Source organism: Amphibacillus indicireducens (assembly GCF_039539605.1).
GTDB lineage: Bacteria > Bacillota > Bacilli > Bacillales > Amphibacillaceae > Amphibacillus > Amphibacillus indicireducens.
In genome coordinates this window covers 1-115,343 of record NZ_BAABDL010000085.1, presented here as the reverse complement: position 1 = coordinate 115,343, position 115,343 = coordinate 1, and the positions used below count along the sequence as shown (strand labels likewise).

Annotated in this window: 124 protein-coding genes, 1 other RNA gene and 2 pseudogenes; 74 read left to right on the top strand and 53 right to left on the bottom strand. The window is 36.1% G+C overall.

Annotated elements, in window-relative coordinates; all coding sequences use genetic code 11:
• Positions 1-78 precede the first annotated feature (78 nt).
• From ABD814_RS08425 to ABD814_RS08415, 3 genes are all read left to right on the top strand, one after another.
• Positions 79-348 carry a type II toxin-antitoxin system Phd/YefM family antitoxin gene (locus ABD814_RS08425; protein ID WP_344912162.1) on the top strand — a complete coding sequence of 90 codons (270 nt, stop codon included), beginning with the start codon at positions 79-81 and terminating at the stop codon, positions 346-348.
• A 230-nt stretch (positions 349-578) separates the two neighbouring features.
• On the top strand, positions 579-1,829 hold the full coding sequence (locus ABD814_RS08420) for a tetratricopeptide repeat protein (RefSeq protein WP_344912160.1): 1,251 nt from the start codon (positions 579-581) through the stop codon (positions 1,827-1,829).
• A 33-nt stretch (positions 1,830-1,862) separates the two neighbouring features.
• On the top strand, positions 1,863-2,438 hold the full coding sequence (locus ABD814_RS08415; protein ID WP_344912158.1) for a ReoY family proteolytic degradation factor: 576 nt from the start codon (positions 1,863-1,865) through the stop codon (positions 2,436-2,438).
• A gap of 53 nt (positions 2,439-2,491) precedes the next feature.
• Here the strand turns inward: ABD814_RS08415 and ABD814_RS08410 are convergent, their stop codons facing one another.
• Entirely contained in the window at positions 2,492-5,767 is a 3,276-nt protein-coding gene (locus tag ABD814_RS08410; RefSeq protein WP_344912156.1) for a hypothetical protein, read from the bottom strand.
• Positions 5,768-5,790: 23 nt separating this feature from the next.
• Entirely contained in the window at positions 5,791-6,009 is a 219-nt protein-coding gene (locus ABD814_RS08405) for a hypothetical protein (protein ID WP_344912154.1), read from the bottom strand.
• 244 nt (positions 6,010-6,253) lie between these two features.
• Here ABD814_RS08405 and lhaT point away from each other — a divergent pair, with 244 nt between their 5' ends.
• The 16 genes from lhaT to nth all read left to right on the top strand — a co-directional run bounded on the left by lhaT (position 6,254) and on the right by nth (position 21,193).
• Positions 6,254-6,871 (top strand): lipoprotein heptaprenylglyceryl N-acetyltransferase LhaT, encoded by a 618-nt coding sequence (gene lhaT / locus ABD814_RS08400; protein ID WP_344912152.1) that lies wholly within the window; start codon positions 6,254-6,256, stop codon positions 6,869-6,871.
• 30 nt (positions 6,872-6,901) lie between these two features.
• Positions 6,902-7,117 carry a hypothetical protein gene (locus ABD814_RS08395; RefSeq protein WP_344912150.1) on the top strand — a complete coding sequence of 72 codons (216 nt, stop codon included), beginning with the start codon at positions 6,902-6,904 and terminating at the stop codon, positions 7,115-7,117.
• Between the two features lie 108 nt (positions 7,118-7,225).
• On the top strand, positions 7,226-7,573 hold the full coding sequence (locus ABD814_RS08390) for a nucleotide pyrophosphohydrolase (protein ID WP_344912148.1): 348 nt from the start codon (positions 7,226-7,228) through the stop codon (positions 7,571-7,573).
• A gap of 1 nt (position 7,574) precedes the next feature.
• Positions 7,575-8,378, top strand: a complete 804-nt coding sequence (gene dapB / locus ABD814_RS08385) for a 4-hydroxy-tetrahydrodipicolinate reductase (RefSeq protein WP_344912146.1) — start codon at positions 7,575-7,577, stop codon at positions 8,376-8,378.
• A gap of 44 nt (positions 8,379-8,422) precedes the next feature.
• Complete coding sequence (gene mgsA, locus ABD814_RS08380; protein ID WP_344912144.1) at positions 8,423-8,830, top strand: methylglyoxal synthase; 408 nt, start codon at positions 8,423-8,425, stop codon at positions 8,828-8,830.
• Between the two features lie 2 nt (positions 8,831-8,832).
• Positions 8,833-10,038 (top strand): CCA tRNA nucleotidyltransferase, encoded by a 1,206-nt coding sequence (locus ABD814_RS08375; protein ID WP_344912142.1) that lies wholly within the window; start codon positions 8,833-8,835, stop codon positions 10,036-10,038.
• Complete coding sequence (locus ABD814_RS08370) at positions 10,014-10,991, top strand: biotin--[acetyl-CoA-carboxylase] ligase (protein WP_344912140.1); 978 nt, start codon at positions 10,014-10,016, stop codon at positions 10,989-10,991. The genes ABD814_RS08375 and ABD814_RS08370 overlap by 25 nt, the downstream gene beginning before the upstream one ends.
• Before the next feature lie 14 nt (positions 10,992-11,005).
• Positions 11,006-11,830 carry a 3-methyl-2-oxobutanoate hydroxymethyltransferase gene (panB, locus tag ABD814_RS08365; RefSeq protein WP_344912138.1) on the top strand — a complete coding sequence of 275 codons (825 nt, stop codon included), beginning with the start codon at positions 11,006-11,008 and terminating at the stop codon, positions 11,828-11,830.
• Between the two features lies 1 nt (position 11,831).
• The gene (panC, locus tag ABD814_RS08360; RefSeq protein WP_344912136.1) at positions 11,832-12,677 is read left to right on the top strand and encodes a pantoate--beta-alanine ligase; all 846 of its coding nucleotides are present in this window, start codon (positions 11,832-11,834) and stop codon (positions 12,675-12,677) included.
• A 281-nt stretch (positions 12,678-12,958) separates the two neighbouring features.
• Positions 12,959-13,345 (top strand): aspartate 1-decarboxylase, encoded by a 387-nt coding sequence (gene panD / locus ABD814_RS08355; RefSeq protein ID WP_344912134.1) that lies wholly within the window; start codon positions 12,959-12,961, stop codon positions 13,343-13,345.
• 41 nt (positions 13,346-13,386) lie between these two features.
• A complete protein-coding gene (gene dinG, locus ABD814_RS08350; protein ID WP_344912132.1) occupies positions 13,387-16,122 on the top strand; it encodes an ATP-dependent DNA helicase DinG in 2,736 nt (911 codons plus the stop codon).
• 132 nt (positions 16,123-16,254) lie between these two features.
• Complete coding sequence (locus ABD814_RS08345) at positions 16,255-16,785, top strand: cell wall elongation regulator TseB-like domain-containing protein (protein WP_344912130.1); 531 nt, start codon at positions 16,255-16,257, stop codon at positions 16,783-16,785.
• A gap of 15 nt (positions 16,786-16,800) precedes the next feature.
• Positions 16,801-17,985 carry a pyridoxal phosphate-dependent aminotransferase gene (locus ABD814_RS08340; RefSeq protein ID WP_344912128.1) on the top strand — a complete coding sequence of 395 codons (1,185 nt, stop codon included), beginning with the start codon at positions 16,801-16,803 and terminating at the stop codon, positions 17,983-17,985.
• Between the two features lie 42 nt (positions 17,986-18,027).
• On the top strand, positions 18,028-19,320 hold the full coding sequence (asnS, locus tag ABD814_RS08335) for an asparagine--tRNA ligase (RefSeq protein WP_344912126.1): 1,293 nt from the start codon (positions 18,028-18,030) through the stop codon (positions 19,318-19,320).
• 499 nt (positions 19,321-19,819) lie between these two features.
• Positions 19,820-20,506, top strand: a complete 687-nt coding sequence (locus tag ABD814_RS08330; RefSeq protein ID WP_344912124.1) for a DnaD domain-containing protein — start codon at positions 19,820-19,822, stop codon at positions 20,504-20,506.
• 24 nt (positions 20,507-20,530) lie between these two features.
• Positions 20,531-21,193, top strand: a complete 663-nt coding sequence (gene nth / locus ABD814_RS08325; protein WP_344912122.1) for an endonuclease III — start codon at positions 20,531-20,533, stop codon at positions 21,191-21,193.
• Positions 21,194-21,291: 98 nt separating this feature from the next.
• Here nth and ABD814_RS08320 read toward each other — a convergent pair whose 3' ends face one another.
• Both ABD814_RS08320 and recU read right to left on the bottom strand, forming a co-directional pair.
• On the bottom strand, positions 21,292-23,778 hold the full coding sequence (locus ABD814_RS08320; RefSeq protein ID WP_344912120.1) for a transglycosylase domain-containing protein: 2,487 nt from the start codon (positions 23,776-23,778) through the stop codon (positions 21,292-21,294).
• A gap of 18 nt (positions 23,779-23,796) precedes the next feature.
• Positions 23,797-24,390 (bottom strand): Holliday junction resolvase RecU, encoded by a 594-nt coding sequence (gene recU / locus ABD814_RS08315; protein WP_344912118.1) that lies wholly within the window; start codon positions 24,388-24,390, stop codon positions 23,797-23,799.
• A gap of 270 nt (positions 24,391-24,660) precedes the next feature.
• Here recU and ABD814_RS08310 point away from each other — a divergent pair, with 270 nt between their 5' ends.
• The 9 genes from ABD814_RS08310 to ABD814_RS08270 all read left to right on the top strand — a co-directional run bounded on the left by ABD814_RS08310 (position 24,661) and on the right by ABD814_RS08270 (position 30,532).
• On the top strand, positions 24,661-24,843 hold the full coding sequence (locus ABD814_RS08310; protein WP_344912116.1) for a hypothetical protein: 183 nt from the start codon (positions 24,661-24,663) through the stop codon (positions 24,841-24,843).
• A gap of 116 nt (positions 24,844-24,959) precedes the next feature.
• Positions 24,960-25,295, top strand: coding sequence for a DUF1798 family protein (locus ABD814_RS08305; protein ID WP_344912114.1), 336 nt, complete (start codon positions 24,960-24,962; stop codon positions 25,293-25,295).
• 100 nt (positions 25,296-25,395) lie between these two features.
• On the top strand, positions 25,396-25,689 hold the full coding sequence (locus ABD814_RS08300) for a CotD family spore coat protein (RefSeq protein WP_344912113.1): 294 nt from the start codon (positions 25,396-25,398) through the stop codon (positions 25,687-25,689).
• Between the two features lie 96 nt (positions 25,690-25,785).
• Entirely contained in the window at positions 25,786-26,343 is a 558-nt protein-coding gene (locus ABD814_RS08295) for an SLOG family protein (RefSeq protein WP_344912111.1), read from the top strand.
• 72 nt (positions 26,344-26,415) lie between these two features.
• On the top strand, positions 26,416-26,712 hold the full coding sequence (gene gpsB, locus ABD814_RS08290) for a cell division regulator GpsB (RefSeq protein WP_344912109.1): 297 nt from the start codon (positions 26,416-26,418) through the stop codon (positions 26,710-26,712).
• Positions 26,713-26,794: 82 nt separating this feature from the next.
• Positions 26,795-27,190: RNase P RNA component class B (rnpB, locus tag ABD814_RS08285), an RNA gene on the top strand.
• Positions 27,191-27,430: 240 nt separating this feature from the next.
• Positions 27,431-28,576, top strand: a complete 1,146-nt coding sequence (locus ABD814_RS08280) for a THUMP domain-containing class I SAM-dependent RNA methyltransferase (protein ID WP_344912107.1) — start codon at positions 27,431-27,433, stop codon at positions 28,574-28,576.
• Between the two features lies 1 nt (position 28,577).
• The gene (locus ABD814_RS08275; protein WP_344912106.1) at positions 28,578-30,071 is read left to right on the top strand and encodes a carboxypeptidase M32; all 1,494 of its coding nucleotides are present in this window, start codon (positions 28,578-28,580) and stop codon (positions 30,069-30,071) included.
• Between the two features lie 188 nt (positions 30,072-30,259).
• A complete protein-coding gene (locus ABD814_RS08270) occupies positions 30,260-30,532 on the top strand; it encodes a DUF6123 family protein (protein ID WP_344912104.1) in 273 nt (90 codons plus the stop codon).
• Here ABD814_RS08270 and ABD814_RS08265 read toward each other — a convergent pair.
• The 3 genes from ABD814_RS08265 to ABD814_RS08255 form a co-directional block, all read right to left on the bottom strand.
• On the bottom strand, positions 30,510-30,929 hold the full coding sequence (locus ABD814_RS08265; RefSeq protein WP_344912102.1) for a ribonuclease HI family protein: 420 nt from the start codon (positions 30,927-30,929) through the stop codon (positions 30,510-30,512). The two genes, ABD814_RS08270 and ABD814_RS08265, sit on opposite strands and share 23 nt — an antisense overlap.
• A gap of 69 nt (positions 30,930-30,998) precedes the next feature.
• A complete protein-coding gene (locus tag ABD814_RS08260; protein ID WP_344912100.1) occupies positions 30,999-31,199 on the bottom strand; it encodes a cold-shock protein in 201 nt (66 codons plus the stop codon).
• Between the two features lie 249 nt (positions 31,200-31,448).
• Entirely contained in the window at positions 31,449-32,462 is a 1,014-nt protein-coding gene (locus ABD814_RS08255) for a C40 family peptidase (RefSeq protein ID WP_344912098.1), read from the bottom strand.
• A 150-nt stretch (positions 32,463-32,612) separates the two neighbouring features.
• On the opposite strand from ABD814_RS08255, the gene ABD814_RS08250 reads away from it, so the two are divergent.
• The 18 genes from ABD814_RS08250 (at position 32,613) to ABD814_RS08165 (ending at position 48,479) form a co-directional block, all read left to right on the top strand.
• Positions 32,613-33,572: a thymidylate synthase gene (locus ABD814_RS08250; RefSeq protein WP_344912096.1), complete on the top strand. Its 960-nt coding sequence runs from the start codon at positions 32,613-32,615 to the stop codon at positions 33,570-33,572.
• 11 nt (positions 33,573-33,583) lie between these two features.
• Positions 33,584-34,072, top strand: a complete 489-nt coding sequence (locus tag ABD814_RS08245) for a dihydrofolate reductase (protein ID WP_344912094.1) — start codon at positions 33,584-33,586, stop codon at positions 34,070-34,072.
• 15 nt (positions 34,073-34,087) lie between these two features.
• Positions 34,088-34,306, top strand: coding sequence for a YozE family protein (locus ABD814_RS08240; protein ID WP_344912092.1), 219 nt, complete (start codon positions 34,088-34,090; stop codon positions 34,304-34,306).
• A gap of 84 nt (positions 34,307-34,390) precedes the next feature.
• Entirely contained in the window at positions 34,391-35,545 is a 1,155-nt protein-coding gene (locus ABD814_RS08235; protein ID WP_344912090.1) for an exonuclease SbcCD subunit D, read from the top strand.
• A gap of 1 nt (position 35,546) precedes the next feature.
• Positions 35,547-38,657 (top strand): AAA family ATPase, encoded by a 3,111-nt coding sequence (locus ABD814_RS08230; RefSeq protein ID WP_344912088.1) that lies wholly within the window; start codon positions 35,547-35,549, stop codon positions 38,655-38,657.
• 32 nt (positions 38,658-38,689) lie between these two features.
• Positions 38,690-38,938, top strand: a complete 249-nt coding sequence (locus tag ABD814_RS08225; protein ID WP_344912086.1) for a DUF2584 domain-containing protein — start codon at positions 38,690-38,692, stop codon at positions 38,936-38,938.
• A 170-nt stretch (positions 38,939-39,108) separates the two neighbouring features.
• Positions 39,109-39,678: a VrrA/YqfQ family protein gene (gene vrrA / locus ABD814_RS08220; RefSeq protein ID WP_344912084.1), complete on the top strand. Its 570-nt coding sequence runs from the start codon at positions 39,109-39,111 to the stop codon at positions 39,676-39,678.
• A 56-nt stretch (positions 39,679-39,734) separates the two neighbouring features.
• Positions 39,735-40,697 carry a peptide-methionine (R)-S-oxide reductase MsrB gene (msrB, locus tag ABD814_RS08215; RefSeq protein WP_344912082.1) on the top strand — a complete coding sequence of 321 codons (963 nt, stop codon included), beginning with the start codon at positions 39,735-39,737 and terminating at the stop codon, positions 40,695-40,697.
• Between the two features lie 171 nt (positions 40,698-40,868).
• Positions 40,869-41,075: a DUF6501 family protein gene (locus ABD814_RS08210; RefSeq protein ID WP_344912080.1), complete on the top strand. Its 207-nt coding sequence runs from the start codon at positions 40,869-40,871 to the stop codon at positions 41,073-41,075.
• A 67-nt stretch (positions 41,076-41,142) separates the two neighbouring features.
• The gene (locus tag ABD814_RS08205) at positions 41,143-41,685 is read left to right on the top strand and encodes a histidine phosphatase family protein (protein WP_344912078.1); all 543 of its coding nucleotides are present in this window, start codon (positions 41,143-41,145) and stop codon (positions 41,683-41,685) included.
• 35 nt (positions 41,686-41,720) lie between these two features.
• On the top strand, positions 41,721-41,960 hold the full coding sequence (locus tag ABD814_RS08200; RefSeq protein WP_344912076.1) for a ferredoxin family protein: 240 nt from the start codon (positions 41,721-41,723) through the stop codon (positions 41,958-41,960).
• A 120-nt stretch (positions 41,961-42,080) separates the two neighbouring features.
• Positions 42,081-42,452 (top strand): hypothetical protein, encoded by a 372-nt coding sequence (locus ABD814_RS08195; RefSeq protein WP_344912074.1) that lies wholly within the window; start codon positions 42,081-42,083, stop codon positions 42,450-42,452.
• A 155-nt stretch (positions 42,453-42,607) separates the two neighbouring features.
• Complete coding sequence (locus ABD814_RS08190; RefSeq protein ID WP_344912196.1) at positions 42,608-42,976, top strand: iron chaperone; 369 nt, start codon at positions 42,608-42,610, stop codon at positions 42,974-42,976.
• A gap of 247 nt (positions 42,977-43,223) precedes the next feature.
• The gene (locus ABD814_RS08185; RefSeq protein ID WP_344912072.1) at positions 43,224-44,147 is read left to right on the top strand and encodes a peptidase U32 family protein; all 924 of its coding nucleotides are present in this window, start codon (positions 43,224-43,226) and stop codon (positions 44,145-44,147) included.
• A gap of 18 nt (positions 44,148-44,165) precedes the next feature.
• Positions 44,166-45,395, top strand: coding sequence for a peptidase U32 family protein (locus ABD814_RS08180; RefSeq protein WP_344912070.1), 1,230 nt, complete (start codon positions 44,166-44,168; stop codon positions 45,393-45,395).
• 537 nt (positions 45,396-45,932) lie between these two features.
• Positions 45,933-46,301 carry a VOC family protein gene (locus ABD814_RS08175; RefSeq protein WP_344912068.1) on the top strand — a complete coding sequence of 123 codons (369 nt, stop codon included), beginning with the start codon at positions 45,933-45,935 and terminating at the stop codon, positions 46,299-46,301.
• Between the two features lie 12 nt (positions 46,302-46,313).
• Positions 46,314-46,814, top strand: a complete 501-nt coding sequence (locus ABD814_RS08170) for a GNAT family N-acetyltransferase (protein WP_344912065.1) — start codon at positions 46,314-46,316, stop codon at positions 46,812-46,814.
• Positions 46,815-47,069: 255 nt separating this feature from the next.
• The gene (locus ABD814_RS08165; protein ID WP_344912063.1) at positions 47,070-48,479 is read left to right on the top strand and encodes a family 43 glycosylhydrolase; all 1,410 of its coding nucleotides are present in this window, start codon (positions 47,070-47,072) and stop codon (positions 48,477-48,479) included.
• A 352-nt stretch (positions 48,480-48,831) separates the two neighbouring features.
• On the opposite strand, the gene ABD814_RS08160 is transcribed toward ABD814_RS08165, so the two are convergent.
• The 4 genes from ABD814_RS08160 to ABD814_RS08145 all read right to left on the bottom strand — a co-directional run bounded on the left by ABD814_RS08160 (position 48,832) and on the right by ABD814_RS08145 (position 50,968).
• Positions 48,832-49,209: an rRNA methyltransferase gene (locus tag ABD814_RS08160; RefSeq protein ID WP_344912061.1), complete on the bottom strand. Its 378-nt coding sequence runs from the start codon at positions 49,207-49,209 to the stop codon at positions 48,832-48,834.
• Entirely contained in the window at positions 49,197-49,871 is a 675-nt protein-coding gene (locus tag ABD814_RS08155) for an LAGLIDADG family homing endonuclease (protein ID WP_344912059.1), read from the bottom strand. The genes ABD814_RS08160 and ABD814_RS08155 overlap by 13 nt, the downstream gene beginning before the upstream one ends.
• A 255-nt stretch (positions 49,872-50,126) precedes the next feature.
• A complete protein-coding gene (locus ABD814_RS08150; protein ID WP_344912057.1) occupies positions 50,127-50,489 on the bottom strand; it encodes a GNAT family N-acetyltransferase in 363 nt (120 codons plus the stop codon).
• Positions 50,490-50,593: 104 nt separating this feature from the next.
• Complete coding sequence (locus tag ABD814_RS08145; RefSeq protein WP_344912194.1) at positions 50,594-50,968, bottom strand: integrase core domain-containing protein; 375 nt, start codon at positions 50,966-50,968, stop codon at positions 50,594-50,596.
• 58 nt (positions 50,969-51,026) lie between these two features.
• Between ABD814_RS08145 and ABD814_RS08140 the strand changes: the two genes are divergently transcribed.
• Positions 51,027-51,539 carry a transposase gene (locus ABD814_RS08140; protein WP_344912055.1) on the top strand — a complete coding sequence of 171 codons (513 nt, stop codon included), beginning with the start codon at positions 51,027-51,029 and terminating at the stop codon, positions 51,537-51,539.
• Positions 51,536-52,291 carry a DDE-type integrase/transposase/recombinase gene (locus tag ABD814_RS08135; RefSeq protein WP_344912053.1) on the top strand — a complete coding sequence of 252 codons (756 nt, stop codon included), beginning with the start codon at positions 51,536-51,538 and terminating at the stop codon, positions 52,289-52,291. The genes ABD814_RS08140 and ABD814_RS08135 overlap by 4 nt, the downstream gene beginning before the upstream one ends.
• 119 nt (positions 52,292-52,410) lie before the next feature.
• On the opposite strand, the pseudogene ABD814_RS08130 reads toward ABD814_RS08135, so the two are convergent.
• Positions 52,411-53,936, bottom strand: a pseudogene (locus ABD814_RS08130) (IS3 family transposase).
• Positions 53,937-54,045: 109 nt separating this feature from the next.
• On the opposite strand from ABD814_RS08130, the pseudogene ABD814_RS08125 reads away from it, so the two are divergent.
• Positions 54,046-54,390 (top strand): annotated as a pseudogene (locus ABD814_RS08125) (ATP-binding protein); the annotation flags it as partial.
• Between the two features lie 143 nt (positions 54,391-54,533).
• Positions 54,534-55,154: an FMN-dependent NADH-azoreductase gene (locus ABD814_RS08120; RefSeq protein ID WP_344912051.1), complete on the top strand. Its 621-nt coding sequence runs from the start codon at positions 54,534-54,536 to the stop codon at positions 55,152-55,154.
• Positions 55,155-55,719: 565 nt separating this feature from the next.
• On the opposite strand, the gene ABD814_RS08115 is transcribed toward ABD814_RS08120, so the two are convergent.
• From ABD814_RS08115 to ABD814_RS08100, 4 genes are all read right to left on the bottom strand, one after another.
• Entirely contained in the window at positions 55,720-57,051 is a 1,332-nt protein-coding gene (locus ABD814_RS08115) for an IS91 family transposase (RefSeq protein WP_425549070.1), read from the bottom strand.
• A 180-nt stretch (positions 57,052-57,231) separates the two neighbouring features.
• Positions 57,232-57,903 (bottom strand): potassium channel family protein, encoded by a 672-nt coding sequence (locus tag ABD814_RS08110; RefSeq protein ID WP_344912047.1) that lies wholly within the window; start codon positions 57,901-57,903, stop codon positions 57,232-57,234.
• Between the two features lie 124 nt (positions 57,904-58,027).
• On the bottom strand, positions 58,028-59,842 hold the full coding sequence (locus tag ABD814_RS08105; RefSeq protein ID WP_344912192.1) for an ABC transporter ATP-binding protein: 1,815 nt from the start codon (positions 59,840-59,842) through the stop codon (positions 58,028-58,030).
• A gap of 35 nt (positions 59,843-59,877) precedes the next feature.
• Positions 59,878-61,626, bottom strand: a complete 1,749-nt coding sequence (locus ABD814_RS08100; RefSeq protein WP_344912045.1) for an ABC transporter ATP-binding protein — start codon at positions 61,624-61,626, stop codon at positions 59,878-59,880.
• Positions 61,627-61,891: 265 nt separating this feature from the next.
• Here ABD814_RS08100 and ABD814_RS08095 point away from each other — a divergent pair, with 265 nt between their 5' ends.
• Positions 61,892-62,722: a mechanosensitive ion channel family protein gene (locus tag ABD814_RS08095; RefSeq protein ID WP_344912043.1), complete on the top strand. Its 831-nt coding sequence runs from the start codon at positions 61,892-61,894 to the stop codon at positions 62,720-62,722.
• An 80-nt stretch (positions 62,723-62,802) separates the two neighbouring features.
• On the opposite strand, the gene cbpB is transcribed toward ABD814_RS08095, so the two are convergent.
• Complete coding sequence (gene cbpB, locus ABD814_RS08090; RefSeq protein WP_344912042.1) at positions 62,803-63,261, bottom strand: cyclic-di-AMP-binding protein CbpB; 459 nt, start codon at positions 63,259-63,261, stop codon at positions 62,803-62,805.
• Between the two features lie 215 nt (positions 63,262-63,476).
• Here cbpB and ABD814_RS08085 point away from each other — a divergent pair, with 215 nt between their 5' ends.
• The gene (locus ABD814_RS08085; RefSeq protein ID WP_344912040.1) at positions 63,477-63,935 is read left to right on the top strand and encodes a YkyB family protein; all 459 of its coding nucleotides are present in this window, start codon (positions 63,477-63,479) and stop codon (positions 63,933-63,935) included.
• Positions 63,936-63,946: 11 nt separating this feature from the next.
• Here the strand turns inward: ABD814_RS08085 and ABD814_RS08080 are convergent, their stop codons facing one another.
• Both ABD814_RS08080 and ABD814_RS08075 read right to left on the bottom strand, forming a co-directional pair.
• Positions 63,947-64,261 carry a hypothetical protein gene (locus ABD814_RS08080; protein WP_344912038.1) on the bottom strand — a complete coding sequence of 105 codons (315 nt, stop codon included), beginning with the start codon at positions 64,259-64,261 and terminating at the stop codon, positions 63,947-63,949.
• 121 nt (positions 64,262-64,382) lie between these two features.
• Positions 64,383-64,544 carry an aspartyl-phosphate phosphatase Spo0E family protein gene (locus ABD814_RS08075; RefSeq protein ID WP_344912036.1) on the bottom strand — a complete coding sequence of 54 codons (162 nt, stop codon included), beginning with the start codon at positions 64,542-64,544 and terminating at the stop codon, positions 64,383-64,385.
• A 396-nt stretch (positions 64,545-64,940) separates the two neighbouring features.
• Here ABD814_RS08075 and lepB point away from each other — a divergent pair, with 396 nt between their 5' ends.
• From lepB to spoVAE, 8 genes are all read left to right on the top strand, one after another.
• Positions 64,941-65,447: a signal peptidase I gene (lepB, locus tag ABD814_RS08070; protein ID WP_344912035.1), complete on the top strand. Its 507-nt coding sequence runs from the start codon at positions 64,941-64,943 to the stop codon at positions 65,445-65,447.
• A 15-nt stretch (positions 65,448-65,462) separates the two neighbouring features.
• Positions 65,463-66,605 carry a zinc ribbon domain-containing protein gene (locus ABD814_RS08065; protein ID WP_344912033.1) on the top strand — a complete coding sequence of 381 codons (1,143 nt, stop codon included), beginning with the start codon at positions 65,463-65,465 and terminating at the stop codon, positions 66,603-66,605.
• Between the two features lie 19 nt (positions 66,606-66,624).
• Positions 66,625-67,749: a S1C family serine protease gene (locus ABD814_RS08060; RefSeq protein WP_344912031.1), complete on the top strand. Its 1,125-nt coding sequence runs from the start codon at positions 66,625-66,627 to the stop codon at positions 67,747-67,749.
• A gap of 35 nt (positions 67,750-67,784) precedes the next feature.
• Entirely contained in the window at positions 67,785-68,507 is a 723-nt protein-coding gene (locus ABD814_RS08055; protein WP_344912029.1) for a hypothetical protein, read from the top strand.
• A 1,019-nt stretch (positions 68,508-69,526) separates the two neighbouring features.
• A complete protein-coding gene (locus ABD814_RS08050) occupies positions 69,527-69,988 on the top strand; it encodes a hypothetical protein (RefSeq protein WP_344912027.1) in 462 nt (153 codons plus the stop codon).
• Between the two features lie 11 nt (positions 69,989-69,999).
• Positions 70,000-70,461, top strand: a complete 462-nt coding sequence (spoVAC, locus tag ABD814_RS08045; RefSeq protein ID WP_344912025.1) for a stage V sporulation protein AC — start codon at positions 70,000-70,002, stop codon at positions 70,459-70,461.
• Positions 70,458-71,468, top strand: coding sequence for a stage V sporulation protein AD (gene spoVAD / locus ABD814_RS08040; RefSeq protein WP_344912023.1), 1,011 nt, complete (start codon positions 70,458-70,460; stop codon positions 71,466-71,468). The genes spoVAC and spoVAD overlap by 4 nt, the downstream gene beginning before the upstream one ends.
• Positions 71,469-71,819 carry a stage V sporulation protein AE gene (spoVAE, locus tag ABD814_RS08035; RefSeq protein WP_344912021.1) on the top strand — a complete coding sequence of 117 codons (351 nt, stop codon included), beginning with the start codon at positions 71,469-71,471 and terminating at the stop codon, positions 71,817-71,819.
• A 300-nt stretch (positions 71,820-72,119) separates the two neighbouring features.
• Here spoVAE and ABD814_RS08030 read toward each other — a convergent pair whose 3' ends face one another.
• On the bottom strand, positions 72,120-73,892 hold the full coding sequence (locus ABD814_RS08030; RefSeq protein WP_344912019.1) for a M3 family oligoendopeptidase: 1,773 nt from the start codon (positions 73,890-73,892) through the stop codon (positions 72,120-72,122).
• A gap of 724 nt (positions 73,893-74,616) precedes the next feature.
• Between ABD814_RS08030 and ilvB the strand changes: the two genes are divergently transcribed.
• The 7 genes from ilvB to leuD all read left to right on the top strand — a co-directional run bounded on the left by ilvB (position 74,617) and on the right by leuD (position 82,600).
• Positions 74,617-76,341: a biosynthetic-type acetolactate synthase large subunit gene (gene ilvB, locus ABD814_RS08025; RefSeq protein WP_344912017.1), complete on the top strand. Its 1,725-nt coding sequence runs from the start codon at positions 74,617-74,619 to the stop codon at positions 76,339-76,341.
• Positions 76,338-76,862 (top strand): acetolactate synthase small subunit, encoded by a 525-nt coding sequence (gene ilvN, locus ABD814_RS08020; protein ID WP_344912015.1) that lies wholly within the window; start codon positions 76,338-76,340, stop codon positions 76,860-76,862. The genes ilvB and ilvN overlap by 4 nt, the downstream gene beginning before the upstream one ends.
• A gap of 81 nt (positions 76,863-76,943) precedes the next feature.
• Positions 76,944-77,978 carry a ketol-acid reductoisomerase gene (gene ilvC, locus ABD814_RS08015; RefSeq protein WP_344912013.1) on the top strand — a complete coding sequence of 345 codons (1,035 nt, stop codon included), beginning with the start codon at positions 76,944-76,946 and terminating at the stop codon, positions 77,976-77,978.
• Positions 77,962-79,488 carry a 2-isopropylmalate synthase gene (locus tag ABD814_RS08010; protein ID WP_344912011.1) on the top strand — a complete coding sequence of 509 codons (1,527 nt, stop codon included), beginning with the start codon at positions 77,962-77,964 and terminating at the stop codon, positions 79,486-79,488. Before ilvC ends, ABD814_RS08010 begins: the two co-directional genes overlap by 17 nt.
• A 13-nt stretch (positions 79,489-79,501) precedes the next feature.
• The gene (gene leuB / locus ABD814_RS08005; protein ID WP_344912009.1) at positions 79,502-80,572 is read left to right on the top strand and encodes a 3-isopropylmalate dehydrogenase; all 1,071 of its coding nucleotides are present in this window, start codon (positions 79,502-79,504) and stop codon (positions 80,570-80,572) included.
• A 21-nt stretch (positions 80,573-80,593) separates the two neighbouring features.
• Positions 80,594-81,994, top strand: a complete 1,401-nt coding sequence (leuC, locus tag ABD814_RS08000) for a 3-isopropylmalate dehydratase large subunit (protein WP_344912008.1) — start codon at positions 80,594-80,596, stop codon at positions 81,992-81,994.
• A 15-nt stretch (positions 81,995-82,009) separates the two neighbouring features.
• Positions 82,010-82,600, top strand: coding sequence for a 3-isopropylmalate dehydratase small subunit (gene leuD, locus ABD814_RS07995; protein WP_344912006.1), 591 nt, complete (start codon positions 82,010-82,012; stop codon positions 82,598-82,600).
• A 59-nt stretch (positions 82,601-82,659) separates the two neighbouring features.
• Here the strand turns inward: leuD and ABD814_RS07990 are convergent, their stop codons facing one another.
• From ABD814_RS07990 to ABD814_RS07945, 10 genes are all read right to left on the bottom strand, one after another.
• Positions 82,660-83,709 (bottom strand): lactonase family protein, encoded by a 1,050-nt coding sequence (locus ABD814_RS07990; protein WP_344912004.1) that lies wholly within the window; start codon positions 83,707-83,709, stop codon positions 82,660-82,662.
• A 176-nt stretch (positions 83,710-83,885) separates the two neighbouring features.
• Positions 83,886-84,020 (bottom strand): hypothetical protein, encoded by a 135-nt coding sequence (locus ABD814_RS07985; RefSeq protein ID WP_344912002.1) that lies wholly within the window; start codon positions 84,018-84,020, stop codon positions 83,886-83,888.
• A gap of 63 nt (positions 84,021-84,083) precedes the next feature.
• Entirely contained in the window at positions 84,084-84,614 is a 531-nt protein-coding gene (locus ABD814_RS07980) for an RNA polymerase sigma factor (RefSeq protein ID WP_344912000.1), read from the bottom strand.
• Positions 84,615-84,632: 18 nt separating this feature from the next.
• Positions 84,633-86,585 (bottom strand): hypothetical protein, encoded by a 1,953-nt coding sequence (locus tag ABD814_RS07975; protein ID WP_344911999.1) that lies wholly within the window; start codon positions 86,583-86,585, stop codon positions 84,633-84,635.
• Positions 86,560-87,459 (bottom strand): ABC transporter ATP-binding protein, encoded by a 900-nt coding sequence (locus tag ABD814_RS07970; protein ID WP_344911998.1) that lies wholly within the window; start codon positions 87,457-87,459, stop codon positions 86,560-86,562. The genes ABD814_RS07975 and ABD814_RS07970 overlap by 26 nt, the downstream gene beginning before the upstream one ends.
• Positions 87,456-87,842, bottom strand: coding sequence for a GntR family transcriptional regulator (locus ABD814_RS07965; RefSeq protein WP_344911995.1), 387 nt, complete (start codon positions 87,840-87,842; stop codon positions 87,456-87,458). Before ABD814_RS07965 ends, ABD814_RS07970 begins: the two co-directional genes overlap by 4 nt.
• Before the next feature lie 879 nt (positions 87,843-88,721).
• Positions 88,722-89,327 (bottom strand): alpha/beta hydrolase, encoded by a 606-nt coding sequence (locus ABD814_RS07960; RefSeq protein WP_344911993.1) that lies wholly within the window; start codon positions 89,325-89,327, stop codon positions 88,722-88,724.
• A gap of 61 nt (positions 89,328-89,388) precedes the next feature.
• Complete coding sequence (locus tag ABD814_RS07955; RefSeq protein ID WP_344911991.1) at positions 89,389-90,678, bottom strand: hypothetical protein; 1,290 nt, start codon at positions 90,676-90,678, stop codon at positions 89,389-89,391.
• A complete protein-coding gene (locus ABD814_RS07950) occupies positions 90,675-91,775 on the bottom strand; it encodes a DUF58 domain-containing protein (protein WP_344911989.1) in 1,101 nt (366 codons plus the stop codon). Before ABD814_RS07950 ends, ABD814_RS07955 begins: the two co-directional genes overlap by 4 nt.
• Positions 91,772-92,737 carry an AAA family ATPase gene (locus ABD814_RS07945; RefSeq protein WP_344911987.1) on the bottom strand — a complete coding sequence of 322 codons (966 nt, stop codon included), beginning with the start codon at positions 92,735-92,737 and terminating at the stop codon, positions 91,772-91,774. Before ABD814_RS07945 ends, ABD814_RS07950 begins: the two co-directional genes overlap by 4 nt.
• 281 nt (positions 92,738-93,018) lie before the next feature.
• On the opposite strand from ABD814_RS07945, the gene ABD814_RS07940 reads away from it, so the two are divergent.
• A complete protein-coding gene (locus ABD814_RS07940; protein WP_344911985.1) occupies positions 93,019-93,630 on the top strand; it encodes a thioredoxin domain-containing protein in 612 nt (203 codons plus the stop codon).
• 35 nt (positions 93,631-93,665) lie between these two features.
• Here the strand turns inward: ABD814_RS07940 and proC are convergent, their stop codons facing one another.
• On the bottom strand, positions 93,666-94,478 hold the full coding sequence (gene proC / locus ABD814_RS07935; RefSeq protein WP_344911983.1) for a pyrroline-5-carboxylate reductase: 813 nt from the start codon (positions 94,476-94,478) through the stop codon (positions 93,666-93,668).
• A 113-nt stretch (positions 94,479-94,591) separates the two neighbouring features.
• Positions 94,592-94,825, bottom strand: coding sequence for a hypothetical protein (locus ABD814_RS07930; protein WP_344911981.1), 234 nt, complete (start codon positions 94,823-94,825; stop codon positions 94,592-94,594).
• A 135-nt stretch (positions 94,826-94,960) separates the two neighbouring features.
• On the opposite strand from ABD814_RS07930, the gene sda reads away from it, so the two are divergent.
• A complete protein-coding gene (sda, locus tag ABD814_RS07925) occupies positions 94,961-95,083 on the top strand; it encodes a sporulation histidine kinase inhibitor Sda (protein WP_344911979.1) in 123 nt (40 codons plus the stop codon).
• Between the two features lie 95 nt (positions 95,084-95,178).
• Here the strand turns inward: sda and ABD814_RS07920 are convergent, their stop codons facing one another.
• The 5 genes from ABD814_RS07920 to ABD814_RS07900 form a co-directional block, all read right to left on the bottom strand.
• On the bottom strand, positions 95,179-95,625 hold the full coding sequence (locus ABD814_RS07920) for a YwnF family protein (RefSeq protein WP_344911977.1): 447 nt from the start codon (positions 95,623-95,625) through the stop codon (positions 95,179-95,181).
• A 160-nt stretch (positions 95,626-95,785) separates the two neighbouring features.
• A complete protein-coding gene (locus ABD814_RS07915) occupies positions 95,786-96,508 on the bottom strand; it encodes an amino acid ABC transporter ATP-binding protein (RefSeq protein ID WP_344911975.1) in 723 nt (240 codons plus the stop codon).
• Entirely contained in the window at positions 96,501-97,160 is a 660-nt protein-coding gene (locus ABD814_RS07910) for an amino acid ABC transporter permease (protein ID WP_344911972.1), read from the bottom strand. Before ABD814_RS07910 ends, ABD814_RS07915 begins: the two co-directional genes overlap by 8 nt.
• A gap of 31 nt (positions 97,161-97,191) precedes the next feature.
• Positions 97,192-97,992, bottom strand: a complete 801-nt coding sequence (locus ABD814_RS07905; RefSeq protein ID WP_344911970.1) for a transporter substrate-binding domain-containing protein — start codon at positions 97,990-97,992, stop codon at positions 97,192-97,194.
• Between the two features lie 139 nt (positions 97,993-98,131).
• Positions 98,132-98,914: a Cof-type HAD-IIB family hydrolase gene (locus ABD814_RS07900; protein WP_344911968.1), complete on the bottom strand. Its 783-nt coding sequence runs from the start codon at positions 98,912-98,914 to the stop codon at positions 98,132-98,134.
• A 141-nt stretch (positions 98,915-99,055) separates the two neighbouring features.
• On the opposite strand from ABD814_RS07900, the gene ABD814_RS07895 reads away from it, so the two are divergent.
• The 4 genes from ABD814_RS07895 to metA all read left to right on the top strand — a co-directional run bounded on the left by ABD814_RS07895 (position 99,056) and on the right by metA (position 100,770).
• A complete protein-coding gene (locus ABD814_RS07895) occupies positions 99,056-99,280 on the top strand; it encodes a DUF1659 domain-containing protein (protein WP_344911966.1) in 225 nt (74 codons plus the stop codon).
• Positions 99,281-99,320: 40 nt separating this feature from the next.
• Positions 99,321-99,533 carry a DUF2922 domain-containing protein gene (locus tag ABD814_RS07890; RefSeq protein ID WP_344911964.1) on the top strand — a complete coding sequence of 71 codons (213 nt, stop codon included), beginning with the start codon at positions 99,321-99,323 and terminating at the stop codon, positions 99,531-99,533.
• A 74-nt stretch (positions 99,534-99,607) separates the two neighbouring features.
• A complete protein-coding gene (locus ABD814_RS07885) occupies positions 99,608-99,751 on the top strand; it encodes a YvrJ family protein (protein WP_344911962.1) in 144 nt (47 codons plus the stop codon).
• 113 nt (positions 99,752-99,864) lie between these two features.
• Entirely contained in the window at positions 99,865-100,770 is a 906-nt protein-coding gene (metA, locus tag ABD814_RS07880; protein ID WP_344911960.1) for a homoserine O-acetyltransferase MetA, read from the top strand.
• 48 nt (positions 100,771-100,818) lie between these two features.
• Here metA and atpC read toward each other — a convergent pair whose 3' ends face one another.
• The 10 genes from atpC to ABD814_RS07830 form a co-directional block, all read right to left on the bottom strand.
• Positions 100,819-101,262: an ATP synthase F1 subunit epsilon gene (gene atpC, locus ABD814_RS07875; protein WP_344911958.1), complete on the bottom strand. Its 444-nt coding sequence runs from the start codon at positions 101,260-101,262 to the stop codon at positions 100,819-100,821.
• A 1-nt stretch (position 101,263) separates the two neighbouring features.
• On the bottom strand, positions 101,264-102,661 hold the full coding sequence (gene atpD, locus ABD814_RS07870; protein WP_344911957.1) for a F0F1 ATP synthase subunit beta: 1,398 nt from the start codon (positions 102,659-102,661) through the stop codon (positions 101,264-101,266).
• A gap of 147 nt (positions 102,662-102,808) precedes the next feature.
• Positions 102,809-103,657: an ATP synthase F1 subunit gamma gene (gene atpG / locus ABD814_RS07865; RefSeq protein WP_344912190.1), complete on the bottom strand. Its 849-nt coding sequence runs from the start codon at positions 103,655-103,657 to the stop codon at positions 102,809-102,811.
• A gap of 21 nt (positions 103,658-103,678) precedes the next feature.
• Positions 103,679-105,190, bottom strand: coding sequence for a F0F1 ATP synthase subunit alpha (atpA, locus tag ABD814_RS07860; protein WP_344911955.1), 1,512 nt, complete (start codon positions 105,188-105,190; stop codon positions 103,679-103,681).
• The gene (gene atpH / locus ABD814_RS07855) at positions 105,187-105,726 is read right to left on the bottom strand and encodes an ATP synthase F1 subunit delta (RefSeq protein ID WP_344911954.1); all 540 of its coding nucleotides are present in this window, start codon (positions 105,724-105,726) and stop codon (positions 105,187-105,189) included. Before atpH ends, atpA begins: the two co-directional genes overlap by 4 nt.
• On the bottom strand, positions 105,714-106,259 hold the full coding sequence (locus ABD814_RS07850) for a F0F1 ATP synthase subunit B (protein ID WP_344912188.1): 546 nt from the start codon (positions 106,257-106,259) through the stop codon (positions 105,714-105,716). Before ABD814_RS07850 ends, atpH begins: the two co-directional genes overlap by 13 nt.
• A 60-nt stretch (positions 106,260-106,319) precedes the next feature.
• Positions 106,320-106,595, bottom strand: coding sequence for an ATP synthase F0 subunit C (atpE, locus tag ABD814_RS07845; protein ID WP_344911953.1), 276 nt, complete (start codon positions 106,593-106,595; stop codon positions 106,320-106,322).
• Positions 106,596-106,665: 70 nt separating this feature from the next.
• Positions 106,666-107,343, bottom strand: a complete 678-nt coding sequence (gene atpB / locus ABD814_RS07840) for a F0F1 ATP synthase subunit A (RefSeq protein WP_344911951.1) — start codon at positions 107,341-107,343, stop codon at positions 106,666-106,668.
• A 35-nt stretch (positions 107,344-107,378) separates the two neighbouring features.
• Positions 107,379-107,750, bottom strand: coding sequence for an ATP synthase subunit I (locus ABD814_RS07835; protein ID WP_344911950.1), 372 nt, complete (start codon positions 107,748-107,750; stop codon positions 107,379-107,381).
• Positions 107,751-107,785: 35 nt separating this feature from the next.
• Positions 107,786-108,025 (bottom strand): AtpZ/AtpI family protein, encoded by a 240-nt coding sequence (locus ABD814_RS07830; RefSeq protein ID WP_344911947.1) that lies wholly within the window; start codon positions 108,023-108,025, stop codon positions 107,786-107,788.
• A 644-nt stretch (positions 108,026-108,669) separates the two neighbouring features.
• Between ABD814_RS07830 and ABD814_RS07825 the strand changes: the two genes are divergently transcribed.
• Complete coding sequence (locus tag ABD814_RS07825) at positions 108,670-108,870, top strand: cold-shock protein (protein WP_344911946.1); 201 nt, start codon at positions 108,670-108,672, stop codon at positions 108,868-108,870.
• A 117-nt stretch (positions 108,871-108,987) separates the two neighbouring features.
• Here the strand turns inward: ABD814_RS07825 and ABD814_RS07820 are convergent, their stop codons facing one another.
• From ABD814_RS07820 to ABD814_RS07795, 6 genes are all read right to left on the bottom strand, one after another.
• Positions 108,988-109,842, bottom strand: a complete 855-nt coding sequence (locus ABD814_RS07820; protein ID WP_344911945.1) for a PepSY domain-containing protein — start codon at positions 109,840-109,842, stop codon at positions 108,988-108,990.
• Positions 109,843-109,933: 91 nt separating this feature from the next.
• The gene (locus ABD814_RS07815) at positions 109,934-111,283 is read right to left on the bottom strand and encodes a sensor histidine kinase (protein WP_344911943.1); all 1,350 of its coding nucleotides are present in this window, start codon (positions 111,281-111,283) and stop codon (positions 109,934-109,936) included.
• Between the two features lie 2 nt (positions 111,284-111,285).
• The gene (locus ABD814_RS07810; RefSeq protein ID WP_344911942.1) at positions 111,286-111,954 is read right to left on the bottom strand and encodes a response regulator transcription factor; all 669 of its coding nucleotides are present in this window, start codon (positions 111,952-111,954) and stop codon (positions 111,286-111,288) included.
• A 127-nt stretch (positions 111,955-112,081) separates the two neighbouring features.
• Positions 112,082-112,852 (bottom strand): alpha/beta hydrolase, encoded by a 771-nt coding sequence (locus ABD814_RS07805; RefSeq protein WP_344911940.1) that lies wholly within the window; start codon positions 112,850-112,852, stop codon positions 112,082-112,084.
• A 31-nt stretch (positions 112,853-112,883) separates the two neighbouring features.
• Positions 112,884-113,438, bottom strand: a complete 555-nt coding sequence (locus ABD814_RS07800) for a tyrosine-type recombinase/integrase (protein ID WP_344911939.1) — start codon at positions 113,436-113,438, stop codon at positions 112,884-112,886.
• An 864-nt stretch (positions 113,439-114,302) separates the two neighbouring features.
• A complete protein-coding gene (locus ABD814_RS07795) occupies positions 114,303-115,163 on the bottom strand; it encodes a hypothetical protein (protein WP_344911937.1) in 861 nt (286 codons plus the stop codon).
• Positions 115,164-115,343 lie beyond the last annotated feature (180 nt).

The window sequence follows — 115,343 nt, the reverse complement described above, 5'->3', positions numbered from 1 at the left end:
AACGATTGTGGTGAAGACACAGGATATACATATACAATGATTATTATAATAGTATATTAATTAGTGGAGGTGTTAAATGTGATTATAAAATCATCAACCAGTCTAAGAAATGATTATAATTCCATTTCTAAATTAGCCCACGACAAAGAAAAACCAGTTTATATCACCAAAAATGGAGAAGGCGATCTTGTTTTAATGAGCATTGATGCGTTTGAAAGAAGAGAAGCAATCATTTCTTTAAAAGAAAAATTATTGATTGCCGAAGAACAAAGGTTAAATGGTGAAGAGACAACATCACTTGAATCTACCTATAGAAGAATTATGGATAAAATCGATGACCAGTTATGATGTTGAATTTCTTCCTGTTACTAATGATGATTAAAATAATATTTTTATTAGTTCTAATTAAGGTATGGTCATACCCCGATCCAATATTTCAAATTAAGAATATATTAAGCATCATGGCTAAAGTATGAATAGCTATGATGCTTTAATTTCTACTCTCCAAAATTGAAATCATCCCAGTATTTCGTTATGATTAAGCTATTCTAAAGTTTCCCTGAAAGGTTGTTGTTTAAATGAATCCAATAGATCAAGCAATCCAGTTAATTGAACAAGATGAAATAAAAAAAGCAGTCAGTATATTACGCGATTATGTCAGGCAAGCTAGTGATAATGACTTAATTACAATCGCTGATCTCTTTATTGAATTAGGCTTATTAGATGATGCACGATCTATTTTAGAGTCACTACTCGAAGACTACCCTGACGAATCAGATATTAGACTCGTATTAGCTGAAATATATATTGATTTAGAAAATGATGAGCAGGCACTAAATCATTTGGAAGCAATCGATCAATCAAGTGACGAATATATTGCTTCACTGATGGTTGCAGCTGACCTCTACCAAACACAAGGCCTATTCGAAGTCGCTGAACAGAAGCTAATTGAAGCAAAGCAATTGGCTCCTAATGAAGTCCTAATTAACTTTGCTCAAGCGGAACTTGCATTTTCTTTAGGTAAATATGACGATGCATTATTTAATTATCGAAAAATTCACCAACAAAATGATCAAATTGCTGAAGTCGATCTCACTTTACGGATCGCAGAATCTTTAGCTGCGATAGGTGAGTTTGAAGAAGCGTTGGACTATTATCAAGATGTAGAAATTGATGATCCAGAAATACTCTTCCGATATGGGTTCATTGCTTATCAAGCGAATCGGATGGACATTGCTATTCATACATGGGAAGAATTATTGAAGCAAGATCCGGAATATGGATCAGTTTATAATTTCTTAGCCGAAGCCTATCAAGAAGAAGGGTTGATTGACCAAGGCTATCAAGCAACTCAAAAAGGATTAGAAATCGATCCATTAAACAAAGAGTTATTGCTAACAGCTGCAAGTTTAGCTCGAAAAGTCGGTCAAAATGATGAGAGTTATCGTTTAGCTCGAAAAGCGATCTCAATTGATCCGGGTTATAAAGCTGGAATATTATTTCTAATTGAAAATTATCGCAAAGAGGACGATTTTGAAGCAATAATTGACTTGCTCACTCATATTATAGAACAAGGCGAAGAAGATGGATATTATAAATGGGAACTCGCTAAAGCATATGAAGCAGAAGAGACTTATGATTTAGCCCTAAAATATTATCAAGATGCCTACAATGACTTCAAAGACGATAGTGACTTTCTTAAAGCATATGGATACTTTTTAGTTGAGGAGGGTATGAGAGAAGAAGCCGTACAAATCTTTACTCGTTACTTATCAATTGATCCAAGTGATGTTGAGATTGAAAGTTATTTAGCCCGGCTAAAGGATTAACAACTTTCCTAATGAACAGGGGGGAAAGCTAACATGAGTACATCGATATCGATTCAAGATAAGAAATCATTTATTAATTGGTTTTTAACGCATTATCAATTGAAGAAACGAGAAAGTGTTTGGATTTTAAATTATTTAATTAATCATGAAAGTTTATTGTCTAATGTGCATTTCATTAGAGAAGCAAGATTTTGTCCGAGAGGGATGATTATTTCAGCACAATGCTCTGAAGAAGTTGCGTTTCGATTTTATAAAGATCATATCGTCACAACTGATGCGGAAAAATCATTCCACGATATCCGGTTAAATCGCCATGAACCAATCTATATTCAGCTCTCGTTTAAGAATTCTCATCAAAATGCTGAGTATAATGCGGTGTTAGAAGATAATCCATTTTTACCAGATGACTTTTTTATTACAAAGAGAGAGAAACAATTAGCCAAGGAATTTTTAGATTATACTTTATTTAAGGCTGAACAAAAACAATTGTTAACAGAAATTGATTACGCACTTGATCATCAAGATGAAACTAAATTTATAACCTTAACTAAGAAGCTAAGCCAATTAAAAGCAAGTTATGATGCGAAAAGTTCGGTTATGGATGAATAATGATTTTCTTACTAAAAACTGCCTAGCATGATCTTACATGCTGGGCAGTTTATTTAGTTCCATTTTTTAAATTGAGCGAATATCTGTTTTAGTTTTTGTTCAAGTTTTCCTTCATTATCTTGTTGCTTTTTCCATTCGTTATAACTTGCAATTGCAATGAACAGCAACCCTGCAAACAGAAGATATGCCCACCATGGTAAATTGCCCCAAAATGGCCGTGTTTGATAAATCAAGTTAAATAACAATGTCCCGACCCCAACTAAAAAGTAATCTTTAATTTGATAGCGCATGCCAATTAATAGTGCAATGATTGATAACACCCCAATGATCAGTGCATCCCAAATCGTCACAGATTGAAGCGCATCAACAACTAAATACAAGGTAAGGAAGATTAAAGCAATCGTTTCTAAATATTGAATGATCGAATGATAACCTGACCAAACCTTTTTCAATAAGACAATGATTAACGCAAACACAGGTAGTGCTCTAAGTTCAGCGTGGATTAGCTCAGGCAACAGATCGATATACTCACCAAGTAATAGGTTGTATGGTGCTAACAGACTAAGTGTTGCTACTGACAAAAATATTTTTACATTGATCGGTTTTTGAACACGTTTTGACTGCCAGAAAAACCAAACTGAAAATAATATTAGTGTGAATGTTTCTAACCAAATATTTTCAATCAAGCTTGAACTGTTAAAAAGGTAGATAACTGAAACGATTGAATACCAATCAAGTATTGGTCTTGCTTGTTGATCTCTTATAAATAGATATTTATACAGAGAAATACCGATCAGATTGAAGCTTACAAAAATGAGAGTATAAGTGAGCCATACAATCGTTTGATCAGTTATGGCCAGTTGATTTTGCCAAATAATCAGTGAAAAAATCAATGGTATTACAGTAAATATTGACCACTTTCGGATCTGAAGATAACAGAGTGTCAGACAAACTAGACCTAATAAAATCGCTAATTGTGAAACTGTTTGTGCCTTTGACGAACTAATTCCGATTAATAAAATCAAATGCATCAATGGGATCATGTACCATTCTAGTCGCCTTTTCCATTGCACTGGCACTACAAACCAAATCAGGACGAGCCCGATAATCGCTATAATCCAATCATAAAATATAGGGAATGTCTGCAACAAGTTATAATAACTAATGATAGATACGATTGATCCAACAACCATTGATAAACTGGCATAGAATGAGAGTTTAAGATAGTGTTCTTTCGTTTGTCGTTTTGTTGTAAACAAATAAATTGCTAATGGTATTAACCAGATGACTGGATGAAATAAGCTCTCGCTTGAAAGCTGAAAAGCAACCGTGACAATGTATCGAGTGAAGATGGTGAACACAAGTAATGCAAGCACACCTTGCCCGATAAAAAAGTAATAAGGTTTTAAGTCAGGCTCATATTTGCCGAGAAAATGTTCGATGACTAAAAACAGAACTGGTAGGCCAAGCATAAACCAAACAAATCCAGAGAATGTTTCAATCGAAAATGTGCTTACTAAAGATAGATAGAAACCTAGAGTTGTTAATGAAACGACCAACCATAATTGACTCCGTTTCGTGTAGCGAACTAGCCAATATGTCACTCCGATGCCAACTAGTAAGATTAATGGTCGCACAAAGACTCGATCTCCAGAATAAAAAACAAATAAATGATAGAGTACAAATAGATAGCTCACTTGACCGGTATAAAATGCTGTCTTAGCAAGGTGCGGTTGATTGATTTTTTTCCATAGTAAGCTTATTCCAAGTAAAACTAATCCAGCCATTGCCAAGTGAAAGCTCAAACTAAGTTGTTCTTGATAAAACTGACTACTTTCACTAATTTTATTGTAAAGTAGGTAGATTGCTAATAAACAGCTAATTGGATGAATCCACTCGGCATAACGTTTCTCTAGTTGATTTGATCGTGTGAGGCTGAGATAGATTGCTAAAATACTCACCGTGATCAGCATAAATGCAACTCTTAATAAATTGGATTGCAGTAACTCAATTAGCATCGTTAAAATGATGACTACAAGAGAAGTGTAATAGCTACTCTTGACGATATTTGATAAAAATGTGAAACGATTTTTTAAACCAATGAAAATGAAGAGTCCGATCGCATAAATAAATAGATAAATGTGAAACCCTTCAGAAAACAGACGATTAAGTAATGTAAACCAAAATTGAATCCCGACCATCACAATAAAAAATGGTGCAAGTAAACGAAAAACAAATTTGTTGGTTAGGTTAGCTAAGTAAATATATGTGGCAGCAATTAAAATAATTGATAAAAGTACGAGCCATGATCGCGAATCTGCAAAATCGATTGCCATTTGGTTCGTTAGATAAATAAATGATAGGCCTGCCATAATCCCACTAGCATAATAGAATACTTTACTTAAGCGGGTTTCTTTATTTGTTAAGTTTGCAAAAGCGAGATAGGCGATCCCGACAATTGGGTAGATAAGTAAATCAATTTCCTGTAAAAATGTATGTTCTGTCAGTTGATAAACACTGTAGGCAAATAGTGCAATGAATACAAATTGATAGTCTTTTGCTCGATAGACAAAAACCATTGCCATAAAAATCAGAGCAGAGAGCAGGATATTAAAACTATAGAAAATGCCATGATCAAATAAAATTAACATGAATAGCGTTGAAATGATCAAATTTAGTTGGGTATAGGCAGGTAACTCAGTTAAAAAAACTTTCAACTTTGTTTGTGCAACCTTCTTAGATGTATGGTGAATATAAAGAAGGAGCAAATTATAAACCATGATCAGGAAAAAGAATCGATCGACAGGTGTATTTAATGCGATCAGTAAAAAACTTGTTGTTAGTGTTAGAAAAATATAAAAAATCCAAACAAATAACTTTGCCTTCGTCTGATAAGCATTACGCGCGTATAAAGGAAGCGGAACAAGGGTGCAAATTAACCCTAACCAATATCGACCTTCCCCTGTAAGCGACAAGTAATCACCTAGTAACTCAAAATAACCAATCCCAATTATTGCAATTGGAAGCAGTAAACTTCCTAGTGTAAGAAAAGCAAAAGTAGTTTTTTTAATCTTAAGTAGACGTGATGAAAGTTCACTTAAGCCTAAGAAAAATATCGCCACGCTTAATAAAATCACTACTTTAAGGACTGCTCCCATTTGATCCCATGTACTTGTTGCAACAACAAGCCCACTGATCAGTAGGAATAAGACTCCTAATACAAGCAACCAGGTAATATTGCGCTCTCGGACTTCTTCACCACTACGAGCTTTTTTTACTGGCTTAGGTTTTACACTCTGTATTGGACTGATAGGTTTTTGATTGGGCATAGGTTGGGCTTGCTTTGCTTTTCTCAAGACATCAACTTTAGTCGCTTGAGGTTTTTCTTGTGATTGGACAGGTTCTGAATGACTTGTTGTTGTGTTTTTTGCTCAACTGACTGTTTTGAAATTTGATGATGTTTTTTGTAAGCCATCATCACATGTTGATAAACTTGCTGACTAATTAAATCATTTTTGACAAGTTCATTCAATTCTTCCTCAATCATTTTTTGCCGTTGTTCAGAATTCATTATTCCATTCACGCTCCTTTACGATAAATTCTCTTTAAATTTTCTAGACTGTTACGATTCAAATTTAAAATTTAATTTCATCATACCAAATTATGCATCCTATAGCACGATAAAATTTAAATTTTCAGAATATATGAAAGCTAATAATTGTTGATTATGACCTGATTAAAATGTATGATAATGAGACATGAACAGACGACTATTAATCTAAAATTAGCTAAACATGATTGAAAGGACATTTATGATGAATTGGATTTATACTATTTTAAGAAATCGATCATTCCTGATCTTGTTATTTATAATTAATTTAGTGGGGACGATTTACGGCTATTTTTGGTATGAAGGACAGCTTTCTCGAACACCAGCGATCTTCTTGCCGTTCGTTCCAGACAGCCCTACGGCAAGTTTGTTTTTTACCATCTTTTTAGCTTTCTACATCTTTGGGCGACAGGTTCCATATATTGAGGCACTAGCAATGGTAACATTGTTTAAATACGGGATCTGGGCTGTCGTAATGAACTTACTTACATTGATGATGAACGGTTCATTATCACCACAAGCATATATGTTAATTGCCTCTCATGGAGCAATGGCTGTGCAAGGAATTCTCTATGCACCATTTTATCGCTTCAAACTGAGACATTTAGTTTTTGCCGGATTATGGACAATTCATAATGACATGATTGATTATGTTTTTGAGATGATGCCACATTATGGTGCACTAGACCAATATATGAATGAAATCGGCTATTTCACATTTTGGCTCAGCGTTGTCTCACTTGGTTTGGCTTATTTATTAGTAATTAAAGAAAAAGTAACATTTAAATACGAGCAAAGCACGACTTTAAACCTGTTTGAATAAGCTATAGCAAAAGGATGGGAGGCCATTCAAATGCTTGAACAACTGCTTATTCTACTGTTGAAAAGTAATCTCTCGTTAAATTCAACTTTTAATGGTATCGAGTTTCGCAACGTTGCATTGATCGTCTTTCTAATTATATTCACTTGCTTGAGCTACGTCTTAGTTAAACTAATGAGAAAAAATCAAGTAACAGCACAAAAAGAAAGTGACCAGATAAAAGATAATAAATCACAAGACAGGGGCTGATGTTTGTCAGACCTTGTCTTTTTTTGTACAATAATTTAAATGATCGTTATAATAGGTATGGGATTTATTTAATTGATCAAAATTTTCAAGAAAAAGTGAGGATAGCCAATGACACGTTCAATTGAAACAGATATTAAGCAACTTCAAAAAAGAGTTGATCAATACATATCACAATTTGAAGAGGGTTATTTTAGTCCACTCGCAATGATTGCCAGATTTACAGAAGAAGTAGGCGAGCTTGCTCGGGAGGTGAATCATTACTATGGTGAAAAGCCAAAAAAAGCAACTGAAGCGGAAAATTCAATTGATAATGAACTAGGAGATTTATTGTTTGTGATGATTACATTTGCAAACTCATTGAACATCGATTTAGCTGAGGCGTTTGAACATTCAATGACTAAAATTGAAACACGAGACAAAAACCGTTGGACAAAAAAAGAACTGGAGCGTGAATAATATGAACCAAATAAATATAGTAGTTGCAGGTGCAAGTGGCAAAATGGGTAGCGAAGCACTACGGATGATTGAAAAGGAAGAATATCTAAATTTAGTTGGCTGTGTTGATCTAAAACATACTGGTAAAAAAGTTAGTGAAATCGAAGGATTACCAAATTTAGATGCCCTTTTTTATCATGACATTAATCAATGCTTAGAGGCCGTCGATGCTGACGTGTTAATCGATCTCACAAGTCCAAAAGTCGGTTATCAACATACAAAAGCAGCTCTGTTGAACGGGGTGCGACCAGTTGTTGGTACGACAGGTTTTACTGCTGAACAACTTGAAGAGCTAACAAAACTAGCTAAAGAAAAACAGGTCGGCGGTATCATCGCACCCAACTTCGCAATGGGCGCTGTTCTAATGATGCAATTTTCAAGAATGGCAGCAAAATTTTTCCCTGATGTTGAAATTATTGAAAAACATCATGATCAAAAGGTGGACGCGCCATCAGGTACTGCAATAAAAACTGCTGAATTAATTCAAGAAACACGTCAAGCAAAACAACAGGGTCATCCAGATGAAGAAGAGTTAATCAAAGGTGCAAGAGGTGCTGACTTTGATGGAATGAAAATTCACAGTGTCCGTTTACCAGGCTTAGTTGCCCATCAAGAAGTTACCTTTGCAGGTCCAGGTGAAAACTTAACGATCAAGCACGATTCATTTCATCGCGAATCATTTATGTCAGGTATCCGTTTTGCAGTTGAACAAGTCGTTGATTTGTCAGAATTAATTTATGGTTTAGAACATTTAATGTTAGACTAAGAAGGATAAAATAAAATTATACGAGTAAAGGGAGATTAACCTGTATGAAAATTTCATTAATTGCACACGACGAAAAGAAAGAAGCAATGATTCAATTTGCAACATCATACCAACACATTTTAGAAAAACATGATCTATTTGCGACAGGAACAACGGGGAAGAAAATTGAAGAAGCGACAGGTTTAAACGTTTTTCGATTTGAATCAGGACCACTAGGTGGCGATCAACAAATTGGTGCGAAAATAGCTGAAAATAAAATGGATTTAGTGATCTTTTTTAGAGATCCTCTGACAGCTCAACCACATGAACCAGATATCAGTGCATTGATGCGACTATGTGACGTCTATCAAATTCCACTTGTGACAAATCTTGCTGGTGCAGAAGTGATGATTCGAGCTTTAAAAGCTGGCTTTTTCGATTGGCGAAATCTAGTCCGTGAAAATGAAGATTGATAATGACTACAGATATTTTCAAACCTGCTTTTGAAATAATTGAAACGATTAAAAAAGCAGGCTTTAAAGCTTATATTGTTGGTGGAGCTGTTCGTGATTATTTATTAGCTAAGGAAGTCAATGATATTGATCTTGCAAGTTCGGCAACACCTCAACAGATACAAGAGATTTTCAAACAAGTGATACCGGTTGGAATTGAGCATGGCACAGTCATCGTTCGTTATCAAAAAGAGTCCTATGAAGTAACGACTTTTAGAGCAGAAAAAGGCTATTCAGACTTTCGACGACCTGATCAGGTCAGTTTTGTTGATTCAATTACTGCTGATTTATCAAGACGTGATTTTACAATTAACGCAATTGCAATGACTGAGGATGGTCGATTTGTTGATCCATTTAACGGACAAGAAGATCTGGAGAATAAAATGATTCGTGCAGTCGGTGATCCAGTTCAACGTTTTACTGAAGATCCGCTAAGAATGCTACGTGCAATCCGATTTGTGAGTCAATTGCAATTTAAGCTCGATCCAGTGACATGGCATGAAATTAGAAATCATGCAGGATTAATTGAAAAGTTATCGATAGAAAGAGTTGCGATTGAGCTTGAAAAACTGTTTCAAGGGGATGCAGTTAAATCAGCCCTTAATTATTTCTATGAAGCAAATTTATTTGGTCACTTACCAATCTTTAAATCGAATCCGTCTTTAATTGATCACGTCAGCCAAATTCAACAACCGATTGTTGAATTGATTGATCTCTTTTCATACTTAACACTTATGAGTAATGAAAAAATAGCGATTCATCAATGGTGTAAAGCTTATAAATTATCGAATAAGGTTAAATATACCGGTGAATTACTCGTTCATCTCGTTAAACTTTTCCAGCAGGAAAACTTAACTCGATCACTTATATATCAATTACCTGAAGTGTATGATCAACGATTTATTTCAATGGTTAATCGAGTCTTAGGTCAAGTAATTGATCTTAAAAAGATTAATGAAATCAGAAGCCAACTACCAATCAAAAATCGCCGTGATATCAAAATTAACGGTCATGATTTACAGTTGTTATATCCAAATAAAGCAAGAGGCAATTGGATTAGAAGTTATTTAGAATTGATTGAACAAAAGATTATTGCTGGAAAACTAGAAAATGATTTTGAAAAAATAAAGGAGTGGATTTTATCGTGTCATCCACCCGAGAAAAATTAATTGCTTTACTATCGAGGCACTCAAATACATTTGTTTCTGGTCAATGGTTATCAGAACAACTAATCGTTTCGCGAACTGCAGTTTGGAAACAGATAAAGCAACTTGAAGAAGATGGTTATCGATTTGAATCAATACCGAACAAAGGTTATCGTTTAATTCATCAACCAGATAAAGTGAGTGAAAACACGATTTATTGGGGGTTGCCTACAGAATGGCTTGGTAAGCAAATTGAACATTATCAGATGATTGACTCGACTCAGACACTTGCTTTAAAGCGTGCTCAAGAGGGCTGTGAACAAGGATTAGTGATCATTAGTGATAAACAAACTGCAGGAAAAGGAAGGCGGATGCGCGAGTGGGATTCGAATAATGATGATGGGATTTGGTTAAGTTTTGTATTAAGACCGAATTTAATTCCTGCTCAAGCGCCTCAACTTACGCTATTAACGGCAACTGTTCTAGTAAAAGTGATTGAAGCTATCACGGAATTAAAGCCAAAGATAAAGTGGCCAAATGATCTATTAATTGATCAGAAAAAAGTTGCCGGCATTTTAACACAAGCACAAGGAGAACATGATCATATTCACTATGCCGTCATAGGGATTGGATTAAATGTTAACCAAATTAATTTTCAGTTGACTGAAATGCAAACCTATCAAGCAACATCTCTGAAAATTGAAACAAATCAAACCTTTTCAAAAACTGAATTGATTCAATTGTTCTTAAGTCATTTCGAATCATTGTATCAGATTTATTTAACAGAAGGATTTGCTCCAATTAAACAAAAATGGCTTGAATCAGCATACCGACTAGGTGAACAATTGTGCTTTAAAGTTAATGGTGTTGAAAAAACAGGAATATTTGTTGACTTGAGTGACGATGGCTGTTTAATAGTTGAGGATGATCAACAAAAAAGAGAAAAACTTTATTCAGCTGATATTAACTGGTTCTAATGGAGGTTTTAATCATGAAAACAAAGTTTGATTTTATAAAAATGAAGGAAAGTAACGATAAGATAACGATGGTGACCGCCTATGATTATCCTTCCGCAAAATTAAGTCAAGCTGCTAATATTGATATGATTTTAGTTGGTGATTCATTGGGAATGGTAGTCTTAGGTTATGATTCCACTGTAAATGTAACGCTTGATGACATGATTCATCATGGTAAAGCAGTTCGCAGGGGCGCTAAAGATACTTTTATTGTTGTTGATCTACCATTTATGTCTTATCACATTTCTCTAGAAGAGACGTTAACAAATGCGAAGCGTGTGTTTCAAGAAACTGGTGCACAAGCTTTGAAAGTCGAGGGTGGATCAAAAACAATCATCACTGTGATTGAGAAATTAACAGAAGCTGGCATACCAGTTGTTGCTCATATCGGCTTAACACCACAGTCGGTAAATGTGCTTGGTGGTTTTAAAGTTCAAGGCAAAGATCAAGCAAATGCAGAACGCTTGATCAAAGAGGCACGTGCAGTCGAGCAGGCAGGAGCAATTAGCTGTGTTTTAGAAGGAATCCCGAGCGAACTAGCCTCAGTTATCACTAAACAACTAACGATTCCAACGATAGGAATTGGCGCTGGTGTTGACTGTGATGGACAAGTGTTAGTCTATCATGATTTATTGTTATACGGGGTTGACCGATTACCAAGGTTTGTTAAAACATATGCCAATTTGAATCAAACTACAGTTGGTGCAGTGAAAAGCTATATTGACGAAGTTAAGCAAGAGATATTCCCGGCAGATGAACATACTTATGCACTTAATCCTGAAACAAAGCTAGGTGAATAAAATGGAAATTATTCGTTCAATTACAGAACTTAAACAAGTTATATCAACGATTAAAAATGATCAGCAAACAATTGGTTTTGTGCCAACGATGGGTTTTTTACACGAAGGCCATTTGGCGTTAGTTGAAGCTGCTAGAGCAGAAACAGATCAAGTTATCTTAAGTATTTTTGTTAATCCGCTTCAATTTGGAGAAAATGAGGATTTTGATCAATATCCACGTAATGAAGCAAATGATCTACAACTGGCACGCAAACATGGTGTTGACTATGTTTTTATTCCTGAAGTTAATGAAATGTATCCAGAGTCAATTGGGGTCTCGATGACAGTGACTCAACGAATTGGTGTTTTGTGTGACAGAAGCCGTCCAGGTCACTTTTCTGGTGTGCTAACAGTTTTAACAAAATTATTTCATCTTGTGCAGTCGGATTTCGCTTATTTTGGGAACAAGGATGCCCAACAAATTGCGATAGTTGACTTATTAATTACTGATCTAAATTTCCCAATTAAACTTCGAATGATTCCGACAGTGAGAGAAGATGATGGCTTAGCTAAAAGTAGTCGGAATGTTAATTTATCAGACTCAGAACGAAAAGAGGCTCCAGCTTTATACCAAGCCCTCGTTCATGGTAAACAAGTAATGATTGACGGTGAGCGCTCAGCTGATAAGATAGAAGAAGAGATTAGTCGCTTTTTAAACGAGCGTACTTCTGGTAAAGTGGACTATGTTGAGCTGTTAAGTTTTCCGAACTTAGAGCCGATTCGTGCAACAGATCATCAAGTCATTATCGCTCTTGCCGTTCAATTTAAAAAAGCCCGACTCATCGACAACATTATCTTTAATATTTGATAAACTGATTTAAACCTGAATTATCCATGGTTTATCACAAAGTAAGTGGTAATGCCTAACTAAATGCTTTTCGTTTATATGTACGCACTCACTTAAAAAGTGAACAAAATAATGCATAGTCATCTGAAGACACGAAGACTCCAGCGGGAATCGGATGAGCCGAAGATCCACTTTTGTAGCGATTTTTGCTACAAAAGTTAGCTGAGGCCATCCCCGCGGAACGCGAAGTGTCTTCAGATGACGACCTCTCGTATGAATAATTAGGAAAAGGGGTTATGTTTATGTTTCGGACGATGATGAAGTCTAAAATCCATAAAGCACGTGTAACTGAAGCAAATTTAAATTATGTCGGAAGCATAACGATTGACCAAGATCTACTAGATGCAACGGACATTTTACCACACGAAAAAGTCCAAATCGTTAACAATAATAATGGCGCCAGATTTGAAACATATGTTATTCCAGGTGAAAGAGGAAGTGGAGTGATCTGCTTAAACGGTGCTGCAGCCAGACTCGTTCAAGTTGATGACATCGTTATTATTATTTCTTATGGACTAATCTCAAATTCAGAATTAACAACATTTAAACCAAAAGTTGCGTTAGTCAATGAAAATAATGAAATCACTAAAATGCTTGAACAAGAACCACCATTGACTAAAGATTGTTAATGATATTTTATATTTTTTGATTTTAAGATGGAGCTGATTTGATGAATACATTTGCTGTTGTAGACTTAGAGACCACTGGTAATTCGGCTAATAAAGGTGATCGAATTATTGAAATTGCGATAGTAATCTATCGAGATGGAGAAGTCATCAAACAATATAGCCAACTCGTCAATCCAAATCAACACATTTCGAGATTCATCAGCTATTTAACCGGTATAACAAACGATATGGTTACTGGTCAACCGGTTTTTGCTGAGCTTGCACATGAGATTCATCAGCATTTTGAGGATGTCTATTTCGTTGCACATAATGTACCGTTTGATCTAGGTTTTTTAAATTATGAGCTGAAGCAAGCTGGCCTCTCGCCAATTACACAACCAATTATTGATACTGTTGAGCTAAGTCGAATTTTATTGCCTCAAGCACCTAGCTTTAAATTGGGGCATTTAGCAGATTGGTTGAATATTACTCATGATGATCCGCACCGCGCTTTATCAGATGCTCTTGTGACTACAAAATTACTTGATTATTTATTAGCTAAGTTAAAGACGCTACCGTTAGCAACAATTAAGCAATTATCAAGATTAGCGCCAGACTTGAAAAGTCAATTAAAAATGATTTTACTACAGCAAGTAGAAGAAACAAAGCAAAATACAAATTTAAATGACCAATTTAGTTATGCTTATCATCTCGCATATAAACCAATTGATAAAATTGAGACATCGATTAAGAAACAAAGCATCTCATTTGGTAACTATTTAGATCAACTATTTAATGATCAATCTAAGCTCCAAAATCTGATTCCTAATTATGAAGAACGACCTGGACAAAGGGAAATGGCAGAAGCAATCTATCATGCTTTTCAAAGTGAACAACATGCTTTAATTGAAGCAGGAACTGGAACAGGAAAAACATTAGCCTATCTTATTGCTGCCTGTTTTCAAGCTGTCCAACATAATGAAAAAGTTTTGATCAGTACATACTTAATTCAATTACAGGAGCAGTTACTTAACCAAGAGTGGAGCCAGTTGAAAAAAGCGCTACCTTTTGACTGTCATGTTGCCATATTAAAAGGGAAAAATCATTATTTAAATCTTGCTAAATTTAGTCAAGCATTACATGAAGAGAGCTATAACTATGATCAAGTTTTAACAAAAGCAATTATTCTCGTTTGGTTAACTGAAACAAATTCTGGTGATATTGATGAAATCCAACTTCCATCTAGCGGGAGTCAATTATTTAAGCGTGTTTCTGCTAGTCATGATTCGTCTACGGCACAAACTTACCATAGTGTTGAAAATATTTATTATCAGACAGCACAAAAAGCGGCTGAAACAGCTGATCTATTAATTGTTAATCATTCATTATTGGCTGATTCAATGCAACGAGAACATGGTTTGTTGAACTTGCATGAAAAATTAATTATCGATGAAGCCCATCATTTAGAAGATGTTGTAGCCAGTCAGTTTGGATTGCAACTCAACTCTGTCATGCTTCATAAAAAACTTAAAGCGATTGATCAATTTATTGAATTAACATCAATTTCTGATCGGATGCTAAGAAACAATTTGCAAAAATTCACTTCTGTAGCAATCGAAGAAAACGATTTGTTATTTAATTATCTATATCATTTTGTCAATAAAAACCGTCGAAGAAATATGAGCAAAAATGATCTTGGACGCGCACAAATTTTAATTGAAGAGCAGGATCATTCAGATTGGCTTGTAGTAGCTGAAATGGCAGAGCGATTAGAATTTGCGTTATACGATCTAATCCGTCAACTTGATCAGCTCAATTTTACAGACTTTAATCAAATGAAAAAAGTTATCTTTAGCGAGGAATTAGCTGAACTAAAACAGAGAATAAGCAACTTCTTTAGCTCAAGCTCATTTCAAACGAATGTCAAATGGGTTGAAACAGATCGATTAGGTACCCAAAAAGTGGTTTATTTATATCAGCAGCCACTATATATTGATCAAATCGTTAATGATCATTTAGTTGAGAAATTGGATAGTATTATTTTTACAAGTGCATCATTATCGGTGTCTGGCAACTTCAATTTTATTAAGAATGAATTAGGATTAACAAAACTCAATCTAATTGAGCGTAAAATTCCTTCACCATACGACTTTAAAGATCAAGTTCAGTTATTAATACCAAATGATTTTCCAATAGCAAAATTTGATGATCTTGATCCATTCATTGAGGCAACATGTGAACTGATCTTTACGATGGCTGATTTAACAAGTGGGCGCATGCTTATTTTATTTAATTCTTATGATATGCTAAGTAAGGCTTATTATTTGTTGCGAGAGCTATTTGATGATCAATATTTATTAATTGCTCAAGGGATTACAAGTGGTAGTCATGAGCGTCTAAAGAAGAATTTTCAAAACTTTGAACGCTCGATCTTATTAGGCACAAATGCTTTCTGGGAAGGTTTAGATATTCCAGGCGATGACATATCAGCGGTAGTGATTGTTCGTTTACCATTTGATTCACCAAACCATCCAGTTGTTAAACAAAAACATGATCGAATTACCGAAGCTGGGAATAATCCATTTTCAACACATTCACTACCTAGTGCTGTTATCCGATTTAAACAAGGCTTCGGGCGTTTAATTCGCTCTAAATCTGATCGTGGGATTATCGTTGTTTGTGATGAGCGGATCATGACAAAGACATATGGAAAAGCATTTATTGACTCCATTCCTAGCGTTCCAATTTTCCATCGACGGACAAATGAATTACTAGACTCAATCAATCACTTTCTTTAAAGATCCGATTTTTTTGTTGATTAAGAGAGAAATTTTCGGCGATCAACAAAAAAACTGGTATAATGAAATGTGAATTATTATGATGTACTGAAAAGATCCATTATTTTTCAAAAGAAAAGAGTTTGACAGCAAATGAAAACAAATTTGGTTCAATCGATCAAAATTAGTCGACTAAAACTTTTTCTTGGGCTTCTGACAGTTATAGTTATCGGATTAATTGGCTATTCAATTTACCTTTATCAACATATTAGTGAGACAAAAACAGAAAATTTTCAAGTAACAGAAGCACGGGTCAATGAGGAGTTAACATTAAATTCAATTCACAATATATCTAGCTACCATGGAAACGTACATTACCATGTTGTAGAAGGAGAAACAAATAATCAAGAAGCATTACTTATATTTGTTGATCAAGCAGATGAAACAGCGGATTTAATTGTTTATTCTCAAGCAGAATTGATTTCCGATGATGTGATTTTAGCTGATTGGGAGTCAAAGACAAGTTATCAAGATATTTATCAAATTCAGTATGGTATTAGAAATGAAATCCCCTTATTAGAAATTGTTTATCTTGATCATAGTGATCGTCTTAGTTATGATTATTATCGTTTAGACACAGGCGCCTATGATAGTGGCATTTCATTTGCAAATAAATCTAAATAAAAAGTAGGTGATGACATGAAATTATCAAAACGAGTACAAACTTTAACACCATCTTCAACATTGGCTATCACCGGTAAAGCAAAAGCATTAAAAGATGCTGGCCATGACGTCATCGGATTAGGAGCAGGTGAACCTGATTTCAACACTCCAGATTTTATTATTGACGCAGCTGAAAAGGCGATGAAAACCGGTCTAACAAGATACACTCCGTCTGGAGGTATCCTTGAGCTACGAACAGCGATCACTCATAAAATGGAACGTGACCATCAGTTAACGTATCAACCTGAACAAATTATCGTGACAACTGGTGCGAAACATGCTCTCTACACATTGTTTCAAGTCTTATTAAATGAAGGCGATCAAGTCATCGTTCCCGGTCCATACTGGGTTAGTTACACTGAACAAATTAAATTGGCAGATGGAGAGCCAGTTATTGTTGATGGTGACGAAACAAATAATTACAAAATAACTCCTGAACAATTAGAATCAGCAATTACAAACAAAACAAAAGCAGTTATTATTAATTCACCAAACAACCCAACTGGAATGATGTACACAGAAGCTGAATTAAAAGCAATTGGCGACGTTTGTTTAAAACACGATCTAATCATTGTCTCAGATGAAATTTATGAAAAACTAACGTACTCTGACCAAGAGCATGTCTCGATCGCACAGTTATCTGATCAGTTAAAGAAACAAACAGTCGTCATTAATGGTGTTTCAAAATCTCATGCGATGACTGGTTGGCGAATTGGTTATGCTTGTGGTGATCCGAACTTGATTAAGGCGATGACAAACTTTGCTTCGCATGCAACCTCAAATCCAACAACGATCTCACAATATGCTGCCTTGGCTGCATACCAAGCAAATGATGATGAAATTGAGTTGATGAAGAAATCTTTTAAAGAAAGACTGGAGGTTGCGCATCAATTATTAAATCAATTGCCTGGTTTTAACTGTATTAAACCACAAGGTGCATTTTATTTATTTCCGAATGTAACAGAAGCATTAAGACAAACTGGCTATGACAATGTTGATGAATTCTCGGCAGCTATTCTTGACCAAGAAAAAGTAGCGATCATACCAGGAACAGGGTTTGGTGCTCCAAATAATGTCCGCTTGTCGTATGCAACTGATCTAGACCAATTAACAGAAGCAATTAAGCGTATTGAACGCTTTTTAATTAATAATCAAAAATAATGTCAATTTAAATTTTTGAATAATGTTTTGGAGGACGAATTTGTGAAAACAACAATTAATCAAGTAAAAGACTATTTAAATCAAGAAGTAACGATTGGCGGTTGGCTTGCTAATAAAAGATCAAGTGGTAAGATTGCTTTTTTACAGCTCCGTGATGGAACGGGCTTTATCCAAGGTGTCGTTGTAAAAGCAGAGGTTGACGAGGAAGTTTTTGAAACAGCTAAAGGTTTAACTCAAGAATCATCTGTTTATGTCACAGGTACGATCGTTGAAGATACCCGTTCACCATTTGGCTTTGAAATGCAAGTTAAGAACATAGAGCTGATTCATGAAGCAATTGATTATCCAATTACGCCTAAAGAGCACGGAACAGAGTTTTTAATGGATCACCGTCATTTATGGTTAAGATCAAAGAAACAACATGCTGTGATGAAAATTAGAAACGAAATTATTCGAGCAACCTATCAATTTTTTAACGATAATGGTTTTATCAAAATTGATCCACCAATTTTAACAGCTACGTCAGCTGAAGGAACAACTGATTTATTCCATACCGAATATTTTGACCAAGAAGCGTATTTATCTCAAAGTGGTCAGCTGTATTTGGAAGCAGCTGCAATGGCTTTTGGAAAGGTATTTTCATTTGGTCCAACATTCCGAGCTGAGAAATCAAAAACACGTCGTCATTTAATTGAGTTTTGGATGATGGAACCAGAGATGGCTTTTGTTGATCATGATGAAAGTTTAGAAGTGCAAGAAAATTATATGAGCTATTTAGCAGAATCGGTCTTGAAAAATTGTGCTCTAGAATTAAATACGTTAGAACGTGATCTTGATAAGCTAAAAAATATTAAGGCACCATTCCCACGAATTACGTATGATCAAGCAATTGAAATTTTGAAAGAAAAAGGTTTTGATGATATTGAGTGGGGTGATGACTTTGGTGCACCTCATGAAACAGCAATTGCTGAGGATTTTGATAAACCTGTATTCATTACCCATTATCCAGCGGAGCTAAAGGCGTTTTACATGAAACCAGATCCAGAGCGACCTGAAGTTGTTTTATGCGCCGATTTAATCGCACCTGAGGGTTACGGTGAAATTATTGGTGGTTCTCAGCGAATTGATGATTTTGAATTGATGGAAGAACGTTATCAGTCACATAACTTAACAGGAGATTCATACCAGTGGTATTTAGAACTTAGAAAATATGGTAGTGTACCACATTCTGGTTTTGGTGTAGGGCTAGAAAGAACAGTTGCTTGGCTTTCAGGCGTGAAACACGTTCGTGAAACAATTCCATTCCCGCGCTTATTGAATCGTCTTTACCCTTAATATATAACACAAGTAAATAGTATTAGTGAGCGATTGAGACTCACTAATACTATTTTTATCTTCGAAGATTCGACAAGTTATAATCTCAACTTTCGCAGTTATATTTTTATGTTGCTCTTAGATTGATTAAGGGCGGTATTGCTTTTCGGTATAGTACTTGACTTAATTACTTACTAGGAGGACAAAACACGAATAATTTTGTTAGTGCTAGGCCCGTGATTTCCACTCTGGGTGGACGCTTTCCTCGGGCCCGAAGCCATCCCCGCGAAAAGCGAACCTGTTGCTTTTCGGAACGAATTAACGCTCAAACTAAGGATCCGTGATTAAATTTCCCGCGTGTACAAATAAAGTCAATATGGATAGTGAACAGCCCATCTTTCTTACCATACCAACGTTCACTTGCACATTTTGATCTGCGAAAGTTGAGTTATAATTAAACTTAACGACAATAATCATCGTTGATAGGTAATTATGTTAAAATGGGGGAGAGGTGACGAAAATGACAGAATTATATCAAACATTTTTTTCAGATCAGATCACTGTTCCGAAAAAATTATTTGTGAATTATAAGTTGCTATCGATTGATGAGCAGGAGTTAATTGTAATTTTACATATCCATCGATTCAATCAAGAAGGGGTTCTGTTCCCCACACTATTTAAATTAGCTGAATTAATGACGATTGATGAACAGCAGTGCAGTCAATTGTTGAGGCAATTAATTCAAAAGGATTTATTAACGATTATCGAATATCAGACTGAAAATGGGATTGTTAATGAGCGCTACTCACTCGAACCTTTGTGGGAAAAACTTTACCAAAAACAACCTGAGAAGAAAACAAGCACAGATGCTAGTGATCAATTGATGAATATATTTGTTTTATTCGAACAAGAATTTGGTCGGGCATTATCACCATTTGAGATTGAAACGATTAATATTTGGCTCGATCAAGAAGCAATTGAGCCAGTATTAATTAAAGCCGCCTTAAGAGAATCTGTCTTGATGAATAAATTAAACTTCAGATATATTGATCGGATTTTAAGTGAATGGCAGCGAAAAGGGATTAAAACAGTTGAACAGGCTCGTGAGCAGTCAAAGAATTTTCATCAACAGAAAAGCCCAGAAACAAACTCTCGACCTAAAGTTGATCCAGCGATCTACTATAATTGGTTAGAGGATGAAGATTAACTATTTTAATGAAGGAGAGGCAAGATGCTAAATTTAAAGCAAATTCGTTATTGTTTAGATGTGATGGCTGAAATGTTCCCAGATGCTGATTGTGAACTTGTCCATGATAACCCATTTGAGTTATTAATTGCGGTTGTTTTATCTGCACAAGCAACAGATGAACACGTCAATAAAGTAACGAAAGAATTGTTTAAAAAGTACAAAACACCAACGGATTATATTTCAGTTCCTTTAGAAGAGCTACAAAATGACATTAAGTCAATTGGACTATTTAGAAATAAAGCGAAAAATATTCAGAAATTATCGCATCGATTACTTGATGAATTTGATGGTGAAGTGCCACAAACGATCAAAGAATTAGAGTCACTTGCTGGTGTTGGGCGCAAAACAGCGAACGTCGTAGCTTCAGTTGCATTTGGTGTGCCTGCTATCGCTGTAGACACGCATGTAGAAAGAGTCGCAAAACGATTGGGTATTTGCAGATGGAAGGATACTCCATTAGAAGTTGAAAATACGTTAATGCGTAAAGTACCAAAAGATGAGTGGAGTGTGACACACCATCGCTTAATCTTTTTTGGCCGTTATCACTGTAAAGCAAGAACACCAGACTGTGATAACTGTGAATTATTAAGCCTTTGTAGAGAAGGCAAGAAAATTATGCGAAAAAGAGATCAAATTATAAAATAATCATTTCAAATTACGAGCTAAATGATTAATCAAAATATATTAAAATGCCCCCTGATAAATGAACAGGGGGTATTTTAATATTCTATTTAATAACAATCTTATCCAGTCTCATCACCTGAATTTTCAGGATCATCTTGTTCTTCTGGATTTACGGGATCTTCAGGCTCAGGATCTAGATCTTCAGGCTCTGGTTCAGGTTCCGGGTCTTCTGGCTCAGGCTCTGGATCTTCTGGCTCAGGTTCAGGTTCAGGTTCAGGCTCTGGATCTTCTGGCTCAGGTTCTTCAATCACTTCGTCTGGGATTCTAAGTTCAATTCGCTTACTTTCACTTATTAGATCAGCATTATCACTACTTACTACAGTAACCTCGATTACATAAGTAGCACCTCTTTCAACACTGCTAATCGTAAATGAAGGTTCAGATGTTTGTGATTCACTACTAGATCCACCTTCAATGCTATAATTTATCTTGAAATTAACATCTTGATCCCCATTGTGTGACCAATTAATCTTAATTTGATTTGCTTCTTCATCATATTCAGCGGTTAAATTCGAAACTGGATCAATTCGATCAAACTGCTCCGAACGCTCAGTTGGTTCATAACCACGTTTAAACAATTCCGTTACAATTTGTGAAGCTGGTGTATACTCACTTGGTAATCGTAACGGATTTGTCCCACGCTCGACTTGAACACGAACAACAGAATCTGGCATTTCAAAGTCGGCAGTTTCAACATTTGTAGAAATCTCACTCATAATATGTCTAAATAAATCTCTTGATATCGACGTATAACCAGACGGAATCGATCTTGTAGAATCGGTATATCCCGTCCAAATTGAAACAGTAAAATTGGTTGTATAACCAGCAAACCATGAATCAACATTAGAATCTGTCGTTCCAGTTTTACCGACCATTGGTAATCCAGAAATATTTGCTCCAGTACCAGTACCATTTTGGACAACTGAGCGCAACATATCTGTAACCATATATGCTGTCGCATCTGACATTACAGCGACTGGATCAGGTTTTAATGATTCTTCTCTACCATCGCCAAAAATAACTTTAGTGACAGAATAAGGTTCGTTGTATATCCCAGCATTTCCAAATGCAGAATAAGCACCGGCAATATCTAATGCAGATACACTTAATTTAGACCCGCCAATACCGTCACGAATATTTAGTCCATCGGCTGGAATAGGTAGACCTAATTGTTCAGCAAACTCAGTTGCTCGCCCAATCCCAACTTCATTTAATGTATGAAGAGTAGGGACATTAAGTGAGCGTTGTAGTGCATAACGAGCAGATACATTACCTCCATACTCATCATTCCAGTTCGTAACAGGCTTACTACCAGCGACTTCATACGGACCATCGTTAGTCACTTGTTGGTATGTCGACCAGTTTAAATATTCAATTGCAGGTCCAAAACTTAAAATTGGTTTAATAACGGAACCAGGTTGACGTTTAGCTTGGATCGCCATATTAAAGCCACCAACCTCACGATTTCTCCCTCCGCCAATCGCTTGGATTGCACCTGTACTTGTTTCAATGACAGCAATACCAGATTGTAATTCTTCATCAGGATAATTGATTGGGCTATTATCTGATAATAGATACTCGACATGTTCTTGTGCTTCTGGGATTAATGTTGTATGAATAATTAGCCCATCGTTATAAATATCTGCATCCAGTTTTTCTTCCACTTCAATTCTAACTTGATCAAGAAATGCTTGATAAGGAGTAGCTGTTCTTTCAGGTAGATTCAGCATATCCTCAACTTTAACTTTGGCCGCTTCATCCGCTTCTGCTTGAGTAATTTTTTCATGTCTAACCATCAACTGTAGTACTGTATTCATTCTTTCTTGAGCTAAGTCTGGGTTTACCGTTGGATCATAAGCAGATGGACGCTGTGGTAAACCAGCAAGTAATGCTGCTTGTGGCAATGTTAATTCGTCTAAATCAGTAATACTGAAATAAGCTTCTGCTGCTGTTGCAACACCGTATGCTTGATTACCATAAAAGATTTTATTTAAATACATTTCAAGAATGTCTTCTTTTTCATAAGCTCGATCTAACTGGAGCGCTAACCATTGCTCTTGAACTTTACGCTTCATCTTTTTCTCAGGTGTTAATAGCGAACTTTTAACAACTTGTTGAGTAATTGTACTACCACCTTCAGCGCCGAAACCACTTGTTATATTAGAAAATATAGCAGCAACACTTCGTTTAACGTCAACACCGGAATGACTAAAAAACCTGACGTCCTCTGTGGCTAATACTGCATCAACTAAAATATCGGGTAAGTCTTCATAACTAATTTTAGTTCGTCGTTCTTGTCCGAGATCAGCAAAGAGCTCACCATGTCCATCGTAAACCTTTGTAGAAGCCGGGTCACCTAGTTTTGAGTGATCTAATTTAGGTGCTGTGAAAATATAGTAACTAAATACAATCATTACAGCTAAAATGGCTACTCCAATTAACGCAGCTGTAACTTGGGCAATTCTTTTCCATACTGATGCTTTATTTTTAGTTTTAGTTTGTTCTGCTTTACGTCTTGCGACACGCGACTGACTATTATCTGTCATGCACATCGACCTCCATTCTTAAAAAAACAGTTGATCAATTACTTTTATATAATCAACAATTGCAGGATAGTGTGTTGGGATTTCAATGCCTTCGTCAATAATAAATTGATGGGGAATTGATTTTCTACCTGCAGTAAGATATTGACGATCCCAGATAGGAAAAAGTTTCGTTGCATCAAGAAAATATGTTTTTTCATGTGCTTTAAAACGAATAATAACAAAAGCGATCCCATCATGTTTAACGATGTCTTTCATATGCTTTATTTGATGTTCATGAAAGTTATGAAGTGGGAATGATGTTTTGTTTCTCGTTTCTTTAGCTTCAAAGTCTAGATAATGACCTCGGTATAAACCATTGTAGTCAGTTGTTGATGCTTGTTTAAAATAAGCTTCTTTAATAACAGCTGCACTTCGTTTTGGATAATCTACCTTAACAATTTGGACAGGGGTTGGTTTTTTATGAATGACACAAATATCATGAGTTAAATAATATTGATTCGTTGCATTAATATCTTCCTCTAATGTCATTCCACGATTACTAAATGATTGATTGCGATTGACTGAGTTTTGATATTTTCTAATTAAACGCTTTTTTCCATTTGGGTAATTCATTAAAAATCTCCTCCCGCATAAACATATCATAGCAGATTTCACCCTATTTTGAAAACTAAAAAACTAGACTACTAATTTTAGCTAATGAATTAGAGGTTGATCTGTTACCATTATAAACAATTTTATTCATATCTATAATAGGAATTACTGAATTTACTTTGTTGAAACAAAACTAGTTTTGTTAGATTCACACTAGTTTTGTCAACGAGGCAGGAATTCAAACTGTAATAGACAAATACAGTAGCTAACAAGAAATAAGGAGTTGTTAATGTGTCTAATACAGATCAAGTGAAACAATTTAAAGCGCAAATTGTCCAGCTAAACAAACAATTAATCCAAATTGAAAAAAGGATCGCAATGAATTCAGATTATGTTGTTTGTGCCAATCATGAAAAATACGTAGCTCAGATTTTAAAATATTACGACAAATTAGCACTGTCTGTCCAGTTTTAAGCTAACGATTTTCTCAAAGTCTGTAATCACATACAGGCTTTTTTGTTTGGATTATGATAATTTAGTTTACCTAGCTGACTGAGCATGGTAAGATTTTGATGAAAGGTGAGGTGAATATGTTAACAAAACTTACGAATGATTTGCAACAAGCTTGCTTACAGCTTAAAGATAAATTTTTAACGAATGAACCACCAACAGATGTAAGAGATCCTGTTTTTTTTAATCAAGTGAAAACAGAAACTGAACCATTATTTAAACTTATTGAAGAATGGGAAAAACAGGCGTTAAATGCGGTCAAGCAAAGAAAAGTACTCGTTCATCCTCAACAAGTACAATCGACAAGAGAAAATTTTGAGTTAATCTTATTACACAGTTATTACATTGATGTTAAACCACAACGTTATATGGAACTCCTTCAAGCAATCGATTACGTCTGTGATTCATTAAAATAACTTAATTTAAGAAAAATGATGATACTATGGCTAAAAGCCCGCTACCTCTTAGACATTTATTCATAAGCTATTATGAATTAAGTATAGAAAGGGGATAAAAATGCATAGACCTAGACCATATTGTCAAGCGCCAGTAAAAACGGTTGTCTGTCCGACAAAACACAAGTGTGTTAATACAGCTAGTTTTAGTAACGTGAATTATGTGCATCCGACTCACACGACGATCATGGATCAACATACAGTTCAGAACACACATTATTACCCGCAAACAACGTCGTGGGGGCAAACAGTTAATCAAACAAATGTTTATGGAGGGCAAACTTGGCCACAATGTTTTCAAGCGAATCAAATGAATCAAGTTAATACACCAAGAAACAGATTTAATTTATTTTAAACCTCCAAAAGGGCTGGTCATGATAACCAGCTCTTTTTATTATCAACAGATCATATGTTAAAATAGATTCAATGAATAGCAGAAAGGGTATCATCAATGGAAAAGACAATGACTGTGACAGGCTATAAATCATATGAATTAAATATCAGGTCAGCTAAAGACGAACGGTTACCCTACATAAAATATGCTCTTAAACAGCGGCTGATTAGCTTTATTGAAAATGGCGGTGAATGGATCTTAACTTCTGGACAGCTCGGAATCGAGTTGTGGACATGTGAAATTGTTGCTGAACTTAGGGAAGAATATCCAGTAAAATATGCCATCATTCCACCGTTCAATAACCAGGAAAAGCGCTGGTCAGAGCAAGACCAAGAATTATATTTACGTTTAATTCTCGAAGCCGATTATTATGCACTGTTATGTCAAGATGATTACAAAGGACCTTATCAATTTACTACAAAAGATAGCTGGCTAATTGAAAAAAGCGACTGTTGTTTAATGCTTGTTGATGATCAATTTCCAGGTAGTGTTAAGTACTTTATGGAACGTGCAATTGAATATAGTGGACGGAATAACTATCCGATTTATTATATTACTCCATTTGATTTAAATGACATGATTAGAGAATTACAGGAAAATGATCAAACACTTTAATTGTGATTGACATTTAGCTAAAAGTTTGAAAAAATGAAGACAGAGTTTTGTTAAATATGAGGTGAAAAAATAATGGCGATTAAGAGTCAATTAACGACTAAAGATATTTTAGACAAAAATTTTAAAACTGCAATGAGAGGTTATAACCAAGAGGAAGTCGATCATTTTCTAGACTCAATTATTCAAGACTATGAACTATTTAATCAAACGATTGAACAATTAATGAAAGAAAATGAAACGTTAAGATCAAGAAGTGAACAACCAAGAAAACGAGTGACAACATCAAATCATCAAGTGAATTATGATATTTTAAAACGAGTCTCAAATCTTGAAAAAGCAGTTTTCGGAAAAAAATATAGTGATGAGTAATTGATGGTAGTTTTTGCTTAATGCTCAATCAAACTAAATATGTTATAATAGTTGTTAGCGTAAGATGACATCGTTGAAATGAATGTTTGCGTAATCGCTATAAGCACTTGATGTTTATAGAGGAAAGTCCATGCTCGCACAGGCTGAGATGCTTGTAGTGTTCGTGCTTGATGAAATCATAAATCAAGGCAGTTGAATATTCAACTGACGGCAGGGATATTAGCTAAGTCTTTTATTTAGATATGCTTAGATCCCATAAAAGTGCCACAGTGACGAAGCTAAATTGGAAACGATTTAGGTGGAACGGGTAAACCCCACGAGCGAGCAACCCAAATAATGGTAGGGGCATCTTGGATTAGGGAATTGAACCGAAACAAGGACAAATCACGTGAGAATGATTTGTAGATAGATGGTTACGACTAACTGTACGAGGCTGACCACCGCATAAGTACGTTAGCACAGAACATGGCTTACAAAACATTCATTGGTCCTATGATGTTTATATAAACCTTCCAATGACAATTCTAGTCAGATGGAAGGTTTTTTTTCGCAGTGCAACTGTCTGATTGATTCAAGGGTCTTTAAGTCATACCCTTGCGATACTAACAAATGTTTTCGATGGGACGAGTAACCGCAGTCCCAATCAGTGGGGGTAAAGGACCCTCCACTTATTTAAGTTTCACTTTATTAAAAACTTTGTGAAGAGAGATGTTGATTGATGAAAAATAGAGTAAAATTATTAGCCACTGCTGCGATGGGTTTAGAGTCGATTGTTGCGAACGAGGTTCGAGCACTTGGATATGAGGATGTAACTGTCGATAATGGCAAAGTAATCTTCGAAGCAGACGTTTCCGCAATACCACGCTGTAATCTTTGGCTAAGATCTGCTGATCGTGTCAAAGTGATCGTCGGTGAGTTTGAAGCGAAAACGTTTGATCAATTATTTGAAGCAACAAAAGCATTGGATTGGCACGATTACATACCGGAAGATGGGGATTTCCCCGTCATTGGTAAATCAGTTAAGTCAAAATTGTATAGTGTGTCAGATTGTCAAAGAATTGTTAAAAAAGCTGTTGCAGAGAAGTTAAAACTAAAATATGGTGTGGCAACAAATATGCCTGAAACTGGGGCAATGTATCGAATTGAAGTTGCGCTGTTAAAAGATAAAGTCACTTTAACACTTGATTCATCTGGACAAGGTCTTCATAAACGTGGTTATCGAGTTGGACAAGGAGAAGCACCACTTAAAGAAACCTTAGCAGCATCACTCGTCCAATTAACAAACTGGCGTCCTGAACATCCGTTAGTTGACTTATTTTGTGGATCGGGAACAATTTTAATAGAAGCAGCTTTGATCGGTCAAAATATCGCACCAGGATTTAATCGTGAATTTGCTAGTGAGAACTGGCAGTTTGTCGAGCAAAAACTTTGGGATGCAGCATTTGATGAAGCTGAGCAACTTGCTAATTATGATCAAAAGCTAGACATAACAGGAACGGATATCGATCCAAAAATGATCCAAATCGCTAAACAAAACGCGATTGAAGCTGGACTCGCTGATTTAATAGAGTGGAAGCAAATGGCCGCGCAAGATTTTCATCCAAAAAAGAATAATGGCTATTTAATTAGTAATCCACCATATGGTGAACGCTTGAGTGATCAACAAGAAGTCGAACAACTCTATCGCACACTTGGTCAAACAATGAAGCAAAACACGAGTTGGAGTAACTATATTTTAACATCTAACGAAGACTTCGAAAAATTATATGGGAAAAAAGCAACGAAAAAGCGAAAATTATTTAATGGCTTTATCAAGGTCGATTACTATCAGTATTTTGGGAAATTTATTAAAAAGGATGACTAAAATGACAAGTACAGAACAAAATTTTCTTGATTTAATGAAACAAATATCAGCCTACTCAGAGGCAATCAGTTTAATCCATTGGGATTTAAGAACTCACATTCCTCAAAAAGGGATGGAACAACGATCAGAAACGATCAGTTTATTATCAGAAAAAGTAACAGAACTTAAACGATCTGAACAAATGAAGCAGTGTATAACTGAATTAAAAGGAAATAAAACATCACCAGTTATTCAAAAATCAGTTGAAGAATGTGAGCGGATTTATCAAAAACAACAAAGCATTCCAACTGATGAATATGTTGAATTTATTCGTCTTAGTTCAAAATCTGAAACAGCATGGCAAGAGGCTCGTGAAAAACATGATTTTTCGATTTTGGCACCATATTTAGAAAAACTCGTTGAATTCAATAAGAAGTTTGCTGAATACCAGGGTTATACAGACAATAAATATGACGGTCTCTTAAACGATTATGAACCAGGTTTAACGACAGAAATTTTAGATCGTGTCTTTAATCAACTGAAACCTGTGTTAATTGATCTCGTTAAAAAGATTAATCAATCAAATGTTGAGGTAGATTCAAGTTTATTATTAAAACAGTTCCCTAAACAAGCACAGAAAGACTTCTCTTTAGCTGTTCTCGATAAAATGGGTTATGACTTTGAAGCGGGTCGTTTGGATGAAACGATTCATCCATTTGCGATCGGGATAAACTCAAATGATGTTCGGGTGACGACGCGTTATGATGAAATGGACTTTAGAACAGCTATTTTTGGTACGATTCACGAAGGTGGACATGCACTTTATGAACAAAATATTGACCCTGATTTATATCAAACTGTACTTGCTTCAGGAGCATCAATGGGGATTCATGAGTCACAGTCACTTTTTTGGGAAAACTTTGTTGGACGAAGCCGCTCTTTTTGGGAGAGTCACTTTGACTTGTTTAAAAAATATGCACCTGAGAGCTTTCAGTCATTAGAGTTCGAGAGTTTTTACCGAGCAATTAATGAAGTTAAACCGAGTATGATTCGGATTGAAGCTGATGAATTAACGTATTCATTGCATATTATTATCCGTTATGAGCTTGAAAAAGAATTAATTAATGGCGATCTGCAAGTTAAAGATTTACCGGAGGCATGGAATACGAAGATGGAGGAATATCTCGGAATTCGTCCTGAAAATGATCTAGAAGGTCTATTACAAGATATTCATTGGGCTGCAGGTGATATCGGCTACTTCCCAACTTATGCATTAGGCTATATGTATGCAGCACAGATATATAATGCAATTAAGGCGGATATTAATCTTGATCAAATGATTCGATTTGGAGATTTCGAACCGATCAAAGCATGGTTAACTGAGAAGATTCATCGCCACGGTAAAATGAAACAACCACTCGAATTAATCGAACAAGTGACTGGAGAAGGATTAAATCCTGATTACCTGATTCAATATTTAACAAACAAATACACTGAAATTTATCAACTAAGATAGAGATAGTGTTTCTGATGTAAGTAGATAAAATGATTAAATGAAAATTTGCTTTATCTCAACTTGTGATAAAGCAAATTTTTTAAACAGAAACAGAACATTTGTTTGTATTTACTTTGCTTTTTTAATGAATTGTATTATAATGAGGTTGGATTAATTGATTATTTGAGCGTGAGAGTAGGGGATCGATTGTGAAATACTATCAATCTCTAGCAGATTATTTAGAAAAGTTATGGGATAAAGGCTTCAAACTGACAGATGAACAAGTTCGGTTTATTTATTTTGCAAAAAAGTTTACAAATTCAAGTGAATGGCATGCTTGTGTGGCACTTGAAAATACATTGAAATTAAAATATCATTTCAATGGGTCTTTTTATATCAGCTTGTTAGAATTACTCAATGAATATCAAGTAGGGACAAGAAAAGAAATTGTTCATCTGCTTAAACAGAAGGGTATTTTTTGATCAATTCATTTTTAGTTTGAATCGCTAGTTTCGCTAACTTATCTGCTTGCTTATTGTGACTCTCAGGCACCCATTTTATAAAACAATGGGTAAACGTATTCATTTTGTCCATCGCTTTGTTGACAAGACTTGAAAATGGTTCTTTCTTATATGAGCCACGATCAATAAGATCGACAACTAGCTTTGAATCTGATCGAATCGATAAGATTTGGTCGGGATAATGCTTGGCACAATAATCAAGCAGATAGAGTAATGCTTGAAATTCCGCTTCATGATTTGAACTCTGACCAATATATTTGTAAGCCTCGACCCGTGACTTTCCTTGCTTAATAATGAAGCTAATCCCACTTGGACCTGGATAACCTTTTGTAGCACCGTCAATATAGATTTCTAGCATAGCCACACACCCTTTAATTGATTGAATAACAAAATAAAACGGTGACTTAATAGCCACCGTTACAGAATATTATCTTTTTTCAACATTTGCTGCTTGTGGTCCACGATCTCCTTCGACAATTTCAAAGGATACTTCCTGGCCTTCTTCAAGAGTCTTAAAGCCTTCATCTTGAATTGCAGAGTAATGTACGAATACATCGTCGCCTTCTTCTTGTTGAATAAAGCCATACCCTTTTTCTGCGTTAAACCATTTTACAATTCCGTTTTGCATGTAAATAATCCTCCTAAGTTTTCTCAAAGCTTAACTTGAGATCTGTACTACAAACAAGATGAGCTAAAAAAAACCTTACTGAAGGATAGGATCGATTCCTATACTGCTTCAAATAAGGTGAAAATAGATCCCAGACATCTTCTTTGCTAGTTATAATGGTAGCTTATTCAGTAAATTCCGTCAAGTGAATTTAACCTTTTTTTCAATAACTAGGTTTAATTAGGTATTAGAGATATTTATAAAACCAATTTAGTCAAGATAAACCCGACGACTACCTAGGTATCGGGATTGCCAATAGTCCTGACTTAGAGTCGATGTTGTGACACCACTTGACTCGCCAGCGTGAATAAACTGATCATTACCAAGATAAATGCCGATATGTGAAGGACCTTTTTTATACGTTTCAAAGAAAACTAAATCACCAATAGAAGGTTGATCGATATTTGCCGTTTGGTTCCATATTTCTGATACAGTACGTGGAATCGATATCCCATGTTGTTGAAAAACATATTGGATGAAACCACTACAATCAAATCCATCAGGTGTCGTGCCTCCCCATTGATAACGTACACCTGTTTGTTGCTTGGCAGCTTGAATCACAAGCTCAATTTGTGAGTTGTCAGTATTAATTTGGATAGTTTCTTTTTGGTTAGAAGAAGTTTGTTGGTCGATTAGTGGTGCTTCTTTTGATTTAGTTTCTACTTCCTGGTGAATTGTTTCCACAAGTTCAAACGAAACTGCTGGAGTCTCTTCTAGATTATACGCTCGTTGTGCAGTTAACAATGCTGTCTCTGTAATCGGTCCAAAAATGCCATCCAATTTATTGTCATAAAAACCTAAGTAGTAGAGTGCACGCTGAAGTGCTTCGATATCAGTATTTGTCATACCATAATAAATTGGCTCATCAATCGATGTCAATTTAGCTAAATAATAGCTTTGCTCGACATCAATAATTGCGTCAATTGTTTTCCGATTAATTGATCCATCAGGGATAATTTTGTGATCAGCTTGGAATTTTTTCAATGCATACTCAGTAAACAATCCATATTCACCATCAATTGCTTCATCGTAATACTTTAAGTTATTGAGTTTATGCTGAATGACACGCACAACTTGACTGTGATCACCATACGCGATGTGTTGAATATCTTGCTCTGCTAACCATTGACTTTGTAGCATCGGATAGGCATCGATGTATGTGGCAAAAGGTTGACTGAGAATGTAGCTGTAAGCAACAGATTGCTTGACAATATTTTTAGCCATTAAACAAAATGCCTCCTTTGTATATTGACCTGATTAAATAGGGGTATTCATTTAATTGTATTCACGTGTTCAATAAGAAATGATTCTTGAATGAAATGTTAAACTTCTGTAATATGAAACTAAGCGATATGATTTTTGGGAGGAATACAAATGTCAAAAAATGAACAAGCATATTTAGATTTATGTGAAAAAGTCCTCGATCAAGGAACAACGAAAGAAGATCGAACAGGTACTGGAACACATTCAATATTCGGCGCACAAATGCGCTTTGATTTACAAGAAGGCTTTCCGTTACTTACGACAAAGAAAGTCAACTTTAATTTAATCGCGACAGAATTAATTTGGTTTATTAGAGGCGATACAAATATTCAATATTTATTAAAAAATAACAACAACATTTGGAATGAGTGGGCATTTAAAAGATGGGTTGAGAGTGATGCATATCAGGGACCAGATATGACGGATTTCGGTAATCGAAGTTTAACTGATCAAGCATTCAATGAACAATATCAAGCCGAAATGCAGAGCTTTAAAGAACGGATCGTTTCAGACGATGCGTTTGCTAAAAAATATGGTGAGCTAGGCCCTGTTTACGGGAAACAATGGCGTGAATGGAAAACATCAACAAACGAAACAATCGATCAACTAAAAGATGTCATTGACCAAATTAAAACAAATCCTGATTCACGTCGTCATATCGTTAGTGCTTGGAATCCTGAAGATGTTCCGAAAAATATGGCCTTACCACCTTGTCATGCTCTGTTTCAATTTTATGTTGCTGATGGAAAATTATCTTGCCAGCTTTATCAAAGAAGTGCAGATATTTTCTTAGGTGTACCATTCAACATTGCAAGTTATGCATTGTTGACACATCTAATTGCCCATGAGTGTGGGTTAGAAGTCGGTGAGTTTGTTCATACGTTAGGTGATGCTCACATTTATTCTAACCATGTTGATCAAATAAAAGAACAACTCTCAAGAGAAAGCTTACCATTAGCTAAAATTGAGCTGAACCCTGAGTTAAAATCAGTATTTGATGTCGAACTCGATGATATTACCTTGAAAGATTATCAATCACATCCAGCGATTAAAGCACCGATTGCTGTTTAGGAGGTATACAGATGCTATCAATGATTTTTGCCAATGATCGTAATTATTTAATTGGAAAAGATAATTGGATTCCCTGGGATATCCCAAATGACTTAGGGTATTTTAAAGCGATGACAACAGGTAAGACGATTATAATGGGACGCAAAACCTTTGAGTCATTTGGTAAACCTTTACCGAATCGTCACCATGTTGTCTTAACACGAAATAAAGATTTCCAAGCAGATGGCTGTGTTGTTTTTCATCAAATTGAGGATGTGCTAGACTATATTAAGCCATTTTCTAATCAAGAAGTGATTGTGATTGGTGGATCTGAAATTTACCAACAGTTTCTGAAATATGCTGACAGACTTTACATCACATATATCGATGCAGAGTTTGAAGGCGATACGTATTTACCTGAATTTGATTTATCGAATTGGCAACTGACATCAAAAGAAAAAGGGATCAAAAATGAAGAAAATCCATATGATTATTATTTTCTTCAATATGATCGCAACTAGAGTGGGAGGTTAAGTATGCCATCCTTTTATAAATATATGATGCAATACCGTGGAGCAAACAAAAATCTAGCTGAACGTAAACTTGCCGACTGGATGTATCATGATCACGATTTTCCCAAGCAGAGCGAATCTTATGATGAAATTAGTCAATATTTAGAGTGGACGAGTCCTTTTAACGAAGCAATCACGTTATTTGACCAGCTCTGGGATGACTATTTAGAAACAAAACATTAGACGGATAAGTAAAGCAACCAAGGCTTCAGCAGATGATGATCAAACAAGTGCTGAAGCCTTTATTTAGATGAGGAGTGATTGTTAATGCGGATCTTACATACTGCCGATTGGCATTTAGGTAAAATTGTCAATGGGATTCATATGACGGATGACCAAGCATACGTGTTAGAACAGTTTTTTGAAATAATCGAGCGTTATTCACCAGATCTTATTATTAATGCAGGCGACATTTATGACCGCGCTATCCCACCAAAAGAAGCGGTAGACCTATTAGATCAAACATTGACACGCTTAATGACAGATTATCAGATTCCAATGCTAATGATTTCTGGTAACCACGATAGTCCTGACCGTCTTCATTTTGGTAGTCAACTTTTTCGTAATCATCAATTATATATTCAGTCGAAATTTCATTTACCAATCGAACCGGTCACATTTACAGATGAAACTGGTCCTGTTCATTTTTACTTGATTCCATATTTTGAACCAGCAGATGTTCAAAGCTATTATCTAGACCAGAAAATTACGACCCATCAAGCTGCGATGTCAGCAGTGATTGAATCAATTAAAGAAAATATCAATCCGAATGAACGTCACGTTTGTATTGCGCATGCTTTTTTAGCAGGAGGGATGGAGTCTGATTCTGAGGATCGCTTATCGATGATTGGTGGCAGTCCATATGTTGATGTGAATCTATTTGAAGCATTTAATTATGCCGCACTTGGACACCTGCATCAACCGCAAAAGATTAGTAGCGATCGCGTTCAATATAGTGGTTCATTATTAAAGTATTCGTTTTCTGAAGCTAGTCAAAAGAAGTCGATGACGTTGATTGATCTTGATCAGCAAGGACAAGTTTTTTTTGAGCGAATTCCGTTGCAACCAAAACATGATCTACGGGTAATGACTGATTATTTTGATCACTTGTTATCAGCAGATCATTATCAGGCATCAGAAGATTACTTACATATTCAATTATTAGATGACGGACAAATTCTCGATCCGATTACACAGTTACGTAAAAAATTCCCAAACATTTTAAGACTAGAAAAGGTGATTAAAAAATCAGATCGTGGTTTGAATGAATTAGCTCGTGTTAAGAAAAATCAGCAGCGAACTGAACTTGAGTTATTTGAAGATTTTTATCTTGAGATGACAGATGAGCCGTTATCTGAAAAGCGAAAACAGATGCTAAGAACGGTCATTGATCACATTAAACAACAAGAGAGGGGACAATAATATGAAAGTACTCCAATTAACTTTGACAGCTTTTGGCCCCTTTAAAGAAACAGAACGGATTGATTTTACTCGGCTCGGCAACGAGTCAATTTTCTTAGTAACCGGACCGACCGGCGCTGGTAAAACAACAATATTTGATGCTATTTGTTATGCCTTATATGGAAAAGCGAGTGGCAGTGATCGCGATCATGATAGTTTAAGAAGTGATTTTGCTTCTGTGGATCAACAAACAGAAGTCAGTTTACGCTTTGAATTAAAGCAAACAACTTATTTGATTAAGCGCAAGCCAAAACAACTGCGTCCGAAAGCACGAGGAGAAGGCCTTGTTGAGGAACCTCAAACAGCAACCCTTTACCAAGAGACTGATGGGAAAGAAGTATTAATATCCAGTCGGATCAAAGATGTTAATGAAACAATTGAACAGTTAATTGGGCTCGATTACGATCAATTCTTAAAAATGATTATGATTCCACAAGGTGAGTTTAGAAAGTTAATCAGCGAAAATAGCCATGATCGAGAGAAGATTTTACAAAAAATATTTCACACCCATATTTATCAGGCGATAACAAAACAACTGCAAATCCAGTCAAATGAAATGAAGCATCAATTAATGCAAACTCAAAGTCAAATCACCGATCAGCTTGACAATGTTGAATGGGAGCAAGGAGCAGAGAGTCGAGAAAATTGGACAACTGAAGAATCGATTAACCAATTAAAATCTCTGATCAAACAGCTAGAGTTAACTTGTCTAGAAGCAGATAAAGATTATCAAAAACAGAGACAAATTTATTCAAAAGCACAAAAGAATTTTCGTGAACAAACACAATTGGCTGATGACTTTAACCAGCTTGCCGAACAACAAGAGCTGAAATTACAATTAGCTCAACAAGAAGATGATATCAACCAAATTAAACGAACATTTAATGAAGCAGAAAAAGCTGCTAAAATTGAATTATATGAAGATCAATTGATGGCAAGGATGAGTGAAGCTAAAGCGGAAGAATTGAAGCAAAACCAACTGAGGCAAGCTTTAGCGGTTGATCAAGAAAAACTGGACTTAAATGAGCAAATTTTTAGACGTTTTCAAGATCAGCATACTGAAAAGGTTAACGAAAAAGAGCAATTGAAGGAAGAAAACAATCAGACGCAATCGTGGGCAAAGCTGATTGAAATTGAGTCGATGATTAAACAGGATCAAGAAGTACATCAGAGCATCGCCAATCAAGTCCAGACAAATAAAGCAACCATCCAGCAGATTAAAGAAAAAATAAAGCAAATTAATCAGAAGCTGGAGCAACGAATTGAACGAACAGAACAATCACTAAAGCTAAATCATGAATATACTTTAATGAACGAGCAATTAACTAAAGTTAAGCAACTTGAAAAAACTTATTTTGAATCGATTCAAGTCGAGCAACAAACAAAGGAAATCGACCAAACTTATCAAGAGCTTCAACAGCAATTAGTTGAGCAGAAAAATAAATTAAAAGTTTTTGAACAAGAGCAGCAACATCATTTAGCTAGCCACCTAGCCGCAGATTTAAAAGCTGGAGAGGCTTGTCCGGTTTGTGGTTCAATTGAACACCCAAATCCGGTGCAAAGAGTAGCGTTTAATCAGTCAGATCAGCAAAAAGAAAGCTATCAAATCGAAATCGAGCAAATTGAAAAGCAAGTGCTAACGGTTCAAGAAGAATGGCTTGAACATAAATCTAATTATCGAACAAAACAACAATCTTTAGCCGAACAAGCTGCAGTGTTTAATTACTCAATTGAACAATTATCGAAAGAAGCGATTGAAAAGCTGTTACTAAACTGGCAAGAACAAGTGACAACACAAAAACGACTGATTGATAAAGTCGATCAAGAAATGGCTCAATCAAAACAGCTCGAGACAGAGAAACAAGTATTGGCTAAAAAATTAGAGAAGCTTGAGCAAGCAATTGAGCACCAAACAACTGAATTAAATAAAGTAGAACAACAACTTTCTCGTCGAATGGGAGAAATGACTAGCTATCAACAAAACTGCCCTAAGACAACGTTGACCTTTAACGAATGGCAAATGCATCTAATTGACAAACAGGAGAAGTTAGATCATTGGTTCAAAGTATTTACAGATCATGAGGCTGAATATAATCGATTAAAAGAAAGTGTTAATCAATTAGTGACACGATATGAATCTCAACAACAATTTACGATCCAGCTAAAAGAAAAATTAGCATTAGCACAAGATGCATTTGAGCAACAATTGTCTAACGTTGGTTTTCAAGATCAGAATGCGTACATGATCGCAAAAAGAACCGCAACAGAACGTGAACAGTTGCAAGAACAGATCAAGCAGTATGAAGAGAAACAGACTCAAGTAACAACACAAATCAGCAAATTAACCGAAAAGCTTGCTGGGAAAATCAAGCCGGATTTGAACAAATTACAAGCTGAATTAGATCAAACTCAAGCCGACTATGAAAATCAAATCCGTCAGTTAGAACAATTGAAAGAAAAACACTTAAAACATGTGACTATTTTTGATAAAGTCACTAACTTGAAAGCGTTATTTGTCGAGCTTGATCAAGATTATCGTGATCTGTCTGCATTAGCCGATATGGCAAATGGAGATAATCATTTAAAACTATCATTTGAACGTTACGTTTTGTCTGCCTTTTTAGAAGAAATTTTGTATCAAGCAAATTTACGACTCAATACATTGACCGATCATCGTTACGAGCTAAAAATTAGTGATCAACTTGCCAAGCATGGTGCAAAAAGTGGACTTGATTTAGAAGTTTTTGATCAACATACTGGAAAACAACGTTCAGTGAAAACGTTATCTGGTGGCGAAGGGTTTCAAACATCACTCTGTTTGGCATTAGGGATGGCAGATGTCGTTCAGTCTTATGCAGGTGGTGTCCAACTCGACACACTTTTTATCGATGAAGGGTTCGGGACACTTGACGACGTCTCACTTGAGCAGGCAATCAATACACTGAAAGGTTTACAGCAATCAAATCGAGTACTCGGTATCATCTCACATGTGAATCAATTGAAAGAAGAAATTCACGCTAAATTAGAAATCAATCCAACACCACAAGGCTCAACAGCACGATTCAACATTTAACTGATTTTATAAGATAAAAGGAGGTTGACCCGATGTCAATGCCGGTTATGTTCGAATGGACACTTGTCACAGAAGGTAAACAAGAACGCGTTCCAAATCAACCAAACTGCTTCAAATTAACACTTGATGGTTATCATTTATTTCCGATTGATCAGGTGATTGAAATTAAGCGCAATCATAATAAAGGTCATATCGGATTTGGCGAAATTATTGAATTTACTTGGCGTAATCAGCAAACAACGTGTCTATATCGACTCACTTCACTACAAAGCGTCAATTAGTAACAAATAAAATAAGCTAAATGTCCGATAAGCGTGATTTCTGCGCTTACCCGGGAAATATTCGCAGGCATTTGATCATTTTAACAGAACGAATCTCTACTTATTGAAGCACGTTTTCATGATTCTCACGTAGACTATTGTACGGGAAAATCTGAAAAGAGGGACAGTTTATGAAACAAATGCCTGCATTTTTTAATCCGCAATTTCCAATTCAACAAACTCGAGCAATGATGCCTCCCTGGGGGGGATACCAACCAATTGCTCAACAAGCTATACAGCAAACAGTCACTCCAGGACTAACAACAAACTCAAGTTCAAGTTCTGGACTTTTAGGTCTGTTGAAAAAGCTGAACCCCTCTGGTGGTAGTCTATTTGAAACACTTGATAAAATTCAAGGCTTCTTAAAAATGTCACAATCAATTGCTCCGAAAATCCAAGAATACGGGCCGTTAATCAAAAACTTACCTACGATGCTGGCACTTATGAAAGAATTTAGTGATGAAGAGGAAAGTGAAGAGACTGACGATAATCGATTAGCTACAGAAGACGATTCAACAGATGAGCTTGATCGAATCTTAGCTTTAGATGTAGTAGAGGATAAACAATTAAGTGCCAAAGAAGAACAAAAGCAACCGAATCAAACCAAACAAGACAAGGATCAAGGAAATAATCTATTTAAAATTGAAACAGTCTCAGCCTATGTAAAGCCAAAGTATGACCAACCCATGCTATTTATTTGATAATCATGACTAATCAACATACAATAAAAGAAACTTGAGAAAATGAGGGAGAAGACATGACAAACAATGATCAAGCAATAGCTACATTTGCTGGCGGTTGTTTTTGGTGCATGGTTGAACCTTTCGATCAACAACCAGGAATTATTTCAGTCATTTCTGGCTACTCTGGTGGAGATAAAGTAAATCCAACATATGAAGAGGTCTCGCGTCATACAACTGGACATTATGAAGCGGTACAGATTACGTATGATCCAGAGCTATTTCCATATCAAAAATTAGTTGAACTTTTTTGGCAACAAATTGATCCAACTGATCCAGGAGGACAATTTAATGATCGGGGTCAATCCTATCAAACGGCAATTTTTTACCACGATGAAGCACAAAAACAAATCGCCGAACAATCCAAACAAACGCTAGAAGATTCGGGTAAATTTAATCAACCGATTGTCACAAAAATTTTACCTGCAAAAATCTTTTACCCCGCAGAAGAAAGTCATCAAGATTATTATAAAAAAAATCGCTTTCACTACCAACTTTATAAAAAAGGATCTGGTCGAGAGGATTTTATCAATCAACATTGGAAAGCTAAGTTTTCACAAGCGGAACTAAAAGAGAAGTTAACACCGATCCAGTACCATGTGACTCAAGAAAACGGCACGGAACGTCCATTTCAAAATGAATATCATGATTTAGAAGCAGAAGGCATCTATGTAGATATTATCAGTGGTGAACCATTGTTTTCTTCATTAGATAAATATGATGCGGGCTGTGGTTGGCCAAGCTTTACAAAACCAATTAACCGAAATGAACTCGATGAATTGTTAGACACCTCACACGGCATGAGACGAATTGAGGTAAGAAGCAAAGCAGCCGATAGTCATTTAGGTCATATTTTTGACGATGGACCTATTGAAGAAGGTGGTATGCGTTACTGTATTAATTCAGCAACACTAAGGTTTGTTCCTTTAGCTAAACTAGACGAAGAAGGTTACGGCAGATTAAAAAAACTGTTTGATTGAATTCAATTTTAATTAAATATTGTGCGACATTTTAATCTGTACAGCGCTGATTTTGTCACTAAAGTATAGATATTCAATTAAAATGTCGCTTTTTTGCTAAAAATGGTTATTTTTTTGATCAAAACGTGCTAAGATAGATGTATAGAGACATAATAAGGAGGGCTGTACACGTTGATTCATAAAAATTGGGAAAATAGACAAACAATTAAAACAATCAAGTGTGTGCATGCTGATGCAAAGAAATTTGTCGTCAATCATATGCTAACACCAGGCCAAAGCTATCAAGTAAAAAATGAAACTGATGAATTTTATTTTATTATCGACAATTCAAATCGAATTGGTGGTTTCAAAAAAGACTATTTCACTGAAACAATTTAATTTTCGATCTACTTTTTAACATTCATATAACAACGGTAAGTATAATGCTTGTTTAGGAGATGATCTAATGAAGAAACTCGTTTTGATTAGAAATTGTCAAGCTGAAGGGCGGCATCGGGACTCGCCATTAACGAATCATGGAGTCAATCAAGCACACCGACTCGCCGAGTATTTTGAACAACATCATTATCAAATCGACAAAATCTTTTCTAGTCCTTATATGCGCTCACTTGAAACAGTCAGACCTTACTCCAGAAAAACTGGAATTAAGATTGAGGTCGATCAGCGATTAACAGAACGTGTTTTAAGTGCTGAACCTGTGGAAGATCGGTTAGAGGCGATCGATATTTCTTTTGAAGATATGGACTATGCCTTGCCGGGTGGCGAATCTTCTAATGAAGCATTAAGCCGTGTTTTAGAATTAATTGAAGAAATTAAGCAATCTGACAGTGAAACAGTTGCTCTAGTGACTCATGGTAATTTACTGATGATTCTCTTGACACATTTTGATAATAATTATGGCTTTAAGCAATGGCGTTTATTAAAGAAACCAGATGTGTTTGTGATCGAGCATGATCAGGATTTTCATCAACTTGAACATATTTGGTAAGCGTTACTTTTGAATCGTTTGGGGGAGGAAAGAAAATGGCATTTGTCATAACATCAGCATGTATTGGAGAAAAGCATGGTGATTGTGCAGAAGTTTGTCCAGTAGATTGTATCGAAGAAGGGGAAGAGATGTTTTTTATTGACCCTGATATTTGTATTGACTGTGGTGCTTGTGAAGCGGTATGCCCAGTTACAGCAATCTTTATGGAAGATGAAGTACCAGATGAAGAGCACGAATATATTGAATTAAATCGTCGCTTCTTTGAAGAAAAATAAGATGAATGATCAAACCGTTACCTGAAAATAGGTGACGGTTTTTTAATGCATTACATCCTGTTTATTTACATGTATAATTGACCCATATAAATAGTCATTTTTTTTACTGGAGGTATTTTTATGTACTTACTAGATTTTTTCTCTACGATCTTTTCTGATCTGATTGAAGAACCAGTCTTAATCATTGGTTTAATCGCCATTTTATTGTTATTTTTTGTTCTACCTCTTAGTAAGTTATTGCTATCCTATCAAGAAACTCTATCAAGATCGAATTTGTTAATTGGCATAAGTGTTTGTTTAGTCGTGATATTAGTGATATCTGCAGTAATGATTCGTATCATCTATTATCCCCAAGGTCAATATTACAATCACGGTGGCCCCAAAGGAATGGTTTATCTGATCGTAACAACAATCGTCTCGTTGGTAGCTGGACTTAGTGCAATGTCACTTTATTTGAAATCTTCTATTCGACAGAAAACAGTAACACAATAAAAATAACGGTAATGATTTAACTGATCGCTTATCGATACCCATCATAACAATCGAGCAAACTTTTCATTAGTTAAGTGACTAAGAATAGGCCAACTGATTAGACTATCAAATATATATGTTATACACTTTAAAAAAGAGGAAAAGGAGTGATTACTATCGATGCATTTAACGAGTTTTTAACAAAAATTGATCATCCTAGTCAGCGCGAACGTATAGAGGAAGTATTAAGTTGGATTAGTGAGACTTTTCCACAACTAAACAAAGAAATTAAATGGAATCAACCGATGTTTATTGATCATGGCACATATATCATTGGATTTAGTTTAGCAAAACAACATCTGGCTGTCGCTCCTGAGGGTGTAACAATTGCTAAGTTCTCTGAACAGATTTCAAAGGCTGGATATACACACACCAAACAGCTATTCCGAATCGGTTGGGAGCAACCAGTCGATTACAATTTACTCAAAGAAATCATTCAGTTTAATATTGAAGATAAAGCCGATGCAACAAAATTCTGGCGTTAGTCACTTTTATAAGTCTAAATTCTCGATGTACAATCTGAGAATTTAGACTTTTTTATGTTAAAAATAAGAGAAAGTTTGTCTAAGTGTGAGAAATGTCACTGATTTTTAACTCAATATGTTCATAATAATTGTAGGTGATATTTATAGAAACGAAGAAGGGATTTTAGCTAATCATTAATAAACATTAGCTAAAATTTTTTCTGATTTTCATTGTGTCTTTAAGTTATTTTAAAAGGAGAATTTTATTATGAGTTCATATAAACCAGAGCTACAAGTTTCAGCTCGAAACCTTGAAGAAGTTAAGCGATTAGCTCATGCAGGTGCTGATGCAATTTTTGTTGGAAATCAGCAATTCGCAAATCGCCAACCTGGTGATTTTAGTTTAATCGAAATTAAAGAGGCAACAGAATGGCTTCATAGTCAAGGTAAAAAAATCTATGTAATGGTTAATGCGATCTATCATAACGAACACTTAGAATCATTACCGACATATTTAAAAGATTTAGAACAACTAAAGATTGATGGTATCGTTGCGGGTGATCAGTCGATTTATCAAATTTTGCGTGATATCAAATGTTCGCTCCCATTAACATGGGATCCTGAAACATTATCTACGAATTATCAAACGCTGAATTTTTGGGCTCAACGAGGTTTAAGTCGTGCGACATTATCAAACGAATTATCGCTCGATGCTGTAATTAAAATTAAAGAAAATGTTCACTTCCCAATTGAAATGCAAATTCATGGCATGACAAATATTTTCCACTCAAAACGAAAACTTGTCCGCAACTATTATGCTCAGATTGATGAGACTTACGATCGATCGAAAACCCGATTTATTAAAGAAAATCGAAAGCCTGAAACACATTATCCGATTTTTGAAGATCTCAACGGGACACATATTATGAGTAATGAAGATCTAGCAATGATTGAATATCTCGATCAAATTATTGACGCCAAAATTGATGGACTCTATATCGAGGGAATCTTGAAAACGATTGATTATAATGAAAAAATTGTTGCACTTTATCGTGAAGCTATTGATACTTATTTAGCTGATCCTGCTGCGTTTGAAACAAAAAAGACAGCATTCAAACAAATGATTGCTGATACTCAACCAGATGATCGTCAATTAAATACAGGATTTTATTTTAAAGAACAGATTTATTAATCAGAGGAGTAAACATAAATGACTACAAGAACGAGAACAAAACCAGAATTGCTTGCACCAGCAGGTAATCTAGAAAAACTTAAATTTGCAATCCACTACGGTGCCGATGCGGTCTACATCGGTGGCCAACAATTTGGACTCCGCTCAAATGCGGGAAACTTTTCATATGACGAAATGCGTGAAGGGGTTGCGTTTGCTAATAAATACAATGCTAAAGTCTATGTTGCTGCCAACATCATCGCACACAATGAGAATTTAGAGGGATTACATGAGTTTTTTAAAGAATTGTATGAGATAGGCATTTCAGGAGTCATCGTCGCTGATCCAGCTTTAATCCAAGCGAGTCGAGAAGCAGCACCTGATTTAGAAGTCCATATTAGTACGCAAGCATCTGTCGCCAACTGGAAAACGGCTGAATTTTGGAAAAATGAAGGTCTGCCACGTGTTGTTTTGGCTAGAGAAGTTTCCGTTGAAGAAATTCGTAAAATAAAAGAAAAAGTCGATATTGAAATTGAAGCATTTATTCATGGTGCGATGTGTATTTCTTATTCAGGCCGTTGTGTGTTATCAAACCATATGTCTGCAAGAGATGCGAATAGGGGAGGATGTGCCCAATCTTGTCGGTGGAAATATGATTTATTTGAGGACGGAACGGATGGAACAGTTGCAGTCTCAGATGAATCTGATGAACAATATACGATGAGTTCACAAGACTTAAGCATGGTAGAGCACTTACCAGATTTAATCGAAGCAGGAGTCGATTCATTAAAAATTGAAGGACGCATGAAAAGTATTCATTACGTTGCGACCGTTGTAAACGTTTATCGAAAAATTATTGACACTTATTTTGAAGATCCAGAAAACTATCAAATTCAGCAAGAGTGGATTGATGAGATTTGGAAAGCAGCTCAACGTTCTTTAACAAGTGGATTTTATTATGATGAACCAACTGAAAAAGACCAATTATTTGGTCGACCAAATCGAATTCCTAAATATGATTTTGCTGGACTCGTATTAGATTATGATGAAGAGACTCAAATGGCAACGATCCAACAGAGAAATAACTTCGGTGTTGGAGATGAAGTTGAATTCTTTGGACCAAACTTTTATCATTTCAAACAAACGATTACTGCGATTTGGGATGAAAATGACGAACCAATTGAGCGTGCTAAACATGCGATGATGATTACGAAAGTTAAAGTAGATCAGCCAGTAGAGAAATTCAATATGATGCGTAAAGGGAAATAATATTTTAATAAAAGACAGTGAATTTGCTTGGTTTAGCTAACAAATTCACTGTCTTTTTCTAATTCTAGATTGAAATTAGTCAAAATTATGACTTCTTTTTTTAATTTTTTGAGGTAGAATGTAAACATATAGAAAGTTAACATCGTGAAATTGATCATCATTTTTTGCACTTACATATACTCTACGTAATCTTGTTAATGTAAGCTGGAAGACGTCAGCAAGCTTGAATTGTTCAGCGGTAATACTGGTGAAGCTTTAATAATTACTGATCAAACAGAGGTAGAGCAAATTGTCTCAATTTAAATGGAATTACTTCCCAAAATAGTAAGCCGAGTTTATTTCATCTTGGTTACGGCTACAAGTTTACAATTTATAATAAAAATAACAAAGTCGAGCTCTATTTAATGATTAATGGTGATGACACGATCAGATACCGAGGCTTTTTTTACACCGCTAAAGAAAGTAAAATCAACATTGATGCCATCGATCGTCTTTTTGAAGATTGAAGTTAATTAAATGAAGAATGGGGTATTGAATTTGAATTTTTCATTATTACAAATTGATCATGTTTTATTAGCTGCACCGAGAGGATCTGAAAATCTCGCAAGAACATTTTACGCCGATGTTTTAGGCCTGAAAGAAATAGAAAAACCACCAATGTTAAAAAAGCGAGGTGGTGTCTGGTTTGAACTTGGCAATCAACAACTTCATATTGGGATTGAAGAGCCATTTTTGCCAGCCAAAAAAGCGCATCCAGCATTTGAAGTAAGTGATATTGAAGCACTAAAACAACATTTAACCGACAAAAAAGTTATTTATCAACTCGATAATGATTTGCCAGGAGTCAAGAGGATTTTTATTGATGATCCATTTGGAAATCGAATTGAGTTATTAGAAAAAGAATAGGGGGCTATTTTATTGAAGTTCATAGAAATAATGAAACAAAATAAACCTGCAATACAAGAACTATCGAATTTAGCAACTACTATTTTAAAAGAACATTATGATCCAATTATCGGAGCAAGACAGAATGATTATATGATCAAGAAATTTCAATCAGTTGATGCGCTAACTAAGCAATTTGAGCAAAATTATCACTACTATTTTGTCTGTGACGAAGTTGATGAAAAAGTTGGGTTTGTCGGTTATTATCCAAGAGAAAATGATCTCTATTTGAGTAAGTTTTATCTAAAAAAGAACCATCGAGGTAAGGGGATTGCTAAGGAAATGTTTGAATTCATTAAAAATCAAGCAAAGCAGTTAGATTACTCTACAATTGTACTTAATGTTAATAAAAATAATGCGGTTGCAATTCGAGCATATGAGAAACTTGGCATGATTAAAATCGATCAAGAGAAAATCGATATTGGTAATAGTTATTATATGGACGATTATGTTTATCAATATTTAATTAAGTAGAATACTGGATAAATCTAAAAAGGATCAGCTAATTTATCTGTACAATCCAATACATGAGGGCTAAATTATTGATTAAATATTAGTAATAATTTCACACCATTCATCGATGAAAAATGTCTATTGTTATATCGAAAATGTCTTGTTTATGTAAGCGTTTTAGAATTACAATGCTAGTATAGGAAATTTCTAAAAATGCGTTATTTACTTAAAGTTTTAAGAGCTTTACCCTAAAATTATAAATGGTGGTGTTTATTGATGAAAAAGCAAGGATTTAACCCTTATCTGCCATCATGGGAGTACATTCCAGATGCAGAACCTTACGTATTTGATGGTCGTGTTTATATTTATGGATCTCATGACAAATTCAACGGCGAAGTTTATTGTCTTAATGACTACGTGACATGGTCAGCACCAGTTGACGATTTAACTGACTGGCGTTATGAAGGTGTGATTTATAAAAAGACGGATGATCCGATCAATCCTGACGGAAGCATGTGTCTTTATGCACCTGATGTGACAGTAGGGCCAGATGGACGTTATTACCTATATTATAATTTAGATAAAACTCCACTTGTTTCAGTAGCGGTTTCTGATTCACCAGCTGGTAAGTTTGAGTTCTATGGCTATGTCCAAGATAAAGAGGGAAATCGTCTAGGAGAGAGACCAGGAGATGAGCCACAGTTTGATCCAGGCGTATTAACTGAGGGTGACAAAACACTCTTATTAACAGGTTTTTGTGCAGTTGGCGATAAGTCACGTACAGGTGCGATGGCAACAGTCCTTGGACCTGATATGATTACGATTGTAGAAGAAACAGTGACAGTATTACCAAGTGAACCATACGCTAAAGGCAGTGGTTTTGAAGGACATGAGTTTTTTGAGGCGCCATCACCAAGAAAAATTGGCGATACGTATTACATTATCTATTCTTCAACTGTTTTCCATGAACTTTGCTATGCGACAAGCAAGCACCCAACAAAAGGATATGAGTTCCAAGGTGTGATTGTAAGTAATAATGATATGCACATTGATACGTATAAACCTGCTAATAAACCAATGGCTTATGGCGGAAATAACCACGGTAGTATTGTTGAAATTGAAGGAAATTGGTATATTTTCTACCACAGACATTCAAATGGACAAAACTTTAGTCGTCAAGCATGTATGGAGCCAATTAAAGTTTTAGAAGATGGATCAATTCCACAGGTAGAGATCACATCTTGTGGATCTAACGGCGGACCGTTAGAGGGACGGGGAGAGTATCCAACTTATATTGCTTGCCACTTATTTCATAAAGATGGACAAGCTTATTCTGGTGATTTAGGAATGGACACACAATTCCCAATCATTACACAAGAGGGTAAAGATGGCGATGAAGAGATTGGATACATTCGAAATATGACTGATTCTTCAACGGCAGGATTTAAGTATTTTGACATTCAAGATGTAACAAAGTTCAGCATCAAATATCGGGGCTATGGCAATGGTCATTTTGAGGTGAAGACATCATGGGATGGCGAAGCACTTGCAACATTCCCAGTAAGTAATAAAAATATCTGGACTGAAGTGGAATCTGATATTAATATTCCAAATGGCATTCACTCAATTTATATCACGTATAGAGGTCATGGTAGACCAAGTTTAGCTTCATTTACTTTAGCTTAATACCAATATTAAAATCCTTACTCAACAATTCAAGTGAGTAAGGATTTTTTAAATCGGTTCGCCATTTAAATGAGAGTTTTGCATAGCAAATATAATGATGATCACGTATAAGTGAAAATATCAGAGTTTCTAGCGAGCATTTTAAGCTAATTAGATTAATTTTATGGGCAGTTGTTCATCTAATTGCGTAAAAATAGCAGCTATAATGAAGGTGCAGATAGATTTGATTAATAAAAGCTGTGAATATTCAGGAATTAGCTGACACTCACAATTTAATATAATTAAGTCACTATTTACACACAACTTCAGATAATATATATTATGTTCGGGGCGTTATATGAGAAAAGAAGAATTAAAGCTTTTCAATACGATGTTTATTGCTTTTCTTCTTAAGTGAGTTAAAATCAATAAAATTAACACTATATTCTAACACATCATTGACACTTAATTTGTGTTCTTTTGCAAAAGCCTTCACCTCAACTAACAACTCTTCATCATATGTTGTTTTATATTGAATACGATCTTTTGGACGAGACTTTTTATCAAACTGGATAACTCCTTGTGCTAAAACAACTCGTAATCCAGATTCTAATAAATAATTTACATGTGTGTCATGTTGAGCAGCCATTATATTTAATTGATCAATAATCGATTTGCTCACATTTGTTCTAAATTTTACTCTTGATTTATCAGTAGTATGAATTAGTTTTCCGTTTACTAGTATCCACATATTCTGACTCCTTTATTTTGTATTTTCGAATGTATCCTTAAGTTATCTTCCTTATAGGAATCATAATGTTCTATCGCATCATTATAAATAATATCTGCTAGTTGAGGAAGAACCGTTTTTCCTTTAACCCAAACTCGGAAAATTGGATTTCCAGCTCGAGTCACTTCCTCTGTTATTTCGCTGCGTAGTTTCCATGTTTGAAAAACGAATAAAAGTCCTTCAGCAAAAGCTCGGCTTGCCGTAGTAACATTCATCACATACCCTTTCTTTTGAACCCATCCATCACCGTCAACAACTCCTCTAATAAAAGAAGAAAGGAACTCATCAGGTACACTAGGGAATTGTACGGTTAATGATTTATTAGGCAATACCCCTAAATTCATCAAATCATATTTAATTTCTTTTGAGTTAATATTTAGTGTTGCTGTAGTTCTCGTTTTGTAGCTTTTCATTAAAATGTAATCTGCAATCATATATTTAGCTACTAGGTGAAGTATTGTTTGATTTTTTTGGGTTAGTGAAACCCTGGATATACTCTTATTTACACAACCATCTGTTATAAATAATCCCAAAATCCATGCCATTTCATGTGACCATGTTTTAAAGAAATTTTCATTAATTTTATGCTTTCTGGGTTGCCCTGAAGATTGTTCCCTGTTCATTTTAACTCCATGTTTATACATTACATTACGAATAGCGCGATCAGATATACCGATACGTGAAACCATTTTTTAAAAAGGCATACCACTTTTATACATCTGAATGATATCTTCGTCTGTAATTCCCGGAATTCTAGGCATTTTTTTCTCCTTTCATTTGTATACTTTCTCTCATTATACAAACAATTGTTCTTGTATTCAATGAAAAACCTCTAATCATTCATCAATAATGCGATATAAAACTGAAAATTATTTTATTTAAGCTTTATATTCCATAAGCTTTTCGCCATTGTTTGGATCAATCATTCCATTGATACGAAAGCCAATTTTTTCGTATAAATATAGTGCCTTTTCATTTGTTGGATCAATGCTTAATACAATAATATCTGGATTCCATTTTTCCTTAATCATCATTAGTAACTTATTTAAAAGTGGTTTACTATGTCCTTTTCCTTGGAATATCTCATCAATCATAAATCGATCTAACCAAATATACTTTTCTTCAGCATTATATGCCCCTATCATTGCAAAACCAATCAGGGTTTCATCACTATATAATGCATACGGTAACCGGTGTTTGTCAACATAGTTGTCGCATTTAGCTGCTTTTATATTCGACAAATTCCATTTCACTCTACTATTAAGCTTTGTTCATACTAAGCTACCGCGCTTCGCTTGCTTGCTATTGATTTGAAGTGAAAGGAAGGGCATTCTTTCACTTCAAATCAATAGTTTAATCGTTTATCTACATACATGATTTTCCCTTCGACACGCATGGGATTAAGTGCTACTTGATCATGAGGTGTCCAATTCCTTGTATTACTTGCCCAACGCTCTGGATGTCTTTCTTTCGCCTCTTGATACACCTTTTCGCGTTTTTTCAACACCTCTATATGGCTTCCAGTGTGACACTGAACTGGTGTCACAAATTTCAGTCCACTATGTAAATGAATCTCATTATACCAATGGACAAATTCTCCCGACCATTGACGTGCTTCTTCTAATGTCGCAAAACCTTTGTGCGGATAATTTGGTCGATATTTAAGCGTACGAAACATCGCCTCCGAATATGGATTGTCATTACCCCCCTCTGTTAGGATAGATGTCGTACAAGGCTAACGTGCTATAATAAAACAAACAACACGGAGGTCGATTGTTATGACGAAAGGAAAAAGAAGACAATATACTACTGAACAAAAATCAAATATTATAAAACGTATGATGCCACCAAACAATGAATCAGTTGTGATTATTTCACGGGAAGAAAGGATACCAGAAGCAACATTATATAAATGGCGTAAGGATGCACGTATTGCTGGAAGTCCTACACCAGGAAACGGGCAAACAAGTGATAAATGGTGTAGTCAGGATAAATTTTTAGTGGTTATGGAGACATTTTCTATGAATGAGTTTGATCTTGCTGAATATTGCCGTAAAAAAGGATTATATCGCGCACAAATTATTGCTTGGAGAGAAGTTTGCCTACAGGCAAACGGTCAATCTTTTAATCAAACAAAACAACTAAATTCAGAGTTGAAGAATGAGAGAAATCGTGCAAAAGAATTAGAAAGGGATCTCCAAAAGAAAGAAAAGGCACTCGCTGAAGCAGCAGCATTACTTCTTTTGCGAAAAAAGGCCCAAGCGATTTGGGGGGAAGACGAGGACGTATGATTGACCCGTCAAATCGCGTACTAGCTGTGGAATTAATTCAAGAGGCAAACAAAAATGGTGCACGATTGGCGAAAGCTTGTCAGGAGTTAAGTATTAGTGTTCGAACATATGAAAGGTGGGTGGCCGATGGTGGCGTGAAAGTGGATCAACGCCCGTTATCTCAACGTCCTACACCGAAAAACAAGTTGTCGCAAAAGGAAAAAGATGAAATTATTACTATCGTTAAAAAAGAAGAATATGTCGACTTACCACCAACTCAAATCGTTCCAAAACTTGCAGATCAAGGTACGTATATTGCCTCAGAATCAACATTTTATCGTGTATTACGTGAGGAAAAAATGCAGAATCACCGTGGGCGTAGCCAAAGATCGGAACGAAGAATTCCAGAAAGCCATCTAGCGACGTCTCCTAATCAAGTATGGACATGGGATATTACATGGTTAGGAGGACCAGTAAAAGGCTTATATTATCGGCTTTATTTGATTCTTGATTTATTTAGTAGAAAAGTAGTCGGGTGGGAAGTCTGGGAAACTGAGGAAGCGAAATATGCAGAAACTTTAGTAAAAAAATCAGTCTTAAGCGAAAAAATTCAAGGTGCACCGTTGGTTTTACATTCCGATAATGGAAGTCCAATGAAAGCAACGACATTTCTAGGACTATTAGAAAAGTTGGGCATTCAGAGTTCCTTTTCAAGGCCACGAGTGAGTAACGGTGTTTGTCAAGATAGTTGTCGCATTTTCTTTATTTACTAGTGTAATAGTTTTAGAGCTACTACCGCGCTTCGCTTGGTGGCCTTCTCATCAAAGAACAGAATTTCATTCTGTTCTTTGATGAGAAGGGTAAAGGGAGTTCAAGCTTGGTCGCAGTGAGGTTATTTTATTCCATTCATTTCTAACTCGTCCTTCATTGGATTTAAAGCGACTGAATCATGTGCACTCCAGTCTCTAGTTGAGCGTGTCCAACGTTCTGGATGCTTTTGTTTTGCTAGTTCATAAACCTCTTTGCGTTTTTCCAGTATTTCAATATGGGCACCTGTGTGGCATTGTTCTGGTGTCACAAAATTGATGCCACTGTGTAAATGGATACAGTTATACCAATCTACAAATTTTAATGCCCATTCTCGCGCAACCTCAAGCGTTTCAAATCCATTATACGGGAATTCAGGCCTATATTTGAGAGTCCGAAACATGGCCTCAGAGTAAGGATTATCATTACTAACTCTAGGTCTTGAATAAGAGCTTTGAATCCCTAGTTTTTCAAGTAATACCTGAAATGTTGCTGCCTTCATGGGACTGCCATTGTCGGAATGTAAAACGAGTGGTCCTCCCTGAATTTTCTCATTAATAATCGTCTTTTTCATTAACTCCTCAGCGTGTTTTGCTTCTTCTGTTTCCCAAATCTCCCAACCTACTATTTTTCTACTAAAAATATCGATAATTAAATAAAGACGGTAAAACATGCCTTTCACTGGCCCTTTTAACCATGTAATATCCCAAGTCCATACCTGGTTTGGCGCTGTTGCTAAATGGCTTTCTGGTAGTCTGCGTTCAGGTCTTTTACTTCTCCCTCTATGATTCTGCATTTTATGTTCACGAAGTACCCTATAAAAGCTAGATTCAGAGGCAATATAAATACGTTGATCAGCTAGCTTTGGCACAATTTGGGTGGGAGGCAAATCTATAAATTCTTCCTTTTTGACGATCTTCAGTATCTCTTGTTTTTCCTCCACCGTTAATTTGTTTTTCGGCTCTGGGCGCAATGCCATAGGACGCCCGTCTTCCTTAATTCCACCCTCCGAAACCCAACGTTCATACGTGCGCACACTAATATTTAATTCCTTGCACGCTAGGGATAATCGCGCACCATTTTGATTTGCTTCTTGGATGAGTTCAACTGCTAGTGCGCGATCTGATGGGCTGATCATTCGTCCTCTTGGTCCCCCCAGATCGCTTGGACCTTTTTTCTTAATAGTAGTAAGGCCGCAGCTTCTGCCAATGCTTTCTCTTTTTTTCGTAAGTCTTTTTCTAGTGTTTTCCCTCTCTTTTTCTCCTCTTTTAATTCTTTATTCAATTGCTTTGATTGACTAGATTCGTGACTATTTGCATGTAAGCAAGAATCCCGCCATGCTTCAATTTGTTCTTTATACAGTCCCTTTTTACGACAATACTCCGCTAACTCAGCACTATTCATAGCGTATGTTTCCATCACCACAAGAAACTTATCTTCACTGCTCCATTGCTCAGAAACTTTCCCATCCCCAGGTGTTGGATTCCCAGCTAATCTAGCTTCTTTTCTCCAATTATAAAGGGTGGGTTCACTAATCCCAAACTCATCACTTAACTGAGATACAGATTCATTATTAGGGGGCATCATTCTTTTAACAACTGATGCTTTCATTTCTTTTGAATATCATTTACCATTATTATTTTTCATGTCGATTTACCTCCGTGTAATAATTAAACTATACACTAAAGTTCCCTACGACATCTATCCTAACAGAGGGGGTGTTTTAGATTTAGTGGATAAATTACAAAAAGCGTCTCAAAGAGGGACGCTTGCACGTACACGAAAGAGCATCTTAAAAAGCGATTGTCTCATCTTGGATGAATTAGGTTACTTGCCAATAGATAAAGAAGGATCAGAGCTGTTATTCCACCTTATTTCTGATTTTTATGAGGAACGCAGCTTGATTGTGACGACCAATTTAGAATTCAGCTCATGGAATAAAGTATTTCAGGACTCCAGATTAACGAGTGCCTTAGTTGATCGCTTAATTCATCACGCTCATATTTTCTCGTTTTCTGGTAAAAGTTACCGCTTCACGAACGCATTATCGCAACACAAAAACTAAATAAAACGGTGCAGCAAAGGTATGGAAAAAATTCCTGCTCTTATGGATTTTTTTCTTGCAAAATACACTTGACATAAGAGTATAGTTTGATATAATAAAAAATGTGAAATAATTCACAAATATTGACGAAAGGATATATAATTATGACCAAATTATTAGTAGTAAAAGCACACCCATTAAATGCTGATCAATCTACTTCAGTTCAAATCTTAGATGTATTTGTTGAAAAATACAAAGAAACACATCCAGATGATGAAATTCAATATATTGATGTATTTAACGATGACATTCCGGAGCTGGATGAGGATATCTTAACAAGTATTATAGCATTAAAAGAAGGAAAAACATTTCCAGAGTTGACTGATGCTCAGCAAAAGAAAATGACACGAATGAATGAGTTAACACAACAGTATATAGATGTGGACAAAATAGTTGTAGCAAATGCATTATGGAATTTAGGTATTCCAAGCCATTTAAAATCGTGGATAGATAATATTTGTGTTTCTGGAGTAACTTTTAGGTATACAGAAACGGGTGCAGAGGCTCTAGCACATGGAAAGAAAGCTCTCCATATCCAATCAAACGGTGGGTATTTTGGTGGGAAAGATTTTTCCGCACAATTTTTAAAAGGGATTTTCCAGTTTGTTGGAGTTGAAGATTACGAGCAATTATTTATTGAAGGTATCGATTTTGCTCCGTCCAAAAGAGAAGAAATTCTGGAAGAGGCTGAGAAAAAAGCAAGACTTATCGCTGAGATATTCTAATTTAGTAAGTTAAGACTTGTTTGGTATAGTTGGGTAGCCAAACCTATTTAACCAGCTCTTCCGGCTCATTACGACCGAGAGAAAACAGTAATCGAATTTAAGTATCATTACGAATCGACTGAACGTGTCTGTAGAGTAAATCTGTAAAATGTATAGCCAAAAGTAGCAAATAGAATTATTTTTTAAGTACATCAAGCAACATATACCACTAAGAAAAAATCGAAAATCTAAAGATGGAGCTGAAAACTAAGTCATTCTAACCATGATTGTGTACGAATTGACTTTACTGATGAAACCAGAACTCGGCTTAAATGTAGAAAAGCATTCTATACCGATAAAAAAGAGGTAAAAAAGCTCGGGCAAAGCCCGAGCCCTTTTAGTTCCCGCTTAGCTTTTTCTTTTGAGGTGCCTATTGTCATAAGTGATTCCTTGTAACCCTTCATAATACAAAGGGACCATTGAACCATCACATTGTTCGCAACTGAATCGTGGGGGATCCATCGGATCTCCACTATCCATAAAATCTAATTGTTTGACGACATCTTTTGGTATTTTTTCTGTTACTTTACACTTCTGGCAGATAAATGCTATGTTGTTTTCTTTCGATTGCTTTTGCGAGTGCGTCCCAACTGAACCCATATTCCTTAATAGCTTCTCTCGTTGCTTCTTTTTTCTTAACTTTATACGCCTTTGATTCAATTTTATCAATCTCCCGTCGTATGTATTGGTGTGCTTCTTTATCGTTCGCATATGCCACTTCTAAACTTCCGTTTTTGCGCACAGCTATCCCTCTGAACTCTAAGTAGTTCCCGCATTCCGAACATTCCAATGGATCCCTATCAAAGGTTTCTTTTATTTGCTCTCGCCACTTTTTTCCTTTTATTATCTTTTGCGCATTTATCAATAATCGTTTTATCTCTTTTTGGAAATGTTCAACAACTTTTTTCATGACCTTCTTTGTTCGACGAGAATAGATGCCATAGTGACGAATCATTTTAAATTGGTCATCGGGAATATGACGAATCAATCGTCCAATAAAATCCTCTACAGAAAGTTCTTCTATCTTCCACTCGCCATCACGCTTATCTTGATAAGCAAAGGCCACAAGCTCTCCATCATACATTTTTATGCGATGTAAGGCGATTGGTCCTCGCTTCATATACCGACCAATGTAGCTTAGAGTAGCTTTTACATCTGTTCGACTTTGATTTGGCGCATGGATGTAGAATCCGTCCGGATTATTTTTGAAGGCAGCTTGAAGCAAGGGTTGCACTTTCGCTTTCGCTCGTTGCGACAATGTGCGTCGAATCAATTTTAAAACCACTGTCTGCCAAACCTTGCGTAATTTTACAAAGGGTAAAAAATTATACTCTTCCCATTTCCCATCTTTTGTAATGCCACCCATCGTTACTAAAAGATGGACATGCGGATTGAATTCTAACTTTGATCCGAAGGTATGCAAAGCGACGATAGCTCCAGCTTCTTGTTTACGAAAACAGTTTGTGACAACCTTAGCGGCTTCATCCATCAATCCCTTTAACAAAGTTTCTCGATACTGATGATGCGCGAAAATCGGACGCAACCCTTCATCTATTGTTAGGATGACATGTCTATGCATGGTGTGATACATATCGTTTGCTTGAACCTCTGCCCACTTTTGTGCTTCACCAACCGCACAGGTTGGACAAAACTTTCCCTTGCATCGAATAGGGAATCTCTGCACGTTAGGACAAGCTTCGCACTTAAACACGCGAAAACCATTCAATAAATCGCCACAGTGCAAAAACTTTTCTACCTCTCTAATAACGATTGGCCGAATCTTTTTCTTATGTTTCTTTTTGAATCTTTCCCAATTGTGATTATCAAGGAAGATTGCTTTTAGTTGATCCATATGAATACGAAGTTTATCTTTCATATAATCAAACCTTTACCGTTTAATATAGTTTCACTGTACCCAAACTATCCTTGTCACGTCAACTCTTATCCACATTAAAATCTTATACTTTCCTATACGATTGAAAAAGCACTATTTACGACAAAACCGTAAATAGTGCCTTTTCAATTAATTACGTTTAACTTAATCATCAATGACAAGATTTCTTTCAAATTTTGATATATCAGTATCTGCACCAATGATAATTAAGATATCGTCGGGGCCAATTTTATCTGTTGCAAGAGGGGAAATATTCATCTTATTTGTTGCATTTGATTTAATCGCAACAACGTTACACCCGTAAACCGCTCGAATATCCAAATCAACAAGTGTACGACCAATCATCTTTTTGCTCGCCCTAATCTCAATAATGCTATGATCATTTGATAGTTCTAAATGATCAAGAAAATTATTTGAAATAATACTGTGGGCAATTTTCCTCCCCATATCTCTCTCAGGGTGAATCACCTGATCTGCTCCTATCTTCAACAATACCTTTTCATGATGATTGCTCTGCGCCTTTACCGTCACTTTTTTCACACCAAATTCTTTTAAAATCAATGTCGTTAAAATACTTGCTTGAATGTCATCACCAATCGCAACAATTACATGATCGATGTTTCTAATTCCTAACTCTTTCATCGCTTTCTCATCTGTCGAGTCAGCAATTACAGCATGTGAAGCAATGTGACGAAATTCATTTATTTTGCTTTCCAAAACATCAATCGCCAAAACATCCATACCTTCAGCACTAAGCTCTCGACACACACTAGCTCCAAAACGGCCTAACCCGATTACAGCAAATTCTCTTTTCATTGACGGACACCTCAAGTAGATTCTTTTTGTCGTTTTCTATTACTCACTTCCATCTTCGCAAAAATTTTATCGTTAAGCAAGCAAAAAAACGGTTAAAATGGAAAATCCACTTTAACCGTTTTAATTAATTTTCTTCTAACATATCAAATTGTGACTTCACAAGACTGTAGTACTCACCTTGTTTCTCAACTAATTCATCGTGATCACCTTGTTCAAGGATGCGACCATTTTCTAAAACAATGATATTGTCTGCTTCACGAATCGTAGACAGTCGGTGTGCGATCATAATTGATGTTCTTCCTTTTAAGAGCTGACGAAGTGCAGCTTGAATCTTCATTTCCGTTTCCGTATCAATACTTGCTGTCGCTTCATCTAAAATCAAGATTTTTGGATCAGCTAGTAAAGCTCTTGCAAATGATAGCAATTGTCGCTCACCTGCAGAAAGAATACTTCCTCTTTCCTCTACTTCTGTGTCATAACCTTGAGCTAATCGTTCGATAAAGTCGTGAGCACCTACTACTTTAGCTGATTCAATCACTTCTTCATCCGAAGCTTCTGGACGACCAAAGCGAATGTTTTCCATGATTGTTCCTGAGAAAATAAAAGTATCCTGTAGTACGACACTAATATGCTCTCTTAAACTTTCTAAACTTAAATCTCTCAAGTTATGGCCATCTATGATGACACGACCATCAGTTGGGTCATAAAAACGACTGATTAAATTTGCAATCGTTGATTTACCCGAACCCGTATGCCCGACAAGAGCGATCGTTTGACCCGCTTTAACCTCAATTGAGATTTCATGTAGAGCGACACGTTCGTCATCGTAAGAAAACTTAACTTTATCAAAGATAATCTGACCTTTCATATCATCTAAGATAATCGGCGTTTCTGCTTCTTTTACTGTTGGACGTTCATCTAAAAACTCGAAAATTCGTTCTGAAGATGCCATTGCAACAAGTAATTGGTTATAGATTTGTCCTAATCGCGAAATCGGCTCCCAGAACATGCCCAGGAAGAAAGCAAAGGTAACGAATGTTCCAATTTCCATTGATTGATTAATGATCAAGACTGAACCATAAGCAATTAAAATAACTGTACCAATCGCGTTACTCATTTCAATGATGGGACCGAAATAGGCACTCTTCTTCATCGCAATTCTTTCACGCTCATAGTTTTCTTGATTAACACCATCAAAATAGGCGGCATTTTCATTCTCTTGAGCAAAAGACTGAGTAATTCTCATCCCTTGTAAACTCTCATTTAAGTGAGAGTTCAAGCGTGATCTGATTAACCGAACGTTTTGCCATGTTCTTCTGATATTTCGACGAAGTTTTGTTGAAATATAAAACATTAATGGCAAAATAACAAGCACAGCAAGCGCTAATTGCGGACTTAATGTAAATAAAATAACAATAATCGCAATCAACATGAATGCATCCATTAAGATGTTAATAATACCATTTGTAAAAAGTTCTTGTAATGAGTTAACATCATTTAAAATACGAACTAAAATTGAACCAGCTGAACGTTTGTCAAAGAAATCATGAGACAAATATTGAACGTGGGTAAATAACTGCCTTCTCAAATCGTGAATCGTTCGTTGCCCCAATACGTTCACAGTTTTTATTCGGAAGTGGTTAGCTAAATAGTTAACGAAATAAAGTGCAACCACAAAAACAATTAAGTAAACGAGTAATTGATAATCCTGATTAATAATCGCCCGATCAATAACGAACTGACCGATTAATATCGGTATAAGTAGTCGAACAATCATATTAACAAGAACTGCCCCAAAAGCAGCCGGTAATAATGTCTTTGAATATGGTTTAATATATTCTAAAAGACGAGTCATTTGTTTCCAGTTAAAAGGCTTTTCAATCGCTTCATCTTGTGGATAGTAAAAGCGATTCGAATAAGCATTTTTCTTCTGCTTCATTTCTTTTTGACTCAACAATCTCACTCCTTTCTAAGTTAACTAATATCAGTTATTGCATCTCTGTCTTTGTACTGAATGTCATAAATCCGCTGATATGGTCCACCATTTACAAGTAATTCCTCGTGTGTACCTCTTTCAACAATTTCTCCATCATCTAATACTAAAATTTCATCCGCATGCTTTAAAGACGAAATACGGTGAGCAATAATAAATGTCGTCCGATCATCCATTACTTCTTTAAGCGCACGTTGAATTCTATGTTCTGTTTCCATGTCAACAGCTGATGTTGCATCATCTAGCACGAGAATGCTTGGATTGATCAGCAATGCTCTTGCTATTGATATCCGCTGTCTTTGACCACCAGAAAGTCCCATGCCTCGTTCTCCAAGCATCGTGTCATAGCCTTTTGGCATTTCCATAATAAAATCATGTGCTTGGGCACGTTTAGCCGCTTCAATAACCTCATCCATAGAAGCATGTGGATTTCCAAAGGCAATGTTGTCTCTAATTGTCGTTGAGAACAAGAAAGCCTCTTGAAAAACAAAACCAATTTGTTGACGAATAAATGCTAACGAGTAATCAGTAGTTAAACGACCATCAAGGTAGACTTCACCTTCAGACGGCTGATAAAAACGCGCCATTAATTGGGTAATACTCGTTTTACCCGAACCAGTAGCACCAATTAAGCCAATTGTTTTGCCAGCTGGCACTTCAAAATCAATATTTTTTAATGCTTCATCATCATCTTCGTAGTATCTAAGTGTAACATCCTTGAATTTCACGTCACCCTTAAGTTTATCGACTGTAACTGTCTTCTCAAAATCAGTAACCTTTTCTTCAGCTTCAAGAATATCTAATAAACGCTCACCTGATGCTTTCGCTTGTGAGAATTGGTTAACAATAAACCCAAGGTGCATCAACGGGCCAATAATATAGTTAACTAAACTAAAGAAAGCAACAAGTTCACCTAATTGTAAATCGCCTTCGATAACTAGCCATCCACCAAAAATAAGTAATGAAACCATTGCGATATTTCCGATGAGCTCCATTAATGGGAAATACTTAGCCCAAATATGTGATGTTTTAATATTCACTTCACGATACTCTTTATTATCAATCGTAAAGCGATCAATTTCAAAATCTTCTTTCGATAATGATTTAACAGTGTTCATCCCACTGACATTTTCCTGAATCCGAGTATTTAAGTTTCCTAACGAACGACGAATACTCCGGAATGCTGGGTGAACCTTTTGATCAAACTTTCTTACGACAACAATTAGAAATGGCATAACAGCCATCGTCAGTAATGCTAGCGGGATTGAATAATAAAACATCACAATTAAACTTGTACCGATTAAGAAAACGACACGAACAAGCTCTTTCAATCCAGCTGCTAGGAAAAATTTAAATCCTTCAACATCCATTGTTAATCGGGACATTGTATCTCCAGTTCTTGCGTTATCATAATAAGTAAATGATAAATGTTGGAGTTTTTTATATAGACTGTCGCGTAATAAATAGACTGATTTAATACCAAATAAATCACCTAAGTATTGTTGTAAAAAGTTCGTAATTCCCTTGATTGCCATAAGTAAAATAAAACCAACTGATAAAACCGGAATTAAATCATAATTTTCTGCCATGATAACTTCATCAATTGTTAGTTGTAAAACCATTGGATACACAACAGTGATTCCAGTTACGATTAATACAAAAAATAAAGATGCGATAAAGTATTTTTTGTATGGCCAATAAAATTGTTTTAATTTTTTAAACGTTTCCACTTTTGCTCCCCTCCTCAATATCTCTTTTACACAACTATTAATATATCGAGTTACGAAATAAATTACTAGCCCTTTCACTTGATTTTATCATTATTTAGCTAAAATCCGCCTTAAGACTGAAGTTAAATTAGGGAAAATGTCCACTTTCTATTTTTACCCTTATTTCTTTACTTTTCACGATTTGGTATTAAGAATCGCTAAATTAGTTTTGGTTGAATCTTTATCTAAGATACGTTATTGTGTTTCTATGAAAGGAGTTCTTCTCATGTCTATTAACTTTTCTACAATAATCGAAGTGGTTATCGGAACGGGCCTTAAAATTATCTTATTAGTCGCCGCTTATTTAATCACTCGAACATTAGGAAACAAAATCATCTCCAACGTTTTACAAAAAGCCACCCAAAGACAAAAGTTATCAAAAGCAAGGCTAGTAACTTTAGAAAAATTAATTTTAAACATATTCTCATACTTATTAATTTTTATCTTCATCACAATGCTCTTCGGAATATTCGAAGTCCCTATCGGTCCGTTGATTGCATCTGCTGGAGTGATTGGATTAGCAATTGGTTTTGGTGCACAAGGATTGGTAAGTGATGTAGTCACAGGGTTTTTTATCTTACTCGAAAAACAAATTGAGGTCGGCGAATATATAACCGTTGCTAATTATGATGGAATCGTTGAGGAAATTGGGTTGCGGACAACTCAAATTCGTAGTTTTGATGGTACATTGAACTTTATTCCGAATCGCCAAATTGAAAGTGTTGCGAATCATTCTCGCGGAACTATGCGCGCGCTTGTTGATATTCACATTAATTATGAATCTGACCTTGATCAAACGCTGGAGATTCTAAATCTCGTCTGTCAGGAGTTCCAATCTGATGAACGATTTGTCGATGGTCCTAATGTAATTGGTGTCAATGAGCTTGGTGCTACAAATATGACGATTCGAATTGTTGGTCAAACGGTCAATATGGAGCAATGGAGCGCTGAGAGAGATATTCGGAAGGCAGTAAAGTTAGCACTTAATACCGATCGAATCAAATATCCGTATCCACAACAAATAACTCGTCTCATTGACGATCATAAAGATGATTAATTTAACAAAGGCTCATGAATGAACGAATACTCATGAGCCTTTTTCTAATTTACTTATTTAATAAAATTGGTGCCTGAAATCTATTGATTTAAATCTTTTTCATTTACATGAAAAAATTGATTTAACTGCTCTAACACTGCTCTTCTCGTTACAATTCCATCGAAATAGTTTTTATCATCAACTAGACAAATAAATGAATGATCGATTAATGCTTTTAAACACGTTAGTAAGTCTGCAGACTTTGGTAAACAAGGCACATCTGTCTGCATTGCGGCCTCAACAGTTGTCGTTGTTAAATTTTCTATTTCAAAGCGCTCAAGGCCCATAATTTCATTCAAAATTGAACTCTTACCAATTATACCTTTAAATCTATATTTTGAGTCTAGTACAGGCACGGCAGAGTAGCCAGACGTAACTAGAATTAATAATGCATGCTCTAGTGGGTTATTTAATTGAACATGCGCAACCTTTTCAGAGGAAATCATTATGTCTTCAGCAGTTAATTTAAACAATTGTTGATCTTCTTTAATAAGTTCCATTCTTCACTCCCCTTGTCTCTTAATTGAGGAAGGTTTCTCATTTAACACCTATCTACTAGCTTATCATAATAGAGACTGAAGATAAAAGAAATCGATTACTTAATTGTATCAATTTAGTGACAAATGCTAATTCAAGATAGAGAGTAGTTAAAAACAATGATTCATGATAAAATAGTATTGAATTGACAATTATTTAATGAAAGGGGGTAAATTTTGTGAGCCGAGAAATCAGTGAAATCGCTAAAGCTATTTTTATTATTAATCGTCATGCGAAAACCGCACTAAAACCAGATGAATTATATTCAATGAAAAAACAGGCAATTGATAAACTTTTAACAGACAAACAAGCAAAAAAAATTGGCCTCCATTTTTCACGGCAACCAAAATTTAGCAAGCAACATTCTACCTTGCTCGTTCAAGTCGATAATTATTTCTTCCACATCCCTCCTAACAAGCAAGATTTTAAAACTGAAAAACATCTTGGTGATTTGGATCAAAATTATCGAAATCCCAAAACCGTTATGTCACTTAAACAAGCGAAGCAAATCATTTGTGATTTTTTAGATATACCTTTTGAAGCACATCATCACAATAAACAGCAACCAAAATATTATCCTCCATCATTATTAGGCAGGTGGAACTATTCCTATTATCAAAATAACAAAAGAAAATAGCTAGGAATTCCTTATCGCGATTTCTGAATTATTTTTTTAGATAACAATTGAATCATTAAGTAACCTGAGAATAGGCTAAGTACATACAAATACGAACTACTATCTAATAAAGACAGTTGCTTTAGTCGATCTTTTGTCAATAAAAAAATAATAAGGAAAGTTATTAAATAGACAAGTAAATTAAACAAGCGTTTTTTTAATAAATAGTAAACAGCCCAGCGAATTAGATAAAATAAAATGAAAAAACTAATGATTAACAAACAGATTAAAATAAATCTTTCTGTGAAACCAATAATTATTAATTTTTGATAAATTGTTCGTAGCATTATATTCGCTCCCCCCTTAATCCATCTTTGCCAGATGTTTAACTAAATATACAACAAGCTTGATCATTAAGAAGGGTTGCTCAATAGATTTTAAAGAGCACAGTGATGTTATCTGTGCTCTTTAAGTATCTAGACTTTTAACTTTTTCATATTGATTTAATAGGTTATCAAGCTCTCGACTTATCTCAATGGACTCGTTGCTAGAGAATCCTTTATCAATAGCAACCTCGATCATACTACGACGCAAACTTTCTATTCGGTTTAACAAATCTGCTACATTCAATCGAGTGACCTCCATTCTACTCTTTCCTTCTAATATTAACATATTTTTTCTAGAGATGTGATTGTCTATCATGAGTAGTTTCTCTTATTTTGTGATAAAATATAATTATACATGATAAACTAATTACGACATTAATCTTACCTTTTGCAGTTATTTAATTCATTCTCGTTATTTTATCTATTTAAACATGCAGATCAAGTTTTTGTCCACATAAGCGACTCCATGTTAGCTATGAAGAGTAAATTTATTTAAATGCATATTACTTGCTCAAACTGTGAGTTAAATTTTACCATCTGGTTATCTGGATAAAATGAAAAAAAGACATCAGAATTTCATTTTATCTTATTTTTTTGTAAATTTACTCCATGTGAGTAAATATGAAAGGTTTGTTTAGCTATGAATCTTAGGCGTCGACTTCATTTATTAGCACTTGGGATAACTATTGTGATTATTCTGACTAGTTTTTTTATCTTTTCAATTGCACAAGTTGTTGGTCATAGTATGACACCAACAATTGAACACGAACAATGGATTATTACAAATCAGCTATCCTATTTATTTAATGAACCAAGACGTGGTGATGTTATCTTAATTGACCATGATGGTAACCATTATGTTAAGCGAATTATCGGACTACCGAATGAAACAATCGAGATGATTAATCAACAATTATATATTGATGGCATTCCATATGCACAACGATTTATCACAGATAGAAGTAGTTTCTGGACTCACGATATACCAAAAACAACAATTCCTAATCAATCATACTATGTCTTAGGTGATAACCGGATCGCAAGCAATGATAGCCGATATTCACTTGGCTTTATTGACATATCAGATATAGTTGGTCGTGCAGAATTTATTATCTATCCTTTATCGGACTGGAAAGTCATTCATTAAAAGAAGGTGAGTACTATGGGATATTGCCCAAAATGTGGTGCATCCGTTTATTCAGATGAAACTTTTTGTGTCAACTGTGGAGACAAACTGCCGAATAATCTTGCTGATAGGCTATTCGTTAAACAATGGAGATTCAAACATTTTCTATTACCGATCTTTTTAGTTATTCTTATTATCGGATTATCCACCATAATTTACACTATTTACTCAATTAAAATCAATGATGCAACCTCAGCTTACTACGAAGCTGAAGAAGCATTACTATTATCCGATTATCAATTAGCTGATGATTATGTCAGTAAAGCTATTGAAATCTATCCTAATTTTGACCAGGCTAAACAACTGAAACAATTTACTCAGTTTTCTGTTAATACACTATCTGATTTAACTGAATCTGAATCAAATCAAGACCAATTACAACTGATATTACAAGCAAAAAATGAATTGATGAATTATCAAGGTGAGGCGGTTAACATCTTCCAACAACAACTTTTAGCAAAACAAAAAGACCTCCAAATTGAAATGGTTAGAAATAAATTAGCTGAAGATCCTAAAACTGAAGATTTACCACTGCTATTATGGGAAGCAGTTAGCATTCAAGATCCTGAAGCATATCAGCTTGTTAGACGAATCCGTGATCAATTGATCACACATACAACAAATCAAGCTTATAGCTATTTAGATCAAAATCAGTTTTCACTTGCTAGAAGGATTGTTGAAAGTGGATTATATTATGTACCAAACGACCTTAAATTAACCAGTCTTTTAAACTCAATTATCAGAGAACAAGAATCATTTGTTGCTGCTCAGGAAGCACGATTAGAACAGGCCTTTTTTCAATATGAAGTTGAGCAAGAAATGAATGAAAATGATGCTATTGATGAGCTTGTCATTGAATTTAAAATTAATAGTGATCAGCAATTAGTTGTTTCTGGAGAGCTCACAAGTGTTGCTACAGTACCAATTCACGCAGTCTTGATCCATTATGTCTTGATTGATCAAGATAATGAAGAACTTGAGACAAATGAAATTTATGTTTATCCAGAAACGTTGTATCCTGGTGATTCTGGCCAGTTTGACCATATTCATTTTGATCTAAATCTGATCGAAGAGACAGTTGATGTCCAGGTAACATCAGTGACCTGGTTACTCGATTGAGTCTTTGGAGGTACAGTGTATGAAAAGAAAAAACAAAGTGATCATTATATTAATTAGTCTCATCATTTTTTTCAGTGGCACCTTCTTTATTTTATTTTTAACCGAACAACTCCAAAGCCAAGTGATTGATGTCGGTCAACCTATCGTGACCTATCAAGATCAAGATAGCTCAACAGACAATTTGCAACACTTAATCCACAAAGCACAGAAAAGTGTTGTCCAAATTAATGTTGAAACAGACTATTCCGAGCGTTCAGGGTCAGGCTTCTTATACAATTCTCGTGGAGATATCGTGACAAATGCTCATGTCATTGAGGATGCAACCACCATTCAAGTTACGATGTCAAATGCAGAAACTTATCCAGCAGCCATTGTCGGTATTGGTGAAGAAAAGGATATTGCTGTCATTCGAGTCCCTCAACTGATTAATTACCAGCCAATTGAATTGGAAGCAACAGAGAACTATCTTCCAGGTGCTGAGATATTAGCTGTCGGTAGTCCACTAGGTTTTCAAAACACAGTTTCGGTTGGGATTATTTCTGGGGTCGATCGTTCATTTGATATTAACGGGTATATCTATGAAAATGTTTATCAAATTTCAGCAAATATTACACATGGTAATAGTGGTGGTCCATTGATTGATCGACAAACAGGAAAAGTAATTGGAATTAATTCTGCAGGAATTGAAGAAAGTGACATTGCTTTTAGTATCCCAATTCCAGCAATCATTGATCAAATTACAGATTGGTCAACGTCAATTACAAATAGTCAATTAACCTTCCCTACTCGAGTCAATAATATTCCCTTGAATACGAATGAATTATTAGAGGAGGCAACATATTTAATTCATTATTTCATTGATAGTTTAGCAATTAATGATTACATTAATGCTTACACTTTACTTGGAAGTACGCTACAAAATGAAATGGACTACCCAAGTTTTCGGTCTAATTATCTACATTTAATTAATCTTGCTTTATTAAATAATGAAATTGTTGATTCTACAGGAGAAACAGTATTAATCAATTCAACAATCGAATTTCAGGACGAGCAAAATCGTAACGAGAAAAAGTCGTTTAATATTTTATTTACCATTGGTTATGAAAATGATCAAGTAAAAGTATTGCAAATTGAAGCAGACTAAAGTTGTTACAAATGATTTGAAAGGACATGCTACCAATGTATAAAAAATATTTACTTTCTTTATTATTCATCATTCTGGTCGGTTGCTCCAAAGAACCACCGATCATCATTCAAGAAGTGACAGATCCTACGAGTGAAACCTCGATTGATCTTGTAGCAGAAGAATTTTCTGATGTCGAAAACGCCCAATTTTTAGAATTTACCCTTTCCGATCAGCAAATCAGTTTAAACATAGATAAAATACCGATTCTAGCTAATTTTTTAAAAAACCATAACGACCGTGACCAAGCGATTCAAAATATGCAACTCACTCAAATATTGAAAGACAAATTTGACTCATTTTTTTTATTAAGCTTTGCTTGTCAAGACAATTCGTGTTCATATGTCTTAATCAATACAGAATCTGAGTATTCAAAACTGTTAGCTGATCAGGCGAGGACAGTTAAAATAAATGTATCTCCTGACGAATCCTATTTATTAATCCAGTTTGAACGTCAACTACGAACGAATCCAAGAGTGACAAACAAACTCTTCGTCCTTGATCTTGATACATGGGAAGAAATTATTTTAACCTTTGAAGATAAAGATATGACTAGCCTCCACAGCTTCCGTTGGCCAATTCTTGATGCAGAATGGCGGAACGATGATGAACTTGAAATTACTTTGCCAGATCTCGAAATACCATCCACCAGCACATTGGCAAATTGGTCAGAATCAGAAGACAAACCAGAAAAAATAATTATTACACAAATTAATTAATATTAGTTACTCAACTTTCGCAGTTATATTTTTATGTTGCTCTTAGATTGATTAAGGGCGGCATTGATTTTCGGTATAGTACTTGACTTAATTAATTACTTGGAGGACAAAACACGAATAATTTTGTTGGTGCTAGACCCGTGATTTCCACTCTGGGTGGACGCTTTCCTCGGGCCCGGACTCGGGCGCACAGGACGTGGGTCAGTTAGGCGTTGTCACACGATGTGGCGGTTTTAGTCTAACAATCCTTATTGCTCCACTACCGTGTCGCAATAAGGATTTTCGGACTCGTGGGACTGCGGTTACTCGTCCCATCGAAGACCGTTTGCTTTTCCCGATGGAGTCGCCACCCGTCGTTCCAATCACTTGATCCTACTTTCTTATTTACATGTGGTTCTTATTATCTTGTTCGTAAAGATTCGTGTTTTTATTATAATTTTGTACGATAAAAATTGACGGAATTCGTTTTCTCTACACTTTCCAACTAAATAAACTTATTAGTTAAAGTAATGACAGCCAACCTAAGTGGAGATAAGTAACAGGTGAGACTTCTGCGGGAATAGGACAAGGAAAGCTTCGTCAGCGATACATCGCACGAAGGAAATCGGTCTTTATTTCCGAGGATGAGCTGAAGATCCACTTTTGATATTTTTGGAATGTTAGACTAAGTTCGCCACGTCCGTGTGGCAACGTCTAACTGACCCACATCCTGTGCGCCCGAAGCCATCCCCGCGAAAAGCGAACCTGTTGCTTTTCGGAACGAATTAACGCTCAAACTAAGGATCTGTAATTAGATTTCCCGCGTGTACAAATAAAGTCAATATGGATAGTGAACAGCCCATCTTTCTTACCATACCAACGTTTACTTGCACATTTTGATCTGCGAAAGTTGAGTTAGTTAAAAACAACACTATTTGAGTATAATTACTCGGTAGTGTTGTTTTTTTATAATTCATTCATTTCAGTTGAATAAAAACACAACTTCTTCAAAAGCTATTTAACAAAGAGGTGAAAAAGGTATGCAATCAAAAAAAAATGACCTACTATTGCTTTTTTGTTCAACACTCATCTTTCTAGTTTCCTGTCAAAATAATCAAGCTACTCCCCCTGCTAATCAAGAAAGGATAAATACTCAACCCATTAGTTATCTAGATCAAGATGAGCATCAAGTCAATCAATCAGTGAGAAATGAATTTAATCAAATTGCCGAATTAACTAGTGTCACATATAACCAAGAAATCATTATGGCAATCCAAGTGAATCAACTTGCTCAATTTAATGAACAAAAAATTGCTGAAGAAGTCGAAGCTTACATTGAAGAAACGTTTCCAAACAAGCAAGCAAAAGTTTCTTCTGATTACAAAATCTTTTTAGAAATCAATCGTTTGAAACAAGAAATTACACAAGTAAACTTTAATTCTGAAGATTTTAATCAGGCATTTAAGGAAATTAAAAAATTAATGAAAACACCGAAAGATTAGGGGGTAACAGATTGGAGCAAACAAATAAACAAAACTATCAGGAGTTAGCAACTAAGCGCGAAAAAAAACGGCCAATCATAAAAAATTGTTTCCGCGCCTTTCTCGTTGGTGGAACAATTTGCTTAATTGGACAATGTATTAGCTTCTTTTACATGTACTTTTTTGATTTCACCGAAGAAACAGTTGGCGATCCTACAACTGCCACCCTTATTTTTATCACCATGATCTTAACCGGTTTAGGGGTATATGATAAAATCGCACAATTTTCAGGTGCCGGATCAGCTGTACCAGTGACCGGATTTGGAAATGCAGTGATCTCAGCTGCAATTGATCATCGAAGTGAAGGATTTGTTCAAGGTGTTGGAGGCAATATGTTCAAATTAGCGGGATCAGTTATTCTCTTTGGTGTCTTTTCTGCTTTTGTGATTGCCCTCATTAAAACATTACTAATTAATTTTGGGGTGATTGGATGATAATTGGTAAACAGAGTTGGATCTTTGCAAATAAACCTGTCATTTCTTCCGCTGCAACTGTAACCGGACCATTCGAAGGTTTGGGTAAGCTTGCACAAGAGATCGACTTAATCCATAAAGACCTTTACATTAATCAACCAACTTATGAACAGGCGCATCAACAACTAATTGAAGATGCAACAAAGTTAACCGTCCAAAAAGCTAACTTGCGTTTTCAAGACATAAATTTCTTCATTAGTGGAGATCTAATCAATCAAATGACACCGACAAATTTTGCAGCTCGAACACATAAGATTCCTTTTATCGGCTCTTTCAATGCTTGTGCAACATCTGCTGGTTCATTAGCACTTGCAGGTTTAATCATTAATAATAACGGCGCAAACCATGTTATTACGGGATCAGCGAGTCACAATGCTGCCGTTGAAAAACAGTTTCGTTACCCAACTGAATATGGTGCCCAAAAACCACCGACCGCCCAATGGACAGTAACTGGTGCAGGCTTCGGTATCGTCAGTCAAACTGGATCTGGACCGGTAATCACAAGTGCTACAATCGGGCGTGTCATTGATTTAAACCAATCCGATCCTTTTAATATGGGTGCTGCTATGGCACCAGCAGCTGCTGACACAATCATGAATCATTTAAACGATCTCCAATTATCGATCGATCACTATGACATAATTGTAACCGGTGATCTCGGAACAATTGGACGTGATTTGTTAATTGATCTGTTAAGAAAAGAGCAAATCGATATTCAAGAAGATAAATTAATTGATGCTGGCTTATCCATTTATACGTCAGATCAAAATGTATTTTCTGGTGGAAGTGGTACAGGTTGCTCAGCTTTATATTTATACAGTCATTTATTTAATCGTCTGAAAAATAATGAATTAAGAAATATCTTATTCGTTGCAACTGGGGCATTACTCTCTCCTCTATCCACTTTACAAAATCAGTCAATACCTGTTATTGCACATGCTGTAGTTATTGAAAGTGAGGGAAATTAAATGGTTTTTCTATGGTCATTTGTTGTCGGAGGTATCATTTGTGTGATCGGTCAATTAATTATGGATCTTTTTAAAAAAACACCTGGCTTTACATTAAGCTTTTTAGTTGTTGTCGGCGCAATTCTAGATGGATTTGGCTTATATGAACCGTTGATTGATTTTGCTGGTGCTGGTGCGACTGTCCCAATTACCAGTTTCGGAAACTCACTTGTGCACGGCGCCTTACAAGAAGCTGAACAATTCGGGATAATCGGTGTCGCAACTGGAATGTTTGAAGTAACCAGTGCTGGTATCTCCTCTGCAATCGTCTTTGCAATGATCGGCGCACTCATTTTCAAACCAAAAGGCTAAGACAAATTAAATCGTCAACTAAATCAAAAACTGCACCAAAGACGTCAACAAATAGCTGACAATCAAAGGTGCAGTTTTGAAATTTAGCTTTACTAATAACTCAACTTTCACAGTTATATTTTTATGTTGCTCTTAGATTGATTAAGGGTGGCATTGCTTTTCAGAACGAATTAACACTCAAACTAAGGATCTGTGATTAAATTTCCCGCGTGTACAAATAAAGTCAATATGGATATTGAACAGCCCATCTTTCTTACTAGACCAATGTTTACTTGCACATTTTGATCTGTGAAAGTTGAGTTATTTATCAGTTAGTGCTAAGAATTGCTCAACATCTTCAATACATAAATCAATTGCATTTTGCCAAAAATCTGCTTGCTCTAAGTCAACATTTAAATGTTTCTTCGCCAACTCCTCAACCGTCATTCTTCCAGTGTCTTGAAGTAAAGCATCGTAGAAGCTTGCAAAATTTTCTTTATCTGTTTTCGCATACGCATAAATACCTAAACTAAATAAATAACCAAACGTATATGGAAAATTATAAAACGGTACACCAGTAATATGGAAATGAAGTTTTGCTGCCCAAAATACTGGATGATACTCTGACAACTGCTCACCATAAGCCTCTTTCTGAGCATCCTCCATTAACTGATTAAGTTGTTCAGTAGACACAAAGCCTGATTTCCTTGCTTGATAAAATCTAGTTTCAAATAAAAACCTCGCATGTATATTCATAAAGAAAGCTACACTTCGTTGGATTTTATCTTCAACAAGTACTAAACGTTCGGCATCTGTCTCTGCTTCCTCCACCATCGCATCGGCAACAATCATTTCCGCCAAAGTTGATGCAGTTTCAGCCACGTTCATCGCATAACTTTGATTTAGCTGATCCACTTCATCCATCACATATTGATGGTAACCATGACCGAGTTCGTGTGCTAATGTCGCCATGTTTGACGCCGTATTTGAATACGTCATAAAGATACGCGACTGTTTACTTTTTGAAAAACTTGTACAAAAACCTCCTGGGCGTTTACCTGGACGATCTTCCGCTTCAATCCAACTCTTTTCAAATGCAAGCATTGCATATTCAGCCATTCGGTCACTAAACTGACTGAACTGCTTAACAATAATTTCAGCTGCTTCATCGTAAGTAATTTCTTTTGTATCTTTACTAATCGGTGCCTCTAAATCATACCAAGCCAATTGATCAACATTAAATTGCTCTGCTTTTCGAGCTAAATATTGATAAAAAGCAGGTTTGTTTTTTGTAATTGTATCCCACATTGTTGTTAATGTTTTATTTGTCATCCGATTATACGTTAATGGTTCCTGTAAAACTTCGTCCCAATTACGATGTTTATATGTTTGCAGTCTAAATCCAGCCAAGTGGTTCAGAGTGTCAGTAAACAAATCCGCCTTCTCATTCCAGACCTGCTCTAATTTTCCAAAAGCCAATTTTCGAACGTTACGATCAGAATGGTTCAATTTATTTTCTAACTGGCCGATCGATAATTGTTCACCTTCCCAGTCAACAGACATCGAGCCAACAATCGTATCATACATTTCTCCCCAACCATGATAACCGTCAATCTCTAAATCAGTAATCAATTGCTCCTGTTCTTCTGGTAGCTTTTCACGCGCTTCATCCCTCAATTCATTTAAGACAAATGAAATTGATTTAAGCCCCTCATCTGCTAACCACGTCTGCCAAGTTTGGTCATTTACTCTCGATAAGGCAAAACTAAATTGTGTGATGAGTTTTTCAGAACTAGCGCCTAGTTGATTTCTTGTTCCCACTAATTGCTTTGCATACTTATCATTAACATCTTGTGCCGTTAAACAACTGACAAACGCGCTAATTTCACCATTGTGAATGTCAACCTGTCTAATTGTTTCAACTAATTGTTTTAATTGATCCAATTGTGGCTGTTTGCTGAAAGGAGTTAACTGTTCAGCAAACTTTGCTAACCATTGCTCTGCCTCTTCAATATAATCCTGAAGCTCGACAGACTGACTTCCGCCAGAGAAAATTGTTTCTAAATCCCATTTAAGCGATAATTTATTTTTCATTTTTTATGCTCCTCTCATTCAAATATAGTTTATCACGTTTGCTTCGATTTTCGAAACATTATTAATATGCTTTAAGTGATCCAATGTGAAAATTCTAATTTATTTTTATACAGTGAAACTTCATTCATTAGAAGTTTTACTGACAGTCGCACTGCAATAAAAAACCTCAAAACACCAATTTTCATCTCATTATTGATTGAAAAGTTAACAATTTAGCAAAAAATCAGAAAATTTTCACTAAATCGGTTGACCATTCGTGAAATTGGTTGTATGATTGTCGTCAAACAATAATATTTTTACAATTTGCAAAAATGAGTATTTATTAAATATTCAACTTTAATAATACCCATAGTTAAAATTAAATATTAAAATTGCGATGACAAGATAAAAAGAGCATAGTCAATGTATTCACAGAGAGCCGGGGTTGCTGGAAGCCCGGAAGTACATTTTGTTCTGACATCGTCTTGGAGTAGTTAAGTTGAACGGAAGTGATTCCTTTTAGATTTAACCGGGTCTTTAAAAGCGACTCGTTATCAAAATGGCCATAATTATGGCGCAGTAAGACTTCATTATAATGATGAAGTGAACCAAGGTGGTACCGTGAAAAGAACAGATCTTTTCTCCCTTGTAATCTAGTAGTATTCTACAGATTATTTAGAGAGAAACGATCTTTTTTATTATCTTTAACAATAAACATTATTAAGTACATTTAGGAGGTATTAAAGTGGTAAAAGATAATCATGATCTAAAAGCCAATCAAGTTACACCCAAAAATGGATCAGAAATTTTGATTGATGCATTGATTGAAGCTGGTGTAACGACGTTGTTTGGATACCCTGGAGGTGCAGTACTTCCAATCTTTGATGCATTATTCCTGCGTAAAGAACATTTTAATCAAGTACTCGCTCGTCATGAACAAGGTTCAATTCATGCAGCTGAAGGATATGCGCGTATTTCCGGTAAACCTGGTGTTGTTATTGCTACTTCAGGTCCAGGTGCAACAAACTTAGTTACTGGAATTGTCGATGCGATGATGGATTCACTTCCACTCGTTGTTTTTACAGGTCAGGTTGCTCAAAACGTGATCGGAACAGATGCATTTCAAGAAGCAGACATTATGGGGATTACAACCCCGATTACAAAACATAATTATCAAGTTCGCAAAATTGAAGATCTTCCGCGCATCGTGAAGGAAGCATTTCATATTGCAACAACTGGACGTCCTGGTCCTGTATTAATTGATATTCCAAAAGATATCGCGGCTAACCCATGTGCTGACGCATACGATTCAAGCTTTGATTTACCAGGTTATCAACCTAAAGTAAATCCGAATCCACTTCAAATTAATAAATTAAAAGAAGCACTGTCGTCTGCCAGGAAACCTGTTATTTTAGCTGGAGCAGGAATCAAGTTTGCTGGGGCTTCTGAAGAATTAATTCAGTTTGCTGAAAAACATCAGATCCCTGTTGTCACAACATTACAAGGACTAGGAACCTTCCCTGGCGAGCATGAACTTTCGTTAGGTATGGGTGGAATGCATGGAACTTATGCATCTAACACGGCACTTTACAATACTGACTTACTAATCAATATTGGGTCGCGATTTGACGATCGACTAACAGGTAATTTAGAACATTTTGCCCCAACAGCGATTATTGCACATATTGATATTGACCCGGCTGAGATTGGCAAAAATATAAATACTCATATTCCAATTGTTAGCGATGCAAAAAATGCGCTGATAGAAATCAATAAGCATATTGATGAAACACCTGATTATACTGAATGGCTTGATGAAGTTAATCAAAACAAACAGGATTATCCGCTTTGGTATAACCTTCCTGAGGATGGCAATATGATTGGTCAATATGTAATTGAACAAGTTTATCAAGCATCTGAAGGTAAAGCAATCGTCACTACTGATGTCGGTCAGCATCAAATGTGGGCGGCACAATTTTATAAGTTCAGTCAACCAAACCGTTTCGTAAGTTCTGGTGGACTTGGAACAATGGGCTTTGGCTTCCCTGCCGCAATCGGCGCCCAAATTGCAGCACCTGATGATCTGGTTATCGCCATCGTTGGTGATGGTGGTTTCCAAATGACTTTGCAGGAAATGTCAATCTTGCAAGAGCGAAATTTACCAGTAAAAATAGTTATTGTTAATAATGAAGCACTTGGAATGGTTAGACAGTGGCAACAAGCCTTCTATTCTGAACGCTATTCAGAATCAATTTTCAGCATTCAACCTGACTTTGTTAAACTGGCTGAAGCATATCAAATCAAAGGTGCCAAATTAGCGACTAAAGAAGAATTTGATCAGCAATTACCTGGTCTTTTAGCACATGATGGTCCTGTATTAATCGATGCCCGTGTCTTACAACAAGAAAATGTTTATCCAATGATCCCACCGGGGCAAGGATTACACGAAATGATAGGGGTGAAACCATGAAACGAATTATAACTGCAAAAGTAAGAAATCGCAGTGGTGTCCTGAATCGAATAACAGGGCTCTTGCAAAAGCGCCAATTTAATATTGAAAGTATTTCTGTAGGTCGAACTGAACAAGATGGCATCTCACGAATCACTTTTGTTGTTGATGTTGCTGATTTTCCAAAAGCGGAACAAATCATTAAACAACTAAACAAACAGATCGATGTTTTAAAAGTAGTCGATATTACGGATAAAGCAATTGTAGCCCGTGAACTTGCCTTAATTAAAATCACAAGCAATGCACAAATGCGCACTGAGATTCAAGGGATTATCGATCCGTTTCGTGCTACAGTAATCGACGTAAGTAAAGATACAATTTCAGTTCAAGTTACAGGTGACTCAGAAAAGGTCGAAGCTTTAATTGAACTATTAAAGCCTTACGGGATTAAAGATTTAGCTCGTACAGGAATAACGGCCTTTCTACGTGGTCAACAACCACAAATTAACCAAGATCAAGAGCCCTTCTCGCTCTTAAACTAAAGCACCACCAAATGTATTAATTTTTTTAAAAATTAAAATATAAAAAAATAAGATTCATAAATTTGAGAGGAATGATTTATAATGGCAAAAGTAGTTTATAATAACCAAATTCAAGAGGATGTATTAAAAGAAAAGAAAATTGCAATTATCGGATACGGATCGCAAGGTCACGCACACGCACTAAACTTAAAAGAAAGTGGCTTTGACGTAGTAGTCGGCCTAAGAAAAGGTAAGTCATGGGATCAAGCATTCGAAGACGGTCTAGACGTAAAAACAGTTGCTGAAGCAAGTAAAGAAGCAGACGTCATCATGATTTTACTACCTGACGAAAACCAACCACAAGTGTACAAAGAAAGCATCGAAGCAAACCTTGAAGAAGGAAATGCATTAGTATTCGCACACGGATTTAACGTACACTTTAGTCAAATCACACCACCAGAAAATGTGGACGTCTTTTTAGTTGCACCAAAAGGACCTGGTCACCTCGTTCGCCGTACATTTGAAGATGGCGCAGGTGTACCAGCACTATACGGCATCTACCAAGACTATACTGGAAAAGCAAAAGATTTAGCACTTGCTTATGCAAAAGGTGTAGGTGCAGGACGCGCCGGAATTCTTGAAACAACTTTCCAAGAAGAAACAGAAACTGACCTATTCGGAGAGCAGGCTGTCCTTTGTGGTGGTGCAACAAGCTTAGTAAAAGCAGGATTTGAAACACTTGTTGAAGCTGGTTACCAACCAGAAGTTGCTTACTTCGAGTGTATGCACGAACTTAAATTAATTGTAGACTTAATGTATGAAAGCGGACTTGAAGGCATGAGATACTCAATTTCTGACACAGCTCAGTGGGGTGATTTCGTTTCTGGACCACGTGTAATTAACGATGAAACGAAAGCTCGAATGAAAGATGTTTTAACAGATATTCAAACAGGAAAATTTGCTAAAGACTGGATCTTAGAAAACCAAGCAAATCGCCCACAATTTAATGCAATTAATCAAGCAGAAAACAACCACCAAATTGAGAAAGTAGGTAGAGAACTTCGTGATTTAATGCCATTTGTTAAGCAAAGAGCAAATGCCAAAAAGGAAGTGGTCTCGGATGACTCAACAAATTAAGATTTTTGATACCACACTTAGAGATGGTGAACAGTCGCCTGGTGTGAATCTAAATCAGCTAGAAAAATTAGAAATCGCCAAACAACTTGAACGACTAGGAGTTGATGTGATGGAAGCAGGATTCCCTGCTTCCTCACAAGGTGATTTTGATGCTGTTAAAAAAATTGCTCAAACGATTACCAAATCAACTGTCACGGCCTTAGCTAGAGCGAACAAAAATGATATCGATCGAGCTTGGGAGGCAATTAAAGAGGCTAAAAAACCAAGGATTCACGTCTTTATTGCAACCTCCCCTATTCATATGAAGGATAAGCTAAAGAAAACTCCTGAAGAAGTGATCAATATTGCTGTTGAAATGGTGAAATACGCCAAAGAAAAATGTGACAACATTGAATGGTCAGCAGAAGATGCGTCACGCTCAGAGCTCCCTTTTTTAGCAACAATTATTGAAAAAGTGATTGATGCAGGAGCAAATGTGATCAACTTACCTGACACCGTCGGTTATACAATGCCTAATGAATATGGCGCGATGTTCAAATACATCAAAGAAAATGTTCCTAATATTGATCAGGTTGATTTATCGACACATTGCCACGACGATCTCGGAATGGCTTTAGCGAACACAATCGCAGGTATTCAAAATGGTGCCACACAAGTTGAAGGTACTATCAACGGGATTGGTGAGCGTGCCGGAAATGTTGCTTTAGAAGAATTGGCAGTTGCACTTGAAATCAGAAAAGATTTTTATCCCTATTCAACTGGTCTTGTCCTTAAGGAAATCAAACGAACAAGTGACATGATAAGCAAGTTAACCGGAATGATTGTGCCTGGAAATAAAGCTGTTGTTGGACGAAATGCTTTTGCTCATGAATCTGGAATTCATCAAGATGGCGTTTTAAAAAACACACAAACGTATGAAATCATTACACCCGAAATGGTCGGTGTCCAATCAAACAATCTTGTTTTAGGGAAGCATTCTGGACGACATGCGTTTAAAGATCGAATTGATCAACTTGGGTTTAATCTCTCTGATCAAAAGATTTCTGAAGCTTTCAAATCTTTTAAACTATTAACTGACTCTAAAAAAGAAGTCACTGAGGATGATCTTTTCTCGCTATTAATGGATATTCAAACAGGAGTTAGTGCACGAAAGCAATATAAGCTGATTTCATTCCAAGTTCACTACGATTCAAACCACTCCCCTACCGCCACAGTAAAAATTGAAACGCCAGATCAAGAAGTTATTGTTGGCGAAAAAAGTGGCGCTGGAAGTGTAGAAGCTCTTTACAATACGATTGAATCATTAATTGCAGAAACTGTTCAGTTAACCGATTTCACATTAAGCTCAGTCGGTAAAGGTAAAGATGCATTAGCAGAAGTTCATATTCATTTAAATGTTGATGATCAACCCGTCAGCGGACGTGGCACATCTCAGGACGTACTCGAAGCAGCCGCATACGCTTTCTTAAATGCCGTCAATCGTGCATTTATTAAAGTAAAGGTTGATTGAGGAGGAAAATAAGATGAAAAAACACATTGTACTATTACCAGGTGATGGAATTGGCCCTGAAATACTAGATAGTTCTGTTGCCATTTTAAGAGCAATTGCTTCTAAATTTAATCATCATTTCACTTTTGAAACACATCTAATCGGAGGGGCAGCGATTGATGAAGTCAATGAACCTCTACCAAAAGAAACACTCGCTGCAGCAAAAGAAGCAGATGCCATTCTCCTTGGTGCGGTGGGCGGACCTAAATGGGATCAGAACCCATCAGACTTGCGCCCTGAGCGTGGTTTATTAGCCATTAGAAAAGCGTTAGATCTATATGCGAATTTAAGACCTGTAAAAGGGTTTGAAAAGTTATTACATGCATCTCCTTTGAAGGAAGAGATTATTAAAGGTAGCGATCTTCTCATTGTCCGTGAATTAACTGGTGGGCTGTATTTTGGCCGACCGAGTGAGCGAATAAACAATGGTGAAGATGTCGTTGATACCCTTGCTTATTCTCGTAAAGAAATTGAACGTATCGTTAAAAAAGGTTTTGAGAGTGCTCAACTAAGACGTAAAAAGTTAACGTCTGTTGATAAAGCTAATGTATTAGAATCAAGTAAATTATGGAGAGAAGTTGTTGAAGAACAAAGTCAAAACTATCCTGATATCGAGGTTGAACACCTCCTAGTCGATGCAACGGCGATGCACTTAATTACTCAACCCAATCGATTTGATGTGATCGTCACAGAGAATATGTTCGGAGATATTTTAAGTGATGAAGCGTCCGTTTTAACAGGATCACTTGGTATGCTTCCATCTGCAAGCTTAGCTGAAAGTGGTGTCGGACTTTACGAACCAGCACACGGCTCAGCGCCTGAAATAGCTGGTCAAAATATCGCTAACCCGATTGCAATGATTTTATCAAGTGCAATGATGCTTCGCTATTCATTTGATCTGAATGAAGAAGCAGACTTAATCGATAAAGCAGTTGCGTCATGTATCAATCGAGGTTTACACACGGCAGATCTTCAAGTTGAAAACGGGACTCAAGTTTCAACATCTGAAATGACAGATGCCATAATAGATTTCATTTCGTCATAAACGATTAAAGGAGTGAGAAAAATGACGAAACCTAAAACGATTATAGAGAAAATTTGGGAGAAAAATATTGTTCATGAAGAAGGTAATCGAGCCATTTTGTATATTGATTTGCATTTAGTTCATGAAGTGACCTCTCCACAAGCATTTGAAGGCTTACGGATGAATCATCGAAAAGTTAGACAACCAAATCGAACTTTCGCAACAATGGACCATAATGTTCCTACAAAGGATATAACAAACATTAAAGATGAAATATCAAAAATACAAATGGATACATTGAGAAAAAACTGCGAAGAATTTGGGATATCTTTAGCAGGTATGGGTCATAAACACCAAGGTATTGTCCATGTTATCGGCCCTGAGTTAGGTTTAACTCAACCAGGTAAGACAATCGTATGCGGAGACAGTCATACATCAACACACGGTGCTTTTGGAGCGCTAGCCTTTGGAATTGGAACAAGTGAAGTTGAACATGTATTGGCTACTCAAACAGTATGGCAAGCTAAACCTAAAACACTAAACGTTCAATTTGACGGTAAATTAGGCGATGGTGTCACAGCAAAAGACTTAATTCTTGCGCTAATTGGTAAATACGGGATTGGCTTTGGTTCAGGCTACGTGATCGAGTATACCGGTGAAGCGATTAGAAACCTATCAATGGAAGGTCGCATGACCATTTGTAATATGTCAATTGAAGGTGGTGCTAGAGCTGGTTTAGTTAGCCCGGATCAAACGACAATAGATTTTATTGAAGGTCGTGAATTCGCACCTAAAGGTGAAGCATTTGAACAAGCGAAACAAGAATGGCTCGCTCTTGCTTCAGATGAAGACGCTGAATATGATAAAACAATCATCTTTAATGCAAGTGAAATTGAACCACAAGTTTCTTGGGGAACAAACCCAGGTCAAACCGTTTCAATCAGTGACTTAGTTCCAAACCCAGATCACGCAAAAACAGAAAATGATAAAAATGAAATTAAACACGCACTTGAATATATGGGATTAGAAGCTGATACACCAATTAAAGATATCACAATTGAGCATGTCTTTATCGGCTCATGTACAAATTCAAGGCTAGCAGACCTAGAACAAGCTGCTAGTATCATCAAAGGACAAAAAGTGCATCCAAACGTCAGAGCTGTTGTCGTACCTGGATCACGATCAGTCAAAGTAGCTGCCGAAAAACAAGGACTTGATAAACTATTTCTTGAGGCTGGTTTTGAGTGGCGAGAACCTGGCTGTAGTAGTTGCCTAGGTATGAATGACGACATCATTCCACCTGGTGAAAGATGTGCATCAACATCAAACCGTAACTTCGAGGGTCGCCAAGGTAATGATGCCAGAACGCACTTAGTTAGCCCACAAATGGCAACTGCCGCTGCAATTGCTGGACACTTTGTTGATGTTAGAGCACTTGCATAAGGAGGAGGATAAAATATGGAACCATTTAAACAACACACTGGTCTTGTTTACCCATTAAACCGTACCAATGTCGATACCGATCAAATCATTCCAAAGCAATTTTTGAAACGCATCTCGCGGCAAGGATTTGGCCAATATTTATTTTACAATTGGCGTTTTGATAAAAAGGATCGACCAAGAGAAGACTTTTCACTTAACTTCCCTAAATATAAAGGTACCAGTATTTTAGTCAGTGGTGAAAACTTCGGTAGTGGTTCATCTCGTGAACACGCTCCATGGGCCTTACAAGACTATGGCTTTAAAGCAATCATTGCTCCTAGCTTTGCTGACATTTTTTCTAATAACTGTACGAAAAATGGACTCTTGCCAGTTGTTTTAACTGATGCCGAAGTCAGTCAACTGATTAAAAATGCTGAGTCTGATAGCTACCACCTAACTGTTGATCTTGAAAATTTAAAAGTATATGATGACAAAGGGTTTGAAACAAGCTTTACAATCGATGAATATTCCCGATCAATGCTTTTAAATGGCTGGGACGAAATCGCAGTCACATTAACACACGAAGATAAAATCACCGAATTCGAAAAACACCATGTCGTCTACTAATCATTAATTAAAACGCCTCAGTAAAAGAGTTTCCCTTTACTGAGGCGTTTAAAATTTACTTAATTTAAAAACTTCACACAAACAACTTCTGGTGCTTTTACATCTGCTTGCTTTAATGTCAATGTTCCTGTTGCTTGATCACGCTCAAAAACAGTCAATGTACCTGAATTTTGATTCGAAACGATTAAATACTTTTGATCTGGTGTTAAAACAAAATCACGTGGCCAATCCCCTTCTGTTCCTGTCCACTCAACAAACTCAAGCTCATTCGTATTCTGATCAACTTTAAAGACCGCGATACTGTTATGACCTCTATTTCCTACATAAACAAATTTTCCATCACTTGAAACATGAATCGCACTGCCATCATTAACATCTGTAAACGTATCAGGAATTGCCTTTAGCTGTTGTAATTGTGTAAATGCACCCGTTTCCTGATCATATTTTAACGTTAAAACTTCAGACGATAATTCTGTCATTACATACGCATACTCACCATTTGGCGCAAATGTAAGATGACGTGGACCACTTCCAGCTGGTGTCTCAAATACATGTTTCTTCGTGAATTTTCCTTGTTGATCAATCGCATATGTTGTAATCTCATCACTACCTAAATCAACGGCAAACACATATTTTTCATCAGGTGAAAATCCTGCATAGTGCATATGTGGCTTTTCTTGTCGTTCGTGGGGACCAGAGCCTTCGTGTTCAGCAATATCCGCAACTGCCCGTAATGAACCATCTGAATTTGTTAAATACGAGACAATTTGTTTTGTATGATAATTTGCTGTGACAACAATTGAATTATCTTGATTGACACTGACATGACACGGTGGCGATCCTGCTTCCGTAAGACTATTTAATTTCGTCAAATCTCCAGATACCTGATCAATTGAAAATGCAGCAATTCCACCCTGATCCCCCGCTTGAGAAACTGCATATAAATTTTGATTATTAACCGAGACTGTAACATATGTCGGATTATTTAATTCAGCAACAGGAGTTACATCAGTAATTTTCACCTGCTCACTATCGAAGTTTATTCGATAGACACCTTTACTTTCCTCTTTTGTATATGAACCTAAGTAGCCTGTAAATGTATTTGTCATTTGATCTACTCCTTCTACTCTATTTACCCAAGTATAGCAAATATGTTCATATTACACTATCAATATCCTACTCAATATGGGAATTTTCAGACAAAGGTAAAACGCTCCACTACCACTCAATTTTCACTCATGTAAAAATCCGATTAACAAATGGCATTTGCTAATCGGATTAAAATTTATTGATTGTTAAGCATCTTTGTCACTTGTTGCATCGGATTCTTATTTCCATTTCGACGCATGCTATAAAAAGTTGCTGCACCAACACCAATTGATGCAAGAATTGGAATAATCATATTGCCCTTTTTATTCACTTTTTCACACCTCCCGCCAATAGCTTACCCTTAATTTGATCTTGCTATCGGCAGTAAAAAATGCTAATTTACAACTTCAAATTCCATCTTTAACAATTTTCGCGCCCGATGTAATCGAGTCTTAACCGCAGAAAGTGAAATATTCAATTCGTCCGCAATGTCTTGATCTTTTCCATCTGTATCAATTTTTAATTTTAAAACGGCTTTCATATTTTCTGGTAATGTTTCAATTTTTTCGAATAGTCCAGCTTGTTCAAAACGCCAGTAAAGCTCGTTTTCTACATCATTTTTTGGACACTGAAGTAGTCTCCCTGTTTCCGCACCTTCTTCAACAGACACCGTTTCATATCTCGATTGTTTTCGGTAATAATCAATTGCCGTCCGAATGACAATTGTTCGTAACCATGCACGACATTTTGATTTCTCAATTAAATGGCCGTAATTATTGTACGCTTTAATATAAGCTTCTTGTACAACGTCTTCCGCACTATAATGGCTATGAACAACACGCTTCGCAACAAGGTACATTTCATTGTAGTGCTCATGGTAGTAATTCGTAAAATCTAAATCAATCGCTTCGCTTGTCTCATACATAACCGGGCTTTCCTTTCCTTAATTTATTTGTGCTAAAATTTCAGCAGGTAAATTGTCTTTGTTGATTAAATAAATATCAGGCTCAGCCATTCCTTCAAAGTAAAATGCCATGCCATAATCCTCGATATCGTCATGATAATATAAATGCTCAAAAATCAGTTCAATATCTGATTGATCCGTAAACGTCCATTTTGGTACATCTAATTTGTTATTAACAAGCGCTAAACTTGTTTCGTAATAATCAAAGTTTCCTGGATCTTCTAATTCAAAAAAAGTAATCGAATTAATATGGTTTGGGCTAATGATTAATTGTTCTGAAAGACCATTTCGCTCAAACCAGTCAACAATCTGTTTATCGTTCCAACTAAAATGTTGGTAGATCCAGCCATGATTTTTTAAAGTGATCTCAACTGATGTTTCAAAATAATGATCCTCAATCTCTCTTTCGACATTAGCCTCCTTAAGCAACTCAAAAAACTCGGTAATTTGCTTACGGTTTGTTAAGACAAATTCATTATCCATTAAACGTGAATTAAATCTAAGTTCACTTATTTCATTTGCCTCAATTAAAAAGACCTCACTTGAATATAATTTATACGTATCCGTACTCCGAACCCAATCAAGTACTTCGTGGTCGGCTGAATGATTTGGCAAGTTATATTCTCTCACCAGTGTCCGACCATTCTCCAATCGATAAAGGATGGCTACATTATTATAATGATGAGAAAGTTCATCTTCACGGCTACTATGATCGATTAAATACTGGTGATAGTCACGGATTTTTTCAACATCTTCAGCTGATTTAAAGCCGTCTACTGCTTGATAACGATCAGCATTATTCTGAAATTGGTACAGATCGGTAATCACAAAAGCTGACTCAATCTCATTTGTAGCAGGAATTCGCTTTTGATAACCTGTTATATCAGTCATAATAAAAATGATGATTAAAGTAAAGACGACGAAAAAGTAACCATATTCTCGCCACTCACGAAAGACGCGCCACGTTTTTTGAACAATCATTTGCGTAATAAAGTAACCGATGATTGAAAAGATCAAATAGCCGATTAATATTCCGATAAAGTTTTGCTCCATTAGGGCAAAGTAAAGTCCACCAATTAACGTAAAACAAAAAGTGAAACTATAAATAAAAATTGGCTTCAATTTTTGGAAAGCAATCGGATGTGTCGCTGCTTCTACCGATCGATTTTTATATAATAATTGAGCAATTAACAGTGAAACAATTGTTAAAATCAGATAAATAATCAGTTTATTATAAGATTCTCCGGGTTCAAAAATAATTGGAAAGAAATCAGTCAGTGGTGAAAACTTAAAGGCATCTTCTGAGATTAAATAACTCTCCGGCAGTCCAATTATTGCGAAGTTTAAATTTGTATAATACAAAATAATAAACCCCGTTGGTAAGAATAAAAAGATATACGAGAAAATACCTTGAATGATCGTAATTCCTGTTAACATACCGACAATTAAACTGATACTATAAATAAAACTAATCATAATTAGAGAAATGACTAACCAATGGGTCAAATCCAATAGTGAAAAAACCATTTCGACATCCCAAAGCAAATAATTAAAGTAAACCAAAATCGCATTAATGATAATTGGAATCCAGAGCGCAGCAATCCCAAATCCAACTTGATGCCAGAGTAAATGGCTTCGTTTGATTGGTAAGCTATGAAGAAAATCACTGGCATCTTTTTGATGGAGATAGCGTAAAATAAACATCGCCATCAATACTGGCACTAGGAAAAGCGCAAAGGCTTGAAAAGCTAAACCAAAATTAAAAATGGAACGACTATACATATAGTGATTTTCAGGATTGCTATAGATCATAAAGATGTTAAGTGGTACAGAAAAAAACAACAGTAAAAAATAAATTAAACTAATCCAGCCAACTTGGCGAAAATTTTGTTTTAACAGTTCGCTTTTAGACCAAGATCTCTTCAATCGCATAGCCAATCCCCTCCATTTCATAAACAAAAATCTCTTCAAGTGTTAGCGGAAGCAAATCATAAATTAAAGGTTGCTTCGTATTGACTACTTGGTCAATATCCGCTTTTTCCCCTCTAACAATAAATAAATGAACCGTTCCACGTTTCTCTTGATGCAAAACATCAAATGAGTCAAATAATTGTTCAGGAAATTCATCTGCAAATGCTAGTTGAACTTTATGAACATCTGACTTTAAATCATCTAAGTCTTTTTCTAAAATAAATGCTCCATCATGTAAAATCCCAATGTAGTCACAAATATCTTCAATCTCACGTAAGTTATGTGATGAAATCATCACGGTCATATCCCGTTCTGCCACATCATTAAAGATTAAACCTTTAATTCTTTTTCGAATTACAACGTCTAAACCATCAAAGGGTTCATCGAGAATTAAATAATCAGGCATTGCACTTAAAGCAAGCCAAAAACTAACTTGACGCTGCATCCCTTTGGAAAATTGATGAATTTTACTTTTTAGATCCATTTTAAAAATTGCTTGTAATTGATTAAAGCGTGCTTCATTCCAATTCGGATAAAAATCTCGGTAAAACTCAGCCATTTGTTTCACAGTATAGTGAGAAAAGAAATAGGGTTGATCTGGAATAAAGATTAATTGTTGCTTTTTCTTCGTATTTTCAAAAATAGATTGGTCATCAATTAAAATCGTACCTTTATTTTCTTTTAATATCCCTGAAATCATTTTAAGAATCGTTGTTTTTCCGGCTCCATTTGATCCTAGCAGGCCATAGATTGATCCTTTATTCACTTGCAAATTGACTTTATTAACGACAGTTTTTTTACCGTATGACTTCGTTAAATCTTGAGCATGAATCATTTCCCATTTCCCCCTTCAGCCTGTTTGATCGCTTCTTTGATAAGCATCACTAATTCCTCTTCTGCTATACCTAAATAGGCAAGCTCTAATAATAATTTCTTTACTTCAGTTTTTAATTCTTCAATCACTAAGTTATTATCTTGCTCGATGGTTGGAGAAACGAAGCTTCCTTTTCCTTTAACTGAATAAATATAGCCTTGTGTTTCTAACTCTCGATAAGCTTTTTGAATTGTGTTTGGGTTGACTGTTAATTGTTGTGCGAGTGTCCTTACTGATGGTAACTGCTCATGAGTTTTAATCACATTTTTGATGATCAATGATTTAAATTTATCAACCAGTTGTTGATAGATCGGATCCCGGCTACGCAAATCTAATTCAAACATGTGCCCCTCCTCCTAACCGTATTAAGTGTATTGTCCGTATTAACCGTATTAGTTCATGTAATACAGTTAAATCATACAGTATGTTTTATTATTTGTAAAGTCCTATTTTTAATTTCATCCAATGACTTTCATAATTAGTTAATTAAGAATAAAAGACGAACAATTGAGTTAGCAAGAATACAAGTGATTTTCACTCTGGATAAACAAGTTTCTGGGTCAATAAATAGTTAAAATATTTCCATCAAAAAATCACGGTAGATGTAACAAATAGAGCTAATCGCACCCTGTCTCGCTGGAAGATCGTCAGAGTGGTAACGAATAGGCACTAATCATCGGAGATCGCTTTTAAATCATAACGATATCTAACGAATAGGAGTTAATCGTCAGAAATCAACACCTGAATCAACCCGATCTCTAACGAATAGGGGCTAATCGTCAGAAATCAACACCTGAATCAGCCCGATCTCTAACGAATAGGGGCTAATCGTCAGAAATCAACACCTGAATCAACCCGATCTCTAACGAATAGGAGCTAATCGTCAGAAATCAACACCTGAATCGATCCGATCTCTAACGAATAGGAGCTAATCGTCAGAAATCAACACCTGAATCGATCCGATCTCTAACGAATAGGAGCTAATCGTCAGAAATCAACACCTGAATCGATCCGATCTCTAAAGAATAAGAGCTTATCATCAGGTATCTCACTTAAAATACCTTTGATATACAATGAAAAGCGACAAATTGTTAGACATTACTCATAAAGGTCCTTAGACATCTGTGAAGTACAAAGTTATCCATAACTAACACATTTTATAATTTTCTAAAACACAAAAAAACCAAGCGCTTGTTTTGGCGTTTGGTTTTTTCGATGTCATTTTAATTAAATTGTTTTTGATACCAGTCTCGTGCTGCTTGTACCTCGGTTTGCGTTAATTGGTGACCGTTACGTTCCCAATGGACAGTCACGTCCGCACCATTGTTAGCAAGCAGCTCTTCTAATTCAACCGATTCTTTTGCTGGACACATTGGATCGTTTTTACCTGCTCCAATAAAGACTGCAGTCTGCTTCTGATCAGGTAGTTCAACATCGCGAATTGGCACCATCGGGTGATGTAGAATGGCACCTTTTAATACATTCTTATAATGGAATAACAAGCTTCCAGCAATATTTGCACCATTAGAATAACCAATCGCAATCACTTGATTACGATCAAATTGATATTTTTCACTCGCTTCATCAATAAACTCAGCTAAATTTTTTGTTTGTTTAACTAAATCATCTAGATCAAAAATACCTTCCTTCAAACGTTTAAAAAACCGTGGCATCCCATTTTCTAAAATATTCCCTCGAACACTTAACACATTTGCACTCGGGTCAATCATTTCAGCAATTGGTAATAAATCATGCTCATTTCCACCCGTTCCATGTAATAAAAGTAGAGTTGGTCCATCTAATTGGCCTTCTTTAAAAATATGTCGCATATTTTAAACCTCACTTTGTTGTATTGTTTTGAATTCGAGATAATTATAACGTGTCAATTGATCAGATCCAACCTTTACGCTCAAGCTCCATTTTTAATTGATCGATTTGGCTTGGCGCTAAACTTGAATAACGAGCCTGATCATAAATAGATGCTAGTGATGCAGTAAGTGCTCGATCTTGAATCAATTCCGCTTCTAATCGATTGAGTGATTCCTGAGCTGTTTCATATCGATAAAATTGATACCCTTGATCAACACCACGTTCAATTACTTCATGAAAAATCCACCGTGCCTTCTGTTTATCTGTTAAAGTCCTCCAGTTAGGTTTTCTCTTGAAGCGCCCTCTCATTTTATCAACAAACTGATCGACACTTTTCGTTAAGTCAAACACGGACTCTGTTTCATCAACATAACCTTCTGATTGTTCAAATGATCGCCCTTTACGGATTTGAAGTAAGATTTGAATGATTTTCTCTGTCAGAGCTTTGATTTTTTTCGCAAAGAAAGGAATCCGCTTTAACAATTGATAAAGAATAAATAGTAGCGCTAACCCAGCAATTACGAGCCCAACTACTTTGATCATTTGATCGAGGATTTGAAGCCAAAGCGCCGGTTCTTTTGTCGGTCCTAAATCAAAAACATCCATATCTACTTCAACTTGATGACTTAGTTCTGATTCTTGACTCCCCATACCCAACAGTTGGAAAAACTTCCGAATTAAATAGACAATTCCAGCTGCGATAAAGTTAAACCGTGTAATTAACAGAACGAGGATAAAAAATAAGAAAACATATAGTGAGTTTTGGATTCTCATTTTTTTATTCATCTGCTTCACATTGCGATTCACTAAGCTTGCCTTACTTAAATGCTCTTGATTTGTTAAAAACAATAAAAAAAACAACAGAACTAATGCAAAGATCGTTAATAATTGCCGTTCATCTACAGAAGATGGACCACGATATAAAATATAACTCAAAAAATAACTCGGCAAACTTGCTGTCCACATTAAACCGATTGGAAAAACTTGCTCGAGATGATCTTGACTGTATTGAAAACCTCTTAAGCTTGCAGCAGACATTAACATGAAGATCAACAGTTGATGCCAGACTGAATCTAAAGGTAGTAACACAACAATTAAACCAGCTATAAGGGCACTAGCGATCAGCTTTAAACTGTTCTTTTTGATCATCCAACCACCGATCGATGCTAACAGATAAACCAACGGAAAGTAAAACCAATTCAACTCGGTAAAAAAACTGTCAAGCAGTAATGTATTGATCCACAATAAAGCTGGAAAAATCGCTAACCACTCTAATAAGCTAAATTTGATTGATCGGTAAACATGCTTCACGATACCGCCTCCTGTTGATCGACTATAATATGATCAACCACAACAGAGTGACCAGCAGCTTTTAACTGGTCGATTTTTTCTAATAACTCATTCGTCATTACCGGCGTAATTAACAAAATGTCTGCCCGTTTCGTTTCTGTTGTCATATATGAATCAATCAAATACTTAATATGCTGACTTCGCTCTGGAACCAAATAAGCTAGCTGATTAAGTAAATGATAAAAATGAGCCGTTCCAGAACTTGCTTCAACTTTTACAAATGAACGTTTTGTTTGATGCTGTTCTCTTTTGTCAACCGCATTCGTTGCAAAGCTATATTCTTCCCCATTACTTTCTAAATAATGTGCTACAGTCGCCGCATAACTTAAAGTCTGCTCAAATAAGGCTTCATCACTGATTGGCAACCAAATATCTTCAGATTGATCAGCATTAACTAAAATAACAACCTCACGATCTGCCGTATGATCATTCACCTTAACTTGAACATTTTTTGTTCTCGCCGATGCCTTCCAGTTAATTTGTTTAATATTATCTCCAGGTAAATAATCTCTCGTGCCAATTGTTATAAAAGGATCATCAATAATCCAGCGCTTAACCGTTTGTTCACCGATAAAAATTTGTGATGGCATCGTTAACTCTTCTTTACTAAGAATCTGTGGATAAACGATAACTTTTGCATCCGTCTCAAACGAACGAAACTCCTCAGAAAAGCCAAAAACATCACCTAACGTCAAGGCAATTGTATCTAACTCAAACACACCTCGCCTTGTACAAACAAGATGATGGCGGCGTGTTAATTTTTGATATGGCAACAAGCTTAATAACGTCCGATGAACATCACGATCACTCGAATCAAACTCAGACTCACCAGTTGTTTTAATTGAATCATCCATTTTTGATTCTAGCCTTACCCATGGAAGTGGTAACAACTTCTTATTGATAACCTCATCAACTAAAACGACCTCTTGACCAACAAAGACCGATCTTTTGTCAAATTGGCGTCGATAAGAAATCTTATCGAAACCACGTTTTGCATACAAATAACTTTGACCAAAAACAAATATAATCAATAAAACAATTAACCAAGCAATATTCATCCTCGATTCCCCTTAAAATTCTCTGTCGGAACCTCGACCCTTTGTAAGATTTGATCGACAATCGACGTTACCCCATCTTCTGATCGCCCAATCATTGGTGAATAAACTAACCGGTGCTCTATCACAGCCGGAGCAATCATTTTCACATCATCTGGCGTCACGAAAGTTCGCCCTCTAATCACCGCTAATGCCTGAGCAGCCCGAAGCAAAGCCTGCGTACCACGCGGACTTAGACCAATCACAATATCTTCGTGATGTCGCGTCACATCCGCAATCTCAATAATATACTGAAAGATCGCATCATCCACTTCAACATCTGTGAAAACTTGCTGTGCCTTAATCAAATCATCGCGACTAATAACTGACGCTAACGATGTCAGTGGTTGTTCTTGACGAAAACGCTTTAGTATTTCAATCCCCTCGTTCTTATCAGGATAGCCGAGGTTGACTTTAATAAAAAATCGGTCAAGTTGTGCTTCAGGCAATGGGAATGTTCCTTGACTTTCAATCGGGTTCTGTGTCGCAATCACTAGAAATGGCTCATCCAATTGATAAGTTTTTCCATCAACTGTGACCTGTTTTTCTTCCATTCCCTCTAATAAACTAGACTGTGTTCTTGGCGTTGCACGGTTAATTTCATCAGCCAATAAAATATTCGTAAAAATGGGTCCTTTTTGAAATTCAAATTCTCCTTTATGCTGATGAAAAATCGTTACCCCGATCACATCACTTGGTAACAGATCTGGTGTGAACTGAATTCGATTAAAATCACAATCAATCGCTGTAGCCAACGTCTTTGCTAATAGCGTCTTACCAGTCCCCGGTACATCTTCTAATAAAACATGACGTGATGCTAATAATGAAACAAGGAGCTGATCAATCACCTGCTCCTTTCCAACAATCACTTTGTTTATTTGTCGTTTAACTTGATCCATCATTGGTTTAATTTCAGTTAGTTGCATAATATCCCCCTCTAAGCAATTCAAAAGAATTTCTACTAATTTGTAATAGAATCACTAATATTTTCATAATTATTTTTACTTAATATCTATGATAAAGGTAACGCTTTCATTATGCAAGGGAGATAAATTAAAGGAAAAACTTAATTTTTTTCAAGGTAAATGTTTAATCAAACGACATATAGACTATGATAGTAGATAAGATTAAACTTTTCTATCGATAAAATTGGAACAACATGTTATGATAGATTTGAAATCTATCATTATTGAAAGGATCATTTCTTATGAAAAAACATCGTTTCACATTTATTGTAGTCGGGGTTATTATTGGAGCTATCGTCTTAATTGCATTTCTAAATGCAACTAAGTCTACCAAAAAAAATATGGAACCAGTTGAAAATCAAACATTAATTTATCAAGGTAACGAAAATGCAGATAACGAAATGTTGTTCTTATTTGATTATGCATGCCACTGGTGTTCAGTTTGGATCAATGACATTTTTCCAATCATTAAATCTGATTATATTGATCAGGATGAATTAAAATTCCGGACTCAAGCAATGGTCTATGTCAATGATTCTTCGTTACAGTTTGCTAATTTGGATCAAAACTTAAAAAAATATGCACAAGCTGACTATGATCATATTTTCTATCAAATTATTGTTGATGCAGAATCGGAGCCGAATTGGGGATCAGAACAATATATCAATGATTTAATTGAAATTTATCAACTCGATCATGAATTACTCTTAGCTGAACCTGATTTAGACTCAATTCAAGTTTCACGCACATATACACGTGCATTAGAAGTTGATGTTGTACCAACTCTTTATATTAATGGAATCAAAGTCGAAGACCTATATGATCTGAACCAAATTGACAAATTACTAAAATAACATACAAAAAAATCGACGTTTAGGCGTCGATTTTTTTATTTATCATTCAGTTCCTTATCCCTAGCAATCGTCGTATCAATCCCTTTAACAACGGTTGAGATAAATGCTTCTTCTTCTAATGCCAATAAACCAGCTACAGTTGTCCCTCCAGGTGAACAAACTTGATCAATTAATGTCCACGGATTCTCACCAGTTTTTAAAATCATCTCAGCACTACCAAGGACAGCCTGTGCAGCCATTTCCGTTGCCACTTGTTTTGGCAAACCGTGTTTTACACCTGCACGTGCAATGCTATCAATAAATAAATAAGCGTAAGCTGGCGAACTCCCCGCGAGTGCAGTGAAATTCGAAAAATCCTCTTCAGCTAAAATCCATGCCTTACCAACCGCTTCAAACATCTTCACAACGAAATCAAGCTGCTCTTGATTGACAAAATCATGGCCACAAATTGCTGCAGCACCTTTGCCTACCAGAACATTCACATTAGGCATCACCCGTACAATTGGAATCTCTACATCTGTATCTAAGTAACGATAAAGTTTATCTGTTGGTGTCCCAGCAGCAATTGAAATAAGCACAGGTTTCTTAGTTAAGATTACATCTTTTGTTTCTTGCAAAACATGTTCAATCACATTTGGCTTAATTGCTAAAACAACGAAATCAACAGCCTCGATGAGTGATCGATTCGAATTGACGAAATTTGCACCAACCTCTTCAGACAATGAAACTAATTTTTCATGATCAATATCCATCAAATAAATCTGCTCAGCGGATACAAACCCATTAGCAACGATCCCTTTTATAATTGCAGTAGCCATATTTCCTGTTCCTATAAAACCAATTTTCATCACAACTAACCCCCAAAAGAAAATTCTTTCCCTCTGTTTCTGATAATCATCAATATACCCCAGTAAATAATAGGTTTATTTTTCATTAAAGAGGGAAGAATATTTAACAAATACTAAATAAATTGCTTGATCACAAAATGATAAAGCCAAACAATTAAAACAGTAAACGTAATTGATCCAATGATCGCATTTTTCCATCGTCTAGATAACGGATTAGGGATTAAATACAAAATAAGCGTCAAAAATAATACCGTAAAGAACATGAGTAATGTTAAATAAATAAAAATACCAAGTAAATTTGTTTCAGGCGATTGTATCGCAGCTTCAATTAATTCCTTTAGATCCATAGCTTCCACCTCAAAATCGCAACATAATTAAAAGTTCTATCAATAATCATAAAGGATTACACATATTTTCACAACTATCTTTTTCTTTCGTAACGATTCATCAAGTAAACAAAACTTATGAAAGTAGGCGATATCGTGAACTCACTATCAAACGAACTATTAATTGAAGCGTATTATGCAGCACTTGAGCTTGAATTAGATTGTGACTTTATCTCGTTATTGTTTGCAGAAATAAGCGCAAGAAAGATCTTACTTTGAAACGACGATGGTTTTACTATCAATTGATTAAATACCCCCAAACAAACAGCCTGAACCAAATCAAGCAAATCTGGTTCAGGCTGTTTTCACATTATTTACTTATAAAAATGACCTTGAGTTCTTTTATTTTCTTCAGTCAAGAATTTAAAAAATGGTTGTAAATCCATTTTCACTTGATTTCTTACACTTGCAATATAACGATTTTTTTCATCGTCTTCCATAATTTCGCTTTGATTAATTCGTTCAATAATATAATCTTTTCCTACTTCATGAATCTCCTTTTTTAACAAACGTGACTCATTAAACATTGCTAAACCCAAGGCAGCAAAGAATGCATAAACCACAGGGACAATATAGTTATCAACTGTAATGTTATGATCAAAGATTAAAAATAAGATGTTGAGCATACCAATCAACATTAATGGAAACCCAAATATATAGTAAGTTGATACTTTCTTCATGATTGGACGAATTTTCTCAGAAATAGAATCCATTTCTTTCTTAATAAAGTGAGGTAATCGTTCAAATTGAGCAGAATTCATTTTTACACCTCTCATTTCTTGCTTAAAGTCATACTCATTTATACGTTACTATCATTATATAATTTACTGATTTGCCGGTCAATCAATACGCTAAAGTAATCTTAGCACAAAAAAATACATTCCAGTTTATTCCATTAAACTGAAACGTATTCTTTTTACCTTATAAAATTTTTGCTAAGAAATCTTGAGCACGTGCTGTCTCTGGTCGTTCAAAGAATTTTTTAGGATCACCTGTTTCAATTAACTTTCCCTCATCTAAAAAGATTACCCGATCAGCTACCTCTTTAGCAAAGCCCATTTCATGTGTAACGACAAGCATCGTCATCCCTGAATGAGCTAAGTCTTTCATAACATCAAGGACTTCTTTCACCATTTCTGGATCAAGCGCTGATGTTGGTTCATCAAATAACATCAGTTCTGGCTCCATTGCTAACGCCCTTGCTATCGCAACCCGTTGCTTTTGTCCACCAGATAAACGATTTGGATAGTCATTCTCTTTCTCTTCCAATCCAACCCGCTTTAATAGCTCCCGTCCTTTTGCTTGCGCTTCTTGCTTTGATAATTGCTTAACTTTAATCGGTGCATAAGTAATATTTTCTAAAACAGTCAAATGCGGGAAAAGATGAAAGTGCTGAAACACCATGCCAATTTTCTCTCTCGCCTTTGTTATATTTGCTTTTGGTGCAGTTAATTCATCACCATTAACAAAAATTTTCCCTTCAGTCGGCTGCTCAAGTAAATTAACACAACGCAGTAATGTTGATTTCCCTGAACCAGATGGGCCAATAATCGAAATAACCTCACCTTTTTTTATGTCAAGATTTATATTTTGTAAAACTTCATTTTTATCAAAGCTTTTCGCTAAATATTCAATTTTAATCACTTCGTTTTAACCTCCATTCCAACCGCTTCCCTATTATCGTTAGCGTCATAACCATTAAGTAATAGAGCAATCCGACAAATAGATAGGCTTCAAAATTACGAAATAAGTCAGCTCCTACAACTTGGGCTCTTCTCATCAAATCTAAATAGCCAATTGTTGATACAATTGCCGATTCCTTTGTCAAAGTAATGAATTCATTCATTAATGCTGGAAGAATATTCTTTAGTGCTTGCGGTAAAATGATATCGATCATTCGTTTCCGATATGAAACGCCTAATGCCATAGAAGCTTCCGTTTGCCCAATATCAACCGCTTCAATCCCAGCCCTAATAATTTCAGACACATAAGCGGCAGAGTTTAGACCAAATGCTAATACCGCTGATAAAAACGGTGAAATATCATAACCAAATAACTGGGGTAAACCAAAATAAATAATCATTAATTGCAAGATTAACGGTGTCCCTCGAAAAATGGACGTATATGCATCGGCAACCCATTTTAATGGTTTAATTTTCCCGATTTTAAATAAAGCAAATACAGTACCTAAGATAAATCCAACTAAAATTGAAACGATGACAAACTGTAATGTTACCCATATTCCTTCTATCATAAAAGGAATATAAGGCACGATTTGGCTAAAGTCCAAATTCATGCCCTACACCTCATTTCCTGATCAAATTTATTTATTCAGATAGCCACTCTGCTTCCCATTCAGCTAATTTACCTGATTCAATTGCTTGTTCAATAATTGCGTCAACCTGTTCAACAAGCTCACTTCCTTTTGGAAAAGCAACAGCCATACCTGGTGTCGTTCCAGACGGGTCATCAAAACCAGCTAAATCTTGAGCTGCAATAAAACCAAGAGCAACTTCTTTATCTAAATAAACAGCATCCAATCGGTTACTTAAAAGTTCTTGGATTAAACCTTGCGCATCATCAAGTGTCTTTACTTCAAAATCATAGTCTGCTTGTAGGTTGGCAGCACCTTCTTGTTGAATTGAACCTAACTGAACACCAATCGTTTTTCCATTAAGGTCATCAAGAGATGTAAATGCAGCATCTTTTAGACTAACAAACATCTCACCAGAACTATGGTACTCAATCGAGAAATCAACGTTTTTACGACGATCTTCATCTGCTGACATACCTGAGATCACCATGTCAATTCGTTCAGCTTGTAAAGCACCAATCAAACCATCAAAGTTCATATCTCGGATTTCTAACTCCATCCCTAATTCATCGGCAATGTAGTTCGCAAGCTCAATATCAAATCCGACAATATCACCTTGTGGATTACGTGATTCAAATGGCGGATAATCAGCTGATGTACCCATAACTAACGTGCCAGAATCCTCATTCGCTTTGGCTTCATTCCCACTTGCATCATCGTTTACTGATCCTTCATCATTACTTGTACCACACCCTGCTAAAACAAGGACAAACATCATCATTAATGCCATAATTAATAAATAATTCTTCTTCATTTTTTTGCTCCCCTTCAGATTTAAATGTATATTTATTCATTAATATGCATTTTATCAGATTTTTATAAGTTTGAAAAGGGGGTAAGTGAATAATTATTAATTTTTTTGTGAACAATTTGTACGCTCCGTCTAATTGCGGCTATGATAATAGACCAACCATCTTTAATCCGTGTAAAATTCCATCTTGATCAACATCTTTAGTGACATATTTGGCTACTTCTTTCGCTTCAGGTACAGCATTCCCCATTGCGACACTATTTTTAACTGTTCGTAGCATTTCAACATCATTTAAACCATCACCAAATGCATAGACATGATCAGGATCAATATTTAAAGCCTTTACTGCTGCTTCAATCCCTTTCGCTTTAGAACCGCCTTTTGGGATTACATCAACTGATAACGGATGCCAACGAACAAATTCAAACTCAGGATATTTCTCTCGATAATATTGCTCGTCCTCTTTTTCAATAAAGAAAAGTGTTTGATAAAACTCTTGCGCTTGATTAAATTCAGGATCAAAGCTTGGCGTAACATCCAGTTTTAATGTAGCTAAACTGTCGTCAATCGCTGAGTGTCTATCAATGTTCGAATGCATCGCTTTTTCGGTCATGAACACTGCGGGCTGATCTTTAGCTAACCCCTCAGTCGTTAGTTCTGATAGTCGCTCCCCGTTCAATGGATTTGTAAAAATAACCTCACCATTAATAACAACATAAGAACCATTAAAACTAACAAATGAATCGATTTGTAATTCTTCTCTAAGTGGAAGATACATAAATGGTCCCCTACCTGTCGCAATAGCGGTAATATGCCCCTTTGCCTGCAATTGTGCAATTGCTTTTTTTGTTGATTGCGGTAGCTTCTTATCGTGGTCTAACAACGTCCCGTCAATATCAAAAAAAATCAATGCCTGGTTACTCATAGATTAATCCCATACCCTTCTTTTTTTAGTCGGCTTTTAGTATAGCACAATTAATTTATTATTACTGAGTTAACAACTTTTAAAAAACAAGCCTATTTTATCATTAACCCTCGATTATTTAGGTGAGAGGAGGTGATTGATGTGGCACAAGCAACAATGATTCAATCAAGATTGCAGTTGTATTTTGAGCAAGGAATTGATGAGAACACTGGAGCTGTCATTACGAAAACGAAGTCATTTAATAACGTTAAAACGAGTTCAACTCCAGAACAATTATTAGAAATAGCGACAGCTTTAGCTGAATTACAGCAACATCCATTATACGAAGTTCGTCGTAATGATGTCGCGCTATTATCTGAAATCTAAACCATCAATTACTTTATTTTCTTTATAGGAGGTGATAATTTTGAAGACATTAGAACTAAAGTTTACTAATGATGAAGGACGCGTTGTTACGCTTTCACTTGATGATCCGGTAGAACCAGTAAATCCTGAAGCCGTTCGTCAGGTCATGGAACAAATCATCGATCTGAATGCCTTTACTTCAAGCGGAGGCGATCTAGTAGCCAAGCATAGCGCCCGTATTGTTGAGCGCCATGTTGATGATATCGTTTGGTAATTAAAATTGACTTGTCCTGAAAGCATGAGTTAGTCACCTTCAGGACAAGTTTTTAAATTAGAAAGGGGATTATAATGCATGAACAATGGTTATCTTTAATTGCTGAAGTTGGCTTTCCAATTGCTGTCACGTTTTATTTGTTGCATCGGATTGAAACAAAACTAAACACATTAATTGAAGCAATCACCATTCTTCCTGAAAAAATGAATCGAAGCTAAAAGAGTCCTTTGACTTTTTTGAAAACTCAATCTTTTCTATTGATGAAAATTAGAAATCAAGCTATAATTGACGGTAATAACTTTTGAGTGACGCTTGTAAAGGGGGGATATCAATGCCAATTAACGTGCCTAAACAACTACCAGCACGAGCAATTCTAGAAAAAGAGAATATTTTTTTAATGGAAAAAAATCGAGCGACAACTCAAGATATTCGTCCATTGAAGATTTTAATTTTAAATTTAATGCCTGATAAAGAACGAACAGAAACACAATTGTTGCGTTTATTAAGTAATTCACCATTACAAGTATCGGTTGACTTTATTCATACGGAAACATATCAATCAAAAAACGTCAGAAAATCTCATCTAGAAAAATTTTATCAAACATTTTCTGAAATAAAAGATCAACGCTATGATGGGATGATTATTACTGGAGCTCCAGTCGAACATTTTGATTTTGAAGAAGTTGATTATTGGGATGAGCTTGTCGAAATAATGGAATGGACAAAAGAACATGTCACCTCCACGCTAAATATTTGCTGGGGTGCCCAAGCTGCGCTTTATTACCATTATGGAATTACGAAAACGATGCGGAAAGAAAAAATAAGCGGTATTTATTCCCACAAACTTGTTCGTCCAACAAATAAACTCGTTCGTGGGATCAATGATGAATTTAAAATACCTCATTCTCGTCACACCGACTCTGATTATGTAGCAGTTGAAAAACATGATCAATTAACAATTTTAGATTCATCTGATCAAGTTGGACCATTATTAATCGTTTCAAATGATGAAAAGAATGTGATGATTACCGGACACATTGAATATGATGCCGATACTCTTTTACGAGAATATCAACGGGACTTAGCTAAAGGTCTTGACATTCACGCACCGAGTAATTATTTTCCTGATAATGATCAAAAAAAGCAACCGGTCAATCATTGGCGTTCTGAAGCTTATTTGATCTTTTCTAATTGGCTCAATTATTTTGTTTATCAAGAAACGCCTTTCACATGGTAAAAGGGAAGCAAATTTTAAACATTTGCTTCCCTTTTTTATGACACGATATTATTCATCCTCATCATCTAGATGGAGACTCACTTCGATCCGTACTAACGAACGACGTAACACAACTTGTAAGCTCCGCATTTGTACTTCTTCTGAAGCCTCAAGTGCAGCTTCTGCCTCTCGTCGATCTTGTTCAGCACGCTCTAAATCAATTTCGTCTGGACGTTGAGCGATCGTGCTAAAGATGTTTACATTTGTTCCATCGATTTCAACAATACCATTAAAGACGGCAATCTTTTTCTCAACGTTATCATTAAATATTCTTAAAATCCCTTCACCTAAAACAGCCGAAACTGGTTCATGACGAGCAAGGACACCGAGATCACCGTCGATACAACGCATGATCAGCATGTCGGCTTCCTCGACGAATTTTTCCCCACGTGGTGTCGTTATATTAAGATTGATTTTTTCACCTTGGACTAACTCAGTCTGTTGTTCAGACATATTAACCACCTTGTGATTTCTGATATTTTTCGACTACTTCATCGATCGTTCCAACATTATGGAAGAATCCTTCTGGAATATCATCATGAACACCTTCAATGATTTCTCTAAAGCCTCGAATTGTTTCTTCAACAGGTACATAACGACCAGGAATAGAAGTAAATTTCTCCGCCACATGGAATGGTTGCGACAAGAATTGCTGAACTTTTCTTGCTCGGTTAACAGTTAACTTGTCTTCTTCAGACAACTCATCCATCCCAAGAATCGCAACGATATCTTGAAGGTCTTTATAACGTTGTAAAATACTTTGAACAGCACGAGAAACTTGGTAATGTTCATTTCCAACAATGCTCGCCTCTAAAATTCGTGAAGAAGAGTTTAGCGGGTCAATTGCAGGATAAATCCCTTGTTCAACAATTGCGCGCGACAGAACTGTAACTGAGTCTAAGTGGGCAAAAGTTGTTGCCGTTGATGGATCCGTATAGTCATCAGCAGGTACATAAACAGCTTGAACAGATGTGATCGAGCCAGATTTTGTCGATGTAATCCGTTCTTGTAATGAACCTATCTCTGTTGCAAGTGTCGGCTGATAACCTACAGCACTAGGCGTTCGCCCTAAGAGTGCAGATACTTCAGAACCGGCCTGAACAAAGCGGAAAATATTATCAATAAACAGTAATACATCTTGTTTCTGTACATCTCTGAAATATTCTGCCATTGTTAGTCCAGTTAGACCAACTCTCATTCTAACTCCTGGGGGTTCGTTCATCTGACCGAAAATCAGACCTGTTTTGTCAATAACACCAGAGTTTTTCATATCATAATAAAGGTCATTACCTTCACGTGTACGTTCACCAACACCAACAAACATTGAATAGCCACCATGTTCTTGTGCGATACTGTTGATCAGTTCCATAATTAAAACAGTCTTACCTACACCTGCACCACCGAAAAGACCAATTTTACCACCTTTCGAGAATGGACAGAGTAAATCAATTGCTTTAATTCCGGTTTCAAGCATTGCTGGCTCGGCTACTTGGTCAGCAAGACTTGGCGGATCGCGGTGAATCGCCCACTGCTGTTTTGCTTCAATGTCTGGTTGATTATCAATTGGATCACCCAAAACATTCACCATGCGTCCTAAAACTTCTTCACCAACCGGGACGGTGATTGGAGAGCCTGTATCTGTTGCTTCCATGCCTCTTGTCAGTCCGTCTGTTGGGTGCATAGATATACATCTAACCGTGTCATCACCTAGGTGTTGCATAACTTCTAAGACGATTGTTTCATCGTTATGTTTGACTTCGATTGCATTATACAGTGCAGGTAACTCGTCTTCGAAGTGAATATCAATAACTGCTCCGATTATCTGAATTATCTTTCCTTTATTAACTATCATGTATTCCACCTTTACTCGAGCCAATTTCATAAAAAACTGAAATGAATAGTAATTAAACTAACTAAATACTATTTGAAGAAAGCAAATCACGGTGCTGCCTCCGACAAAACATTTTGTGTTTTAAACTTAATTATGAAATTTACTCACTTATTTACTTAAAAAATTTGCGCTACCGACGATTTCACTTAGTTCTTGTGTGATAGCTGCCTGGCGTTTACGGTTATACATACTAGTTAAGTCTTTGATGAGATCTGATGCATTTTTACCAGCAGCATCCATATTAACCATTCGAGCTGCTTGTTCGCTTGTATGTGCCTCAGAAAATGCTCTGAAAAGGCTCATGTGCAAATATAACGGCATCACATGATCAATAAATGTTGCCAGATTCGGCTCATATTTCTTTTCATCACTATTTCCAAATCCTTCAAGTTCTACACCGGTAGCGACTGGAAGTAATCGCTCAACCTGTGGTGTATAACTTAGGACGTTTTCAAAGCGCGTGTATGCAATATATACTTCTTCCACTTCACCAGACAAATAGAGTTCCGATACCCATTCTGCTAGGTTTTCGGTTCCATAATATACCCGTGCATCAGCTATATTTGTGATTTTACGGATAATATTTTTATTTCTCTTTTTAAAATATTCATTTCCTTTTGAGCCCACGACAAGAATTTTTTCATTCTTTCCTTCATTCATATGTTTCAAAGCATGTGCCAAAACATTTACATTATAGCTACCAGAAAGTCCACGATCACTTGTCAATACAATATATAACGAGTTTTTCACTTTACGTTCAAAGTAAAACGGATGATCTTCAACTTCTTCTTTGTTACCGATTTCTTCAACTACACGCTTTAATTCGTGGTACATGGGCCGGACACCTTCCAACTGCCTTCTCGCTTTTTGCAACTTCGTGGAGGCGACCATGTCCATCGCTCTAATGATTTGCTCAGTAGAACGGACGTTTTCGATTCTTTGCTTAATATCTCTCATCGAAGTCACATGACTACCTCCTTAGTTGTAGTTATACTGTTTCTTCGTTTCCGCTATCGCTTTATCAATATCTTTAGCAAGATCGTCAGAAATTTCACCTGTCTCACCAATTTCTGCTTTAATATGAGCAGCATTATTGTTTACATAACCGATAAAGTCTTTTTGGAATCTCAGTATTCGCTCAACTTCAATATCGCTTAGATGTTTGTTGCTTAAAGCATAGAGAATTAACACTTGGTCTTCAACAGCCATTGGTTTGTATTGTGGTTGTTTGAGTACTTCGGTAATTCGTTCTCCTTGATTTAATCGGTCTAACGTATCTTGATTTAAGTCAGAGCCAAATTGTGAGAAAGCAGCTAGTTCTTTATATTGTGCAAATTCGATTCTTAATGGTCCAGCAATCTTCTTCATAACAGGAATTTGTGCTGATCCTCCTACACGCGATACCGAGAATCCAGGGTTAATCGCCGGACGAATACCATCATTGAATAGATCTGATTCTAAGAAAATCTGTCCATCTGTAATTGAAATAATATTCGTCGGAATGTAGGCAGAGATATCACCTTCTTGAGTTTCGACAATTGGTAAAGCAGTTAAAGTACCGCCACCATTTTCTTCACTCATGCTTGCCGCACGCTCAAGTAATCTTGAGTGTAAATAGAAGACGTCTCCTGGATAAGCTTCACGACCTGGTGGACGACGTAAAAGTAAACTAATTGCACGATAAGCTACAGCGTGTTTAGACAAGTCATCATAAACAACAAGTACATCTTTGCCTTTATGCATCCATTCTTCAGCAATTGCACAACCTGAATATGGCGCAACATATTGTAATGATGCAGAATCGCTTGCTGTCGCCACGACTACTGTTGTATATTCCATCGCACCTGTCTCATTTAAGGTTTTAATGATTCGAGCCATCGTCGAGGCCTTTTGTCCAATCGCGACATACACGCAATGAACGTCTTTATCTTTTTGATTAATAATTGTATCAATTCCTATTGCAGTCTTACCTGTCTCACGGTCACCAATAATTAATTCCCTCTGACCTTTTCCAATTGGTACTAATGCATCAATTGCCTTAATACCAGTTTGTAATGGCTGATTTACTTCACGGCGATCGATTACACTTGGTGCAGGACTTTCAATCAATCGGTAGCCATCAGCTGCGATTGGGCCTTTTTCATCAATCGGCTCTCCTAAAGCGTTAACTACACGACCTAACATCCCGTCTCCGACAGGTACTTCAGTCATTCGTCCTGTTAATTTAACAGGATCACCTTCTTTAATCCCTGCATCAGAACCCATAATAACAACACCAATACTATCTTCATCTAAGTTTAGTGCCATTCCTTGAGTCCCATTGGCAAATTCAAGTAGTTCACCACTCATTGCACTGTTCAAACCGTGTACTCGAGCAATTCCATCACCAACTTGAATGACTGTACCAGCTTCAGAGAAATCCAATTCTTCTGAGTAGGATTCAATCTGTTTTTTAATCACCTTACTAATTTCATCAGGATTAATGATCATTGATAACCTCCTCTCTTCAATCTATCTTTCATAACATTTAATTTTGTTCTGACCGTACCATCGAATATTTTTCCATCAATTAAAATGTAAAATCCACCAATAACATCAGGGTCATTTTCATGTTTAATCTCAACGTCCATATTCGTTTGTTTTGTTAATAATGTACGAATTGATTCGATTTGATTTTGATTAAGTGGTTTGGCAGAGACAACTCTTGCCTCAGTTTTTCCTAAGCGTCGATTAGCCCGATTAATAAACTCGGTTAATGCGGGTACAATCAGAGATTCACGATTCTTTTGAACCATTAAAAACAAGAACCCCATTAAATGCTTTGAAATTTTACCTGAAAAAGCACTTTCGAATAGTTCGTACTTAGCCGAATTGGCAATGTTAGGATGTGTTAAAAAAGCTTGTCGATCCTCAGCTTTAAACAAATCCCGAACTAAAATCGTTTGGTTTAAATCCGCTTCTAAGTTACCGGTCTCATCTGATAACTCTAAAAGGGCATTTGCATAACGTTCATTTAGTTTAGCCATTGCGTCTCCTCCAACTTAGCTAATGTTTCCTCAAACAGTTTATTTTGAGATTCATCATCTATGTTTTGAGTGAGATATTTTTCGGCCATTATTGACGCTAGTTCAATGATATAGAGACGTGATTCTTCTTGAAACCGTGTTTGTTCCTTAGAAACACTCTCCAATGAACGTTTTTTAATCTCTTGAGCCTCTTTTTGTGCCTCAGCTAAAATAACTTTAGCTTCATCTTCAGCAGTAAGGCGAGCAGCTTCAAGAATTTCAATCCGCTCTTGATCAATTTCTTCAATTTTTTTATCATACTCTGCGATCAGTTCATTGCCTTTGGTCATCGTTGCTTCTGCTTGATCAATTTCATCTTGAATCCGATCCGCCCGTTTTCGTAAAAATTCTTTTACGGGTTTATAGAGTAGCCAGCTTAGTGCTATTGCTAAAATAATCCCATTCAGTAATTGAAGACTACCTGAGAAAAACGTTTGTAAGTCTAAACCGAAAACGCGGCCTTCAGGAGCCGTTTGTGCCAAAAGTGATACCATACTATGCAATTAAAATAGCCTCCTTTCGCTCTGTTTCCCTCACATGCGTTAAACGTTTTTTTAACCTAAGTGGTTAATTAAAATCGTAACAAGTGGGTTAGCGAACAGCATAATGATTGCAATTAGAAGACCATAAATACCAGAAGTCTCTGCTAAAGCTAAACCAACAAACATCGTTGTACGGATTGAGTCTTCTGCTTCTGGTTGTCTTGCAATAGATTCTAATGCCTGAGCGGCGATCTTTGCCTGTCCAAATGTTGTTGTCACACCATTTAATAGTGCGAGTGCTGCTGCGATATGTGCGATTGCGATTACAAATGCTAATGGGTCTTGCATGTTTAATTCCTCCAATTCAATACTTGTTTATTTTTTTATTTATTCTCGTCTTGCTGTATGTAATTTGGCGTTAATCTGCTGCTGTTTTTACATACATAAGACTTAAAATAACAAAGATGTACGTCTGCAAAGCACCAATGATCACGTCGAAAAATGCGTGGAGCAATGACGGGATTCCAATTTGGATAAACACCGGAGTCAATGCATAATAAAGTGTTAAAATAATTGTCCCTGATAGCATGTTTCCAAACAAACGGAAACTTAATGAGACGGGTTTTGCTAGTTCTCCAATTAAATTCATTGGAAAGAAAACAAAGTGGGGCTCAAAAAATGTTTTTAAGTAGTCACCTTTTTGATGCTTGAAGCCCATGTAAAACATTAGTATTAAACTAACAAAAGCAAAGGCAAATGTTGTTGCCCAGTCTGCTGTCGGTGCTCTAAGCCCAAAGACACTGAGTAACGCCGACCACAGTAAGAACATAAACACCATGAAAAACCACGGAGCAACGTAGGAGAGTTTTTCACCTAAAGTGTTTTTAACAAAATTATCAAAAATTTCAACTACCGCTTCAATTGCATTTTGAAAACCTGTTGGGACGCGTTTAAATTTGCGCAGTTTAATTCGTGTGATAATTGCGACTACAATTAGGAGCAGCATGATGAACCACGTGTTGACAATCGTTTCTGTGATCCAAAATTCTTGTCCTGCAATTTCAATACTCCATAGATTATCGATTTCTAAACCCAATGACTAATCACCACCTATCATGATAATCGATTTGCTTAATTTTTAGTTGTTGAGCGAACGCTGTAAACAGCTACCTGGAATGCTAAAATACCTGCGACGACTCCCCATAAACTCACTTGTGGGACGAGTGCACCAATTAGAAATGCAACACCTGAAAGTAAAAGTCTTAATACGTGCTGGATTGTGACATAATTTCCTGCAGTTTTTCGCTCCATTTTCAGTGCTTTGTTGACGGCGTGTTCCAGGAGAATTACTTTTGAAATACTTACGGCTGAGCCTAAGGTGGCTCCGATTAAAAATGGAAGGAAATCTAGTGAGCGGTGATAAATTACTGAACCTAACGTACTAACGGTTGCTATGATTAAAATTGTAATAATCATTCTTTTTGCTAAATCAGACAGTTTCATAATACCTCGCTTCCTTAATAATCATGCACTGGTTGTTATGATTTATTCTTTGGCACATTAAATAAAGATTTAAGTGCTGCTCCTGCACCTAAAAGTGAGAAAATCAATAACAGCCACGGTGACGTACCAAATAGATCGTCTAAGTATTTCCCTATTAAAACACCGATTAATACCGTTGCTCCCATGGTTACGCCGATTTGCGAGAAGTATGCTAATGTTCGGATCATGTCATTATTTTGACGGGACTTGTTGTCACCATTTTCATGTTCAGTCATTATCATGACCTCCTCGCTTTAAAAACATGGTACCCTAACTAAAATGCCATTTGGGTACCATGTTCCGCCTTAGAAAATCGTATCATAATGATTTAGAGAGTGTCAAGGAATAAGCCATCCAGCAATGGTTCTGAACCCTTCAATTAAACCCATTTTTAAACAGGTCACTTTTGTATATATAAGTGTAAGTGGTATAGTCTTTTTCTAAAAAAGTATTCGAGTATAAAAATACGAACGATTATATTGAAGTTAAAGCCATGATTTTCACTTTGATCAGACGGATTTTGCTCTTCACTCGAACATTTTAATTATTGAAAATGCCGTTTAAAAACAGGTTCAATCAAATTTTTATTGATTTTTCAGAATTTTTTTGATCATTCAATGATGTTAGCGATGGCATGCAATCGCTTGGTACAATTGGTTTCTAGCTTGATGTATTTATAATTTGGTGAATTTTAATTTGATTAATTTAGTTTTAGGCGATAAAGGCTTGCAATTGCTTCATATGCTTGCTATAATGAATTTAGCTATTTTGTTCGACAAAACACTTCAAGTAACTAACATCGTGAAAGTTTTCGTTTTGATGCTTGAGCAAGAATAGTAATACATGTGTGTGGATATACCACACTAGGAGGATAAGTAATATGGCACAAGGAACAGTAAAATGGTTTAACGCAGACAAAGGTTTTGGCTTTATCGAAGTTGAAGGACAAGATGATGTATTCGTACACTTCTCAGCAATTCAAGGCGACGGCTTTAAAACACTTGAAGAAGGACAAAGCGTAACTTTCGACATCGAAGAAGGCAACCGTGGTCCACAAGCAGCTAACGTTACTAAAGAATAATTAAACTAATAACTAAAGGGAGAACGAGATGACTCGTTCTCCTTTTTTGTCTAAATTACTTTTCAGATCAAAAAACATGTACCCGCAATTACGAATACATGTTTTTTGATTTTATAATTAGTCACGGTCATCATAGTCTAGGTCAATGATCTTACCTGTTTGAGCATCAATGTCAACTTCGATTTCATACTTAGACGTTTCCATCTCAATTTCGTAATAATATTTACCATCATCACGATCAAGTTTTGCTTCGATAATTTTCGCACCTGGCTCTTTTGCTAGAGCGATTTGTTTTGCTTCATCCATTGAAATAATCTCACTGTTCCCCTTACGACTACCTTCTAATCGCTCATATTCAATCATAATAACTTTACCAGTATATGCATCAATTTCAATCTCTACCTCTTGATCATCTGTATGCATTTCAATCTCATAATAGCGCTGACCATCATCAGAATCTAATTCGATCTTGATAATTGTAGCATTTGGAACCTGATCATGGGCAATTTTACTTGCATCATCTGAGGAGATGATCACATTTTTACTCGGTTTTGTTGTTGTTGTTGTCTGATTCGACTGTTCTTTTGGCTCTTCTTTCTTTTCTTGCTTAACTTCTTCTACCTGAGTTTGTGCATCAGCTTCATCAACTTTTGTTGTTTCTGTATCAGACTTCTGCGCAACTTGTTTACGATTTTTGTTTTCCTCTAACTTAACGATCTTACCTGTTTCAGCATCTATTTTTAACTCATACTGCGCATCCTCTGTTTCAATTTCAATTTCATAGCGGCCATCATCAAATTCGACTGAGACGACTTCACCTTGGAATTGATCTTGGGCAATTTTCTCAGCCTCTTGTCTTGTCATTGTTGCTTCACTTGTGCTCGGTGATGATTGGAAAATTAAAAATGCGACACCGAAAACGATTAATCCTCCTACTATACTTGCGATTGCTTTAATTGTTGCTTTTTTCATAATGAACGACCTCCTTATTTGATTACCTTTAGTTTATCGAAGGTATATGAAAAACAACTTTAAATTAAATGAGAATTTGATGAGAAAATCATTAATTCGGGATCATAATTGAAAAAGTTGTTCCTTTACCTTGTTCACTAGTCAGAGTTAACGTCCCTCCATGGGCTGAAATAATCTCTTTTGCAATCGAAAGTCCTAACCCTGTACCACCTGTTTCTCTACTTCTTCCCTGATCAACTCGATAAAATCGATCAAAAATTTTCAGCTGATCTTGTTCACTTATTCCCTCACCACAATCAATCACAGATATCAACACATGATCACTCACTTGCTCAAGTGACAACTGAATTAAATCATCACTATACTTCTGAGCATTGTCTAAAAGAATATAAAGCACTTGATTGATTTTTTCCGGATCAACACTCACCTCAATCTGCTCCGTATTCGTATCAAACTGAATACTTCGATTAAAAGCAGCTGAAATTGAACGAATCGAATCACGTGATAATTTAACTAAATCAACCGTTTGATATGTCAAACCATCACCACGATCTAATGTCGCTAACATCAACATCTGTTGAATCAACTGCGTCATCCGATCTGTTTCGAAATCAATCGCTTCAACAGACTCTTCAATCACTTCTGGGTTCACTTTCCCCTGACGTTGAATCAACTGCGCATAGCTTTTAATAATGGCTATCGGCGTTTTCAATTCATGTGATGCATTTGAAACGAACTGCTTTTGTTTGAAAAAATTCTCCCTAATCCGTTCATTCATCTCATTGTAAGTCGCGCCTAGCTGGGCAATTTCATCATTAGATTTCGAATTCAGCTCAATTAACTGCCATTCACCATCTGTCTGATTTGACTTCATCACATCTGTCAAGCGTTTAATTGGCTTGAAAATAATTTGGCTAATTCCTTTTCCTGCAAGCCAAATTGGAATGATCATGATAACAAGTGCAATGATAAGTACGTATGATAAAATATCCATCATCTCGTCAACTTGATCAATTCGTTCAATCACTTCTAATGAAACAACTTGACCATCTGTCCAAATTAACGGAAACGATAACCGGGCAATTCGACCAAGCACAGGGTCATTTATTTGCTCAATTTGCTGACCTGAGTTAAATACAGGATCAACAGCTGTTAGTTCTGTATCTCTTGTAACGGTCTGAATCGCCACTTGTTGATCATTAATAACGCGAATCATGCCATCTGTTGGTAAATACGCGCGTAACAACTGGCTCGGATCCACTTCTTGCGCAGCATCACTCGCTAACGCTTCCCTTATAACGGCAGCTTGACTTTCAATTCGCTCCATTTCTTGATTAATCGTAACCGATTGAAATGAAATATAAATTAAGCCAAAGATTAAGATTAAAAAACTGATCATAATCCCAGTTACAATTAAAGATATTTTTTGTCTCAGTGTCACCATTAATCAGTCCTTATAATATAACCGATCCCTCGTACTGTTTCGATTAAGTTGTAGTCAATTTTTTGCCGTAAGTAGCGAACATAAACATCAACAACATTTGTTTCACCTGCATAGTCGAAGCCCCAAACTTGGCTTAATAACTGATCTCGTGATAAAACTTGATTGGCGTTCTTGGCTAGGTAAACGAGTAAATCAAATTCACGCTTTGTTAATTCAACTAACTGACCTTGCCACGTCGTTTGATATTGAGCCTCATCAATGATAAGTTCTTTCACACTAATCTGGTGATTTTGTTGTTGTGTTTGCTTTTGATTATTTCTTAGTTGGGCACGAATTCGAGCTAATAATTCTTCAATTTCAAACGGTTTCGTCATGTAATCATTTGCCCCTAAGTCGAGGCCGCTTACTTTATCGTAAGTCGCATCTCTAGCCGTTAATAAAATAACTGGTGTAACTTGCTCGTCTTTTCTCATCCGACGCAAAATCTCCATCCCACTCAATCCGGGCAACATCACGTCCAATAAAATCAAGTCATAATCTTCTTGATTAATCAAATCTAATGCTTCACGACCATCATAAACAGTTGTCACTTGATAACCCTCATATTCCAACTCTAACTGTAAAACCCGCGCTAACTTCTTTTCATCCTCAACTATAAGTATATTCAATTACTTCACCTAATTTCTATAATATCATCCTAACTACAGTTTAGCATAAGAGTGTGTCATTCAATTAATTAAGTGCATGAATTAAAAAAACCAACAGCCTTTTATATTTTAGACTGTTGGTTAAATTTTATTGAATTGGTAGCCAGTTAATCACTTGCTTAATATGATGATCCCAGTAACCCCATTCGTGCTCACCTGGATCAAAAATCGTTTCGATATCTAATGATAATGTGTCCGTCAGTTCTTTAAATCGTACATTATGGTCAAAGAGAAAATCTTCAGTCCCACACGCATGATAAAGTTTCGGTTTTAAACCAGCTAATTGATCGACCTGTTTGGCCAAGTGGAAAATATCATGACTTGTTCCTACTAAATTCTCTCCACCAAATGCATTGAATACTGATTGATTCTTCGGATTATCACCTTGGTCAACTTGCTCATGATTCGCTAAATCTAAAACACCAGATAGTGAAGCACCTGCTGCGAATTGATCAGGTTGATTTAAAAGCCATTTGAAGGCACCATAACCACCCATTGAAAGACCAGCAACAAAGTTATCTTCACGGCGATCAGAAAGCGGGAAGAAAAAACGTGCTTTATTAGGTACTTCTTCGGTTAAAAACGTCCAGTACTTTTTACCATAACGCATGTCGGTATAAAAACTATGATCAACATCTGGCATCACAACAGCTAGACCACGTTCATTGGCATAGCGCTCAACAGACGTCTGTCTCGTCCACATTGAGTGATCATCACTAAAACCATGCAATAAATATAGTGTTGGATATGGTTTGATCGTACCATCTTCATTTTTAAGAGGTTTATCAGGTAAAACAACCATCATTGTCGTCTGTTTCGTTAGTGCTTCTGAAAAAAACTCACATGTCATTCTTGCCATTTCGTTTCCCTCCACTGCTTCTTAGTATCGTTTAAAATCGGACATCAACTTTGATCTCAGTTGTGTTTAAATTATCTAAGCCTATATAGCGTTTCGTCGTCATGATCGTCCGTTGATGTAACCGTTTTTGGATCAATGAAATTGCGATCCCATTTCGGTAGGCATGGTAAGCATATGTCTTCCGTAATGTATGCATATTAACTGATCCGGTAATTCCATGTCGCTTGGCAATCTTCTTAATGATTCGACTCGCTTGTTGTCTTGAAATTGGCTCTTTTGCTTCTTTTGACTGAAACAGATAATCGTCATGTGCTAATTTTTCATCTGAAACGTACCGCTCAATTAATTCTTTCAGTTGGGGATTCAGATAGATCGGTGCATTTGGGTACATTGATAAATTTAAAAATGATCGTGATTCATCACTATCAAAAACATCTTGCTTCTTTAGTTGTAACAGGTCCTTCATTCGTAACCCAGTGTGTAAAGCTAATAAGACGAAGCAATAGTTTCGTGTTGGCGTTTCTTTACTTGCCTCAATCATTGCTCGAATTTTTTTCACATCTTTAATTGGTTCCGTCACTGACATATCCACACCTCCATGTTACATAATGTGATTGTAACATACAATTATGTAACATTAAACAAAAAGGTTATTGCTTAAATGTACCTCATAACTTCTAATATAAATTAAGAATAATTATAATCGAGACACAATTTTGATTTTTGCTCTAAGTACCTACTTTCCATGAGATTAAGTCTTCTGTTCACATCCTGCTAGTATCATTGACTATATCAATCACTTGATCAAATTTTTTAATTAGTACTTCAAAACAGTAGAGTTGTATAAACTTTTCTTTCCTATATCAGGTCTTATCGATGTGAGTTAAGATAACTAGCTCTAAGTAAGCGAATCACACCCGCAGCTGAGAGATGTTTCGCTTTCCTACGGGCAAGGCTTGAGCTAACTTTGCCAAGCAAAGCCCGCTTGTCAAAGTGGATCTCAAGCTCTTGCTTTTCCCGTGGGAGTCTACACATCTCTCATCTGCTAAATAGTCTGTTTCATGCGATGTTTTAGAGCTCTTTCATATCCTGTAGGCAAGTAGACATTAGAGTAGAGCAAATATGAGGACATCTACGGGAAAAGCGTAAGCCGAAGATCCACTTAGTCTAACTGACCCACATCCTATGCGTCCAAGGCACTCCTGCGATAGCAAATTTTTCCCATAGCGGTTGTATTGAGAGAGCAATATCAGTCACATAATTTGATTTTATCTTAACTTGTTTATACAACGCTACTGACTTCAAATTAATTGTAATTATAATAACATTAACCAAAATTAAGAAGTTCATTATGCTAAAACTTCAAAGAATATACTACCATTTCTTCTATATTAATCTCATTCCTTTGCTTTGTTTGCACGCTGTTCAGAGCTTATTACACCTCTTAATACTAATCCGAACCATAATCTGTTCCATTTCCATTACTCTCCGAATTAGAGTCTACTTCATCATTTTCAGAATCAGAGCCCTCTCCATCACTTTCTGAACCAGAGCCTGTTCCACCACTATCTAAACCAGAGTCTGTTCCACCACTACCTGAACCAGAGTCTGTTCCACCAGTACCTGAACCAGAATCTGTTCCACCACTGCCTGAACCAGAGCCTGTTCCGCCACTGCCCGAACCAGAGCCTGTTCCACCACTGCCCGAACCAGAACCTGTTCCGCCACTTCCTGAACCAGAGCCTGTTCCACCACTGCCTGAACCAGAGCCTGTTCCACCACTGCCCGAACCGGAGCCTGTTCCACCACTGCCCGAACCGGAGCCTGTTCCACCACTGCCCGAACCGGAGCCTGTTCCACCACTACCCGAACCAGAGCCTGTTCCACCACTACCCGAACCAGAGCCTGTTCCACCACTACCCGAACCAGAGTCTGTTCCACCACTACCTGAATCAGATTTTCCATTTCCCCAAAAATCAGAACCATTATCTACTTCTGTATTAATATTTGAATAATTCCCATATTCTTGATTGTGCCCAACTTCACTATCGTGTATATCTAACTCTTCCTCATCTTCCAATTCATCGAGTTCTACTTCGATGTCGTCTGTGTTAAAGCTGAATTGGTCAGCATACTTAAACCGATAGCCACGTCTTGATCTAATGTGTTGATTGGACAACAATAGCGCTTCACCGTCTTGACTGCGTGAAGGCTGTGCGCCTGATTGATTGCTGATCATCGTTGGAACAATAATCCCGATTAATGAAATTAATAATAGCGTTAATCCGATCATTAGGTTCTTTTTATTCATATCATCACCTATTAGATTAATTTGATAGGTTAACCATAGCATATTACAGTCTTTTTTTGGACAAAATCATGCTTTTTTCTACAAAAAATTAAATTTTTTTAAAATAATAACCTGCATTATTCATAACTTGATTTTTTATAGGTGATTTGCCCATTAAATTGCCAAAAGTGAATGCCAGTT

What these genes read in the sequence shown, in the direction of transcription:
- ABD814_RS08420 (WP_344912160.1), top strand. Translation starts at nt 579, where the DNA reads ATGAATCCAATAGATCAAGCAATCCAGTTAATTGAACAAGATGAAATA.
- ABD814_RS08415 (WP_344912158.1), top strand. Translation starts at nt 1,863, where the DNA reads ATGAGTACATCGATATCGATTCAAGATAAGAAATCATTTATTAATTGG.
- ABD814_RS08410 (WP_344912156.1), bottom strand. Translation starts at nt 5,767, where the DNA reads ATGCCCAATCAAAAACCTATCAGTCCAATACAGAGTGTAAAACCTAAG.
- ABD814_RS08405 (WP_344912154.1), bottom strand. Translation starts at nt 6,009, where the DNA reads ATGAATTCTGAACAACGGCAAAAAATGATTGAGGAAGAATTGAATGAA.
- lhaT (WP_344912152.1), top strand. Translation starts at nt 6,254, where the DNA reads ATGAATTGGATTTATACTATTTTAAGAAATCGATCATTCCTGATCTTG.
- ABD814_RS08395 (WP_344912150.1), top strand. Translation starts at nt 6,902, where the DNA reads ATGCTTGAACAACTGCTTATTCTACTGTTGAAAAGTAATCTCTCGTTA.
- ABD814_RS08390 (WP_344912148.1), top strand. Translation starts at nt 7,226, where the DNA reads ATGACACGTTCAATTGAAACAGATATTAAGCAACTTCAAAAAAGAGTT.
- dapB (WP_344912146.1), top strand. Translation starts at nt 7,575, where the DNA reads ATGAACCAAATAAATATAGTAGTTGCAGGTGCAAGTGGCAAAATGGGT.
- mgsA (WP_344912144.1), top strand. Translation starts at nt 8,423, where the DNA reads ATGAAAATTTCATTAATTGCACACGACGAAAAGAAAGAAGCAATGATT.
- ABD814_RS08375 (WP_344912142.1), top strand. Translation starts at nt 8,833, where the DNA reads ATGACTACAGATATTTTCAAACCTGCTTTTGAAATAATTGAAACGATT.
- panB (WP_344912138.1), top strand. Translation starts at nt 11,006, where the DNA reads ATGAAAACAAAGTTTGATTTTATAAAAATGAAGGAAAGTAACGATAAG.
- panC (WP_344912136.1), top strand. Translation starts at nt 11,832, where the DNA reads ATGGAAATTATTCGTTCAATTACAGAACTTAAACAAGTTATATCAACG.
- panD (WP_344912134.1), top strand. Translation starts at nt 12,959, where the DNA reads ATGTTTCGGACGATGATGAAGTCTAAAATCCATAAAGCACGTGTAACT.
- dinG (WP_344912132.1), top strand. Translation starts at nt 13,387, where the DNA reads ATGAATACATTTGCTGTTGTAGACTTAGAGACCACTGGTAATTCGGCT.
- ABD814_RS08345 (WP_344912130.1), top strand. Translation starts at nt 16,255, where the DNA reads ATGAAAACAAATTTGGTTCAATCGATCAAAATTAGTCGACTAAAACTT.
- ABD814_RS08340 (WP_344912128.1), top strand. Translation starts at nt 16,801, where the DNA reads ATGAAATTATCAAAACGAGTACAAACTTTAACACCATCTTCAACATTG.
- ABD814_RS08330 (WP_344912124.1), top strand. Translation starts at nt 19,820, where the DNA reads ATGACAGAATTATATCAAACATTTTTTTCAGATCAGATCACTGTTCCG.
- nth (WP_344912122.1), top strand. Translation starts at nt 20,531, where the DNA reads ATGCTAAATTTAAAGCAAATTCGTTATTGTTTAGATGTGATGGCTGAA.
- ABD814_RS08320 (WP_344912120.1), bottom strand. Translation starts at nt 23,778, where the DNA reads ATGACAGATAATAGTCAGTCGCGTGTCGCAAGACGTAAAGCAGAACAA.
- recU (WP_344912118.1), bottom strand. Translation starts at nt 24,390, where the DNA reads ATGAATTACCCAAATGGAAAAAAGCGTTTAATTAGAAAATATCAAAAC.
- ABD814_RS08305 (WP_344912114.1), top strand. Translation starts at nt 24,960, where the DNA reads ATGTTAACAAAACTTACGAATGATTTGCAACAAGCTTGCTTACAGCTT.
- ABD814_RS08300 (WP_344912113.1), top strand. Translation starts at nt 25,396, where the DNA reads ATGCATAGACCTAGACCATATTGTCAAGCGCCAGTAAAAACGGTTGTC.
- ABD814_RS08295 (WP_344912111.1), top strand. Translation starts at nt 25,786, where the DNA reads ATGGAAAAGACAATGACTGTGACAGGCTATAAATCATATGAATTAAAT.
- gpsB (WP_344912109.1), top strand. Translation starts at nt 26,416, where the DNA reads ATGGCGATTAAGAGTCAATTAACGACTAAAGATATTTTAGACAAAAAT.
- ABD814_RS08280 (WP_344912107.1), top strand. Translation starts at nt 27,431, where the DNA reads ATGAAAAATAGAGTAAAATTATTAGCCACTGCTGCGATGGGTTTAGAG.
- ABD814_RS08275 (WP_344912106.1), top strand. Translation starts at nt 28,578, where the DNA reads ATGACAAGTACAGAACAAAATTTTCTTGATTTAATGAAACAAATATCA.
- ABD814_RS08265 (WP_344912102.1), bottom strand. Translation starts at nt 30,929, where the DNA reads ATGCTAGAAATCTATATTGACGGTGCTACAAAAGGTTATCCAGGTCCA.
- ABD814_RS08260 (WP_344912100.1), bottom strand. Translation starts at nt 31,199, where the DNA reads ATGCAAAACGGAATTGTAAAATGGTTTAACGCAGAAAAAGGGTATGGC.
- ABD814_RS08255 (WP_344912098.1), bottom strand. Translation starts at nt 32,462, where the DNA reads ATGGCTAAAAATATTGTCAAGCAATCTGTTGCTTACAGCTACATTCTC.
- ABD814_RS08250 (WP_344912096.1), top strand. Translation starts at nt 32,613, where the DNA reads ATGTCAAAAAATGAACAAGCATATTTAGATTTATGTGAAAAAGTCCTC.
- ABD814_RS08245 (WP_344912094.1), top strand. Translation starts at nt 33,584, where the DNA reads ATGCTATCAATGATTTTTGCCAATGATCGTAATTATTTAATTGGAAAA.
- ABD814_RS08240 (WP_344912092.1), top strand. Translation starts at nt 34,088, where the DNA reads ATGCCATCCTTTTATAAATATATGATGCAATACCGTGGAGCAAACAAA.
- ABD814_RS08235 (WP_344912090.1), top strand. Translation starts at nt 34,391, where the DNA reads ATGCGGATCTTACATACTGCCGATTGGCATTTAGGTAAAATTGTCAAT.
- ABD814_RS08230 (WP_344912088.1), top strand. Translation starts at nt 35,547, where the DNA reads ATGAAAGTACTCCAATTAACTTTGACAGCTTTTGGCCCCTTTAAAGAA.
- ABD814_RS08225 (WP_344912086.1), top strand. Translation starts at nt 38,690, where the DNA reads ATGTCAATGCCGGTTATGTTCGAATGGACACTTGTCACAGAAGGTAAA.
- vrrA (WP_344912084.1), top strand. Translation starts at nt 39,109, where the DNA reads ATGAAACAAATGCCTGCATTTTTTAATCCGCAATTTCCAATTCAACAA.
- msrB (WP_344912082.1), top strand. Translation starts at nt 39,735, where the DNA reads ATGACAAACAATGATCAAGCAATAGCTACATTTGCTGGCGGTTGTTTT.
- ABD814_RS08205 (WP_344912078.1), top strand. Translation starts at nt 41,143, where the DNA reads ATGAAGAAACTCGTTTTGATTAGAAATTGTCAAGCTGAAGGGCGGCAT.
- ABD814_RS08200 (WP_344912076.1), top strand. Translation starts at nt 41,721, where the DNA reads ATGGCATTTGTCATAACATCAGCATGTATTGGAGAAAAGCATGGTGAT.
- ABD814_RS08195 (WP_344912074.1), top strand. Translation starts at nt 42,081, where the DNA reads ATGTACTTACTAGATTTTTTCTCTACGATCTTTTCTGATCTGATTGAA.
- ABD814_RS08185 (WP_344912072.1), top strand. Translation starts at nt 43,224, where the DNA reads ATGAGTTCATATAAACCAGAGCTACAAGTTTCAGCTCGAAACCTTGAA.
- ABD814_RS08180 (WP_344912070.1), top strand. Translation starts at nt 44,166, where the DNA reads ATGACTACAAGAACGAGAACAAAACCAGAATTGCTTGCACCAGCAGGT.
- ABD814_RS08165 (WP_344912063.1), top strand. Translation starts at nt 47,070, where the DNA reads ATGAAAAAGCAAGGATTTAACCCTTATCTGCCATCATGGGAGTACATT.
- ABD814_RS08160 (WP_344912061.1), bottom strand. Translation starts at nt 49,209, where the DNA reads ATGTGGATACTAGTAAACGGAAAACTAATTCATACTACTGATAAATCA.
- ABD814_RS08155 (WP_344912059.1), bottom strand. Translation starts at nt 49,871, where the DNA reads ATGAACAGGGAACAATCTTCAGGGCAACCCAGAAAGCATAAAATTAAT.
- ABD814_RS08140 (WP_344912055.1), top strand. Translation starts at nt 51,027, where the DNA reads ATGACGAAAGGAAAAAGAAGACAATATACTACTGAACAAAAATCAAAT.
- ABD814_RS08135 (WP_344912053.1), top strand. Translation starts at nt 51,536, where the DNA reads ATGATTGACCCGTCAAATCGCGTACTAGCTGTGGAATTAATTCAAGAG.
- ABD814_RS08120 (WP_344912051.1), top strand. Translation starts at nt 54,534, where the DNA reads ATGACCAAATTATTAGTAGTAAAAGCACACCCATTAAATGCTGATCAA.
- ABD814_RS08110 (WP_344912047.1), bottom strand. Translation starts at nt 57,903, where the DNA reads ATGAAAAGAGAATTTGCTGTAATCGGGTTAGGCCGTTTTGGAGCTAGT.
- ABD814_RS08105 (WP_344912192.1), bottom strand. Translation starts at nt 59,842, where the DNA reads ATGAAGCAGAAGAAAAATGCTTATTCGAATCGCTTTTACTATCCACAA.
- ABD814_RS08095 (WP_344912043.1), top strand. Translation starts at nt 61,892, where the DNA reads ATGTCTATTAACTTTTCTACAATAATCGAAGTGGTTATCGGAACGGGC.
- cbpB (WP_344912042.1), bottom strand. Translation starts at nt 63,261, where the DNA reads ATGGAACTTATTAAAGAAGATCAACAATTGTTTAAATTAACTGCTGAA.
- ABD814_RS08080 (WP_344912038.1), bottom strand. Translation starts at nt 64,261, where the DNA reads ATGCTACGAACAATTTATCAAAAATTAATAATTATTGGTTTCACAGAA.
- lepB (WP_344912035.1), top strand. Translation starts at nt 64,941, where the DNA reads ATGAATCTTAGGCGTCGACTTCATTTATTAGCACTTGGGATAACTATT.
- ABD814_RS08065 (WP_344912033.1), top strand. Translation starts at nt 65,463, where the DNA reads ATGGGATATTGCCCAAAATGTGGTGCATCCGTTTATTCAGATGAAACT.
- ABD814_RS08060 (WP_344912031.1), top strand. Translation starts at nt 66,625, where the DNA reads ATGAAAAGAAAAAACAAAGTGATCATTATATTAATTAGTCTCATCATT.
- ABD814_RS08055 (WP_344912029.1), top strand. Translation starts at nt 67,785, where the DNA reads ATGTATAAAAAATATTTACTTTCTTTATTATTCATCATTCTGGTCGGT.
- ABD814_RS08050 (WP_344912027.1), top strand. Translation starts at nt 69,527, where the DNA reads ATGCAATCAAAAAAAAATGACCTACTATTGCTTTTTTGTTCAACACTC.
- spoVAD (WP_344912023.1), top strand. Translation starts at nt 70,458, where the DNA reads ATGATAATTGGTAAACAGAGTTGGATCTTTGCAAATAAACCTGTCATT.
- spoVAE (WP_344912021.1), top strand. Translation starts at nt 71,469, where the DNA reads ATGGTTTTTCTATGGTCATTTGTTGTCGGAGGTATCATTTGTGTGATC.
- ABD814_RS08030 (WP_344912019.1), bottom strand. Translation starts at nt 73,892, where the DNA reads ATGAAAAATAAATTATCGCTTAAATGGGATTTAGAAACAATTTTCTCT.
- ilvN (WP_344912015.1), top strand. Translation starts at nt 76,338, where the DNA reads ATGAAACGAATTATAACTGCAAAAGTAAGAAATCGCAGTGGTGTCCTG.
- ilvC (WP_344912013.1), top strand. Translation starts at nt 76,944, where the DNA reads ATGGCAAAAGTAGTTTATAATAACCAAATTCAAGAGGATGTATTAAAA.
- ABD814_RS08010 (WP_344912011.1), top strand. Translation starts at nt 77,962, where the DNA reads ATGACTCAACAAATTAAGATTTTTGATACCACACTTAGAGATGGTGAA.
- leuB (WP_344912009.1), top strand. Translation starts at nt 79,502, where the DNA reads ATGAAAAAACACATTGTACTATTACCAGGTGATGGAATTGGCCCTGAA.
- leuC (WP_344912008.1), top strand. Translation starts at nt 80,594, where the DNA reads ATGACGAAACCTAAAACGATTATAGAGAAAATTTGGGAGAAAAATATT.
- leuD (WP_344912006.1), top strand. Translation starts at nt 82,010, where the DNA reads ATGGAACCATTTAAACAACACACTGGTCTTGTTTACCCATTAAACCGT.
- ABD814_RS07990 (WP_344912004.1), bottom strand. Translation starts at nt 83,709, where the DNA reads ATGACAAATACATTTACAGGCTACTTAGGTTCATATACAAAAGAGGAA.
- ABD814_RS07980 (WP_344912000.1), bottom strand. Translation starts at nt 84,614, where the DNA reads ATGTATGAGACAAGCGAAGCGATTGATTTAGATTTTACGAATTACTAC.
- ABD814_RS07975 (WP_344911999.1), bottom strand. Translation starts at nt 86,585, where the DNA reads ATGCGATTGAAGAGATCTTGGTCTAAAAGCGAACTGTTAAAACAAAAT.
- ABD814_RS07970 (WP_344911998.1), bottom strand. Translation starts at nt 87,459, where the DNA reads ATGATTCATGCTCAAGATTTAACGAAGTCATACGGTAAAAAAACTGTC.
- ABD814_RS07965 (WP_344911995.1), bottom strand. Translation starts at nt 87,842, where the DNA reads ATGTTTGAATTAGATTTGCGTAGCCGGGATCCGATCTATCAACAACTG.
- ABD814_RS07960 (WP_344911993.1), bottom strand. Translation starts at nt 89,327, where the DNA reads ATGCGACATATTTTTAAAGAAGGCCAATTAGATGGACCAACTCTACTT.
- ABD814_RS07950 (WP_344911989.1), bottom strand. Translation starts at nt 91,775, where the DNA reads ATGAATATTGCTTGGTTAATTGTTTTATTGATTATATTTGTTTTTGGT.
- ABD814_RS07945 (WP_344911987.1), bottom strand. Translation starts at nt 92,737, where the DNA reads ATGCAACTAACTGAAATTAAACCAATGATGGATCAAGTTAAACGACAA.
- ABD814_RS07940 (WP_344911985.1), top strand. Translation starts at nt 93,019, where the DNA reads ATGAAAAAACATCGTTTCACATTTATTGTAGTCGGGGTTATTATTGGA.
- proC (WP_344911983.1), bottom strand. Translation starts at nt 94,478, where the DNA reads ATGAAAATTGGTTTTATAGGAACAGGAAATATGGCTACTGCAATTATA.
- ABD814_RS07930 (WP_344911981.1), bottom strand. Translation starts at nt 94,825, where the DNA reads ATGGATCTAAAGGAATTAATTGAAGCTGCGATACAATCGCCTGAAACA.
- ABD814_RS07920 (WP_344911977.1), bottom strand. Translation starts at nt 95,625, where the DNA reads ATGAATTCTGCTCAATTTGAACGATTACCTCACTTTATTAAGAAAGAA.
- ABD814_RS07910 (WP_344911972.1), bottom strand. Translation starts at nt 97,160, where the DNA reads ATGAATTTGGACTTTAGCCAAATCGTGCCTTATATTCCTTTTATGATA.
- ABD814_RS07905 (WP_344911970.1), bottom strand. Translation starts at nt 97,992, where the DNA reads ATGAAGAAGAATTATTTATTAATTATGGCATTAATGATGATGTTTGTC.
- ABD814_RS07900 (WP_344911968.1), bottom strand. Translation starts at nt 98,914, where the DNA reads ATGAGTAACCAGGCATTGATTTTTTTTGATATTGACGGGACGTTGTTA.
- ABD814_RS07885 (WP_344911962.1), top strand. Translation starts at nt 99,608, where the DNA reads ATGCATGAACAATGGTTATCTTTAATTGCTGAAGTTGGCTTTCCAATT.
- metA (WP_344911960.1), top strand. Translation starts at nt 99,865, where the DNA reads ATGCCAATTAACGTGCCTAAACAACTACCAGCACGAGCAATTCTAGAA.
- atpC (WP_344911958.1), bottom strand. Translation starts at nt 101,262, where the DNA reads ATGTCTGAACAACAGACTGAGTTAGTCCAAGGTGAAAAAATCAATCTT.
- atpD (WP_344911957.1), bottom strand. Translation starts at nt 102,661, where the DNA reads ATGATAGTTAATAAAGGAAAGATAATTCAGATAATCGGAGCAGTTATT.
- atpG (WP_344912190.1), bottom strand. Translation starts at nt 103,657, where the DNA reads ATGAGAGATATTAAGCAAAGAATCGAAAACGTCCGTTCTACTGAGCAA.
- atpA (WP_344911955.1), bottom strand. Translation starts at nt 105,190, where the DNA reads ATGATCATTAATCCTGATGAAATTAGTAAGGTGATTAAAAAACAGATT.
- atpH (WP_344911954.1), bottom strand. Translation starts at nt 105,726, where the DNA reads ATGGCTAAACTAAATGAACGTTATGCAAATGCCCTTTTAGAGTTATCA.
- ABD814_RS07850 (WP_344912188.1), bottom strand. Translation starts at nt 106,259, where the DNA reads ATGGTATCACTTTTGGCACAAACGGCTCCTGAAGGCCGCGTTTTCGGT.
- atpE (WP_344911953.1), bottom strand. Translation starts at nt 106,595, where the DNA reads ATGCAAGACCCATTAGCATTTGTAATCGCAATCGCACATATCGCAGCA.
- ABD814_RS07835 (WP_344911950.1), bottom strand. Translation starts at nt 107,750, where the DNA reads ATGAAACTGTCTGATTTAGCAAAAAGAATGATTATTACAATTTTAATC.
- ABD814_RS07830 (WP_344911947.1), bottom strand. Translation starts at nt 108,025, where the DNA reads ATGACTGAACATGAAAATGGTGACAACAAGTCCCGTCAAAATAATGAC.
- ABD814_RS07825 (WP_344911946.1), top strand. Translation starts at nt 108,670, where the DNA reads ATGGCACAAGGAACAGTAAAATGGTTTAACGCAGACAAAGGTTTTGGC.
- ABD814_RS07820 (WP_344911945.1), bottom strand. Translation starts at nt 109,842, where the DNA reads ATGAAAAAAGCAACAATTAAAGCAATCGCAAGTATAGTAGGAGGATTA.
- ABD814_RS07805 (WP_344911940.1), bottom strand. Translation starts at nt 112,852, where the DNA reads ATGGCAAGAATGACATGTGAGTTTTTTTCAGAAGCACTAACGAAACAG.
- ABD814_RS07800 (WP_344911939.1), bottom strand. Translation starts at nt 113,438, where the DNA reads ATGTCAGTGACGGAACCAATTAAAGATGTGAAAAAAATTCGAGCAATG.
- ABD814_RS07795 (WP_344911937.1), bottom strand. Translation starts at nt 115,163, where the DNA reads ATGAATAAAAAGAACCTAATGATCGGATTAACGCTATTATTAATTTCA.